The sequence below is a fragment of the Streptomyces sp. NPDC048516 genome (assembly GCF_043199875.1).
Lineage (GTDB): Bacteria > Actinomycetota > Actinomycetes > Streptomycetales > Streptomycetaceae > Streptomyces.
The window spans coordinates 57,672-144,900 of the sequence record NZ_JBICWS010000019.1 but is presented as its reverse complement, the minus strand read 5'-3'; the positions used below and the strand labels follow the sequence as shown (position 1 = coordinate 144,900).

Below are 87,229 nucleotides of genomic sequence, written 5' to 3'. Positions count from 1 at the left end.
GCCCGGTTACATTCCGAACCCGGAAGCTAAGCCTTTCAGCGCCGATGGTACTGCAGGGGGGACCCTGTGGGAGAGTAGGACGCCGCCGAACAATCTTTCAGCTCCGGTCCCTGAACCTTCGTGGTTCAGGGACCGGAGCTTTTTTGTTCTGATTTTCGGGTGGTGGGTGTAACTCGACGTTCATCTGACCTGAGCAGGATCCGTTTCATGCGGACAGTAGGAGCGCTCAAGTCGGCCGGTGTCAGTGCTGGTGATGAGGTCGTGGTGCCGGCGTATGGCAACGCCGAGGTGGCCCGGGCCGTGCTCGAGTTGGGCGCGGTGCCGGTGTTCGCCGATGTGGACGGGGACAGTTACTGCCTGGACCCGGCCGCGGTGTCGGACGTGGTGACCAGTCAGACGGCCGCGGTCGTGGCGATTCACCGGTTCGGCCGGCAGGCGGACACCGGATGGATCCGTGAAGTGGGCCAGCGGCGCGGGCTGTTGGTGCTGGTGGAGAACGAACCCGGAGCGGACCCGGAGGGCGCCGAGCTGCGGCGGGCGCACGCGTCGTACCTGGACGGCAGGCTCAGCGGGGTCCGGACGCCCACACCGGCGGTGGGGCACAGCTACGAGCAGTATGTGGTGCGGGTGCCCGGCAACGGGCGGCCGGACCGGGATGCGTTCGCGCGGGCGCTGCGCGCCAAGGGCGTGGCCTGCAAGGTGCCCGTGCTGGCTCCGGTGTACCGGATGCCGGGGCTGCGGCGGGATGTCTTTCTGCCGCAGACGGAGCGGGCGGTGGACGAGACCCTGGCGTTGCCCGTGCACGCGGGGATGTCGCGGCGGGAGCTTCACAAGATGGTCGGCGCGTGCAATGCGCTCGGTGGGCTCCTGCAGCCGGCCTTTTAGCCGAGTACCGGTGGACCAGGCGGTCGACGATTCGAACCTGCAGCGGAGTTGGGGTAATATCTATTCCGCTGCCGCGCCCCAATAGCTCAGTCGGCAGAGCGTCTCCATGGTAAGGAGAAGGTCTACGGTTCGATTCCGTATTGGGGCTCCAGAGGACAAAGGCCCCCGCCGAATGGCGGGGGCCTTTGTCGTATGCCGATCCGGTGCCCATGCGGTGCCGATCCGGTGATGTCGTATCAGTTCCGCGGAGGGGAGCCATGAGCCGTGTTCTGGGCGGCGGTTGGGGGCGGCTGTGGGAATGGCTCCCCGTAAGGGGAGGGCAAGGAGACAGTCGGCTGGTCAGCACATGAGGCGGGCAGGGGTGGCGGGGGAGCGGCCCGGGGCCGTGAGGGGTGGTCGTCGGCCGCTCCCGGGGGGTCAGTCCGCCGGGGCCTCGGGGATGCGCATGGCGAGGATGGCCATGTCGTCGGAGGCGGGTTCGGCGGCGAAGCGTTCCACGGCGCGCAGCACGCGGGCGGCGACGGCGCCGGCCGTCAGTCCCGTACAGGTGGTCAGGAGGTCGGTGAGGCCGTCGTCGCCGAGCATCCGGGTGCCCTCGCGGCGCTCGGTGACGCCGTCGGTGACACACAGCAGGACGTCGCCGGGGTCGAGGCTGACGGTCTGTTCGTAGAGTTCCAGATCGTCCATGACGCCGAGGAGCGGCTGGGGTTCGGCGGCCGGCTCGACGGTGCCGTCCTGGCGGAGACGGAGCGGCAGGGGGTGGCCGGCGCAGACGACCTTGAGGACGGCGCCGCCGTCGGCCTGGGGCCAGAGTTCGCCGTAAAGGAGCGTCAGGAAGCGGCTGCGGGCGCCCTCGTCGAGGATGGCGGCGTTGAGACGTTCCAGCACGGCGGGGCCGCCGAAGCCCTCGCGGGCGAGGAGGCGCAGCGCGTGCCGGGCCAGACCCGTGACGGCGGCCGCCTCCGGGCCCGTACCGCAGACGTCGCCGATGGCGAAGCCGTAGGCGCCGTCGTGGATCGGGAAGATGTCGTAGAAGTCGCCGCCGACCTCGTTGCCCTCGCCGGCCGCGCGGTAGATGACCTCGACTTCCACGCCGGGGATCGCGGGCTGCTCAGGGGGCAGCAGGCTGCGTTGCAGGGACTGGCTGATGGCCGTGCGCTCGGAGTAGAGGCGCGCGTTGTCCAGGGCGAGCGCGGCCCGGCGGGAGAGGTCTTCGGCGAGTTCGAGGATCTCCTGGCGGAAGTGCTCCTCGGTGGGCTTGCCCAGGGTCAGCATGCCGATGACGCGGTTGCGGGCGACGAGGGGAAGGACGACCGTCTCGCCGCCCACCGCGGAGGCGGTGGCGAGGGTGGCGCCGGGGCCGGTGGAGGGCCGGGCGGCGTTGCCCAGGCCCAGGCTGCGCATGGAGGTGCGCAGGGCGGCGTCGTGCGCGGCGTCGCCGGGGGCGGTCCAGATACGGGCACCGGGGGTGGGGACCGGCTCGGGCGGGTCGACCTTCATCAGCAGCGTCTTGAGGCCGTCGATCCGGTCCTCGTCCTCGTGCAGCACATAGGACAGCTCGGGCTCGGAGGTCTGGTCGGCGACGGTGTAGACGGCGCACCACGTGGCGAGGGTCGGGACCGTCATCTGGGCCATCAGGGCCAGGGTCTGGTCCCGGTCGAGGGTGCCGGCCAGCAGGTCGGAGGCCTCGACGAGGAAGGAGAGGGAGCCGCGGCGGAGTTTTTCCAGCTCGGTGAGGCGGGCGCGTTCGACGGCGAGGGCGATGCGGTCGGCGGCGAACTGGAGACGCAGCGCCTCCTCGTTCGTGTAGCGCCCTGCGCCCTCCGCAGCGACGCCGAGCGAGCCGGTCAGCCGGCCCTCGACCTTGAGAGGGACGGTGACGACCGAGCGCATGCCCGTGCCGCTGAGGAGGGGCACGGCGCCGGGGACCGCGGTGAGGTCTTCGTGGACGGCGGGCATCCGGGCGGAGCCGTAGCGCCCGGATCCGGCCTCGACGGGGACGCGGGCGAACCGCTGGCGGGCGGAGGGCAGGCCCGTGGAGGCGCGGACCTCCAGTTCGGTCTCGTCGTCGGTGGCCAGGAGGAGGTAGGCGGCGTCGCCGTCGAGCATGTCGCGGGCCCGTTCGACGGTGCGCTGGAGCAGGCCGTCGAGATCGTCGGGGGCCGGTGAGCCGATGAAGACCTCGAACGGGTCGGAGAGGCGTCCCTCCGACGGGCCGGCCTGGGACGCGGCGTCCGGGGCGGGGGTGCGCTGGGGGCTCTGCAGGATGGCGCGCTCGTGGTCGCGTACCAGGAGGCAGACCGTGGAGGCCTCGCCGTCGGCGTCGCGGACGCGCAGGTGGGAGGCGTAGACGGGGACGACCCGGCCGTCGGAGCCCCGGATGCCGTAGGAGCCCTCCCAGCGGGAGAGCTGCAGGGCCTCGACGATGCCCGTGCCGGTTCCCGGGGTGTGCGGCCAGGCGGCGAAGTCGGTGAGCGGTTTGCCGATGACCTGTTCGGGGTCGTAGGCGAAGAGGTCCTGGGCGTCCTCGTTCCAGAAGCTGATGCAGCCGCCGCGGTCGATCTGGATCACCGCGACGCGGACGCGGGTCTCGGCGACCGGGAGGGCGTCCACCGGCAGGGCGGGTCCGGCGGAGCGGGTGCCGGCCGGGCGCTCGGGGAGGTCGAGCTGGAACCATACGTGTTTTTGTGCGGCGGTGTACTCGACGCCCCAGCGGGTGGCGAGCGCGCCGCACAGCAGCAGGCCGCGGCCGCCCTCGCGGTCAGGGTGGACGACGACCTGGCCGGCGTTCTGGAGCGGGATCTCGCGTTCGGGGTAGCGGTCGGCGACGGAAATCCGGACGCCGTCCTCGTTGCGCAGACACAGCACATCGGCGGCGGTGCCGGCGTGCACCACGGCGTTGGTGACCAGCTCGCTGGTCAGCACCACGGCGTCGTCGACGATGTCGGCGCAGCCCCAGCCCTGGAGGGTGTCGCGGACGAAGGCACGGGCAGTGGCGACCGAGCGCCCGACCGGCTCGAATGTTGCGGCGGCCCGCGCGGTGGTCACTGGTCTCCTCAAGCGTGTGTCGGTGATCTGCTCCCCCATACTCGCGGCGCCCCTCCGAATAAACCTGTGGTGCCTCCACCACTGCCCGTGCTCGATGGCCGGGACGGTGGACAGCCGTATGCCAGGTTACTTACCTTCGCCGCACCCGAGGATGCCGGTCACGTGTGTTTCCGCCCCAATCGTGCCCTGGGACGGTGTGCGATGCTGCCGAACTGTTATGGCCTGGTTGGGCCATGGTGAAACACTGGGCACGTATCAAGAGAAAGCCCGGGTAGAACGGTCGACCCTTGCGGGAGGGACACGGTGGAGTCTGGCGCAGCGGCGCGGGGCGCAAGCACGCGCGCGAAAGGCGGACGATCCCGGAACAACGGGACGACCGAGGTGGATACGGCTGCGCTGAATCGGCTGTTGGTCGCTCTGGTCGCGATGCGGGACGGGAACTTCCGCAAGCGGCTCACGGTTTCCGGCGACGGCGTCATGTCGGAGATCGCGGCGGTCTTCAACGAGGTTGCGGATCGCAATCTGCATCTCACGGGCGAGCTGACGCGGGTGCGCCGGGTCGTCGGCCGTGAGGGAAAGCTCACGGAAAGGCTGGAGGTCGGCGCCGCCGAGGGCTCCTGGGCCGCGGCGATCGACGCCTCGAATGCCCTGGTCGACGACCTCGTACGGCCCGTCTCCGAGGTGGGACGGGTGCTGTCGGCGGTGTCCGAGGGCGACCTGGAACAGCGGATGGATCTGCGGTCGCGCAGTTCGGACAGTTCTTCGGAGCACCCTCTGCGGGGTGAATTCCTGAAGGTCGGCCGGACGGTCAACGGGCTGGTGGATCAGCTCTCCGCGTTCACCGACGAGGTCACCAGGGTGGCCAGTGAGGTCGGTACGGAGGGCAAGCTCGGCGGCCAGGCGCGGGTGCGCGGAATGTCGGGTTCGTGGAAGGACCTGACGGAATCCGTCAACACCATGGCGTCCCGGCTGACGGCGCAGGTGCGTGACATTGCTCTCGTCACCACGGCGGTGGCCAAGGGTGATCTGTCGCGCAAGGTGACCGTCCATGTCTCCGGCGAGATGCTGGAGCTGAAGAACACCGTCAACACGATGGTGGATCAGCTCTCCTCGTTCGCCTCCGAGGTGACGCGGGTCGCCCGCGAGGTCGGCACCGAGGGTGAGCTCGGTGGTCAGGCGCAGGTCCCCGGCGTCGCCGGGGTGTGGAAGGACCTGACGGATTCGGTCAATCTCATGGCCGGCAACCTCACCGCTCAGGTGCGCGGGATCGCCCAGGTCACCACTGCCGTCGCCAATGGCGATCTGTCGCAGAAGGTCACGGTCAGTGCACGCGGCGAAGTCGCGCAGCTGGCCGACACGATCAACACCATGACCGAGACGCTGCGGACCTTCGCGGACGAAGTGACGCGGGTGGCGAACGAGGTCGGCGCGGAGGGGCAGCTCGGCGGCCAGGCGCAGGTGCCGGGCGCGGCCGGGACGTGGAAGGACCTCACCGACTCGGTGAACACCGCCTTCCGCAACCTGACGGCGCAGGTGCGGGACATCGCGCAGGTGACGACGGCGGTCGCCAACGGTGATCTGTCGCAGACGGTCACCGTCGATGTCGCCGGTGAAATGCTGGAGTTGAAGAACACCGTCAACACGATGGTGGGTCAGCTGTCGTCGTTCGGTGCCGAAGTGACGCGCGTTGCGCGGGAGATCGGTGTCGAGGGCGAGCTGGGCGGCCAGGCCGCGGTGCCCGGGGCGGCCGGGACGTGGAAGGACCTCACGGACTCCGTGAACACCGCCTTCCGCAACCTGACCGGGCAGGTGCGCAACATCGCCCAGGTGACGACCGCGGTGGCCAACGGCGATCTGTCGCAGAAGGTCACCGTCGATGTCTCCGGCGAGATGCTGCAACTGAAGAACACCGTGAACACCATGGTGGATCAGCTCTCCTCGTTCGCCGACCAGGTCACCCGGATGGCCAGGGACGTGGGCACGGAGGGCCGGCTGGGCGGCCAGGCCCGGGTGGACGGCGTCAGCGGCACCTGGAAGGAACTGACCGACTCCGTCAACTTCATGGCGGGGAACCTGACTTCTCAGGTGCGGCAGATCGCGCAGGTGACGACGGCGGTCGCGCGTGGCGACCTGTCGCAGAAGATCGACGTGGACGCGCGCGGCGAGATCCTGGAGCTGAAGAACACCATCAACACGATGGTCGACCAGCTCTCCGCCTTCGCCGAGCAGGTCACCCGGGTCGCCCGGGAGGTCGGTACGGACGGCAGGCTGGGTGGTCAGGCGCAGGTTCCGGGCGTCGCGGGCGTCTGGCGGGATCTGACCGACTCGGTGAACGGCATGGCCGGCAACCTGACGGCCCAGGTCCGCAATATCGCGCAGGTCGCCACGGCGGTGGCGCGCGGTGACCTGTCGCAGAAGATCGACGTGGACGCCCGGGGCGAGATCCTGGAGCTGAAGAACACCCTGAACACGATGGTCGACCAGCTCTCCTCGTTCGCGGAGCAGGTCACCCGGGTCGCCCGCGAGGTGGGCACCGAGGGCATCCTGGGCGGCCAGGCCGAGGTGCAGGGCGTCAGCGGTACGTGGAAGGACCTCACCCAGTCCGTCAACTTCATGGCGAACAACCTGACCTCGCAGGTGCGCAACATCGCCGAGGTGACGACCGCGGTGGCCCGCGGTGATCTGTCCAAGAAGATCACCGTCGATGCCAAGGGCGAGATCCTGGAACTGGTCACGACCGTCAACACGATGGTCGACCAGCTGTCGTCCTTCGCGGAGCAGGTCACCAGAGTGGCCCGTGAGGTGGGTACCGAGGGTCAGTTGGGCGGTCAGGCGCGGGTGCCGGGAGCCACCGGTATCTGGCTGGACCTCAGCGACAACGTGAACCTGATGGCCAACAACCTGACCATCCAGGTGCGCAACATCTCCCAGGTCTCGGCGGCGGTCGCCAACGGAGACCTGACCAAGAAGGTCACGGTCGAGGCGCGCGGCGAGGTCGCGCAGCTCGCCGACACGGTCAACACGATGGTCACGACGCTGTCGTCGTTCGCCGACGAGGTCACCCGGGTGGCCCGTGAGGTGGGCACCGACGGCATCCTGGGCGGTCAGGCCCGCGTTCCCGGCGTCGCCGGTACGTGGAAGGACCTCACCGAGTCCGTGAACTCGATGGCCAACAACCTGACCGGTCAGGTCCGCAACATCGCCATGGTCACCACCGCCATCGCCAAGGGCGATCTGACCAAGAAGATCGACATCGATGCGCGGGGCGAGATCCTGGCGCTGAAGACCACCATCAACACCATGGTCGACCAGTTGTCGTCCTTCGCCGAGCAGGTCACCAGAGTGGCCCGTGAGGTGGGTACGGAAGGCCAGCTGGGCGGTCAGGCGCAGGTGCGCGGCGTGGCCGGCACCTGGCGGGACCTGACCGAGTCGGTGAACGAGATGGCCGGGAACCTGACCCGTCAGGTGCGGGCCATCGCCGCGGTCGCCGCGGCGGTCACCCTCGGCGATCACAACGTCCGGATCGACGTGGACGCGGCCGGCGAGATCCTGGAGCTCCAGGACAACGTCAACACGATGATCTCCACGCTCCGCGAGACCACCCTCGCCAACGAGGAACAGGACTGGCTCAAGGGCAACCTCGCCCGGATCTCCGGTCTGATGCAGGGCCGGCGCGACCTCAAGGACGTCGCCACCCTGATCATGAGCGAGCTGTCGCCCGCGGTCTCCGCCCAGCACGGCGCGTTCTTCCTCGCCGCACAGCCCGACAGCCAGGAGATCGGCGCGGACGGCGGCGAGGCGGGCGCGTACGAGCTGCGGCTGATGGGCTCGTACGGCTACGCCATGGGCGGGATGCCGACGACCTTCCGGCCGGGTGAGACGCTGATCGGCACGGCCGCGGAGGAGGGGCGCACCATCCTGGTGGAGAACGTCCCGTCCGGGTATCTCAAGATCGCCTCCGGGCTGGGCGAGGCGCCGCCGGCGAATGTGATCGTGCTGCCGGTGCTCTTCGAGGACAAGGTGCTCGGCGTGATCGAGCTGGCGTCCTTCCAGCCGTTCACCCAGATCCAGAAGGACTTCCTCAGCCAGATCGCCGAGATGATCGCGACCAGCGTCAATACCATCTCGGTCAACACCAAGACCGAGGTACTGCTCAAGCAGTCGCAGGAGCTGACCGAACAGCTCAAGGAGCGCTCGGGCGAGCTGGAGAGCCGGCAGAAGGCGCTGGAGCTGTCCAACTCCGAGCTGGAGGAGAAGGCCGAGCAGCTACGCGCGCAAAACCGCGACATCGAGGTGAAGAACACCGAGATCGAGGAGGCGCGGCAGGTCCTGGAGGAGCGCGCCGAGCAGCTTGCGGTCTCGATGCGCTACAAGTCGGAGTTCCTGGCGAACATGTCGCACGAGCTGCGGACGCCGCTGAACTCCCTGCTGATTCTGGCCAAGTTGCTGGCCGACAACGCCGAGGGGAATCTCTCCCCGAAGCAGGTCGAATTCGCCGAAACCATCCATGGCGCCGGCAGCGACCTGCTCCAGCTGATCAACGACATCCTGGACCTGTCCAAGGTCGAGGCCGGAAAGATGGACGTCAGCCCGACGCGGATCGCCCTGGTCCAGCTCGTCGACTACGTGGAGGCCACGTTCCGGCCGCTGACCGCGGAGAAGGGACTCGACTTCTCCGTACGGGTCTCCCCGGAACTCCCGGCGACGCTGCACACCGACGAGCAGCGGCTGCTGCAGGTGCTGCGCAATCTGCTCTCCAACGCGGTGAAGTTCACCGACAGCGGCGCCGTCGAGCTGGTGATCCGGCCGGCCGGGGCGGATGTCCCGGTGGCCATCCGCGAGCAGCTGCTGGAGCACGGTTCGCTGCGCGACCCGGATGCGGACATGATCGCGTTCTCGGTGACCGACACCGGTATCGGCATCGCGTCGAGCAAGATGCGGGTCATCTTCGAGGCGTTCAAGCAGGCGGACGGCACGACCAGCCGCAAGTACGGCGGCACGGGCCTGGGCCTGTCCATCAGCCGGGAGATCGCCCGGCTGCTGGGCGGCGAGATCCATGCCGCGAGCGAGCCCAACCGCGGCTCCACGTTTACGCTCTACCTCCCGCACAACCCGGGCGGCCTGCCGCCGCAGGGCTATCCGCAGCTGGTGGCCGGCGGGATCGCGATGGACGCGGAGGCGCGGGAGACGGAGGTCGGGCGCCAGGAGGCCGAAGAGCAGCAGAGCCGCGAGCTGGACTCCGGGGGCAGCCTCAACCGGCGCCGCCGCCGGGCGGTTTCGGGCTCTGCGCGCCGCTTCGAGCTTCCGGGGCGCCAGCAGCCGTCCGTGACGCCGTCCCGGGCCCCTCAGGCACCTCAGGCTCTCCAGGCGCCTGAGGCGCCGCCGCAGCCTGTCGAGCAGCAGCCCGTCGAGGAGCCCTGGATCGGCAACGGCCAGGATCTGGTGGATCCCGCTTTCGAGGGTGGATTCCACGGCGAGAAGGTGCTGATCGTCGATGACGACATCCGCAATGTCTTCGCGCTCACCAGCGTCCTGGAGCAGCACGGGCTTTCGGTGCTGTACGCGGAGAACGGGCGCGAGGGCATCGAGGTGCTGGAGCAGCACGACGACATCGTGCTGGTCCTGATGGACATCATGATGCCGGAGATGGACGGCTATGCGACCACGGCGGCGATCCGCCGGATGCCGCAGTTCGCCGGACTGCCCATCATCGCGCTGACCGCGAAGGCGATGAAGGGCGACCGGGAGAAGAGCATCGACTCCGGAGCCTCCGACTATGTGACCAAGCCGGTGGATACCGATCATCTGTTGTCGGTCATGGAGCAATGGATGCGCGCGGAGTGAGGGAGCGTCCAGTATGGAGGCGTAAGAGGATCATCGCGTGTTGACTCAGTGTCGTCGTGGACGTGTGGAAGCGCAGGATTCGGGGAACCTTCTGGTCTCTGTCTGCGTTTCTGCTACGTGCACAGTGACATCGCGGTGACAGGGTGTGGCGACAGGCGGGGTGCAGCTACCATGACCGGCACAAGGACGGGCGGCGTGACGGAGTCGTCCCCTGGGGCGGCGTCCGGTTCCATGCCGGGGCGAGGAGGACGGGCCATGGTGCAGAAGGCCAAGATCCTCCTGGTCGATGACCGGCCGGAGAATCTGCTGGCGCTGGAGGCGATCCTCTCTGCGCTCGATCAGACACTGGTGCGGGCATCGTCCGGGGAGGAAGCGCTCAAAGCACTGCTCACGGATGATTTCGCGGTGATTCTGCTCGATGTGCAGATGCCGGGGATGGACGGCTTCGAGACGGCCGCGCACATCAAGCGGCGGGAGCGGACCCGCGACATCCCGATCATCTTCCTCACGGCCATCAACCACGGCCCGCACCACACCTTCCGTGGCTATGCGGCCGGCGCGGTGGACTACATCTCCAAGCCGTTCGACCCCTGGGTGCTGCGCGCCAAGGTCTCGGTGTTCGTCGAGCTGTACATGAAGAACTGCCAACTGCGCGAGCAGGCCTCCTTGCTGAGGCTGCAGCTGGAGGGCGGGCGGCCGAGCGCCGACGAGGCGCGGGAGTCCGCGGGGCTGCTCGCCGAGCTCTCCGCGCGGCTGGCCGCGGTCGAGGAGCAGGCCGAGGCGCTGTCCAAACAGCTGGACGAGACGGCAGACGCGGCGGCGGTCGCCACGGCCGCGCATCTGGAACGCAAACTGACGGGTCTGCGCCGGGCTCTGGACGCTCTGGAGCCGGGGGCGGGCAGCGTCGCGGGGTGACTGACGCCCGTTCATGAGGCGGGCGCGCGACACGTTCGGGTGAAGCGCTGTGCGCTCGTGTGATGCCCGCGTTCGCCTGTAATCTCGTCGCCATGGCCTCACGTACGTCCGGCAAGGGAACCCAGAGCACGGCGGGACCCTCCAAGCAGCGCGCCGGACGGACCGCGGGCGCCGCCAAGAAGACCGCAGCGAAGAAGGCGCCCGCCAAGCCGCCGGTCAAGAAGACCGCGGCCGCGAAGAAGGCACCGGCCAAAAGGGCTCCGGCCAAGCGGGCTCCGGCCAAGAAGGCCGTCCCCAAGCCGGCGCCGTCACCCACCGGCGGCGTCTACCGCCTCGTCCGCGCCTGCTGGCTGGGGCTGGCGCACGCCATCGGGGCGGTGTTCCGCGGTATGGGCCGCGGCGCGAAGAACCTCGATCCGGCGCACCGCAAGGACGGGCTGGCACTGCTGCTGCTCGGCCTGGCGCTGGTCATCGCGGCCGGGACGTGGTCGAACCTCAGCGGCCCGGTCGGCGATCTCGTCGAGCTGCTGGTGACCGGGGCGTTCGGCCGGCTCGACCTGGTCGTGCCGATACTGCTCGGCGGCATTGCGATCCGTCTCATCCGGCACCCCGAGCGGCCGGAGGCCAACGGCCGGATCGTCATCGGGCTGTCCGCCCTGGTCGTCGGTGTCCTGGGACAGGTCGCCATGGCCTGTGGCTCGCCGGGCCGGGACGACGGTCTGGCCGCCATACAGGATGCCGGCGGCTATCTGGGGTGGACCGCGTCCAAGCCGCTGATCTTCACCGTCGGACAGACCCTGGCCGTGGCGCTGCTGGCGCTGCTGACCGTCTTCGGGCTGCTGGTGGTCACCGCGACGCCGGTGAACGCGATCCCGCAGCGACTGCGGGCGCTCGGCATCCGGCTGGGCGTGGTGCAACCGGACGAGCCCGAGGAGTACTTCGACGAGGCCGAGGACTACGCGGAGGAGTGGCGCGAGCAGCCCGCCCGCACGCCGCGCCGCGGCGCCGCCGCACCGGCCGCGAGCGACCCGGAAGCGATAGAGGAAGCGGCCCTGGCTCAGCGCCGCCGCCCGCGCCGGGCCTCCGTACAGCCCGCAGCGGACCGGCCGATGGACGCGGTGGATGTCGCCGCCGCGGCCGCCGCGGCGCTGGACGGCGCGGTGCTGCACGGTGTCCAGCCCTCCCCGCTCGTCGCCGGGCTCAGCAGCAGCATCTCCGGGGAGCGCCGGGGGCACGACGGCGAGGACTCCGCGGGGGAGAGCGGCACGGTGCCGCCGGCCCGCGGCGCGGAGCCGAAGCCGTCCGCGACCGAGGACACCCCGGCCGTACCGGACTTCACCAAGGCGCCGCCGGAACCGTCCGGCGAGCTGCCGGCGCGGGCCGAGCAGCTTCAGCTGTCGGGTGACATCACCTACTCGCTGCCCTCGCTGGACCTGCTCGCGCGCGGCGGCCCCGGCAAGACCCGCAGCGCCGCCAACGACGCCATAGTGACCGCACTGACCACGGTCTTCCAGGAGTTCAAGGTCGATGCGGCGGTCACCGGGTTCACCCGCGGCCCGACGGTCACCCGCTACGAGGTCGAGCTCGGCCCGGCCGTCAAGGTCGAGAAGATCACCGCGCTGGCCAAGAACATCGCCTACGCCGTGGCCAGCCCCGACGTCCGGATCATCAGCCCGATCCCCGGCAAGTCCGCGGTCGGCATCGAGATCCCCAATACCGACCGCGAGATGGTCAACCTCGGCGATGTGCTCCGGCTGGCCGATGCCGCGGGCGATGAGCATCCGATGCTGGTGGCGCTCGGCAAGGACGTCGAGGGCGGCTACGTCATGGCCAACATGACCAAGATGCCGCACGTCCTGGTGGCCGGTGCCACCGGCTCCGGCAAGTCCTCCTGCATCAATTGCCTGATCACCTCGGTCATGGTGCGGGCCACGCCGGAGGACGTCCGGATGGTGCTGGTCGACCCCAAGCGCGTCGAGCTGACCGCGTACGAAGGCATCCCGCACCTGATCACGCCGATCATCACCAACCCCAAGCGCGCCGCCGAGGCGCTGCAGTGGGTGGTGCGCGAGATGGACCTGCGCTACGACGATCTCGCGGCGTACGGCTTCCGGCACATCGACGACTTCAACGAGGCGGTGCGCAGCGGCAAGGTCAGCTCCCCCGAGGGCAGCGAGCGCGAGCTGGCGCCGTATCCGTATCTGCTGGTGATCGTCGACGAGCTGGCGGACCTGATGATGGTCGCGCCGCGCGATGTGGAGGACTCCATCGTCCGCATCACCCAGCTCGCCCGCGCGGCAGGCATCCATCTGGTGCTCGCCACCCAGCGCCCGTCCGTCGACGTGGTCACCGGCCTGATCAAGGCCAATGTGCCCTCCAGGCTCGCGTTCGCCACCTCCTCGCTCGCCGACAGCCGGGTCATCCTCGACCAGCCGGGCGCCGAGAAGCTGATCGGCAAGGGCGACGGGCTGTTCCTGCCGATGGGGGCCAACAAGCCGGTCCGTATGCAGGGCGCTTTCGTGACCGAGGCCGAGGTCGCGGCAGTGGTCCAGCACTGCAAGGATCAGATGGCGCCGGTCTTCCGCGACGACGTCACCGTCGGCACGGCCAAGAAGAAGGAGATCGACGAGGACATCGGCGATGATCTCGATCTGCTGTGCCAGGCCGCTGAGCTGGTGGTTTCCACGCAGTTCGGGTCGACCTCGATGCTTCAGCGCAAGCTGCGGGTGGGCTTTGCCAAGGCCGGCCGGCTGATGGACCTCATGGAGTCGCGCAATATCGTCGGGCCGAGCGAGGGATCCAAGGCCCGCGACGTTCTGGTGAAGCCCGATGAATTGGATGGAGTGCTGGCGGTGATCCGGGGGGAGGCTACCGAGTAGCACAGACATCCGGGTCTCGCATACGAGAGAAAAAGGCAACCGTTTCGCCTGCCGATACGTCAAGTTGAGGGAGACGAGGGAACGATGCTTCACCATCACGCCCCTGGGCACCGCCGACGGCGTTCCGATGGCGTACAAACTCCGCTCTCCCGCTTGCCCGACCCTTTCGCTCCACCCCTAGACTGAACTTCCAGCAGGTGGCTACACGCTCGAAAGGCGCCCCCGTGTCCATCGGCAACTCCCCCGAAGCAGACCGGCCTTCCGTCGGCGCTGCCCTCCAGAAGGCCCGTATCGGAGCGGGACTGACCGTCGAAGAGGTCAGTACGACGACACGGGTGCGCATCCCCCTCGTGCAGGCGATCGAGCAGGACGACTTCTCCCGCTGCGGCGGCGACGTCTATGCCCGGGGGCACATCCGGGCGCTCGCCCGCGCGGTCTCCCTTGATCCCCGACCGCTGATCGACCAGTTCGACGCCGAGCACGGCGGACGGCCCGCGCCGACCCCCGCCGCACCGCTCTACGAGGCCGAGCGGATCCGGTCCGAGCCGCGCCGCCCCAATTGGACCGCGGCGATGGTCGCGGCGATCGTCGCGGTGGTCGGATTCATGGGCTTCACGCTCTTCACGGGCAACGGCAAGAGCGACAGCGGCCCGATCGCGGGCGGCGACGCCAACGCCAAGCCGGCGCCGGCGCCCACCCGCCATCCGTCGACCATCAAGCCGCCCGTCAAGCCCGACCCCTCTGACAGCGCCGTCGCCGGACTGCCGAAGGACAAGGTCACGATCAAGGTGACCGCCCGTGACGGCCAGAGCTGGATCTCCGCCAAGGACGCCAACGGCAAGCTCCTGGAGGACGGCCTGCTCAAGAAGGGCGAGTCCAAGACCATCACCGACAAGGAGCGCATCGACCTGGTCCTCGGCAATGCCGGAGCCGTACAGCTGTACGTCAACGGCAAGGAGGTCAAGAAGGTCGGCGACAAGGGCACGGTGGAGCGGCTCAGCTATACGCCAGGGGACCCCCAGGCGGGCTGAGAGCCCTCCTCGGCGGGTGTCCGCCGCCCGCGCTCGGGCACCCGGAACGGGCGGTGGAGACCTGCGCGCCGAGGGGGCGGCCGGGACAAAGTAGGCTGAGGCCTATGCCCGAACGCCGTACCGTCGCCCTTGTCACTCTTGGCTGCGCCCGTAACGAGGTGGACTCGGAGGAGCTCGCAGGCCGCCTGGCAGCGGACGGCTGGGACCTCGTCGAGGAAGCCGCCGATGCCGATGTCGCCGTCGTCAACACCTGTGGTTTCGTCGAGGCCGCGAAGAAGGACTCCGTTGACGCCCTGCTGGAAGCCAACGATCTGAAGGATCATGGCAGAACCCAGGCCGTGGTGGCCGTCGGCTGCATGGCCGAGCGCTACGGCAAGGAGCTCGCCGAGGCGCTGCCCGAGGCCGACGGCGTGCTCGGCTTCGACGACTACAGCAGTATCTCCGACCGCCTGCAGACCATCCTGAACGGCGGCATCCACGCCGCACACACCCCGCGCGACCGCCGCAAGCTGCTGCCGATCAGCCCGGCCGAGCGCCAGGGCTCCGCCGGTGTCGCGCTGCCCGGCCACGCCCAGGCCGGTGCGGACGAGCCGGCGGCAGCCCCGCCCGAGGATCTGCCGGAGGGCATCGCGCCCGCCTCCGGGCCGCGTGCGCCGCTGCGGCGCCGGCTCGGCAGCAGCCCCGTGGCCTCGGTGAAGCTGGCCTCCGGCTGTGACCGGCGCTGCTCGTTCTGCGCCATCCCGTCCTTCCGCGGCTCCTTCATCTCGCGCCGGCCCTCCGATGTGCTCGGTGAGACGCGCTGGCTGGCCGGGGAGGGCGTCAAGGAGATCATGCTGGTCTCCGAGAACAACACCTCCTACGGCAAGGACCTCGGCGACATCCGGCTGCTGGAGACGCTGCTGCCGGAGCTGGCGGCGGTCCCCGGCATCGAGCGGATCCGGGTCAGCTATCTGCAGCCCGCCGAGATGCGGCCGGGGCTGATCGATGTGCTGACCGGTACCGACAAGGTGGCGCCGTACTTCGATCTGTCCTTCCAGCACTCGGCGCCCGGGGTGCTGCGCTCCATGCGGCGCTTCGGCGGCACCGACAGCTTCCTGGAGCTGCTGGAGACGATCCGTACGAAGGCGCCGCAGGCCGGTGCCCGCTCCAACTTCATCGTCGGCTTCCCCGGGGAGAGCGAGAGCGACCTCGCGGAGCTGGAGCGTTTCCTCACCGAGGCCCGGCTCGATGCCATCGGCGTCTTCGGCTACTCCGACGAGGACGGCACCGAGGCCGCCTCGTACGAGGACAAGGTCGATCCCGATGCGGTCGCCGAGCGGCTGGCGCGGGTCTCGCGGCTGGCCGAGGAGCTGACCGCGCAGCGCGCCGAGGAGCGGGTCGGCGAGACGGTGCGGGTGCTGGTCGACCGGACGGACGACGAGGACGGCATCGTCGGGCGGGCGGCGCACCAGGCGCCGGAGACCGACGGCGTCACCCTGCTGTCGACCGACCGGGAGCTGGCGCCCGGTCGTATGGTCGAAGCAAAGGTGGTGGCGAGCGAGGGCGTGGACCTCGTCGCGGAGGTGCTGTCGGTGGAGGGCCCGGAGTGTACCGAGGAGGCGGCCAGATGAGCGGAGTCCCGGCTTCCGCAGCTGGTGGCCCGCGCACGGCGCCGGCCGTCCGGCAGGCCGGGCTGTGGAACATCGCCAACCTTCTGACGATGCTGCGGCTGGTGCTGGTCCCGGCCTTCGTGCTGCTGCTGATGCACGACAACGGGACGGACCCCGTCTGGCGCGTCTTCGCCTGGGCCGCCTTCGCCGTCGCGATGATCACTGATGTCTTCGACGGACATCTGGCGCGCACGTACAACCTGGTCACCGACTTCGGCAAGATCGCGGACCCGATCGCGGACAAGGCGATCATGGGTGCGGCGCTGATCTGCCTGTCGGTGCTGGGCGATCTGTCGTGGTGGGTGACCGGCGTGATCCTCTTCCGGGAGCTCGGCATCACGCTGATGCGGTTCTGGGTGATCAAGCACGGAGTGATTCCGGCCAGTCGGGGCGGCAAAATCAAGACATTGGCGCAGGGCACCGCGGTGGGCATGTACGTCCTGGTGCTGACCGGCCCCCTGGCGACCTTCCGCTGGTGGGTGATGGCGGTGGCTGTCGCGCTGACCGTGGTCACCGGGTTCGACTACATCCGGCAGGCCGTGGTGCTGCGCAGGGCCGGACTGGTCCGGGAGCGGGCAGAGCGAGCCGAGAGGGACACCGCACGGTGAGCGGGCCGGGTTCTGTCGCGGCCGGGGCGCTGGAAGTGCTCGCCGGGCGTGGGCAGAGCCTGGCGGTGGCCGAATCACTGACCGGCGGGCTGGTGGCGGGCGCACTGACCGCCGTCCCCGGGGCCTCGCGGGTGGTCCGCGGTTCGGTCACGGCGTACGCCACCGACCTCAAGCGGGAGCTGCTGGGCGTGGACGCCGCTCTGCTGGCCTCGTGCGGCGCCGTGGACGGAGAGGTCGCGCGGCAGATGGCGCGCGGTGTGCGGCGGGTGCTGGGTGCCGACTGGGGCATCGCCACGACGGGGGTGGCCGGCCCCGATCCGCAGGACGGGTATCCGGTGGGCACCGTTTTCGTGGCGGTCCAGGGACCGGACGGCTCCGGGCAGGTACGGCGGCTGGCGCTGGAGGGCGATCGTGACCGGATCCGCCAGGACACCATTCATGCCGTGCTCGCAATGCTGTTGAGCGAACTGACAGAAAATACGCGGGCACAGGATACGGAACAACACGGGGGGAATGGATGTTTGCAGCCCTGAGTGAACACGTACTTGCACCCCGCACGCCTACAGCCCGAGGCGGTACGGTGGGGCGAGAAGGATCCGGATCCGAGGTCCGAGGAGGGAGCCAGCGATGATTCTGCTTCGTCGCCTGCTGGGTGACGTGCTGCGCCGACAGCGTCAGCGCCAGGGCCGAACCCTGCGCGAGGTCTCTTCCTCCGCCCGGGTATCGCTCGGCTATTTGTCCGAGGTGGAGAGGGGGCAGAAGGAGGCCTCCTCCGAACTGCTCTCATCGATCTGTGACGCGCTGGACGTGCGCATGTCCGAGCTCATGCGGGAGGTCAGCGATGAGCTGGCACTCGCCGAGCTGGCAGCGTCCGCGGCCGCGAGCGACCCGGTGCCCGCACCGGTGCGGCCGAAGCTCAATTCGGTGTCCGTCACGTCCCTGGCCGGTGTGCCGGAGGAGCGCGTGACCATCAAGTCCCCGGCCGACGTCGTGGATGTCGTCGCGGCCTGACACCCCTGTTCGTACGTACCGGAGCCCCGGTGGGCAGCAGCCCGCCGGGGCTCCGTGCTGCCCGGGCGCGGGCGGGTGTGCGGGGTGGAACGGCACCCCGGGGAGGGCCCCGTACGGGCCGTCCGGGCAGCTCGGAACGGGCGATTCATTTATACGATGGCCAAATCGGATATATCGCCTGAATTTGGAGCGTATGGATGTCTGTCGTCAAGAGCACGCTGTCCGATAAGGACCGCAAAGTGGTCGGGACCGCCCTGCAGGGAGCGCTCGTCGACCTGGTGGACCTGTCTCTCGTGGCGAAGCAGGTGCACTGGAACGTCGTCGGGCCCCGCTTCCGCTCCGTACACCTGCAGCTCGACGAGGTGGTCACCAGCGCACGGCAGCATGCCGACACGGTGGCCGAGCGGGCGTCCGCGATCGGGGTGTCCCCCGACGGGCGCGCCGTCACCGTCGCCAAGACCAGTGGCATCAGCGAGATCACGGATGGCTGGATCAAGGACGGTGATGTGGTGCGGGCGATGGTGAACGGGCTCGGTGCGGTCATCGGCCGGATGCGCGAGCGGATCGTCGCCACCGCGGACCCGGACCCGGTCAGCCAGGACATCCTGATCGGGCTGACCGCCGACCTGGAGAAGCACCACTGGATGTTCCAGGCCGAGGCCCACTGACGGGGCTCGGCGCGTCCGCCGGGGTGCCGCGGCGTCCGCCGTGGGGCTGTGGCGCCCGCTGCGGCCGGCCGGGGTGTGCCGTGGGGCTGTGGCGCCCGCTGCGGGGCGCGCGGCGTCGAGGTCCGTTGCGGGGCTTGTGGGGCGCGCTGCGCGCCGGAAATGCCCCGGTGCGCCCTCCCGCGGGGCTGCGGGACCCGTCTAGCGTCGGCCGGAGGAGGCAGCCATGGGGTGGCGTGAGGTCGCGGCCCGTGCGTCGGCCGGCCGGCGCCCGCGGGCCGTACCCGGACGCTGGATATCCGGGGCCGTCGTCGGGGCCTTGTGGTGGTGGGCAGCGGTCCGGCTGATGGTGTGGCCGCAGTCGGCGGGGGTGGTCGAGGGGGTCGTGGCGCTTGGCGGCTGGGGACTCAGTTTGCTGCCGGTGCATTGTGTTCCGCGGGCGGACCGGCCTGACGGCGGTCCGCGGCGCGCCCTGGTCCGGGTGGTCAGGGGGTTTCGCGGGGCCCGGGGGGTGTGGGGGGCGGCGGTCACCAAGGCATGGCGACGCCGCCGCTCGGGCGGAGGATCTGGCCGGTCATGAACGACGAGGTGTCCGACGCCAGGTGCAGCACGGTGTGGGCGATGCCCTCCGGCTCTCCCACGCTCCCCAGAGGCGACATCCGGATCATCGGCCCCGCCGCCTGCTGCTGAGCGCGGGCGGTGTGGTGCTCGGTCGTCGCCGTACGGATCCGGCCAGGGGCGACGGCAATGACGCGGATGCCGTGCGGTCCCACCTCCGTGGCCAGGGTCTTGGTGAGCTGGACGACGGCGGACTTGGCGGCGCCGTAGCGGAGCAGGCCGGGTGCGCCGGTGCCGATCGCGGTGCGGCCCGTGAGGTCGTACGCCGTGAAGGGCATGGGGTGAGGGCGAGGAGGGATTTGACGGGGCGTCAATTGGTTGGGTGTGAAGCGGTACGGCTCAGTTGGTGGGCCGGGCGTCCGGTCGGTCGGGCTGGCAGGCGGGGCACCAGTAGGTGACGCGCTCCTCGCCGGCGGGGTCCTGGTCGGCGGTGCGGATCCCGGTACCGCAGCGCAGGCAGGGGCGGCCGGCCCGGCCGTAGACCCACAGCCGGCGGTCGGGGCGGGCTCCCCCGCTGCCCTGGAGCGGGTGGGGGCGGTAGCCCCAGGGGGTGGTGGTGCGGTCGGGGCGGTGCTTGTTGACCTCCAGGAGCTTTCTGGCGAGGGCGGGCAGGCGCTCGGGCCGGGGCAGTTGGCCCACGGGGAGCCAGGGGGAGGCGCGCAGCAGAAAGCACAGCTCGGACTTGTAGACATTGCCGATACCGGCGAGATTGCGCTGGTCGAGCAGGGCCTCGCCGAGCGGGCGATCAGGGGCGGAGAGCAGCCGGCCGAGGGCTTGTTCCGGGTCCCAGTCGGGGCCGAGGAGATCGGGCCCCAGGTGGCCGACGACCCGGGACTCGTCGGCGGTGCGCAGCAGGTCGAGGACGGGGAGGCGGTAGCCGACGGCGGTGTGTTCCGCGGTGCCGAGGACCGCCCTGATCTGGTGGGCGGGGCCGCCGCGCCAGCGCTCGGCCGGGGCGTAGATCTTCCATGCGCCGTCCATCCGCAGGTGGGAGTGCAGGGTGAGGCCGCCCTCGAAGCGGGTGAGGAGGTGCTTGCCGCGGGAGCGCACCTCCAGCACCTCGCGGCCGGTCAGATCCACCGTCGCGAGCCGGGGGACCCGCAGGTCGCAGCGGGTCAGCGGGTGTCCGGCCAGCGCGTCGCCGAGCCGCTGGGCCAGGCGCCAGACGGTGTCGCCTTCGGGCATGTCACCATCATGCCGCGCGGGTGGGCTCGGGCGGGGATCCTGGCGCGGGGGTGAGGTTGCCGCTGCCCGTCACGCCCGCAGCCGCAGTCCCCTCGGGGTCGGGTGGAAGCCGGCGGACTCCAGGGCGGGGGCGTAGGGGGAGGTGAGCGCCGAGGTGCCGTTGATGCGTTCGGTGGTGAGGGTGCCCAGGGCGCCGGCGCGGGCGGCATCCGTGAGCGCCTCGACGGCGAGCCGCAGGCGGGGGTCCGTGGCGGCCGGGGCCGGGTCGTGGCCGAGCGGCCAGATGAGCAGGGTCTTGCCGCCGCGCTCCAGGTAGAGCGTCAGCTCGCCGTCGACGAGGACGACGAGGGAGCCCGCCTTGCGGCCGGGTTTGTGGGCCGAGCCCTCGGGCGGCTCGGGCCAGGACAGGGCGGCGCCGTAGGCATTCGCCGGATCGGCGGCGGCCAGCACGAGCGCGCGTGGCGGGCCGCCGCGCCGGGACTGCGCCGGGCCGCCGTCCGGCAGGGCGTCATCGGCGGTGCGCTCGCGCCGGGTGCTGACCGCGCGCAGCCGGTCCACCGCGCCGTCCATCGCGAACTGGGCGGCGCCCAGCCCCTCGACCACATAGCCGCGGCGGGCCTGGCCGGACTCCTCGAAGGCGGCCAGTACGCGGTACGCGGCGGAGAACCCGCCCTCGACCCCCTCGGCGGCGACCGCGCCGCGGGTGACGATGCCGTGCCGGTCCAGGAGGGTGCGGGCCAGGGCGTGAGCGCGGTGGGTGGGGTCCGGTTCGGGGGCGGGCAGCAGCGACCAGCGGCCGCCCACCGTCGGCGGGCCGGAGCGGGAGGCGGTGGGGCGTCCGCCGCGGCCCGCGGCCGCGGTCAGCGAGCCGTATCTGCCCCGGGGGACGGCCCGGCGGGCGCGGTGGGCGGTCGAGCCGGCCGTACGGCCCGAGCCCAGGAGGGCGCGCAGCGGGGCCAGGGTGTCATTGGTCAGCCGGCCCGACCAGGCCAGGTCCCACAGGGCGTCGGCCAGTTGGGAGTCGGTGGCCTCGGGGTGGGTGGTGGCGCGGACCTGGTCGGCGAGCTGGCGGAAGAACAGGCCGTATCCGGGGGCGAGGGCGGTCAGCAACGACTCGTGCAGCGCGGTCAGTTCCAGCGGGAGGGGCGGCGGGAGCAGGAGCGGGGCGGAGTCGGCGAGATGCAGACAGACCCAGCCGTCCTTGCCGGGGAGCGCTCCGGCGCCGGCCCACACCACCTCGCCGGTGGTGGTGAGTTCGTCCAGCAGGGCCGGGGTGTAACCGCCGACGCGGGAGGGCAGCACCAGCTTCTCCAGGGCGGAGGCGGGCACGGGGGCGCCCTGAAGCTGCTCGACGGCGCGCACCAGACCGTCGATACCGCGCAGGCCGTGCGACGAGCCGGTGAGCGGCGCCGGCACCCCGCTCACCGGCGCGGGCCGGGGCGCGCCGACGTGCTGCCACTGGGGGAGGAAGGCGGCGAGCGCGGCGGGCGGCACCGGCTCCAGCTCCTCGCGCAGCGCGGCGAGCGAACGGCGGCGCAGCCTGCGCAGCACCTGGGCGTCGCACCACTCCTGGCCGATGCCCGCGGGGTGGAACTCCCCCCGGACGACCCGGCCGGCCGCGGCGAGGAGATGCAGCGCGCCGTCGGTGACGGCAGTGCCGAGGCCGAAGCGGGCGGCGGCCTGCTCGGAGGTGAACGGGCCGTGGGTGCGGGCGTAGCGGGACAGCAGATCGCCCAGCGGGTCCTTGACCGGTTCCGTGAACGACTCGGGCACGCCGACCGGCAGTGCGGTGCCCAGGGCGTCGCGGAGCCGGCCGGCGTCCTCGACGGCGGCCCAGTGCTCGGTCCCGGCGATCCGCACCGCGATGGCCCGGCGGGCGGCGGCCAGCTCCCCGGTCCAGGCCGGATCGGCGCCGCGCTCGGCCAGCTCGGCGTCGGTCAGCGGCCCCAGCAGCCGCAGGACGTCGGCGACGCCCTCCACGTCCTTGACCCGCCGGTCGTCCGTGAGCCACTGCAGCTCGCGCTCCAGCCCGGCCAGCACCTCGGCGTCCAGCAGTTCGCGCAGCTCGGCCTGGCCCAGCAGCTCGGCCAGCAGCCGGGAGTCCAGGGAGAGGGCGGCGGCGCGGCGCTCGGCGAGCGGGGAGTCGCCCTCGTACAGGAACTGGGCGACATAGCCGAACAGCAGCGAGCGGGCGAACGGGGACGGCTCGGGAGTGGTGACCTCCACCAGCCGGACGCGGCGTGCCTCGATGTCCCCCATCAGCTCCGACAGGCCCGGTACGTCGAAGACGTCCTGCAGGCATTCGCGGACGGCCTCCAGCACGATCGGGAAGGACCCGAACTCGCTCGCCACCTGGAGGAGCTGCGCGGCGCGCTGACGCTGCTGCCACAGCGGGGTGCGCTTGCCGGGGCTGCGCCGCGGCAGCAGCAGCGCGCGGGCGGCGCACTCCCGGAACCGGGAGGCGAACAGCGCGGAGCCGCCCACCTGGTCGGTGACGATCTGGTCGACCTCGCCGTGCTCGAAGGCGACATCGGCCGCGCCCACGGGGGACTGCTCGGGGTCGTACTCCGTGCCGCGGGCGGCCAGGCCCGGACCGGCGGCCGGATCGAATGCGCCGTCGCCGTCCAGGAGGTCGAGGCCCAGCAGATCGGCGTCGGGCAGGCGCAGCACGATGCCGTCGTCGGCGTGCATCACCTGGGCGTCCATGCCGTAGCGCTCGGCGAGGCGGGCGCCGAGGGCCAGCGCCCACGGGGCGTGCACCTGGGCGCCGAAGGGGGAGTGGACGACCACCCGCCAGTCGCCGAGCTCGTCACGGAACCGCTCCACGACGATCGTGCGGTCGTCGGGGACATGGCCGCAGGCCTGCCGCTGCTCGGCGAGGTAGCTCAGCACATTGGACGCGGCCCAGTCGTCCAGCCCGGCGGCGGACAGCCGGGTCCGGGCGTCGTCCGGCCCGAGCGCACCGAGCTCCCGGAGGAAGGCGCCGAGCGCACGGCCCAGTTCGAGGGGGCGGCCCAGCTGGTCGCCCTTCCAGAAGGGGAGCCGTCCCGGTACGCCGGGGGCGGGGGTGACCAGTACCCGGTCGCGGGTGATGTCCTCGATGCGCCAGGACGTCGTGCCGAGCGTGAAGACATCGCCGACGCGGGACTCGTAGACCATCTCCTCGTCGAGCTCGCCCACCCGTCGCCCGCCACCGCCCCGAGAGGAGGCGCTTCGCGCCGCAGTGTCTGATGGTCGCCCGCCACCGCCCCGAGAGGAGGCGCTTCGCGCCGCAGTGTCTGATGGTCGCCCGCCACCGCCCTTGCCCGAATCGCCGCCCGCCAGGAACACTCCGAACAGGCCGCGGTCGGGGATCGTGCCGCCGGAGGTGACGGCCAGCCGCTGGGCACCGGGACGGCCCGTGACGGTCTGCGCCACGCGGTCCCACACCAGGCGCGGCCGCAGCTCGGCGAAGGCGTCGGAGGGGTAGCGGCCGGCGAGCATGTCCAGCACGGCCGTGAACGCCGACTCGGGAAGCCCGGCGAACGGGGCGGCCCGCCGGACGACGGCCAGCAGCTCCTCGACGTCCCAGGTGTCCATCGCGGCCATGGCGACGACCTGCTGGGCGAGGACGTCCAGGGGGTTGGCCGGCACCCGCAGCGCCTCGATGGCGCCCGAGCGCATCCGCTCGGTCACCACGGCGGCCTGCACCAGGTCGCCGCGGTACTTGGGGAAGACGACGCCCGTCGAGACCGCGCCGACCTGGTGCCCGGCCCGGCCGACCCGCTGCAGCCCGGAGGCCACCGACGGCGGCGACTCCACCTGGATGACCAGATCGACCGCGCCCATGTCGATACCCAGCTCCAGGCTGGAGGTGGCGACCACGGCCGGCAGCCGGCCGGCCTTCAAGTCCTCCTCCACCTGGGCGCGTTGCTCCTTGGACACCGAGCCGTGGTGGGCGCGGGCCAGCAGGGCCGGGGCGCCCTTGGCCGCCCCCGCCTCGGCCATCAGCTCCGCGGGGGAGTGGTGCTCGGGCAGCGTCTCACCGGTCTGCCGCTCGTAGGCGATCTCGTTGAGGCGGTTGCACAGCCGTTCCGCCAGCCTGCGGGAGTTGGCGAAGACGATCGTGGAGCGGTGGGCCTGGACAAGGTCGGCGATCTTCTCCTCGACCTGCGGCCAGATGGACGGCTTCTCGCCGGTCTCGCCCTCCTGGACCGGCGACCCGCCCAACTCGCCCATGTCCTCCACCGGGACGACCACCGACAGGTCGAAACGCTTCCCGGGCGGCGGCTGGACGATCTCCACCCGGCGCCGCGGCGACAGATAGCGCGCCACCTCCTCCACCGGCCGCACCGTCGCGGACAGCCCGATCCGGCGGGCCGGGCGGTCGTGACGGAGCCGCGCAGGGCCAGCACAGCGGAGCTCGTCCAGCCGCTCCAGGGAGAGCGCCAGATGCGCACCGCGCTTGGTGCCGGCCACGGCATGGACCTCGTCCACGATCACCGTCTCGACGCCCGCCAGCGCCTCCCGGGCCGAGGACGTCAGCATCAGGAACAGCGACTCGGGGGTGGTGATGAGGATGTCCGGCGGGCGGTTCGCGATCGAGCGGCGCTCGGCGGGCGGGGTGTCACCGGAACGGATGGCGACCCGGAGGTCGGGCTCCGGCAGCCCGAGACGGACCGACTCCTGCCGGATGCCCGTCAGCGGACTGCGCAGATTGCGTTCGATGTCGACGGCCAGCGCCTTCATCGGGGAGACGTACAGCACCCGGCAGCGCTTCTTCGGCTCGGCGGGCGGGGGAGTGCTGGCCAGCGCGTCCAGGGACGCGAGGAAGGCGGCGAGGGTCTTGCCGGAGCCCGTGGGCGCCACCACCAGGACGTCGGAGCCCGCACCGATCGCCCGCCAGGCCCCTTCCTGCGCGGCGGTGGGCGCGCTGAACGCCCCGGCGAACCAGCCGCGGGTCGCGGGGGAGAAGGAGTCGAGCGCTGCCTTGGCCATGTCCTCCATCGTGCACCGGACCACTGACAACGCGGTCGTCGCGCGCCGCGCCGCCCGCCGCGTACCGGGGTCTGCCGGGTCGTCCCGCGGTCGTCGCCGCGGCCGTCACCGCCGGCGAAGGGGCCCGGGCAGGGGGAGCGCTCAGATGAGGCGGCGCCCGTGGGCCCGTAGGGTCAGCAGCGCCTTGAGCGTCACCATCGGGCGGCTCTCCAGCGCAGTCCCGGGCGCCCACGCCCGCCAGTTGACCGGCCAGCCGCCGTCCTCCTGCTGGAGCGCGCTGAGGTGGTCCAGCGCCCGGTCCATCTCCTCGTCGGTGAACCAGTCGCGCGCCAGCGAGCCGGGCGTGGGCGCGAAGTCGTACGCCAGGTGATGCTCCCCGGGGGCGTACCCCTGCGCCACCGGGACGTCCGCGGCCCGCTCCGGCTCCAGCAGCACCAGCCGCTGTTCCCGTACGAGCCGGCCGAGGCGCTGCGCCGCCGCGGCGGCCCGCGGCCGGTCCGGGGCGCCGTCCAGGAAGGCCACCGCCGCCTCGACCTCGTACGGATGGGTCCGGGTCAGGGACTCCACGGTCGCCCAGCAGTAGTCCGTGGCGCGGAAGAGCCAGGCGTGCCAGACCTCGTTGCGGTGCAGCACCCCCACCACGGGGCCGGTGGCCAGCAGCGCGCTCGGCGGGTCGTCGACCACCGGGATCCAGGGCGCGGCCGGATATCCGCGCTGTGAGGGGTGCACCGCGGGCAGCGCGCCGTCCGGAGTGGAGATCTTCGTCAGATAGCGGCAGATGCGCTCCACCTGGCGGCCGTCACAGCGCCCGATCAGATCGAGGACGTGCAGGGCGTGGGCGGTGTGCAGCGGCTGGCTGACCGGGCCGCGGAGGTCGGGCTCCAGCGCGTGGCCGAAGCCGTCGTCGTCATTGCGGTACGCGGCGAGCGCGGTCTCGACCGGGTCGGCGCCGCCGCCGAGGAAGTGGTACGCGAAAAGCCGCTGCTCGAGCACCCGGGCGGTCAGCCAGACGAAGCGCTCGCCGCGCGTGAGAGGGGTCGAAGGAGGAAGTGCGTTGTCGGCCATGGCCTGACCGTAGGGCGGAAATCCCCCGGCGGCACCGGCTCGCGCACCGCTGCCCTCCCAGGCGGGATACTGAAGGCATGCGGTTGACGGATCTTGCGGCGGCGTCCGCCGGCCCCTGGCAGGCTGCGGGCCCCGGGAGGCACCGCGCTGCCGGTCCGCTGCGTGCAGGCCGTCTCCCGGCGGCGCGACGTCACGGGCGGAGCGGGGCCGGGGTGGCGCTAGGCGCTGTCGGCGACGTCGCCGCCTTGGTTGGCCGCGTCGTCCCGGTCCGCCGCGAGCCGGGCGGACGCCGCGTGGAAGGCCTCCAGGCCCGCCGCGAGGCGGGCGACATCGGCGGGTTCCATGCGGTCGAGGGTGGCCGTGACCTCCCGGCTGCGTGCCACGCGGTACTGCTCCAGCAGCACCCGGCCGCGCAGGCTCAGCCGCAGCTCGACCTCCCGCCGGCTGGTCGCGCTGGGCCCCCGCTCCGCGAGGCCCATGGCCTCCAGGCGGTCACAGAGCCTGCTGACCGCCGGCGGACGGGAGCCGAGTGCTTCGGCGAGGGTGCGCAGATTGGTTCCTTCGCGGCGCTCGATCACCAGCAGTGCGCGCAGCTGGGACAGCGAGACCTCGGCCGAGCGTGCCGCTTCCTGCCCGCGTCCCCACAGCACCTCGAGCAACTCGGCCGTGGCAAGCGCCGCCGCGCTTGCGCGCTCGTGGGAATGGGGCCGACCGGTGAAACGGGACACACGAACACTCTGTCACCCTGTGCGTGCCCTTGTCAGACCGACCCTGCCCTTGGACCTGGACGAAGGGTGTCCGCGAAACCATGACCCAACGCCTCGAAGTGGAGACGGCACTGCGTGCCGCGGCGCCGCATGCCCTGGTCGGCGCCCTGCGGGACGTCCTGTCCACCGCCTACCGGGCCACCGAGGTGCGGCTGCTGCTGACGGACTACGGCGGAACGGTGCTCAGCTCGTGCGACGGGCCGGGGCACGGTGCGGACTCGCTGTCCGTCTTCGGCAGCCCGGAGGGGCGGGCGCTGGGCAGCCAGGAGCCCCGGGAGCAGCAGGTGGCGCACGGGGACGCCGTCGATCACCATCTGCCGGTGACGGTGCGTGGCGACCGTATGGGCATCCTGACGGTGCGGCTCCCGGACGAGGCCTCCACGCCGGAGGCCGTCGACGAGCTCAGGTACGTGGCGGACCTGCTCGGGCGCGAGATCCTGGTCGCCGAGCGCGACACGGACGTCTACCAGCGGGCCCGCAGGGTCAGCCGCCTCACCCTGGCCGCGGAGATGCAGTGGCAGCTGCTGCCCGCCCGCGCGTACCGTGACGCGCGCTTCGCCCTCGGGGCCCAGCTGGAGCCCGCGTACGCCGTGCACGGTGACAACTTCGACTGGTCCGTGGACGCCGACGAGCTGACCTTCACCGTCACCAACGGGATGGGCGAGGGCATCGAGGCCTCGCTCCTCACCCACCTCGCGGTCAACGCCCTGCGCAATGCCCGCCGGGCCGGTATCAGCCTCGCGGACCAGGCGGCACTGGCCGATCAGGCCGTCCACGACCACTACCGGGGCGCGGCCCATGTGTCGACGCTGCTGCTGCGCGTCGAGCTCGCGACGGGGCGGGTGGAGGCCATCGACGCGGGTTCGCCTCAGATGTGGCGGATGCGGGGGAAGACGGTCGAGCGCATCGACCTCGATGCCCAGCTGCCCCTGGGCATGTTCGAGGAGTCCCACTACACCCCGCAGGAGTTCACCATCACCCCGGGAGACCGCCTGATCTTCGTCAGCGACGGGGTGTACGACACGCTTTCGCCACGGGGGGAGAGGTACGCCGAGCACGCGCTCTCGCGCGCCATTCACGCCACGAGTCTGCTGCCGGCCGCCATGGTGCCGCGTGAGGTCCTGCGCGATGTGGCCGGTTACCGTGAGGCGGAGTCCTTGGATGACGCCTTGGTGCTGTGTCTTGACTGGCTCGGCGACGGTCCCTGCTGAACGAAGATCATTGCTGTCCCCTGCGCGGGGGCGTGGCCGGCCGTGATGCACTCCGGTCACCGGAGTTGTGCCTGGACAGCAGGCCGCCGGCGCCCCGGGAGAGCCGACCGCAAGGATTCGGCTGCCCGGCCGCTCGCGGCCGCCGGTGGGTGAAGAGCGGGCCCGCGGGTTCCGGCCCTTGATCGTGCTCGCTAACATTTGCCGGGCGACAACTGTTAACGGTGTGCGGGCCGGCCCGCCGCAACCGCAGGGCGATCCGGCCCGAGGCAGCCACCCGGGCCGGCCGACCGAAAGGACGATGAGTTGGGATCCGCTGAGGTTGCCGCACGTGAGCGCGTCGTGAGCGTGCTGCGCGAAGAAGCCGATCAGATCTCGGACCGCTGGGTGCAGCTGCAGCTGGCGCAGCCGTCGCTGGACGGGGAGGTGAGTGACGCCGAACTGGGTGAGGAAGCCGATGCCCTGGTCAGCGCCCTGCTCTCCGGCCTGGACCGCGGTCTGCCGGTGGAACATGTGGTCACGTCCCACGAGGAGATCCATCAAGCCGTATCCGAGATCTCCCTGCGACGTGCCCGCCGGGGGGTCTCGCCCACCGCGACGTCGCTGGCCGTGATGTCGCTGAAGGAGGCCCTGCTGAAGGCCGTGCAGCGGCACACCCGGGACGGTGAGGACCTCTTCCACAGTGCGGTGCTGATCAACCGGCTCCTGGACAGCGCCGGGGCCCTCTCCTTCGAGATCTTCGTGGAGGGCCGGGAAGAGATCATCCGCCGGCAGAGCCAGCAGCTGCTGGAGGTGTCCACCCCGGTCGTCAGGCTGTGGCGACAGGTGCTGGCCGTCCCGCTGATCGGCACGCTCGACACCGCACGCACCCAGGTGGTGATGGAAAACGTGCTCCAGGCCATCCAGGAGCACGAGGCGCTGGTCGCCATCATCGACATCACCGGCGTACCCACCGTCGACACCGCCGTCGCCCAGCATCTGATGCACACGGTCAATGCGGTACGCCTCATGGGTGCGGACTGCATCATCAGCGGCATCCGGCCGCCGATCGCCCAGACCATCGCCCAGCTCGGCATCGACCTGTCGACGATCATGACCCGGGCCACCCTGGCCGACGCCCTGGGAGAGGCCGTGAAACTCACCGACGCCGTGCCGTCGCAGTCCGCTCCCCTGGCGCAGCGGTGATCGTCCCCGCCTCGGCCGGTGTGCCGATTCTGCGGCTGGGCGACGTCCTGGTCACCGGGCTCCTCAACGAGCTCGACGACAAGACCGCCGTGGCGTTCACCGAGGAGCTCACGGCACGCATCACGAGCGACCGGGCGCGCGGGGTGCTCATCGACATTTCCCGGCTGGAAATCGTCGATTCCTTCGTGGCCCGTACTTTGATGGAGCTGACCACCATGGCGCGGCTGCTGGGCGCCCGGGTGATCGTCGCCGGGATGCGGCCGCCGGTCGCCATCACCCTGGTCGAGCTGGGGCTGCAGCTGACCGGGGTGGAAACCGCACTCAACGCCGAGCACGGCATGGCCGCGCTGGGCTGGCATCAGAGCCTGCAGCCTTCCGAAGGGGTGCTGCGTGAGTTCGGCACGGAGTAGTGATCACGCGGTGGGCCTCGCCACGGCCGCTCGACATGTCCCCGACGCGGAGGGCAGCACATCGGTGCACCAGGTGCGGACCGAAGAAGACCTGCTGACCGTCCGCCACGCCGTACGGGCGGCCACCGTGCGGGCCGGTTTCAGCATCGTCGATCAGACGCGTGTGGTCACCGCGGCCAGTGAGCTGGCACGTAACGCCTACATTCACGGCGGAGGGGGCACCGTGACCATCGACTGCCTGACGTCGTCCGACACCGCGGGGCTCCGTCTGACGATCACCGACGACGGCCCCGGCATCCCGGACGTCGCCGCCGCGCTGACCGACGGCTTCACCACCGGTGCGGGGCTCGGCCACGGTCTGGGGGGCGCCCGACGGCTGATGAACGACTTCGAACTCCACTCGGCTCCGGGGCAGGGCACGACCGTGATCGTCACGCGATGGGCAAGTCGTTGACGTTCCCCTGCCCCCGGCCGACGGCACATGTCGCCGTGGACCACTACAGCGCCGTGCACCTGGCCGCCGAAACCGCCCGGGCGGTCGCCGGGCAGTGCGGGCTGCCGGGGGCGCTGCCCGACCGGGCCGCGGTCATCGCCTCGGAACTGGCCAGCAATCTGGCCAATCACGCGACCAACGGTGCGCTGTTCATCCAGGCCCTGCCCCTGGGCGGCGGCATGGAGATCGTCGCTGCGGACCACGGGCCCGGCATCGGCGAACTGCACCAGTGCCTCGCCGACGGCTACACCACCGGCACCACCCTCGGCGCCGGCCTGGGAGCCGTGAAACGGATAGCCACCGCCCTCACCATCCGCACGGCGCCGGGGGCCGGAACCCTCGTCAACGCCCGCCTCACCGCACCCGAAGGGACCGCGTCGGCCGACCAGGAAGCAGGTGCCATCTGCGTACCGGCAGACCGTGAGCTGACCAGCGGCGACGGGTGTGCCCTCGCCGATCACGGCGCCGCGCGCACCGCACTCGTCGTGGACGGCCTCGGCCACGGCCCGCACGCCGCCGAGGCCGCCCAAGTGGCGCTGCGGACCTTCCACCGCGGACCGGACGCGCCGCTGCCCGAGATCCTCACCGGCCTGCACCGGGCGCTGCGCCGCACCCGCGGGGCGGCCGTCGGCCTGCTGCGCCTGCACCCCGGACAGGCGGAGTACTGCGGGGTCGGCAACGTCCGGGTCGTGACGCTGACCTCGCTCGGCCCGGGCCACCGGCTCAGCGGCCAGCCGGGGATCGCCGGCCTGAACATGACGCCACCGCATGTGCGAGCCTTCCCCGTACCGCCCGGCGGTACGGTGCTGCTCCACTCCGACGGCGTCGACCACCGCTGGGCCCAGGCGCCCTCGGCCTTTGTGCGCCGCCTGCCCCCGTCCCTGCTCGCCGCGTCCCTCGTCCACAGCCACCGCCTCCCCCGCGACGATGCGACCGTGCTCGCCGCCCGTCCCCGCCAGAGACTTCCGTGACCCCCCATACCTTCCACGACCTGCCGGCCCTCCGCCGCGCCGTACGGCGGATCTGCGAAACGCACCGGCTTCCCTCCCGGACCGGAGGGCGTCTGGTGCTCTCCGTGGCCCAGGTGGCCGGCGCCGCCCTGCGCGCCGGCGGCCCCGTCCGCCTCGAAGCCGCCGAGCGGACCGCTCCGGGCGGCACCGCCCTGCTGGCCGTCACGCTGCACGCCGCACCGACGCCGGCCCCGCAGAGCTGGGCCCACCTGCCGCTGCCGGGGCAGGCCACGCCCGACGGCCAGGTCGCCTGGCACCTGCCCCTCGGCGAGGAGCAGCCCGAAACCGCTGCTCATGCCGCCGGGCACGGCGGAGTGCCCGGCCAGGTTGGGACGCGCGAAGCGGAGACCGCCGAGGCGTACGAGGCACGGATCGCGGCGCTCGAAAGCGACCTCACCGCGGCCCTTTCCCGGGCGGACACCCTCTCCACGGAGCTGCACCGCCTCAAGGACGAACTCGCCGAGACCAACAGCGGTGTGCTCGCCCTCTACGTCCAGCTGGAGGAGCGGGACGAACAGCTACGACGGGCCCACGGCCAGACCCTGCGGGAGCTGGAGGACGCGTTGCGTCCCTCACCCATCAGCGTGGAAGGCCTGGAGTTCGCCGTCCACTACGAGCCGGCCGGCACCGACGCGCCCACGGGGGGCGACTTCTACGACTGGCTCAGCCTCCCCGACGGCACCGTGCACATCACCGTCGTCGATGCGCTGGGACACGGTGTGCGCAGCACCCGCAGCGCGCTCAACGTCACCCATGCCGTGCGCACCCTGGCGCTCGAAGGCCACCCGCTCGAATCCATCGTCGCCCGTACCCACGACATCCTGGCCCCGTTCGACCCCGACATCATGGCGACGGTGCTGCTCGCCCGTATCCGCCCCGACACCGGTGAACTCCGCCTGGCCAACGGCAGTCATCCGCCGGCCCTGCTGCTGCGTGCCGACGGGACCTCCGACTATCTGGAGGTCCGCGGCCGGGGTATCGGGTTCCCGCTGCCGGGGAGCGAGTCCGTGCGGCAGGACACCCTGCACGAGGGCGACCTGCTGGTGCTCTACACCGACGGTCTGACCGAGAGCCGGCGCGACCCCATCGAAGGCGAGGCGCGACTGGTCAAGAGCGCCCGGTCCCATGCCTGCCGACCGGTGGACGAAATCCCCGGCGCCGTCGCGGAGGACATGCACACCGTCATCCTGCACTCCGACGACACCCTCGCCCTTGCCGTCCGCCGGGCCCGGCGGGACGCCTCGCGGCCGGGGGCACGGACGCGGGCGTGACCGGCCCGTGCCCCCGGATGTTTGCGCTTACCGCCAGGGGGACGGACGCGGCCGGCCACCCGCGTCCTCGGGCGCCCGAACGCACCGCCCACCGGCCCGCCAACTTCCCTGTTCCGCAAGGGTTCTGCTGGGTAGACGCCTCACGAACACCTGATGACGCTTGCACACCAGCCGAACGAGGCGTTCCACTGACCGGGGTGAAATCCTGTGCACCAACATCTTGCGACTGACGACCCCTCAACCCCGCCCGCCCAGGACCTGTGCGGTCCGGGAACGGCGGCGGATGCCCGCGACTTCGCCAGTCGCTTCGCCGACCTGCTCCATCCGCCGCCGGCTGCCCGGACCACCCAGAACCTGCTCCTGCTGGTGTCCGAACTCGTCACCAACGCGCTGCGCCACGCGGGTGCCGTCACGGCGCTGCGTCTGTCCGCGGATCACGACAGCATCCGGATAAGCGTCGAGGACGCCAGTCCCGCTCGGCCGACGGAGCGCAGCCCCGACCTGACCGGCCGCGACGGCGGCTTCGGCTGGCCCCTGGTGTGCGCTCTGGCCCGTGAGGTCACCATCAGCCCCCGCCCCGGCGGCGGCAAGATCGTGCAGGCCGCTCTCGCACGCTGAAGACGGCCCCGGCGCCGGGCCGTTGATGTGCCCGGGCCGGGTGATCCCGGGAGACGCGGGCAGGGCACCGGGACCGTGCGCCTGCGGATGCCCCTCGGGTGGTCCCCGAGCCGTGACCGCAGGGCGCACCGCATCTGTCGTCGGACCGTGGGAACGGGATGCGTCCATGCAACGCCACAGCGCCGAAGGGCCGGCAGCGACACTGCGCGAGGCCGCGGAACAACTGGCCGCCGCCGGCGAGGCGATCGCTGCCCTGATGCGGGACGCGGCCGCCCCGGTGGAACCGCGGCTCTCCCCGAGCGGCCTGAGAGTGCTCTCCGTCGTCTCGGCGCGCCCCGGGCGGAACCTGACCACGGTGGCCGCCGCCGTGGGTCTGGGCCTGCCGCGCGCCAGCCGGGTCTGTGCCGCACTGGAGTCCGCCGGTCTGCTGCTCCGCCGCCCGACGGCTGCCGACCGGCGCGAGATCGGGCTGCAGCTGAGCCCTGAGGGCGAGGCGTTTTTGGAGCGCTTCCGGGCGACCCGGGTGGACCGTATGGCGGCGGTGCTGCGCCGGATGCCGGCGGACGAACGGGGCGCCCTGGTCGCGGCGTTGGGCGAGCTGGCCGTCGCCGTCGCCGCCGTCGGTTCCGAACGGAGCTGACGTTCAGGCGTCGAGCGCCGCGCGGACGGACCCGTACAGCGGCAGCACCGTGTCGAGTCCGGTGAGCGTGAAGAGCCGTTCCAAAACGGCGGAGGGGGCCGCGAGGCGCAACGCGGGGCCCAGTGCGTCATGCGCCTGGAGCAGGGCGTTGACCGTCGTCGAATCCGCGAACGAGGCGTCCGACAGGTCGATGACGACCGGACCGGCGCCGTCCTGCGCCAGCCGCCGCAAGGTGGCGTCGAACGGCGCGATGGTGTCCAGGTCGAGCGGTCCGGCGACGGTGAGGATCACCGCCCCCTGCTCCTGCCGTGTGTCGATACGCAGGGGCCGGCCGCCATGGGGCTGGGACAGCACGATGAACCTCGCTGTAGGGCTGACGCTTCGTGAGTGGACAGGTCCTCGGGGTGCGGACCGCCAAGGATAGAAGTCATAGTTGCCGTTTGACAACATTCGCCATAAGGCAACAATCTGTTCCCGATACCTGGCAAGACGGCCGCGCCCGGCGCGGCTTGGGGACGAGAAGCGGCCTGAGACCCGCTACGTGCTGTCAGACACACGAGCGTGGCCGCCGACGACGAGTGGGCCGTCACCCTCATCTGCGAAGGGGGAGGAGGCCGCGCGTGGAACGCTCCGCGTCCCGCCGCACGGCGGACGACGGCCGCCGGTTCCCTGCGCCCGGGATCCGCGGCGGACACCCGTGTGCACGCTGCCGCACACCTCTGGACCAGGGCCTCGCTCCGCGGCGCCGCCGACGGCTCGGAGGCGGTGAGGGCGGTCGCGCCCGCGCGCTCGCGGGGAGGCGGCGAACCAGTGAAACGGGACGCCCGATCACTCTGTCATCCGGCACGGCCCCCAGCCGGCCCCTGCCTTTGCGTCGTCCGTGGACGAAGAATGCCTGAGAGACCGTGACTCAACGCTGTGATGTGGAACGAGCACTGCGGGCGTCGGCCCCGCACGCTCTGGTGGACACGCTTCGTGCGGTGCTCACCGAATCGTACGGAGCGCTCTGTGTGCAGTTGCTGCTCGCCGACTACGGGGCAACGGCACTCACCCCCTTCGATGCGCTGGGCACGCCCGGCGCATCGATCCCGGTGGCGAACAGCGTCGAGGGCAGGGTGTTCGGGAGCCAGGAGCCCCGCCGGCAGGTCCGGCAGGGCGACGTGGTCGAACACCACCTGCCGGTATCGGTCCGCGGGGAGCGCACCGGCATCCTCACCGTGCGGCTGCCCGTCGAGCGGTCCGTACCGCACACGGTCGACGACCTGGTGTACGCGGCGGAACTGCTCGGCCACGAACTCCTGGTGGCCGAGCGCGACACCGATGTCTACCAGCGGGCGCGGCGCATCAGCCGGCTCACGCTGGCCGCCGAGATGCAGTGGCAACTGCTGCCGGCCCGGGCCTGTTCCGCCGCCGAGTACGCCATCGGGGCCCAGTTGGAACCGGCCTATGACATCCACGGCGACAACTACGACTGGGCCTCGGACGCCCACGAGCTGACCCTCTCCGTCACCGACGGCATGGGGACGGGCGTCAACGCGTCGCTGCTCACCCACCTCGCCGTCAACGCGCTGCGCAACGCACGCCGGGCCGGCATCGGCATCGAGGACCAGGCGGCACTGGCCGATCAGGCCCTCTACGCCCGATACCGCGGCAGCGCGTACGTCTCCACCCTGCTGTTGCGGTTCGATCTCACGACCGGCCGGGTGCAGGCGGTGGACGCGGGCTCGCCGCAGCTGTGGCGGATGCGGGGGAAGACGGTCGAACTCATCGATCTCGATCCGCAGATGCCGCTGGGCATGTTCGAGGAGACCCAGTACGTGGCGAAGGAATTCGAGGTACTGCCCGGAGACCGGCTCCTCATCGTCAGCGACGGGGTGTACGCGGCGCTCTCGCCCCAGGGGGAGGGGTACGCCCAGCGCGCCCTGGCCCGGGCCCTGCACGCCAGCATGCTGCTGCCCGCCGCCACCGTGCCCCGCGCCGTGCTCCGTCACCTGGCCGAGTACCGCGCCGCGGAACCCCTGGACGACTCCTTGGTGTTGTGCGTCGACTGGTTCGGCAAGCCGTAGGCGGTGGGGGCGGCACACCGCGGGCGGTGTGGGGGAGGCGCCCCCGGTGTGTGCGCATGTCCGGCACGGCACGGTGGCCCGGGACCGGGCCCGGACCGCCGTGCCGTGGTGCCATGCCCTCGGACACCTCGGCGCCCGCCACGGTCAGCCGGGCCGGCCCCGCGCCCGCCGGACACCGCCACCGCAGCCGTCCTCGCCAGGGCCGCCCCGGATCATCCGGAACCGACCCGTTGGGATGCGGCCGGCCTGGGTACGCGGGTCAAAGCGGCACCGCAAAGGCGCAGTTGGAGCCCGCGAGGGCTCGCCGCTTCCCTGCTGTCCCACACATGGGAAAGGTGCATCATGCTCTTCCTGGTCGTAGCGCTGTTCCTCTTCGGTGTACTGATGGGGACCGCGGGGCACGTCCCCGTGCCCGTCACCGTCGTCGCCTCTCTCGTCATCGTGGCCTGGCTGGTGGTCTTCTTCACCAAGGAACGCCGCAAGGCGGCGAAGGGAGGCGGCCGATGACCTCCGCCCGGATCCCGGTCAGGACCGGACCGCATCCCCAGGCCGACCGGATGGCCATCGCCGCGTTCGTCTGCGGTCTGCTGGGCGCCCTGGCGTTCAACGTCGTGCTCGGCCCGTGCGCGCTGTTCTTCGGCGCCGCGGCCCTCTACCGGGGAACCGTCCGCCGCCTCCGCGCCTACCTGGGCCTGGCGTTCGGCGCCCTCGACCTCGTGTTGCTCGTGGTGCTCTCCTCCCGGAGCGGGACCCTCAGCTGGCACCTTTAGGCGTCGTTTCTTATGCCCGAGGTGGTGCCGCCGACGGAGGTGAATCGTCCGCAGGGCGGGGGCGGACGTCGGGCTGGTGAGCGTGAGGCCCTGACGGCGATCGTGTTCGTGGCCACCTCGGGCTGCCCTTGACGGCAGCTCCCGCCGGTGTTCGGACCGTGCCGGCAGACGGTCCACCGACGTTTCGCCCGGTGGAGCCGGCAGCGGGTCTGGGCCCGGCTTCACCGTGTCGTCCTCGATGAACTCGGTGTCTGCGGCGCACTGGACTGGTCGCGGTGCGCGATCGTCTCCGTCAGCGTCCGGGCGCCAGATGGGGGCCTTTGCCCGGACCGAATCAGGCCGATCGCGGCACGATCGGACCGAAGATCCAGCTGGTCACGGACCGGACCGGGCTGCCAGCGTCGCTGGGTGTCTCCGGAGCCAGCATGCGTCCTGGTGTGTCAGGCGATTCCGTACGCTCTGGCGAGTACGCCGACCGTGTCGGCCATGGCTTGGCGCAGTTCCGCCGGCGAGAGGACCTCGACATCGCCGCCGAGCCGCAGCAGCTCACCGCACGCGTGCTGGGTGCTCTCGGTCGGGATAACCGCCTCGGCCCATCCGTCGTCGCCCACAGAGGCGGTGGACTCGACTGCCCGCACCACCTCCGGGGGAAGGTTGTCCGGAAGGCGCCGGCGTCCTCGTGGGGAGAGGCGGACGGTGGCTGTGCCGGTGTAGCGGCGTGTCTGGAATTCGTCGAGGTAGGAGGTCCAGTACGCACCCAGGTCGAAGTCCCGCGGCCGGTCGAACCGCTCGTCGCTCGTCGCCGCGTCGAGGACTTGGGAGACCCGGTAGGTCCCGATCCGGCTCTCCGCGGCTGCCACGAGATACCAGGTACCGGACTTGAGTACCAGGCCGTAGGGGCGAAGGCGGCGATGTACCTCTTGCGGTGCGCGCCAACGGCGATAACGCACGTCCACCGCACGCCGTGTGAGTACCGAATCGACGAACAGGGTGAGATGCGGCGCTTGTTCGGGATCCCGGTACCAGGCGGGAGCATCCAGGTGGAACACCGCCGCGGTCCGCGTCGCCTCCTCGCGCAGATCCGCCGGCAACGCTGCGAGCAGCTTCAGCCGTGCGGCGGTCACCTCCGCAGCGAGCCCCAGGTCCGCGGCGGGGCCGGGCAGGCCGGCAAAGAACAGGGCCCGCGCCTCGCCCTGGCTCATCCCGGTCAGGCGGGTGCGATAGCCGTCGAGCAGCTGATAGCCGCCATTGCGTCCCGGCTCCGCATAGACCGGCACCCCCGCGGTCTGCAGACGCGCCAGATCACGGTATGCCGTCCGCACGGACACTCCCAGCTCGTCGGCGATGCCCCGCGCCGGCATACGGCCGCGTGATTGCAGCAGCAGCAACACCGAGAGCAACCGACCAGCAGACATGGGCAACATTCTCCCCGGAAACCCTGACAGCTCTTGTCACGCGGCCGCCCTACCGTCAGTACGCGTCCGGCTCCGAACGAGCCTGCGCACGATGAAGCGAACCGAACAGGAGCCTGCCGTGCCCCCTACCGACGCTGTCGGCCACCCCGCCGTGATCGAGCTGCGCCAGTACACGCTGCGTCCCGGCCGACGCGACGAACTCATTGAGCTGTTCGACGAGGAGTTCGTCGAAACCCAGGAAGAGGCCGGGATACGCGTGCTGGGCCAGTTCCGCGACCTCGACGACCCGGACCGCTTCGTCTGGCTGCGCGGCTTCCGGGACATGGCGGCACGCCACCGCGCACTGACGGCCTTCTATGACGGCCCCGTCTGGGCCGAGCACGGTCCCCAGGCCAACGCGACCATGATGGACTCCGACGACGTCCTCCTGCTGCGGCCCCTGTCGGACGAGACCGGCTTCAGCGACTCCCTGCCCGAGCGGCCCCGGATCGGTGCTCCTGCGCCGGAGCGGTTCGTGTGCGCCACTGTGTGGTCCTTCCCTCTCGGAGGGCACGACGGTATTGCGGTGATCCGGGACGGTCTCCTCCCTCTGCTCGGCACGACGGGCCCCGCACCACTCGCTGCACTCACCACCGAGACAGCGCCGAACACGTTCCCCAGGCTGCCCGTTCGCGCCGGGGAGTGCGTCGCAGTGGTCCTCACCTCGTACCCCGACGAGAACGCATACCGGCAACACCTCGCCGGTGTACAGGCCCATCCCCGCGCACGGGATGAGATCCTGCCGGCCATCGAGCGAGAACAGACAGCATCCCCCCGGACACTGCGGCTGGCGCCCACAGGCCGCTCGGTCATCTCCTGACCTGCTGACCGCGCGCGACGAGAGCTGCAGGGCACTCGATCTTGCCGCCGGGTCGAGGTGCACGGGGGGCGGCGAGGTGGTGCCTCCCCGGGAAGCGAACCATCGTTGGGTGTGCTGCGTGCCCAGCTACCTGCGTCGTCTGCGCATTGCCGCAGGGGACTCGCGCTCGCGTTGCCCGTACTCCACTGCGATCTCCCCATGCGGTCGTGCTGTCGCGGCTCCGGCGTCTGCGACCCCCACTCTTGTCCGCCGCCAGAGCAGGAACAACGCCCGATGAGTGATCGATCGATAAGCCAGGATTAAGCATGCGAATTGAACTTCAACTGGAGCAGGCCGAGTTCTTGCGCTATGGCTTCGAGATGAATTCGGCTGCGGGCTCACGGACCTACCGCCAGCCTCCAGACATCACCTGGCTTCCCGTGATGTCGTCCGTCCCACCCGCGTGAACTCCGCGGCGGCCACCCTCCTGAGCGCCGAGCTCATCCAGGACGGCGCGGTGAAGGCGGACCTCCGGGCCACCGGCCGTGGCTGTGCCCCATGGGACCGCGGCCGGTGGCGTACCGCGCGAACGGCCCGGCTCCTGCGTGCGCTCAGGTCACCCCAAAACCCTCATTCCCGTAGGGATTCCGGCCGGCAGATGCTGCGGAAGGAGCCCCGCCGAGCCTGTCGACGAAATGGATCTCCGCAGGTGAGCAATCCCTGATGCCCCGGGAACCGGCTAAGAAACACATAAGTTCGGGAGGTTGAGGGAAATGCCGCGGGGCACACGGTGTCTCGGAGGTTGATAACTATGGTTCCCCTGCTTCTCGTTCTTCTTCTCGCGCTTCTTCTCTTCGGTGCCGGTTTCGCATTGAAGGCCCTGTGGATCGTGGCGGTCATCGTGCTCGCCGTGTGGCTGCTGGGATTCGTCCTGCGTTCCGCGGGTGCCGGCGGTAAGCGTGGCCGGTGGTATCGCTGGTGAATTTATGGCACGAATCCTCGTCCCGCGGGTGGGGGCCGGACCTCGGTGTCCGGCCCCCACGCGTGTCCGAAAGCACCTCCTCCCGGAGGTGAAGAAGGATCCGAAAGCCCCGAAGACTCCGCCACATCATCAGGAGGCGCGAAAACAGCCCTCGGGATTCTCCGCTTGCCGGGGTTTGCCGGCCCGGGCCCGGTTGCCGGCCCCGGGCATGGCGCGCCGGGCCTTACTCTGCGTATGTCCCCCTGCGCCACGCCCGAAGGGGGCGCACGAGCGCCTGCCACCAGGGATGCTTGAGGCAACGGTGAGGCCGGCTTTCCCGGCGTCTCCCGCATCCCGCATCCCGCGTCCTGCCTCCCGCCTCCGTGGCGGTCGGGGGCGGGGCGAGCGGGGGTGTGCGGACAGGAACATGCGGACATACGGGTCAAAGCGGGTACGGAGCGGAACTCATGCGGTTGACGATCTTCTGGCAGCGGATGGCGGATCACTTCGGTGCGGCGTATGCCGACTCCTTCGCGCGCGATCATGTGATGGCGGACCTCGGCGGGCGGACCGTTCATGAAGCCCTGGACGCGGGGTGGAGTGCCAAAGAGGTGTGGCGGGTGGTCTGCGCGGTGATGGACGTGCCGCCCGAAAAGCGCTGAGAAGGCCGAGCGCGAGGCTCTGACCTGGGAATGAGCGAGCCCCGGCGGCCGGATGCCGCGGACGGAGCCACGGGCCAGGACCCGGGATGTCGCAGCCGTGCGCGACACTTGGCTCCGTGCCCGAGTCAGATGAGATCATCAGCAGCGACATCCCACGCCCCGAAGGCCGGTCCGAGGACCGGTCCGATGCACGGATGCCGCGCTGGCTGCCACGCGCCATGGTGCTGGCGCTCGCTCTGGTGGCCTGTTTCCAGCTCGCCACCTGGGGATTCCACCAACTGATCACCCTGCTGCTGAATGTGCTGATCGCGTTCTTCCTCGCGCTGGCCGTCGAACCGGCCGTCGACTGGATGGCGGCCCGGGGCATGCGGCGCGGGCTGGCCACGGGCCTGGTCTTCGTGAGCATCCTCGTCGCCGCGGCCGGGTTCTTCGCGCTCCTGGGCTCCATGCTGGCCGGGCAGATAGCCAACATGGTGGAGGAGTTCCCGCAGTATCTGGACTCCGTCATCAGCTGGATCAACAGCACCCTGCACACCCACCTCTCGCGGGTCGAGGTGCAGAACAACCTGCTGAAGTCCGACTGGCTGCAGAAGTATGTCCAGGACAGCGCCAACAACGTCCTGGCCGTCTCCGCGACGGTGCTGGGCAGCCTGTTCAACCTGCTGACGGTGGCCCTGTTCTCGTTCTACTTCGCCGCCGACGGCCCCCGGCTGCGGCGTGCCCTGTGCTCCGTGCTCCCGCCGCACCGCCAGACGGAGGTGCTGCGCGCCTGGGAGATCGCCGTGGCCAAGACCGGCGGTTACCTCTACTCCCGCGGCCTGATGGCGCTGATCTCCGGTGTCACGCACTATGTCCTGCTGCAGGTCCTGGAGGTGCCCTACGCCCCGGCACTGGCCATCTGGGTGGGGCTGGTCTCCCAGTTCATCCCGACCATAGGCACCTACCTCGCGGGCGCACTGCCCATCCTGATCGCGTTCACCGTCGACCCCTGGTACGCCCTGTGGGTCTTCGGTTTCGTCGTGACCTACCAGCAGTTCGAGAACTACCTCCTGCAGCCGCGGATCACCGCCAAGACCGTGGACATCCATCCCGCCGTCGCCTTCGGCTCGGTCGTCGCCGGCACGGCCCTGATGGGCGCGGTGGGCGCACTGATCGCGATCCCGGCCACGGCGACGCTGCAGGCGTTCCTCGGCGCGTACGTCAAGCGGTACGAGGTCACCGACGACCTGCGGGTCCACGGCAGGCGCCGGCGCGGTGCGGGCGTGCTGGCCCGCTTCCGGCGGACCTTGCACGACGAGCAGCCCTCGGCCCCGCTGGAGGACCGGAAGCCGGGCGGCGGCGTCCAGGAGGGCGGCGGGGGCGTTCGCTGACCCGGGCGGCGCCAGGCCCCGGGCCGCCGCACACGGCGGGGAGGCTGTGGAGGGCTGGACCGCTGCCCGCAGCCGGGAGTCTCACGGGCTGCTGCGCACGGCCGGGAGATCTCGGGGGCTGCGGCGGGCAGCCGGGAGTGGAGGGGCCGGCCGGTCCGGCAACCTGCCGACGACGCGCGCGGTACCGCTTGACACCAAAATCGAACATCCATTCTCATGGGAGATCCGGCCTGTGTCCTCGGGCTTTTCCGCGGAGTTATCCACAGGCCGGAGCCGGGTCCGGGCGCATTGTCAGTGGCAGGCGTTAGCGTCATGGACGTGAAGCGATCGACTCAAGCAAATCGGGTGGAACCCATGGCAGGCACCGACCGCGAGAAGGCGCTGGACGCCGCACTCGCACAGATTGAACGGCAATTCGGCAAGGGCGCCGTGATGCGCATGGGGGAGCGGCCGAACGAACCCATCGAGGTCATTCCCACCGGCTCCACCGCGCTTGACGTCGCGCTCGGCGTGGGCGGCATCCCCCGCGGCCGCGTCGTCGAGGTCTACGGCCCGGAGTCCTCCGGTAAGACGACCCTGACCCTGCACGCCGTCGCGAACGCCCAGAAGGCCGGCGGCTCCGTCGCGTTCATCGACGCCGAGCACGCCCTCGACCCCGAGTACGCCAAGAAGCTCGGCGTGGACACCGACTCCCTCATCCTGTCCCAGCCGGACAACGGTGAGCAGGCCCTGGAGATCACGGACATGCTGGTCCGCTCCGGCGCCCTCGACCTCATCGTGATCGACTCCGTCGCCGCCCTGGTGCCGCGGGCCGAGATCGAGGGCGAGATGGGCGACTCCCACGTCGGCCTCCAGGCCCGGCTGATGAGCCAGGCGCTGCGCAAGATCACCAGCGCGCTCAACCAGTCCAAGACCACCGCGATCTTCATCAACCAGCTCCGCGAGAAGATCGGCGTGATGTTCGGCTCGCCGGAGACCACCACCGGTGGCCGTGCACTGAAGTTCTACGCCTCGGTGCGCCTCGACATCCGCCGCATCGAAACCCTCAAGGACGGCACGGACGCGGTCGGCAACCGCACCCGCGTCAAGGTCGTCAAGAACAAGGTGTCCCCACCCTTCAAGCAGGCAGAGTTCGACATCCTCTACGGCCAGGGCATCAGCCGTGAGGGCGGCCTGATCGACATGGGTGTGGAGCACGGCTTCATCCGCAAGTCCGGTGCTTGGTACACCTACGAAGGCGACCAGCTCGGCCAGGGCAAGGAGAACGCCCGCAACTTCCTCAAGGACAACCCGGATCTCGCCAACGAGATCGAGAAGAAGATCAAGGAAAAGCTCGGCATCGGTGTGCAGCCGCAGGCCCCGGCCGCGGAGCCCGGCGCGGACGCCGCGGTGGCGGCGGGCGAACCGGCTGTCGCAGCTCCGGCACCGGCGGCCAAGGGCACCAAGGGTTCCAAGGCCGCCGCGGCCAAGAGCTAGCCCGCCATGCCGCGGCGAACGGAATGGCCGGGCAGCGAGGACGACACCAGCAGCGCTGCCGGCGACGCCGAGACCCGTCAGGGACGCAGAGGCCGTCATGGCCGGGAGAGCAGCGGTGGCCCCGACGCGTCGAGGGCCGGGTCGGGGCCACCGCGTACGCCCGAGGAGCAGGCACGGGCCATCTGCCTGCGCCTGCTCACCGGGAGCCCTCGCACGCGCAAGCAGCTCGGGGACGCCCTGCACCAACGGGGCATCCCCGAGGAGGCGGCGGAGGAAGTGCTCTCCCGCTTCGAGGACGTCGGACTGATCGATGACGCGGCCTTCGCCGACGCCTGGGTGGAGTCCCGCCATCACGGGCGCGGCCTGGCCCGCCGCGCCCTGGCCCGTGAACTGCGTACCAAGGGTGTGGACTCCGCCCTCATCGATGTGGCCGTCGGCCGCCTCGACTCCGAACAGGAGGAGGCCACCGCCCGCGAGCTGGTCGACCGCAAACTGCGCTCCACCCGAGGCCTGGACCGGGAAAAGCGCCTGCGCCGTCTGGCCGGAATGCTGGCCCGCAAGGGGTACCCGGAAGGCCTCGCCCTCCGGGTGGTCAGGCAGGCCCTGGAGGAGGAAGGCGAGGACCCGGCACTCCTGGAGGAGCACTATCTGCCGGACACCTGAGCACACCGAGGCCACGGGGTGGGGGAGGGAGGGGGGAGACGGCGAAGAAGCCGCCGCCGCCTCACCACCCCTCTCAGCCCCTCGTCTCCCCTGTCTCACCCCACCGGCAACCCGGCCCCCCGCCAAGCCTGGAATCCGCCCTCCAGGTCGGTTGCCCGGTGCAGACCCAACTCGCGCAGGGAGAGCGCCGCGAGGCTCGATGCATAGCCCTCGTTGCAGACGACCACGACCGGCAGGGCGTGGTGGGTCGCTTCCGGGGCGCGGTGCTCGCCCGTCGGGTCGAGCCGCCACTCCAGCTCGTTGCGCTCCACGATCAGCGCGCCGGGGATGATGCCGTCGCGCTCCCTCAGCTCCGCGTAACGGATGTCCACCAGCAGTCCGCCGGCCTCCTGGACGGCGGCGGCCTCCCGCGGACCCACCCGGTGCCCCAGCTCGCGCCGGGCACGGGCCAGCAGCTCGTCGACCGCGCTCATGTCCACTCCTCGGGCTGCTCGACCGCTTCGAGCCGCAGCACCGACCCGGTGCGGCTGTAGCGGCGCATCAGCGGCAGCGGCGGGTAGTAGGCGTGCACCGACACCGCATGGCTCCGTGGGGACAGGTTGAGCACCTGATGGACATGGTGCGGGCCGAACGCCCGGCCGCGGCCGTCGCTGAGCTTGCGCTCCCGGTCCACGCCGTCGGCGAGCTCCAGGGTCTTCCAGCCCTCGGTGGGGAGCTGGGCGGTGAGCGACTGTTCCGTCAGCTCGCCGGCTGCGGTCGCGAAGGCGCCGTGCGAGCCGCCGTGGTCGTGCCAGCCCGTTCCGGTGCCGGGCGGCCAGCCGATCAGCCAGGCCTCACTGCCGCCCGGCCCGTCCAGCCGGATCCAGGTACGGCCTTCGGGGTCGAGCGGGAGGGAAGCGATGAGCTCCGCGTTTGCGGCGGTGCGGTGGGCGAAGTCGAGAAGTTCACGGGCGCTGGGCCCACCGTCATGGCCGGTGGCACGCGGGCGCGCAGGGGTACGTACGTCGGGCACGGAAACCGTCCTGGGTGATCGCGAAGAGGCGCGGCTGCCGGAGGGGCAGGCGGCCGCGCGGGTTCAGGAGCTGCGGATCAACAGGACGGACGACACATGCAGCCCGCATAGCGGAGCAGGTCGAGATGGACCCTCCGCCAGAATCGCGAGCCGTGATCAGTCATCCTCGGAGTGAAGCATGGACGTTCGCACAGGGTCAACCGCCGAAGACCGGCCCTCCCACGCCTCACCCCCCTCAGCTCCGCCCTCCCAGGCTTCACCCTCACCCGCTCCACTCGCCCGGGATCCGCCCGCCCCGGATCCGCCCGCCCCGGATCCGCCCGCCCCGGGCTCACCGGCCCCGGCTCCCCGCTGCCCGGACCCGCCGTCCCGGGCGACCCCGAAGTCGCCGGTCCCCTCGGGCTGCCGGGCCCGGCCGGGCTCCGCCTCCTGCCCGTACGCCCTGCCCCGTACCGCGTCCGCACAGGCGGCCATCTCGGCCGGCCGGACCCCTGACAGCGCGGTGACCAGATGGCCGTCCGGCCGTACGAGCAGCACGGTGTGCGCGGCCGCACCCGGATAGGCCTCGGTGACCAGGATCTCCGCGTCCATCGGCAGGGCGCCGACCGCGTCGGCCAGCCGGGGCATCAGGCCCGCCGACTGCCAGTGCCGCCGGTCCCAGACACCGGTACCGGGTGCCACCAGCACCACCAGGAGGCCCTTCCCGAGCCGGTCGCGCAGCCGGACCACCGAGCCGTCGGACGCGGTCACCGGGACATCCGTGACGGCGGCGCCGGGGAGCGTCTCGACGACGGGGCCCCCGGTCACGGGCGGCGCGAGCGGGGTACGGGCGTACACCGGCGGCGCGCCCAGCGGGCCGCGGCTCAGGTGACCATCGGTGAGCAGGGTGCTGCGGCCGCGCACCGCGCCCGGGAGCACGGTCCGCCAGCGGGCCGAGCGGCCGTCGCGCAGCAGCGGCAGCGCCTGGTCCGCGGCGCGCAGCCGGGCCGCGACCGCGCCCCGGCGCTCGGCCTGGTAGCTGTCGAGCAGCACCTCACAGGCGCCGTGGTGCCAGGCCAGGCCCAGCTTCCAGGCAAGGTTCTCGGCGTCCCGCAGCCCCTCGTCCAGGCCCTGGGTACCGAGTGCGCCCAGCAGATGGGCGGCGTCCCCGGCGAGGAAGGCGCGGCCCTGGCGCCAGCGCCTGGCCAGCCGGTGGTGGACGGTGTGCACCCCGGTGTCGAGGAGTTCGTACGGCGGGACCAGCCGCCCGTGGCCGCGGCCCCGTGCGGGCGCCGCGCCGCCGTCCGCGCCGATTGCGCCGCCCGCGTCCGCCGGGGATTCGGTGGTCCAGCCGGCCAGCGAGTCGCGGATCCGGGCGACCAGGGCGTCCGGTGTGACCAGCTCGCGCCCCGGTGGCAGCAGCCAGTCCAGCCGCCAGATGCCGTCGGGCAGCGGGCGGGCGGACACCTCGCTGCCCGGTTGGCCGCCGTGCCGGGGCGGCGAGCGGTGCAGCAGCGCCTCGCCGGGCCACGGGAGCTCACAGCGCAGCGCGGCGACCGCATGCCGTTCCACTGCCGTACGGCCCGGGAAGCGGATGTCCAGCAGTTTGCGGACCGTCGAGCGGGGACCGTCGCAGCCGATGAGGTAACTCCCGCGCCACCACGTCCCGTTGGCGCCGCGAGTGTGGGCGCTGACACCCTGCTCGTCCTGTTCGAGGCCGGCGAGCCGGCTGCCGGTGACGATCTCGGCGAGCTTTTCGTGGGCGAGTGCGGCGCGCAGCGCGCGGGTGAGCGCATGCTGCGGCAGATGGACCGGGGACACGGCGGTGGCGGGGGCGGTGCCGTCCGGGGCCGGCGGGGCGAAGGCGATGCGTTCCAGCAGGCGCCGGCGGCGCATCGTGCGCCAGGCCGTCCAACGGGTGCCGGCGCTCTCCAGGGTGTCGGCACAGCCGAGCCGGCCGACGAAGGCGGCGGTGTCCTGGTGGAGCACGGCGGTGCGGGCGGGCCGGGTGTCCTCCTGGCCGGTGGTCTCGTCGAGGACGACGCTGGGCACGCCGAGGCGGGCGAGGGCGAGAGAGAGGGAGAGGCCGACCGGGCCGGCACCGACCACGATCACCGGGTCCACGGCGCAGCTCCCCGGGGCCGCTGGTGCGTACAAGACAGGCGGAAACTGGCAGTTGGAGCCCGGTGCGTGATCACACAGCGTATGCAACCCACTGCGGCCGCTCGCGTCAAGTGACGGAGGCGGTGGCAGCGGTGCCACCGCCTCCGGACGGTCTCATCTCAGCCGCGCCGCGGCTGCCGCGCCGTCAGGGCGGCGCGGGGGCGCAGGGGCCGCAGCTCAGTCCTGCGGGGCCGCCGGCTTCTCCGGTACCGCGTCGGCGACCTCCATCGCGTCCCCGGCCGCCACCGGCTCGCCGGCCGCGGCAACCTTGATGCCGGTCCTGGCCCGGCTGCCGCGCCGCTCGATCCAGTTGGCGAGGGAGGACAGCGCCAGGCACATCGCGACGTAGATGGCGCCGGTCACGATGATGAACGGCACATAGGTGTCGTTGCCGTTGACGAGGATGTTGGTGCTCATCTGGCGGGCGGTGAAGAGCAGTTCCTCGAAGGTGATGATGTAGCCCAGCGAGGTGTCCTTCAGGGTCACCACGAGCTGGCTGATGATCGTCGGAAGCATCGCGCGGACGGCCTGCGGGAGCAGCACCGTCGTCATGACCTGGGTCTTGGTCATACCGAGTGCGTAGGCGGCCTCACGCTGTCCCGCGGGGACGGAGTTGACGCCGGCCCGGAGCACTTCGGCCTGGACCGAACCGTTGTAGACCGTCAGCCCGATGACCAGTGCCCAGAACTGCGGCCCGTCGTCGCCGAGGCCGAGGCTCTCGCGGTTGGTCAGGAGCGCCACCCACAGCGCGTAGATCGTGATCAGCAGCGGGACGGCGCGGAAGAGCTCGATGAAGCCGGTCGCCAGCCAGCGGACCGGCTTGTGGTCCGACAGCCGCGCCACCGCGAGCAGCACGCCCAGGACCAGCGACAGCACCGCCGCGACCGCGAAGACCTGAAGTGTCGTCAGGACGCCGTCACGGATGTTGGTCCGCACTCCGGCGTTGTTGAAGATGTCCCACACCTCGGGTTCGAGCTGGCCCTTGGTGTTGAGCCGGACCACCGCGAACACGAGCAGTCCCAGCATCGCGAGCGCACCGCAGACGCCGTAGATGCGGTTGCGTGTCTTTGCCTTCGGCCCGGGTACGTCGTAGAGAACGCTGGCGCCGCTCATGCCCTTACCTCACTAGTTTCCGCCCCGCCTGCGCGCGGCACCCACGTCGTCCCGTTTGGCCTCCCGCGTCCGTTCACCGCACGACCCCCATCCGGCGCTCCAGCACCCGGAAGGCGCCGCTGATGGCGAAGGTGATGACGAGGTAGGCGAGCGCCGTCCACAGGAAGATCCAGGCGATCGGATACCCCTTGTCGTTGAGCAGCTTGGAGACGTTGAACAACTCGCCGTAGCCGAACGCTCCGGCGATGGCGGAGTTCTTCGTCAGCGCGATGAAGATGCTGCTGAGCGGTGCCAGTACGGTGCGCGTGGCCTGGGGGAGCACTATCTCGCGCAGCGTCTGGGAGAACGTCATGCCGATGCTGCGCGCCGCCTCGGCCTGGCCCAGCGGCACGGTGTTGATGCCGGAGCGCACCGCCTCGCAGACGAAGGAGGAGGTGTAGAAGCCGAGGGCCAGGGTGGCCAGGATGTACGGGCTGGCGCCGTGGAAGAGCACCTGCGGGACGACGAAGAACGCGACCAGGAAGAGCAGCGTCAGCGGGGTGTTGCGCAGCACCGTGACCCAGGCCGTGCCGAAGGCGCGCAGCGGCGGGACCGGAGACACCCGGCAGCCGGCTATGACAACGCCGAGGACCAGTGCGAGCAGCGCGCTGGACGCGGTGATCGCCAGGGTTCCGAGGAACCCGTCCCGGAACTCGGGCAGGTAATCGAGGAGTACGTTCATGGGGTCTCCGCGGTAGCGGTCGGGTCGACGGCGGGAAGAGGATCAAAGGGGGCGGCGCGGAAGACACCGCGCCCCGTACACCCGCCGCGGCGGGCGTACGGGGCGGCGCGGTCCGATGGGCGGGGCGCCTCAGTCGCGCGGAAGCGGGGTCTCCGGGGCCTTGAAGGGCGAACCCGACTTGCCGAGCGTGCCCTTGTACGCCTTCTCGTAGTCGCCGTTCTTGATGTGGTTCTCCAGCGCCGTGGTGATGGCGGTGCGCAGGGCCTTGTCGTCCTTGCGCATACCGACGCCGTAGGGCTCCTTGGTGAACGGCTTGCCGACGACCCGGAGCTGGCTGGGGCGCTGTGCGGCGTAGCCCTTGAGGATCGCGTCGTCGGTGGTGACCGCGTCCACCTGCCCGTCCACGAGGTTCTTGACGCAGTCCGAGTACTTCGACTGCTCGCTGGTGTTCGCGCCGTACTTCGGCTTCTTGATCTCCTGCAGCGGAGTCGAGCCGACGATCGAGCAGACCTTCTTGCCCTTGAGGGATTCCGGGCCGGTGATGGCCTTGTCGTCCCTGCGCACCAGGAGGTCCGCGCCGGCGGTGTAGTACGGGCCCGCGAAGCCGACCTGCTTCTTGCGCTCGTCGTTGATCGTGTAGGTGCCGACGTAGTAGTCGACCTGGCCGTGGGAGATGGTGGTCTCACGGACATTGGAGTCGATCGTCTTGTACTCGATCTGCTTCTCGGAGAAGCCCAGGTCGGCGGCGACCATCTTGGCGATCTCGATGTCGAAGCCGGAGTACTTGCCGGCGGTGTCCTTGAAGCCCAGGAACGGCTGGTCGGCCTTCACACCGATGACGATCTTCTTGGCCTTCTGGGCCTTCTTCAGCACCGGGGAATCGACCTTCGGTGCCGAGGCGACCTTGTAGGTGCCGCTGAAGACCTCGCCGCCGGCCGGCTTGTCGCCCGCCGTTCCCTTGTCCCCGCCGCACGCAGTCGCCGTGGCCGCCAGCGCGAGCACCACCGCACCGGCCGCAGCCGTTTTACGAATCCTCATGGTGAACATCCTTTGGTTCAGCAGGTGTTGGCAATGACACGGTGGCCCGACTGCGGCCTCAGTGATGGAGGATCTTCGACAGGAAGTCCTTGGCGCGGTCGCTGCGCGGGTTGTTGAAGAACTGGTTCGGCTCAGCCTCTTCGACGATGCGGCCGTCCGCCATGAAGACGACCCGGTTCGCCGCGGAGCGCGCGAACCCCATCTCATGGGTGACCACGATCATCGTCATGCCGTCCCGGGCGAGCTGCTGCATCACGTCCAGCACCTCGTTGATCATTTCCGGGTCGAGCGCGGACGTCGGCTCGTCGAACAGCATCACCTTCGGGTCCATCGCCAGCGCACGGGCGATCGCCACCCGCTGCTGCTGACCGCCGGAGAGCTGTGCGGGGTACTTGTCCGCCTGGGTGCCGACGCCGACCCGGTCGAGCAGGGTGCGGGCCTTCGCCATGGCTTCGGCCTTGTCCGTCTTGCGGACCTTGGTCTGCCCCAGCATCACGTTCTCGAGCACCGTCTTGTGCGCGAAGAGATTGAAGGACTGGAAGACCATGCCCACGTCGGCGCGCAGCCGGGCCAGCTCCCGTCCCTCCTGCGGCAACGGCTTGCCGTCGATCGTGATGCTGCCGCTGTCTATGGTCTCCAGGCGGTTGATCGTGCGGCAGAGCGTCGACTTGCCCGAGCCCGAAGGCCCGATCACGACGACGACCTCGCCGCGGTGGATCGTCAGGTCGATGTCCTGGAGCACGTGCAGCGCGCCGAAGTGCTTGTTCACGTTGTCCAGCACGACCAGCTGGTCCCCTGCCGGCGCGGGACCCTCGGCGTTCTTGGTCACCGATACTTCGCTCATCGGCGTGTAGCTCCGTCCTCCTCGGTTGGGAGGACCCTAATGACGCCCTGCGACCAGCGTCATTACTTCTGAGGGGAACTTGAGGATAACGATCCGGCCGCAAACGGACACTCTGCGTCAAGCGGGGGTGTGCGCAGGGCGACGCCGGCCCGGCCCCGCGGGCGTACCGGCTGGGTAACGGATGGCGGCCAGGAGGTGGCCTCCTCTTGACGCGCATGCCTCGTATCGCCGTAGATGCCCTGTGGCCCGTACACACGCACCCCGGGAGGAGGCCCGCATGAGACTGCTGCTCGTCGAGGACGACGATCATGTCGCCGCGGCCCTGTCCGCGGTGCTGGCCAAGCACGGCCTGTCCGTCGTCCACGCGCGCAACGGCGAGGAGGCGCTCAAGGCCCTGCTGCCCGACCGTGCGGAGCCGTTCGCGGTGGTGCTGCTCGATCTCGGGCTGCCCGACCAGGACGGCTTCGAGGTGTGCGGCCGGATCCGCAAGCTCTGCGCCACCCCCGTCATCATGGTCACCGCGCGCTCCGATGTGCGCTCCCGCATCCACGGCCTCAACCTCGGCGCCGACGACTATGTCGTCAAGCCGTACGACACCGGTGAGCTGCTGGCCCGTATCCATGCGGTGAGCCGGCGCAACGCGCCCGGTGGCGCCGAGCAGCCTGCCGACGAGGGCGTCCCCGGCGAGGCGCTGTACCTGGGCGCGGTCACCGTCGAACTCCCCACCCGCCAGGTGTCCGTGGACGGCGCCGCGGTCCCGCTCACCCGCAAGGAGTTCGACCTGCTGGCGCTGCTCGCCCAGCGGCCCGGTGTGGTCTTCCGCCGGGAACAGATCATCAGCGAGGTGTGGCGCACGAGCTGGGAGGGCACCGGCCGGACCCTGGAGGTCCATATCGCCTCACTCCGCGCCAAGCTGCGGATGCCCGCCCTGATCGAGACGGTGCGCGGCGTCGGCTACCGCCTGGTCGTCCCGGCCACCGGCGCGGGGCGGCGGCTGCCCGCCTCCCCGGCCTCCTGAAGGCCGCCGCTGCCAGGTGCGCACCCGACTCCTCCCGCTCCTCATCGTCCTCATGGCCGGTGTGCTGCTTGCGCTGGGCATCCCGCTGGGCGTCATCACGGCCGGGGTGGAGCAGCAGCGGGTGGTCGTCGACCGGATCGACGACGCCGCGCGCTTCGCCTCCCTCGCCCAGTTCGTCACCGCCCGCCCCGCCACGGACACCGACCACAAGACCTCCGAGGAGGACGAGCGGCTGGCCACCCTCCGTACCGAGCTCGCGCGCTACTACGGCCTCTACGGCATACGGGCCGGCGTCTTCTACCGCGATCACACCCCGATGGCCACCGCCCCGGCCGGTCTGCCGGTGCCCCGCGACGGTGAGGGCGCCCAGGCCTTCCGCGAGGCGCTGGCGGGCCGTCGCAGCCACGATCCGCACCAGATCTGGCCCTGGGACGACACCGGCCGTATCCCGGTCGCCTCACCGGTGATCCGCGACGGCGATGTGGTCGCCGTCGTGATGACCGACTCGCCCACCGGACACCTGCGCGCCGGCGTGCTGCGCAGCTGGCTGCTGATCGCGGCCGGGGAGTGCGCGGCCATGCTCGTCGCCGTTGCCGCGGCCTTCCGCCTCACCGGCTGGGTACTGCGGCCGGTGCGGGTCCTGGACACGGCCAGCCACGACATCGCCACCGGCCGGATGAACGCCCGCGTGGCCGCCACCGCAGGACCGCCCGAACTGCGCCGGCTGGCCCGCTCGTTCAACGAGATGGCCGACCACGTCGAGGACGTCCTGGAGCAGCAGCGCGCCTTCGTCGCCGACGCCTCCCACCAACTGCGCAACCCGCTGTCCGCGCTGCTGCTGCGCATCGAGCTGCTGGCCCTCGAACTCCCCGACGGCAACGCGGAGATCGCCTCGGTCCGCACCGAGGGCAAGCGGCTGGCCCGCGTCCTGGACGACCTGCTCGACCTCGCGCTGGCCGAACACACCGCCGCCGACCTCCAGCTCACCGATGTCGCGGCGCTGGCCGCCGAGCGCGTCGGCTCCTGGCGCCCGCTGGCCGACGACAAGGGCGTCCTCCTCACCTACGAAGGCCAGCGCGCCGTCACCGGCTGGGCCGACCCGATCGCGCTCTCCAGCGCACTGGACGCCGTCGTCGACAACGCCCTGAAGTTCACCCCGGAGGGCCGGCCGGTCACCGTCGGTGTCGCACCGGCGGGCGAGTGTGTCCATGTCACCGTGGCCGACCGCGGCCCCGGCCTGACCGAGGACGAGCTCGCCCGGATCGGCGACCGCTTCTGGCGCAGCGGGCACCACCAGAACGTCTCCGGCTCCGGGCTCGGTCTCTCGATCACCCGCGCCCTGCTCGCCGCGGGCGGCGCCACCATCGCCTACGCCCCGCACCCGCCGCACGGGCTGAAGGTCACGGTCACCGTGCCGCGCACCGGGCCGTGACGGGGCGCCGAGACCGGGTGGCTCGGCACGGGACGCGGGGGCGGCGGGCACGGTCTGCGGGGTTCTCCCCGGCACCTGTGCTACCGTGAACGGCGTTGCAGTTGTGGTACCCATGATGAACTTTGTGCGCGCCCGGAGGCTGGATGCCCCGGGCGTTCCTTGTTTGCCGGACCTGTTCCGGTGTGGGGCAATCATCTCGGCGACGAGGAGGCCGCGCAGTGTGGTCTCCGGCTTGCCCCATGAAGGAGAAAAACATGGCTTCCGGCACCGTCAAGTGGTTCAACTCGGAAAAGGGCTTCGGCTTCATCGAGCAGGACGGCGGCGGCCCCGACGTCTTCGCCCACTACTCGAACATCGCCGCCCAGGGCTTCCGTGAGCTCCTCGAGGGCCAGAAGGTCACCTTCGACGTGACCCAGGGCCCGAAGGGCCCGCAGGCGGAGAACATCGTCGCCGCCTGACGCTCTCGCGTCCCGTGATCGGGGCCCGCACCGGTCCGTCCGGTGCGGGCCCCGGTCCGTTCGCGGACGCGGTGGGCCCAGCGCTTCTTGTCCAGCGCTTCCCGCTCAGCGCCTCAGCGCCTCAGCGCCTCAGCGCCTCAGCGCCTCAGCGCCTCAGCGCCTCGGCGCTTCCGGCTCACGGCTCACGGCTTCTGGGACAGGTAATAGCGCCGGGCGCCCTCGTGGAGCTCCAGCGGATCGGTGAACACCGCCGTCCGCAGATCCACCTTCTGCGCGGCATGGACCTGGCGCCCGATCCAGTCGCGGCTGTCGATGACCGTACGGGTGATGCCCTGGGTCATCACCGGATCCTCCCGGTCCGTGGTGACCAGGAGATTTGCCACCGCGATCGTCTTCACCGCCTGCCCGTCCTGGGCCAGGGGATAGGCATCGGCGGGCAGCACCGCCGCCCGGTAGTAGCGGGTGCGCTCGCCCTGCCGGTGCAGCGCCGGGCTGAGATCACCGAGCTGGACCAGCCGCACCGGGAAGCGCTGTGCCAGGCGCTGCACGGCCGTCGTCGGCAGCCCTCCGGACCAGAAGAAGGCATCCAGTTTGTGCTGCTCCAGCAGCTTCGGCATCTGGTCGATGCCGACCCGCACCGGTTCGATGTCCTCGTGGAAGTCCAGCCCGGCCGCCTCCACCAGCCGCCGGGTGACCAGCTGGACCCCGGAATCGTCGGTCCCCACCCCCACCCGCAGCCCCCGCAGATCCTTCGTCGAGCGGACCGCGGACTTCTTCGGCACCACCAGCTGCATGTAGTCGTCGTAGAGCCGGGCGCAGGCCCGCAGCCGGTCCGCGCCCGGCTCGCCCCTGACCTGGTACGTGGCGACCGCGTCGGCCGTCGCGATGGCGAAGTCCGCGCGCCCGGAGACCAGTTGCCGCATATTGTCGATGGAGCCCTCGGTGCGGGCCAGCCGCAGATCGACGTCCGGCAGATCGTGGGCCAGATCCTGCTTCAGCAGCTCCCCGTAGCGTGCGTACACCCCGGTCGGCACGCCCGTTGCCAGCGTCAGCGATCCACGGGGCGTGGGCTCACCGCCCATCGCCAGCAGCCACCACAGCGCCAGTCCGAGGGCGACCAGTGCCGCGACCGCCGCCTGGAAGGCCCGGCGGCCGGTGCGGGAGAATGCTGTGACCATGGGCGGGATCCTGCCAGTACCGCGGCGGGAAAGGGAGGGGCAGGGCTTCCGGGCGGGAGGTGCGGGACCCGGACGGGGCGCCCCGGTGTGCGACCGCCCTTTGCAGACGGCGCTTCGCGTAGCACGATCGATGGTGGAGGTTTCAATCCTCCCGACCTCTCGACGTAGCGGGGACCTGGCAGGTCTCCCACCGCGCGCCGGCCGGCGCGCACCCCACTCGAATCCCCTCCACCACGAGCGCACCGGCGCCGGTGTCCGACACCGCGGCCATGACGCGCCGGTGCGGGAAGCGAGCCCCCATGAAACCGCTGAAACCGCACACCGAGCCGCGGACGGATGCCCATGCCCGGCCCGACACCCTCCGCTCACCCCCGCTCGCCCCCGGCCTCGGCCTGCTCCTGCTGCGCCTGACCGTGGGACTGATCCTCGCCGGGCACGGTGCCCAGAAGCTCTTCGGGATCTTCGGCGGCCACGGCCTCGCCGCCACCGGCAGGGGCTTCGCCGCCCTCGGCTACCGCCCCGGCGAGCTCTTCGCCTGCCTCGCCGGAGTCTCGGAATTCCTCGGCGGCCTCGGCCTCGCCCTGGGACTGCTCACGCCCCTCGCGGCCGCCGCTCTCATCGGCGTGATGATCAACGCCATGGCCATCTCGGCGCCCCAGGGGCTCTGGGCGATGACCGGCGGCATCGAATATCCCCTGACCATCGCCGTCGTCGCGCTGGCCGTCGCGGCCACAGGCCCCGGCCGCTTCGCGCTCGACCGCCCCTTCCGGTGGGGGCACGGCGGCCTGGGCAGCGCGACCTTCGCGCTGGTGGCGGGCGGTGTCGGCGCCGCCATCGTGCTGGCTTTGTGAGGCGGGCCGCCCGCGTCGCCGGACATCCGGGGCCGGATCCGGCCCGAGGACTCCGGGGCAGGAGGTACTTCCCGTACCGCCTACCCTTGTCGCATGACCAGCAGCGACCGGAGCCAGGCAGTGGGCGTGAACAAGAGTTACGAGATCCGCACCTACGGGTGCCAGATGAACGTCCACGACTCCGAACGGCTGTCGGGCCTGCTGGAAGAGGCCGGATACGTCCCCGCGCCCAAGGACGGCGAGGGCGCCGACGTGGTGGTCTTCAACACCTGCGCGGTGCGGGAGAACGCCGACAACCGGCTCTACGGCAACCTCGGCCAGCTCGCCCCGAAGAAGGCCGCACGCCCCGGTATGCAGATCGCCGTGGGCGGCTGCCTGGCCCAGAAGGACCGCGACACCATCGTCAAGAAGGCCCCCTGGGTCGATGTGGTCTTCGGGACGCACAACATCGGCAAGCTGCCGGTGCTGCTGGAGCGTGCCCGCATCCAGGAAGAGGCACAGGTCGAGATCGCCGAGTCGCTGGAGGCGTTCCCCTCGACCCTGCCCACCCGGCGCGAGAGCGCGTACGCGGCCTGGGTCTCGATCTCGGTGGGCTGCAACAACACCTGTACGTTCTGTATCGTCCCGGCGCTGCGCGGCAAGGAGAAGGACCGCAGGACCGGCGACATCCTCGCCGAGATCGAAGCGCTGGTCTCCGAGGGCGTCAGCGAGGTCACCCTGCTCGGCCAGAACGTCAACGCCTACGGCTCCGACATCGGCGACCGCGAGGCCTTCAGCAAGCTGCTGCGCGCCTGCGGGCGGATCGAGGGCCTGGAGCGGGTCCGCTTCACTTCCCCGCACCCCCGCGACTTCACCGACGACGTCATCGCCGCCATGGCCGAGACGCCCAATGTCATGCCCCAGCTCCACATGCCGCTGCAGTCCGGCTCGGACACCGTGCTCAAGGCGATGCGCCGCTCGTACCGCCAGGAGCGCTTCCTCGGCATCATCGAGAAGGTGCGCGCCGCGATGCCGGAGGCCGCCATTTCCACGGACATCATCGTCGGCTTCCCGGGCGAGACCGAGGAGGACTTCGAGCAGACCCTGCACACGGTCCGCGAGTCCCGTTTCGCGCAGGCCTTCACCTTCCAGTACTCCAAGCGGCCCGGCACCCCGGCGGCCGACATGGAAGGGCAGATCCCCAAGGCCGTGGTCCAGGAGCGCTACGAGCGCCTGGTCGCCCTCCAGGAGGAGATCTCCTGGGAGGAGAACAAGAAGCAGGTCGGCCGCACCCTGGAGGTCCTGGTCGCCGAGGGCGAGGGCCGCAAGGACGAGGCGACCCACCGCCTGTCCGGCCGGGCCCCCGACAACCGCCTGGTGCACTTCACCCGCCCCGACGAGCCGGTCCGCCCCGGCGACACGGTGACCGTCGAGATCACCTACGCCGCTCCGCACCACCTCCTGGCGGAGGGCCCGGCCAAGGCGGTCCGCCGTACCCGGGCCGGTGACGCCTGGGAGAAGCGCAACGCCGCCCCGGACAGCAAGCCCCAGGGCGTGCTGCTGGGTCTGCCCACCATCGGCGCCCCGGCACCGAGCCCGGCGCCCACCGCCGGCTGCGGCTGCGACTGACCGGCCGCGACCGCCGGTCCTGCGCCGGCCGCCTTGCACGGCGCCCCCGCAGGGCGCTCTGACCGGCCCCGTACCAGGGGCGTTACGCTGCGTGCCATGCTCGTAGCCGCCGCTGTCTGCCCCTGCCCGCCGCTCCTCGTCCCGGAGGTGGCCGCCGGGGCGGCGCCCGAACTCGACGCGCTGCGCGCCGCCTGCCTGGACGCGGTCGGCGTGCTCGCCGCGGCCCGCCCCGACCGGCTGGTCGTCCTCGGCCCGGCCGACGAGACCGGCCGCGGCCCGTATCCACAGGGCGCCCTCGGCTCGTTCCGCGGCTTCGGGGTGGATCTGGAGGTGCGGCTGGGCGCCGCGCCGACCGTGCCGGAGCGGGAACTCCCGCCGTCGTTGTCGGTCGGCGCCTGGCTGCTGTCGCCTGCGGCCCGGTCCGACGCCCCCGTGGAGGGGCTGGGGGTGGCCGGGTCGCTGCCCCGCGACCGTGCCCTGTCGGCGGGCCGGGAGATCGCGGCATCGGCGCCCCGGGTGGCACTGCTGGTGATGGGCGACGGCAGCGCCTGCCGGACGGTGAAGGCGCCCGGCTACTTCGACGAGCGGGCCGAGGCCTTCGACGCCGCCGCGGCCCGCGCCCTGGGCACCGCCGACACCGAGGCGCTGGCCGCCCTGGACGAGGAGCCGGCCGCGGCCCTCCAGGCGTCCGGACGGGCCTGCTGGCAGGTGCTGGCGGGCGCGGCCGAGGACGCGGGCCTGAGCGGGCGGCTGCTGCGCGAGGAGGCCCCGTACGGCGTGGGTTACTTCGTGGCGTCCTGGGTGTAGGGGCCCCGGCACGGCACCGGGGGCGGGTACGGCGACGGCCGCGAGGCACTTCGCCTCGCGGCCGTCGAGCTCCGTACGACGAGCACGGTGAGCACGGCGGACTACTGCCGTGCGCTCTCGCTGTCCGCGGCGGCCTCGGCCGACTGCTGCCGGGGGATCCCGGCGCTCTCACCGGCCTTCTCCGCCGGCGGCCCGTCGCCGGCTGCCGTCCCGGCCGCAGCCCCTCCGGACGTTTCCGGGGCCGCCGGCCCGGGGGCCCCGGCGTGGCCGGCGGCGCCCTCGTCCGCGCGGGAGTCTCCCGCGCGGGAGTCTGCGGCCTCTCCGGCGGCATCGGCAGCCTCCGCGGCCGCCGGAACGACCGGCGCCGCCGGCTTCTCCACGGGCTCCTCCACCTCCGCCGGCTGCTCCGCCCCGGCCGTCACCGCCGCGGCGGCAGGCTCCTCCGTCGACGCTTCGGACTTACGGCGGCGAAACCGCGAAAACACGCCCATGACTGCTCCTACGCTCTTCAGATGGCGGCATCCCGTGCCGCCGGGGAACGGTCCCTTGCGCCGCCCGCGGGCGCCGGTGAAGGCGCACCGGCTTCTCGGGACCTCGCAACAGGCAACGACCCCATCGGTTGCCCGTCACGTCGCTCGTTCGGGACGGGGGTGCGATGTTTGCGAGACTGACGGGGTGAACACCGTCGTTCCCGCTCCGCGGGTCATCGCCGTCGTCGGTCCCACCGCGGCCGGAAAGTCCGATCTGGGCGTCGCGCTCGCACAGCATGTGGGGGGCGAGGTCATCAATGCCGACTCCATGCAGCTCTACCGCGGCATGGACATCGGCACCGCCAAGCTCACGCCCGAGGAGCAGCAAGGCGTCCCGCACCGCCTCCTGGACATCTGGGACGTGACCTGCGCCGCCAGCGTCGCCGAGTACCAGCGGCTGGCCCGCGCCGAGATCGACCGGCTGCTCGCCGAGGGCCGCACCCCGGTCCTCGTCGGCGGCTCCGGCCTGTACGTGCGCGGCGCGATCGACGCCCTCGACTTCCCCGGCACCGACCCTCAGGTGCGCGCCCGCCTGGAGGCCGAACTGGCCGCACGGGGCAGCGGCCCCCTCCATGCCCGGCTGGCCGCCGCCGACCCCGATGCGGGCCGCGCGATCCTGGCGAGCAACGGCCGTCGCATCGTGCGCGCCCTGGAGGTCATCGAGATCACCGGCCGCCCCTTCACCGCCAACCTCCCCGGCCACGAAGCGGTCTACGACACCCTGCAGATCGGTGTCGATGTCGAGCGCCCCGAGCTCGACGAGCGGATCGCCCGCCGGGTCGACCGCATGTGGGAGGCGGGCCTGGTCGACGAGGTGCGCCGGCTGGAGGGCCAGGGGTTGCGTGAGGGCCGTACGGCCTCGCGGGCGCTCGGCTATCAGCAGGTGCTGGCCCAGCTCGCGGGGGAGTGCACCGAGCAGGAGGCGCGTGACGAGACGGTGCGCGCCACCAAGCGCTTCGCGCGCCGCCAGGACTCGTGGTTCCGCCGGGATCCGCGGGTCCACTGGCTCAGCGGCGCCGCCGAGCACCGGGCGGAACTTCCCGGGCAGGCGCTGGCGTTGCTCGAACGACCGGTCACAGCCTGATCACGTCATGGCATCGGGACGCTCCGGCCGTCATCCGGGCCCCTGAGGGCGTGTCATCATCGACCTTCGATCGAGGCGTGCAGTCTGCAGTGGGGAGGGCGCGTGGCAATGGAGGCCGGCCCTCGCAACCGAGCGCAGCAACCGGACGGCGGCACTGACCCGGCACCCCTGGCCGACGACGGTCCGGACGCCGAGGACGGCCTGTCCGGTGCCGCACCCGACCCGGACACCCTGGACGATTCCGACGCCCCGGACTCCGGCGCCGACGGCCCCGGCGAGGGCGGCGAGTCCTTCCGGGAGCTGCGCCCGCCACGCCGGCTGCGGCTGTGGCAGCTGGCGCCGATCGTCGCGCTGGCCGTCCTCGGCTCGCTGATGTTCGCCTTCCCCCTCGCCTTCGAGCTCGGGGGCGACGGCGGGGCGATGATCGCGATGCTCGGCCTTCTGCTGTGCTGCTGCGCGGCCGGCTGGGGCATGATGGCCGCCCGCCGCGTCGGCCACACCTGGCCCGGCCTCCCGGTACCCGGCTCCGGCCGCCGCGCCGACTGGCGCGTGGTACTGCTCTATGCCGTCGTGGTGGCGGTCCCGGCCTCGCTGGCCATCTGGCGCGTGGCCCGGCTGCGCTGAACCGGCGGGGTTCCCCTCCGCGGACGGCTCCTGGCTCCACGGACGGCTCCTGCGTGCCGTGAACGGGCGCGCGCCCGGCCCCGTGAGGCCGAACCCCCCGGTGGCCCCGTACGATGCAGGGGTGACCAGCACACAGCGCCTCGCCTACCTCAAGGGCCACGGTACCGAGAACGACTTTGTGATCGTCCCCGACCCGGACGGCCGCCTCGACCTGCCCGCGACCGCCGTCGCCAGGATCTGCGACCGACGGGCCGGACTCGGCGGCGACGGCGTGCTGCGCGTCGTCCGGTCCGCCGCGCACCCGGAGGCGCGGGACCAGGCCGGCGAGGCCGAATGGTTCATGGACTACCGCAACGGCGACGGCTCGATCGCCGAGATGTGCGGCAACGGCGTCCGCGTCTTCGCGCGCTATCTGCTGCACGCCGGCCTGGTCGAGGCCGGTGACCTCGCCATCGCCACCCGCGCCGGCGTGCGCCGCGTCCACGTCGCCAAGACCGGCGATGTCACGGTCTCGATGGGCCGCGCCGAGCTCTTCGAGGAGAGCGTCGTCGTCACCGTCGACGGCCGCAGCTGGCCGGCCCGGAACGTGAGCATGGGCAATCCGCACGCCGTCGTCTTCGTCGACGATCTGGCCCACGCCGGCGACCTGCTGGCCGTACCGCCGTTCAGCCCGGCGTCGGTTTATCCCGACGGCGTGAACATCGAGTTCGTCGCCGACCGCGGACCGCGCCATGTGGCGATGCGGGTCCACGAGCGCGGCTCGGGCGAGACCCGCTCCTGCGGCACCGGCGCCTGCGCGGTCGCCGTCGCCACCGCCCGCAGGGACGGTCCGGCCCCCGCGGAGACCGGCACGCCCGCCACCTACACCGTGGACGTGCTCGGCGGCAGCCTCTCCATCACCGAGCTGCCCGACGGCACGGTCGAGATGACCGGCCCGGCCGAGATCGTCGCCGAGGGCACCTTCGACCCCGCCTGGCTGGCCGCCGCGCTCGCCTGACGCACCTGCGACCTCCCGGGCCGCGGCCTTTCCCGAGGAACGGCTACGGCCGAAGGGTTCGCTCGAACGGGTGATCCGTATCACTCTGAGCGAGAGGCGGACAGCGCTGCGTGATGGGGTCGATAGCATCAAGCACCGGCCCGGGCGCCCGAACTGACGCGTTCCACCGCCGGTCGACGCTGCCGGAGGTGCCCATGAGCGCAGAGGCCACAAACCCTGGTAACCCTGGAGCAGCGGGCCGCAAGCGCGGACGCCGCCGGCTGGAGCTCAGAGGGCTGCGCCGGATCGGCCGGGCCGCGCTGCTGGGACCCGCCCCGCGCGACGGTCTCCCGCACGCCCTGGAGCACGTCGCCAAGGTGCACCGCGGACACCACCCGGACGCCGACCTGGACATCCTCACCCAGGCCTATCTGCTCGCCGAGTCCTCGCACCGCGGCCAACTGCGCAAGAGCGGCGAGCCGTACATCACCCATCCGCTCGCGGTGACCCTCATCCTCGCCGAACTGGGCGCGGAAACCACGACCTTGACCGCCTCCCTGCTCCACGACACCGTCGAGGACACGGAAGTGACGCTGGATCAGGTACGGGAGCGGTTCGGCGCCGAGGTCTGCTACCTGGTCGACGGCGTCACCAAGCTGGAGAAGGTCGACTACGGCGCGGCCGCCGAGCCGGAGACCTTCCGCAAGATGCTGGTGGCGACCGGCAACGACGTCCGGGTGATGTCCATCAAGCTCGCCGACCGGCTGCACAACATGCGCACCCTCGGGGTGATGCGCCCCGAGAAGCAGGCCCGGATCGCCAAGGTGACCCGCGATGTGCTGATCCCGCTCGCCGAACGCCTGGGCGTCCAGGCGCTCAAGGCCGAGCTGGAGGACCTTGTCTTCGCGATCCTGCACCCCGAGGAGTACGCCACCACGCGGGCGCTGGTCATGGAGTACGCCACCCGGGCCGACCCGCTCACCACGCTCGCCCAGCGGGTGCGTGCCGTCCTGGCCGAGGCCGGTATCGACGCCGAAGTCCTCGTCCGGCCCCGGCACTTCGTCTCGGTGCACCGCGTACGCCTCGCCCGCCGCGAGCTGACCGGCGCGGACCTCGGGCGGCTGCTGGTGCTGGTGGCGGAGGACGCCGACTGCTATGCCGTCCTCGGTGAGCTGCACACCTGCTTCACCCCGGTCGTCTCCGAGTTCAAGGATTTCATCGCGGCCCCCAAGTTCAACCTCTACCAGTCGCTGCACACGGCGGTCACCGGCCCGTCCGGGGAGATCGCCGAGACGCTGATCCGCACGCACCAGATGCACCGGGTCGCCGAGGCGGGGGTGATCGCGCTGGGCAACCCGTACGCCCCCACGGACGGCGCGGACGCCCCCGAGGGCGAGCGGGCCGACCCGACCCGCCCCGGATGGCTCTCCCGGCTGCTGGAGTGGCAGCGCACCACCCCCGACCCGGACACGTTCTGGACCTCGCTGCGCGACGACCTCGCCCAGGACCGGGAGATCACCGTCTTCTGCACCGACGCCCCCTCGGACGGCTCGCCGGCCGTCCCGGGCGGTGCCATCGGTCTGCCCGCCGGGGCGAGTTGCGTGGACGCCGCCTACGAACGGCACGGCGAGGTGGCGCACTGCTGTATCGGCGCCCGCGTCAACGGCCGGCTCGCCACCCTCTCCACCGTCCTGCGCGACGGCGACAGCCTGCAGCTGCTGATGGCCCCGGACTCCGCGGCCGGCCCCTCGCCCGAATGGCTCGACCACGCCCGTACGCCCGCCGCCCGGCTCGCCATCGCCCGCTGGCTGGCCGGGCCGCAGGAACCCGGCGCCCGCCCGGCCGGTGGCGGTGAGGGGCCCGTCCCGGCGCCCCCGGCCGACCGCCGGGCCGCGGACGACGACCGGCCCGGAGCGGACCCGGTCGCGGCCTCGGTCCTCGTGGTGGCGGATCTGCCGGGCGCCGCGGTCCGGCTGGCGGGCTGCTGCACCCCGGTGCCGCCGGACACCGTCACCGGATTCGCCGTACGGGGTGGCACGGTCACCGTCCACCGTGCCCTGTGCCCCGCCGTGGCACGGATGGCGGCCACCGGCCGGCAGCCGGTCGGAGTGCGCTGGCGCGGCGCCGGGCAAGGGGGCCACGGCTGCCGGGTCACCCTCCTGGCCGAGGCCTTCAGCCGGCCGCACCTCCTGGCCGACCTCACCGAAGCCATCGCCTCCCAGGGTGCCGCCGTGGTGTCCGCCGCCGTCGAACCCCCGCGCGAACAGCGGGTCCGCCACACCTACACCCTGCATCTGCCGAACGCCGCCGGGCTGCCGTCCCTGATGCGGGCCATGCGCCAAGTGCCGGGAGTCTTCGACGTGTTGCGGGCCGGGCGATCCCGCCCGGCGGCGCTGCGCCCCTGAACCGGGCCGATTGGCCTACAGGGTGACGGCCCGTCGGAAGCCGCTCCGTCCGGCGGCGTAAGACGGACGCACGATCCGCCGCCCGTTCGGGTGCCGTTTGCCCTGTCACCCACGGGGGAGGGGGCGGCGTTGGTAGCCGTAGTGCATGTCCCTTCCCCCGCGCCGCCCTTCACGCGACCCCGTTCGCCCCGTCCCCGCTCCCGCCCGTGCTCTGCCCCGCGACCCGAGCGGGCGGCTCCGTTGGACCGGCCGCCGGGCCGCCGCCCTCGGGCTGGCCGCGCTCGCCACCCTCGGCATGGCCGAACCGCCGTCCCTGGGGCCGCAAGGCCTCGGCGACCGGCTCTTCCCCCTGCTCGGCAACACCGGCTACGACGTCACCTCCTACGACATCACCCTGGACTACTCGGGCCACAACGGCCGGCCGCTGAACGCCACCACCGTGATCACCGCCCGTGCCACCGCCGAGCTCGACCACGTCAACCTCGACTTCGCCCGCGGCACCGTACGCTCCGTGAAGATCGGCGGCCTGCCCGCCGCGCACCAGCAGCACGGCGAGGACCTGGTGCTCACCCCGGCCTTCCACGTTTCCAGCGGCCAGGAGGTGAAGATCTCCATCGAGCACACCAGTGAACCCCGCGGCAAGGGCGACGGCGGCTGGCTCCGTACGTCCGACGGTCTGGCGATGGCCAACCAGGCGGACGCCGCGCACCGCGTCTTCCCCTGCAACGACCACCCCTCCGACAAGGCGCTCTTCACCTTCCACATCACCGCGCCGCAGGAGCTGACCGCCGTCGCCAACGGGCTGCCCCTGAGCCCCGGTGCCCGCGCGGGGCGCCGCACCTGGACCTATCGCACCACCCACCCCATGGCCACCGAACTGGCGCAGGTCTCCATCGGGAAGTCCAGCGTGGTGCTGCGGCACGGACCGCACGGCCTGCCCATCCGCGATGTGGTCCCGACCGCGGACCGCCGGGCCCTGGCGCCCTGGCTGGCGAAGACCCCGGCCCAGGTGGCCTGGATGGAGCGCAAGGTCGGCCCCTTCCCCTTCGAGGCGTACGGGGTGCTGATCGCCAGTGCCAGGACCGGCTTCGAGCTGGAGACCCAGACCCTCTCGCTCTTCGAGAAGGCGATGTTCACCAGCGACCGGCTGCCCGCCTGGTACGTGGAGTCGGTGATGCTGCACGAGCTGGCCCACCAGTGGTTCGGCAACAGCGTCAGCCCGCGCCGCTGGTCGGACGTCTGGCTCAATGAGGCCCATGCCACCTGGTACGAAGCCCTCTACGCCCAGGAGAGGAGCAACGGCCGGGCCTCTCTGGAGGCGCGTATGCGTCATGCGTACCAGGAGTCCGACGGCTGGCGCGCCGAGGGCGGGCCGCCCGCCGCGCCCAAGGCCCCGAAGCAGGGGCAGAAGATCGGCATCTTCCGCCCCATCGTCTACGACGGCAGCGCACTGGTCCTGTACGCCCTGCGGCAGAAGATCGGCACCGCCGCCTTCGACCGCCTGGAGCGCACCTGGGTCGAACGGCACCGCGACGGCGTGGCCGACACCGCCGACTTCGTACAGCTGTCCTCCCAGGTCGCCGGGCAGGACCTCACAGGCTTCTTCCAGGACTGGCTCTACGGCGACCGGACCCCGCCGATGCCGGGGCATCCGGAGTGGCTGCCGAAGGGGGCCGCGGCAAAGCCCGGGCACCCCAAGGGAGCGGGTACCGGCCCCGGGGCCAAGGGAGCCGCAATCAGTCCCGGACCCAAGGGTGCCGCCGCCGGGGCCGCCGCGCCCAGGGGAGCCGCCGCGAACCCCGGAAAACCCGTGTGACGGCCTTCCCGGGGCGTGGGACCATCGTCGGGACGGCACCGGCCGGCCCGGGAATCTCCGGGACCGCTCGGACGTTGTCACCAGCGACGGCAGCGGCAGCGCCGCGGCGGTCGCCGCACCACCGACAGTCCCGGCGGGAACACCAGGTCCCCGCGAGGGCTCACCGACGAAGCAAAGGATCAAATGACCTCCTCTTCTTCCCTTCCGCAGGACCGGCAGCGCCTCCCCGAGAGCCTTCGGGCCAACGCCCTGATGGAAGAGGACGTCGCCTGGAGCCACGAGATCGACGGGGAGCGTGACGGCGACCAGTACGACCGTTCGGCCCGTGCCGCGCTACGCCGTGTAGCGGGTCTTTCCACCGAGCTCGAGGACGTCACCGAGGTCGAGTACCGGCAGCTCCGCCTGGAGCGCGTGGTGCTCGTCGGCGTCTGGACCTCCGGCACGGTCCAGGAGGCCGAGAACTCCCTCGCCGAGCTCGCCGCGCTCGCCGAGACGGCGGGGGCCATGGTGCTCGACGGCGTCATCCAGCGCCGCGACAAGCCCGATCCCGCCACGTACATCGGCTCGGGCAAGGCGCTGGAGCTGCGCGACATCGTGCTGGAATCCGGGGCGGACACCGTGGTCTGTGACGGTGAACTCTCCCCGGGCCAGCTGATCCACCTCGAGGACGTCGTCAAGGTCAAGGTGGTCGACCGGACCGCCCTGATCCTCGACATCTTCGCCCAGCACGCCAAGTCCCGGGAGGGCAAGGCGCAGGTCTCGCTGGCGCAGATGCAGTACATGCTTCCCCGGCTCCGCGGCTGGGGCCAGTCGCTGTCCCGGCAGATGGGTGGCGGTGGCTCCGGCTCGGCGGGCGGCGGCATGGCCACCCGTGGTCCCGGTGAGACCAAGATCGAGACGGACCGGCGGCGGATCCGCGAGAAGATGGCGAAGATGCGCCGGGAGATCGCGGAGATGAAGACCGGCCGGGACATCAAGCGCCAGGAACGCCGACGCCACAAGGTCCCCTCGGTCGCCATCGCCGGCTACACCAACGCCGGCAAGTCCTCCCTGCTCAACCGCCTCACCGGCGCCGGTGTCCTGGTGGAGAACGCCCTGTTCGCCACCCTGGACCCCACCGTCCGGCGGGCCGAGACGCCCAGCGGGCGGCTCTACACCCTCGCCGACACCGTCGGCTTCGTCCGGCATCTGCCGCACCACCTCGTCGAGGCGTTCCGCTCCACGATGGAGGAGGTCGGCGAGTCCGATCTCATCCTGCACGTGGTCGACGGCTCGCATCCGGTGCCCGAGGAGCAGCTGGCCGCGGTGCGTGAGGTGATCCGCGAGGTCGGCGCGACGGACGTGCCCGAGATCGTGGTCGTCAACAAGGCCGACGCGGCCGATCCGCTGGTGCTGCAGCGTCTGCTGCGCCAGGAGAAGCACGCCCTCGCGGTCTCGGCCCGTACGGGTCAGGGCCTGGAGGAGCTGCTGACCCTGCTCGACGAGGAACTTCCCCGGCCGCGGGTCGAGATCGAGGTGCTGGTGCCCTACACCCACGGCGCCCTGGTCTCGCGGGCCCACGCCGAGGGCGAGGTCATCTCCGAGGAGCACACCGCGGACGGCACCGTCCTCAAGGCGCGGGTGCACGAAGAGCTGGCCGCCGAACTCCAGCGCTTCGTCCCCGCGGCGTAGCGGCCGGGCGGCACGGACAGCACAAGGCCCGCCCCCGGGAGACCGGGGGCGGGCCTGTGCGTGCTGCCCACTGGCGAGTCGCGGCGCGGGCGGCACCGTTCCCGGCGCCGCCCGCCTCATCCGCTTACTGCTTGGTGGCCCACTTCTTGCTCATGGCGTCGAAGATGCCCTTGGCCTCGGGCCCCAGGTGGGGACCGGCGGACCAGCGGGCCGGACGCGGCCCCATCGACATGTTGGAGATCAGCTCCGGCTTGCCGTCCTTGCCCTTGGCGAACCAGGGGCCGCCGGAGGAACCACCGGTCATGGTGCAGCCGATCCGGTACATGGTCGGCTTCTGGGCGTCCATCGACAGACGGGTCGGCTTGTCGGTGCACTGCTGCTGCGCCGCACCGTCGAACGGCGGCTCGGCGGGGTAGCCCTGCGCCGTCAGGCTCGGGATCTTGGCCATCGCGGGCGCGTTGAAGTCGACCGCGTACGCAGCGCCGGCCATCTCCTCCAGCGACTTGCCGCCCGTGCTCTCCTCGGGCTTCACATGCATCAGCGCGAAGTCGTACGGAGCCATCGGCACACCCGGAACGGCGCCGCCGGCCTTGATCCACTGCTGGGACGTCGCCATGTCGTCCGCCCACCACTTGCCCGACGGGACACGGTCCTCGTAGGGCTTGCCCTTCAACTGGCCGGCGCTGCCGCCCGTCCTGTTGAAGTTCGGCACGAACATCATGTTGCGGTACCAGCCGCCGTTCTTGCCGGCGTGCACACAGTGCGCCGCGGTCCACACCAGGTTGGACTTGCCGGGGTGTGCCGGGTCCTTGACGACGGTGGCCGAGCAACGCGAGCCGCCCTCGGGGGTGCTGAACACCAGCAGGCCCACACCGGGAGCGGTCGAGGTGTACGGGGTCTTGACGGCCTGGGCCGGGACGGCGGCGGGCTCAGGGTCGGTCTTGCCCTGGTCCTCCGAGATGTCCTCGGGCTTGGTGTGGTCCTGGGGCGGCTTGACCTTGTCGATCTTGTCCTTGTCCCAGAAGTCCTTGATGATCGGGTTGATGAACTCCCCGGCCTCCCGGAGCCACTTCTTCCGGTCCCAGTTCTCCCACTCGCCGTTCTTCCACTTGCTCAGGTCGACGCCGTGTTCCTTGAGCTTGTCCTGGATGTCCTGAGGAATCTTGAAGTCACCCCCGCCCGTGGAGTCCTGCGCCGCGGACTGGCTGGGCTTGGCGTCCGCGTTGTCGCTCTCGGGTCCGCAGCCGGTGGCGGTGAGTGCCACGACAGCGGTGAGGGCGGCGGCGGCCAGGACTGGCCGACGTATGGATCGCATGGGTGAGCTCCCCCTGGAGAATTCGGACCGAGCCGGTGTGGCTCGTTCGGTGGTGCACGGGTCGGGTCTTTGTCATGAACCTCAAGATCCCGGTGCAGCACCCCACTATGCCGGTGACGATGGGGACGGCGGTACCCGGGTCCCCGGTTCCACGCCACCAAGGATCTTGCTGACAACCGTGATCCCGGGTCGCCGTCGTCGTTGGTACGTACGGGGGACGTCCGGGCTGCCCCCAGCCCGCGCGGCATTCCGCAGCTCACCAGCAGGAGGACACAACTGCCGTGGTGTTGACCGAAACCGTGCCGGCGGCAGCGCCGCCGGCCCATGAGGGGATCCTGCGGCGGCAGTCCCTGCGCGAGTCCGCCGCCCGTACCTACGCGCGCTCGCTGCCCATCGTCCCGGTGCGCGCCCGCGGGCTGACCATCGAGGGCGCCGACGGCAGGCGCTATCTCGACTGCCTCTCCGGCGCCGGCACGCTGGCGCTCGGCCACAACCACCCGGTGGTGCTCGAAGCGATCCGGACGGTCCTCGACTCCGGCGCGCCGCTGCACGTCCTCGACCTGGCCACGCCCGTCAAGGACGCCTTCACCACCGAGCTCTTCGCCACCCTGCCCGGGGAGTTGGCCGAAAAGGGGCGCATCCAGTTCTGCGGCCCGGCCGGCACGGACGCCGTCGAGGCCGCCTTCAAACTCGTCCGCACCGCGACCGGCCGGGACGGCCTGATGGCGTTCTCCGGCGCCTACCACGGCATGACTTCGGAAGCGCTCGCCGCCTCCGGGGGAGCGCAGCACACCAGCGTGGTCCGGCTGCCCTATCCGTACGACTACCGGTGCCCCTTCCGGACCGGCGGCGAGCACGGCGCCGAGCTCGCCGCGCGCTGGACCGAGAGCCTGCTCGACGACCCCAAGAGCGGGGTGTCCCAGCCGGCCGGGATGATCCTGGAACCCGTCCAGGGCGAGGGCGGGGTGATCCCCGCGCCGGACGGCTGGCTGCGGCGGATGCGGGAGATCACCGCCGCCCGGCGGATCCCGCTGATCGTGGACGAGGTACAGACCGGCGTCGGCCGCACCGGCGCCTTCTGGGCGGTCGACCACAGCGGCATCGTGCCCGATGTGATCGTGCTGTCGAAGGCGATCGGCGGCAGCCTGCCGCTCGCCGTGATCGTCTACCGCGAGGAACTCGACGCCTGGCAGCCCGGCGCGCACGCCGGCACCTTCCGCGGTAACCAGCTCGCCATGGCCGCCGGCGCCGCCACCCTCGCCTACGTCCGCACGAACGGCCTCGACCGGCGCGCCGCGGAGCTCGGCGCCCGGATGCTCGACCGCCTCACCTCCCTCGCCGCCGCCCATGACTGCATCGGCGACGTCCGCGGCCGCGGACTGATGCTCGGCATCGAGTTCGTCGACCGCGCCGCCGACGCCGACGCCACGGGCGCCCGCCCCGCCGACCCGCAGCTCGCGGCGGCCGTCCAGCACGCCTGCCTGGAGCGCGGCCTGATCGTCGAACTGGGCGGCAGGCAGTCCGCCGTCGTCCGGCTGCTGCCACCCCTGACCATCACCGACGAACAGGCGGACGCCATCCTCGACCGCCTCGCCGACGCCGTCACGGCGGCGGTCCGCACCACCCCCGGGCCGACGGGCTCGTCCCCCACGACAATGCGAGGCACCACCCCATGAACGAACGACCCGGCCCCGACGGCGGCCAGCCCGCCGAGCGCGTCCCCGCCCACCAGGGCGCGGGCACGATCGAGTCGCTACCCCGCCAGCAACGGCGCGCCCCCGACGCCGCCTGCCACCAGCAGCCCCACGAGGCCCCGGACCAGGCCGCCGCCGGCTCCTACGACCGCGCCCGGGTGCCCGGTGACCACGACCCCCTCGACCACCCGGACCCGGCGGTCGCCGCCGACGCCGCGGGCATCGAGCACCTGCTGCGCTGCTGGCTTCGGGAGAGCGGCGCCCCGCACCCCGCCGAGGGCGAGGTGGTGATCCCCCTGCGTGCCGCCGCGGGCGCCCTGCGCGTCCCCGTCCGCTACTGGTCGCCCACGGGCTGGCACCGTCTCGGCGCCCCCACCCTCGAAGGCGCCCCGGCCGGTGCCGCCCCGCTGGACGCCGTCACCCTCGCCGCGCTGCTGCGCCGGGAGGCCGCACACGGCGACCGCCGGGCCTCCGACGGCGGCGAGCACCGGGTGGCGGACACCGACGAGCGGCCGGACCCGGACGGCATGCGCCGGCAGGCACCGGACGGCGGCGGCGCCGAACTCATCGGCCGGGTCGCCAACTCCGTACGCAATGTCGCCCTCTTCCTCACCGACCGGCGTGCCCGGCCCGCCGACGACCACGGCGCCCTCTTCCTCGAAGCCGAGCAGTCCCTTCTCCTCGGCCACCCGCTGCACCCCACACCCAAGAGCCGCGAAGGGCTCTCCGAGGCCGAGACCCGCGCCTATTCGCCCGAACTCCGCGGCGCCTTCCCGCTCCACTGGACGGCCGTGCACCGCTCCGTCCTGGCCGCCGACTCCGCCTGGACCGAACGCGGCAAGCCCGTACCGGCCGAGCAGCTTGCCAGGGACCTCGCCGGGGACGACCTTCGGATCCCCGAAGGCACCGTGCCCTTGCCGGTGCACCCCTGGCAGGCCAGGGAGCTCGCCGACCGCCCCGACATCGCCGCCCTCCGCGAGGCAGGCCTGCTGTACGACCTCGGGCCCCACGGCCCGCTCTGGCACCCCACCTCCTCCGTCCGCACGGTCTACCGCCCCGACGCGAACGCCATGCTGAAGCTCTCCCTCGGGCTGCGCATCACCAACTCCCGCCGGGAAAACCTCCGCAAGGAACTGGACCGCGGCGTCGAGGTGCACCGGCTGCTGCGCACCGGCCTCGCCGAGCAGTGGCAGACCGTCCACCCCGGCTTCGACATCGTCCGTGACCCGGCCTATCTCGCCGTCGACGGCTTCGACGGCGCACCCGTCCAGGGCCTCGACACCGTCATCCGCCACAACCCCTTCAGCACCACCGACGACGCCGTGTGCATCGCCGGCCTCACCTCCCCGCGGCCCTGGCCCGGCCGCTCGGGCGTGCGCTCCCGGCTCGAAGACCTCGTCGGCACCCTCGGCGCCCGCACCGGCCGCCCCCTGGCGGCGGTGGCCACCGAGTGGTTCCTGCGCTACCTGGAAGCAGTCGTACGGCCCGTGCTGTGGCTCGACGGCACGGCCGGCATCGTGCTCGAAGCCCACCAGCAGAACACCGTGGTGCTGCTGGATCCCGACGGCTGGCCGGTCGGCGGCCGCTACCGCGACAACCAGGGCTACTACTTCCGCACCTCCCGCCGCGCCGAGCTGGAGCGGCGGCTGCCCGGTATCGGCGTGGCCGGCGACAGCTTCGTCGCCGACGACGTCACCGACGAACGTTTCGCCTACTACCTCGGCATCAACAACGTCCTCGGACTCATCGGCGCCTTCGGCTCCCAGCGCCTGGTCCGCGAGGAGATCCTGCTCGCCGCCTTCCGGCGGTTCCTCGCCGATGCCGCCGCGGCCCCGCGGGCGCACCGCTCGCCACTCCCTGAGCAGCTGCTCGCCGCCCGCACGCTGCGCTGCAAGGCCAACCTGGCGACCCGCCTGCACGGCCTGGACGAACTCGTCGGCCCGGTCGAAACCCAGTCCGTCTACGTCACCCTGCCCAACCCCCTCGCCCCGTAGCCGCCCCCGGCCCCCTCCGACAGCAGCCTTCAGCCCCCGTCCCCGGCGCCCCGCGACCCACCAGTCCACGCGGCACGCGGCCACGAGAGGAGAGTCGCCGTGCCACCCACCGATTCCGGCCTCGGCTCCAGCTCCGATGACACCCTCGACCTGCAGCTCCCGCCCGATTTCGGAGTGCTGTTCGCCGAGGGGGACGGGCAGCAGGCGCCCCCGGACGTCCCGGCCGCCGGCCCGCTGCTCGACAACCTGGCGGGCTGGGGGGCGGCCGACACCCCCGCCGGGCCGTTCGAGCTCGTCCCCGTCCGGCCGGCCCGCGATCTCGACCGGATCGCCGGCTGGATGAACGATCCGGCGGTGGCGGCCTTCTGGGGACTGGCGGGCCCGCCGGAGACCACCGCGGCCCATCTGCGCGCCCAGCTCGACGGCGACGGCCGCAGCGTGCCCTGCCTCGGGGTGCTGGCCGGTGTCCCGATGAGCTACTGGGAGATCTACCGGGCCGACCTGGACCCCCTCGCCCGTTACTACCCGGCCCGGCCCCAGGACACCGGTGTCCACCTGCTCATCGGCGGCGCCGGCGACCGGGGACGCGGCCTCGGCGGCACGCTGCTGCGTGCCACCGCCGATCTCGTACTCGACCACCGGCCGCGGTGCGCACGGGTCCTCGCCGAGCCCGATCTGCGCAACACCGCCTCCGTCGCGGCCTTCCTGAGCGCGGGATTCCGCTACGGCGACGAGATCGAACTGCCCGGCAAGCGCGCGGCGTTGATGGTCCGCGACCGCGCCCACCGCCACCTGCTCTGACCCCGGCGCCGTCCGTCGTCGGTCCCGCCCCGGTCCGCCGTCCACCCCCGCTGCCCCGGTTGTCCCCCGTACGTGCCGGGGCGGTCCCGCTTCGAGGAGCCCGCCTTGTCGCCTGAGCCCCAGCCTTCGCACAGCGCCTGGCAGCACGCCGCGCGCCGACTGTTCGCCAAGACCCTGGCGGAGTTCGCGTACGAGGAAGTCCTCACCCCCGAGCCCGACGGCACCGCACCCGACGGCACCCCGCAATACCGCCTGCCGGTCGCCGACGGCCTGGTCTACCGCTTCCGCGCCCGCCGCGGCGCCTACGGCCACTGGCGCGTCGACCCCGATTCGATCACCCCCGACGCCGATCCCTTCCGCTTCCTCACCCACGCGCACGACACCGTGCTGGGCCTGTCCGGCGACACCACCGGCCATCTCATCCGCGAGCTGACCGCCACCCTCGCCGCCGACACCCGGCTCGACGCCACCGCCGTCAGCGCCGGCGACCTCGCCGATCTGGACTACGCCACCCTCGAAGGCCACCAGACCGGCCACCCCTGGCTCGTCGCGAACAAGGGCCGGCTCGGCTTCTCCGCCCACGACGCGGCGACCTGGGCCCCCGAGGCCCGCACCGCCCAGCGCCTGCCCTGGCTCGCCGCGCACCACAGCATCGCCCACTACCGCGGTATCCCCACCCTGGCCACCCCCGACCGCCTCTACGGCGAGGAGCTCGACCCCGCCACCCGTCACGCCTTCGCCCGCACCATCACCGACGAGGGCCACGACCCCGCCGACTACCTCTACCTCCCCGTCCATCCCTGGCAATGGGACGAGACCATCGCCCCGCTCTTCGCCCCGCAGCTCGCCGACAGATCCATCATCGCGCTGCCCACTGACAACGACCTCCGCCTGCCGCAGCAGTCGATCCGCACCTTCCTCAACCTCAGCCGCCCACGGGCCCGCACGGTCAAACTGCCGCTGTCCATCCTCAACACCCTGGTCTGGCGCGGACTGCCCACCGAGCGCACCCTCGCCGCGCCCGCCGTCACCCGCTGGGTGCACGGCCTGCGCGACGCCGACCCCTATCTGCGCGACGAGACCCGGGTGATCCTGCTCGGCGAGACCGCCTCGGTCACCGTCGAGCACCCCCTCTACGACCGGCTGCCCGGCGTCCCGTACCAGTTCAAGGAGCTGCTCGGCTGTATCTGGCGCGAGCCGGTCAGCGTCCATCTGGACCCCTGTGAACGCGCCCGCACCCTGGCCGCGCTGCTGCAGACCGATCCCCAGGGGCGCGCCCTGACCGCGGAGCTGGTGCGCCGCTCGGGTCTGGCCCCGCGCGACTGGCTGGCCCGGCTGTTCGCCGCCCTGCTGCCGCCCCTGCTGCACTTCCTCTACCAGTACGGCACGGTCTTCTCCCCGCACGGCGAGAACGCCATCGTCGTCTTCGACGAGCACGACGTCCCCACCCGCCTCGCGGTCAAGGACTTCGTCGACGACGTCAACACCAGCTCCCGGCCGCTCCCCGAACACGACTCCATGCCGGACGACGTACGGGCGGTGCTCCTGACCGAACCGCCCTCCTTCCTCACCCAGTTCATCCACTCCGGCCTGTTCGTCGGCGTCTTCCGCTACCTCGCACCGCTGTGCGCGGACCAACTGGACTTCCCCGAGGCCGCGTTCTGGTCACTCGTACGGGCAGAGATCGTGCGCCACCACGAGCGCTTCCCGGCCCTCAAGGAGCGGTACGAGACCTTCGACCTGCTCACCCCGCGGATCGAGCGGCTGTGCCTGAACCGCAACCGTCTGCATGTGGACGGCTACCGGGACCGCCGCGACCGCCCGCACGCCGCCGTGCACGGCACCGTCCCCAATCCGCTCCACCACCCGTGACCGGGCCGGCTGTCAGTGGTCCCGCGTAGGCTTGCCACGCTATGACGAAGCCCTCTCTCCCCGATCTGCTCCACGCCGCCGTCACCGCCGTCGGCGGCACCGAGCGCCCCGGCCAGGTGGCGATGGCCGAGGCCGTCGCCGAGGCCGTGGACGAACAGGCCCATCTGCTGGTGCAGGCCGGCACCGGCACCGGAAAGTCCCTCGGCTATCTGGTGCCGGCGCTCGCGCACGGCGAGAGGGTGGTGGTCGCCACGGCCACCCTGGCGCTGCAGCGCCAGCTCGTCGAGCGCGATCTGCCGCGCACGGTCGAGGCGCTGCATCCACTGCTGCGCCGCCGCCCCGAGTTCGCCATGCTCAAGGGCCGCTCCAATTACCTGTGCCTGCACCGCCTCCATGAGGGCGTCCCCCAGGAAGAGGAGGACGGGCTCTTCGACGTCTTCGAGCAGGCGACGCCGACCAGCAAGCTCGGCAAGGACCTGCTGCGGCTGCGCGACTGGGCGGACGAGACCGAGACCGGCGACCGTGACGCGCTGACCCCCGGCGTCTCCGACCGGGCCTGGGGCCAGGTCTCGGTCTCCTCCCGGGAGTGCCTGGGCGCCTCGAAGTGCGCCTACGGGGCGGAGTGCTTCGCCGAGGCCGCCCGGGAGCGCGCCAAGCTCGCCGATGTCGTCGTCACCAACCACGCGCTGCTCGCCATCGACGCGATCGAGGGCGCGCCGGTCCTCCCGCAGCACGAGGTCCTGATCATCGACGAGGCCCATGAGCTGGTCTCCCGGGTTACCGGCGTCGCCACCGGCGAGCTCACCCCCGGGCAGGTCAACCGCGCAGTCCGGCGGGCCGCCAAGCTCGTCAACGAAAAGGCGGCCGACCAGCTCCAGACCGCGTCGGAGACCTTCGAGCGGCTGATGGAGCTGGCCCTGCCCGGCCGCCTCGAAGAGATCCCCGAGGATCTCGGGTACTGCCTGATGGCACTGCGGGACGCGGCCCGTACGGTCATCTCGGCGCTCGGTTCGACCCGTGACAAGTCGGTCCAGGACGAGGACGCCGTCCGCAAGCAGGCCCTCGCCTCGCTGGAGAACGTCCACGCCGTCGCCGAGCGCATCGCGAACGGCTCGGAGTACGACGTGGTCTGGTACGAACGCCACGACCGCTTCGGCGCGTCCCTGAGGGTGGCCCCGCTGTCCGTCTCGGGCCTGCTGCGCGAGAAGCTCTTCGACGACCGCTCGGTGACCCTCACCTCCGCCACCCTCAAGCTGGGCGGCGACTTCAACGGGGTCGCGGCCTCCCTGGGCCTGGCTCCCGAGGGCACGGAAGGCGAGGACATCCCGCCCTGGAAGGGCCTGGACGTCGGCTCCCCCTTCGACTATTCGAAGCAGGGCATCCTCTACGTCGCCAAGCACCTCGCCCAGCCGGGCCGCGAGGGCAGCCGCACCGACATGCTCGATGAACTCACCGAGCTGATCGAGGCCGCCGGCGGCCGCACCCTCGGTCTCTTCTCCTCCATGCGCGCCGCCCAGGCCGCGGCCGAGGAGCTGCGCGGCCGGCTGGACGTGCCGATCCTGCTCCAGGGTGAGGAGACGCTGGGCGAGCTGATCCGGGCCTTCGCCTCCGATGCCCGTACGTGCCTGTTCGGCACGCTGTCCCTGTGGCAGGGCGTCGATGTTCCCGGTGCGAACTGCCAGCTGGTGGTGATGGACCGAGTGCCGTTCCCGCGCCCGGACGACCCGCTGATGAGTGCCCGGCAGAAGGCCGTGGAGGAGGCCGGCGGCAATGGCTTCATGGCGGTCGCCGCCACCCATGCCGCGCTGCTGATGGCCCAGGGCGCCGGCCGCCTGGTCCGCGCCACCGGCGACCGCGGCGTGGTTGCCGTCCTCGACCCCCGGGTGGAGCGGGCCCGGTACGGCTCCTTCCTCCGCAAGTCGATGCCCGACTTCTGGTACACCACCGACCGCAACCAGGTCCGCCGCTCCCTCGCCGCCATCGACGCAGCGGCAACGGCGGCGCCCTCACCCGAAGCGGCAGAGGCGGCGGCGGACGCTCCCTAGGGGCGGCCCGCGCGGGTGGCGGGCGAGGCCCGGTGGCAAAGGGGAACGGCAGAAGGGGCCGGTGGAAGCGGCTGCACACGGGGACGCCAAAACCAAGCCCCGGAACCGGCGCAGTGGTTCCGGGGCCCGGTCGCGAGAGGTGGGTCAGACGCGGCGAAGCACCGCCACCACCTTGCCGAGAATGGTCGCTTCGTCGCCGGGGATCGGCTGGTACGCGGAGTTGTGCGGCAGCAGCCACACATGGCCGTCCTCGCGCTTGAAGCGCTTGACGGTGGCTTCGCCGTCCAGCATGGCGGCCACGATGTCGCCGTTCTCGGCGACCGGCTGGCGGCGGACCGTGACCCAGTCGCCGTCGCAGATCGCGGCCTCGATCATGGAGTCGCCGACGACCTTCAGGACGAACAGTTCGCCGTCGCCGACGAGCTGGCGGGGGAGCGGGAAAACATCCTCGACCGACTCCTCGGCGAGGATCGGGCCGCCGGCGGCGATCCGGCCGACCAGCGGGACGTAGGAGGCGGCGGGCTTGCCGGCGGTCTCCGTCGCGGCAGCGGTGGTCTGGTCCGACCCGCGGACCTCGTACGCCCGGGGACGGTGCGGGTCACGCCGCAGGAAGCCCTTGCGCTCCAGAGCCATGAGCTGGTGGGCGACGGACGACGTGCTGGACAGTCCGACGGCCTGGCCGATCTCGCGCATGGACGGCGGGTAGCCGCGCCGCTGCACCGAATCCCGGATCACCTCGATCACCCTGCGCTGGCGGTCGGTGAGTCCGGAACTGTCGGCTCGGATCCCTGGGGGCCGGCCGGGCAGCGAACGGGCCGGCTTCTGCTCTTCGGAGTCCAACGTGGCGTCGTCCATCGGCGGCCGCTGTGCCTGTTGCGGATCGAACCGGCTCTGGGAGTGGCTTTGTGCGGTGATGGTCGCGCTGTCTGCGGTGGTGGTCACGTCGGCCCCTCTCGAAATGTTCTCCCTAGTTAGCCAACGGTAGTTGCTTTCGAAAGGTTGCGCCAAACACACGTTCGAGTGAAATATTCGGCGAATGGCTACCCGGATCGAGTGGCTGGGTGTATGGCCGAGCGGTGATCCCGGCCTGCCGGGTACTGCTGCCCGGCTGTTCCGGCCGTCCGGTGTGCCGGGCCGTCGGCGCGCGAAGGGGTCTCGAAGGGGTGCGCGAAGGGGTTCGGCGGCCGGTCCTCGCGACCTGGCCGATTCTGTCATCTCCGCCCCGCCGCGCCGCCGGCCGGGTGGCTTCCCGTACTCTCATGGGCGACCGCCCGGCCCGTCGCCGCCACGACACGCGGTAGGCAGATGTAAGCGCCCCGACACCACATCTAGTGGTTAGATGCGATCGGTTACCCAGAAGTTGTGGTGCCTGGTCCCTCCGGGGGTCCGGGATCGCCTATGCTGGAGGCTGCTCCGAAGGGCCCGTACGGACCGGTCGGAGGTCTGTTGCCGTACGCCGGGATTGTTGGCGTACGTACGTCCGTATATCGAGGGTGAGGAGGGTGGAGCCATGCACTGCCCCTTCTGCAGGCACCCGGACAGCCGGGTCGTCGACAGCCGCACCACCGATGACGGGACAGCGATCCGCCGGCGCCGCCAGTGCCCCGACTGCTCCCGCCGTTTCACGACCATCGAGACGGCGTCGCTGATGGTGATCAAGCGGAGCGGGGTCACCGAGCCCTTCAGCCGCAACAAGGTCATCGCGGGAGTGCGCAAGGCGTGCCAGGGCCGCCCGGTCACCGAGGACGCCCTCGCCAAGCTGGGCCAGCGGGTCGAGGAGGCGGTGCGCGCCACCGGTAGCGCCGAGCTCTCCACCCACGACGTCGGGCTCGCCATACTGGGCCCGCTGCAGGAACTCGACCTCGTCGCGTACCTGCGCTTCGCGTCCGTTTACCGGGCCTTCGATTCACTCGAGGACTTCGAGGCGGCCATCGCCGAGCTGCGTGAGCAGCGCGAGCAGGGGCCGCCCGGGCAGGAATGCGGGACCGACGGGGAGGCCGGCGGTCCGGCCGTTCCCGTGCCCGCCACCGCCGCCGACTGAGCTCGGCGCGCATCCAGAACCTCTACCGGGGCGAGAGCAGGGCGTCCCGGTACGGAAAGACATACACCGTGCCACGGAATGAGTGCGCACATATGGGCGTTTGCCCGTATACAGGGAGGCGGCATGACAGAGACGACGAGCGGCCCGGCACGAGGCTCCCGCGCCAAGGGCAGCAAGGCGAGCAAGGGTCTGCGCATCGAGCGCATTCACACCACACCCGGCGTGCATCCGTACGACGAGGTGGAGTGGACGTCTCGTGACGTCGTCATGACCAACTGGCGCGACGGCTCGGTCAACTTCGAGCAGCGTGGCGTCGAGTTCCCCGAATTCTGGTCGGTGAACGCGGTCAATATCGTCACGAGCAAGTACTTCCGTGGTGCGGTGGGCTCCCCGACGCGTGAGGCGAGCCTCAAGCAGCTCATCGACCGGGTGGTCAAGACGTACCGCAAGAGCGGCGAGGAGAACGGTTACTTCGCCTCGCCGGCGGACGCCGAGATCTTTGAGCACGAGCTGGCGTACGCCCTGCTCCACCAGGTCTTCAGCTTCAACTCGCCGGTGTGGTTCAACGTCGGCACCCAGCAGCCGCAGCAGGTCAGCGCCTGCTTCATCCTCTCCGTCGACGACTCCATGGAGTCGATCCTCGACTGGTACAAGGAAGAGGGGATGATCTTCAAGGGCGGCTCCGGCGCCGGCCTGAACCTCTCCCGCATCCGCTCCTCCAAGGAGCTGCTCTCCTCCGGCGGCAACGCCTCCGGCCCGGTCTCCTTCATGCGCGGCGCCGACGCGTCCGCCGGAACGATCAAGTCGGGCGGCGCCACCCGCCGCGCGGCCAAGATGGTCGTCCTGGACGTGGACCACCCGGACGTCGAGGCCTTCATCGAGACCAAGGTGAAGGAGGAGGAGAAGGTCCGCGCACTGCGCGACGCGGGCTTCGACATGGACCTGGGCGGCGACGACATCACGTCCGTCCAGTACCAGAACGCCAACAACTCGGTCCGTGTGAACGACGAGTTCATGAAGGCCGTCGAGACCGGCTCGAAGTTCGGGCTGCGCGGCCGGATGACCGGTGAGGTCATCGAGGAGGTCGACGCCAAGGGGCTCTTCCGCAAGATGGCGGACGCCGCATGGGCCTGCGCCGACCCCGGCATCCAGTACGACGACACCATCAACCACTGGCACACCTCGCCGGAGTCGGGCCGGATCACCGCGTCCAACCCCTGCAGCGAGTACATGCACCTGGACAACTCCTCGTGCAACCTCGCCTCGCTCAACCTGCTGAAGTTCCTGCGCGACGACGACCTGGGCAACCAGTCCTTCGACGCCGAGCGCTTCGCCAAGGTCGTCGAGCTGGTCATCACCGCGATGGACATCTCCATCTGCTTCGCCGACTTCCCCACCCAGAAGATCGGCGAGACCACCCGCGCCTACCGCCAGCTGGGCATCGGCTACGCCAACCTCGGCGCCCTGCTGATGGCCACCGGCCACGCCTACGACTCCGACGGCGGCCGCGCGCTGGCCGGTGCCATCACCTCTCTGATGACGGGCACCTCCTACAAGCGCTCCGCCGAGCTGGCCGCGGTCGTCGGCCCGTACGACGGCTACGCCCGTAACGCGGACGCCCACAAGCGCGTCATGAAGCAGCACTCCGACGCCAACGGCACCGCGGTGCGGATGGACGACCTGGACACCCCGGTGTGGGCGGCGGCCACCGAGGCCTGGCAGGACGTGCTGCGCCTCGGCGAGAAGAACGGCTTCCGCAACGCGCAGGCCTCCGTGCTGGCCCCGACCGGCACCATCGGCCTGATGATGGACTGCGACACCACGGGCGTCGAGCCGGACCTGGCCCTGGTCAAGTTCAAGAAGCTGGTCGGCGGCGGCTCCATGCAGATCGTGAACAACACGGTCCCCAAGGCGCTCAAGCGGCTCGGCTACCAGCCCGAGCAGGTCGAGGCGATCGTCGCCCACATCGCCGACCACGGCAATGTCGTCGACGCCCCGGCCCTGAAGACCGAGCACTACGAGGTCTTCGACTGCGCCATGGGCGTGCGCTCGATCTCCGCCATGGGCCACGTGCGCATGATGGCCGCCGCGCAGCCCTTCCTCTCCGGCGCGATCTCCAAGACGGTCAACGTCCCGGAGACGGCCACCGTCGAGGAGATCGAGGAGGTCTACTTCCAGGGCTGGAAGCTCGGCCTGAAGGCGCTCGCGATCTACCGCGACAACTGCAAGGTCGGCCAGCCGCTCTCCGCCAAGAAGAAGGAGGAGGAGAAGAAGGCCGAGCCGGTCGCCGAGAAGAAGGTCGTCGAGTACCGCCCGGTGCGCAGGCGCCTCCCCAAGGGCCGTCCCGGCATCACCACCTCCTTCACGGTCGGCGGCGCCGAGGGCTACATGACCGCCAACTCCTACCCGGACGACGGTCTCGGTGAGGTCTTCCTGAAGATGTCCAAGCAGGGCTCGACCCTCGCGGGCATGATGGACGCCTTCTCCATCGCGGTGTCCGTCGGCCTCCAGTACGGCGTGCCGCTGGAGACCTACGTCTCGAAGTTCACCAACATGCGCTTCGAGCCGGCCGGCATGACGGACGACCCGGACGTGCGGATGGCGCAGTCGATCGTCGATTACATCTTCCGCCGCCTGGCGCTGGACTTCCTGCCCTTCGAGACCCGTTCGGCGCTCGGCATCCACTCCGTCGAGGAGCGCCAGCGCCACCTGGAGACCGGCTCGTACGAGCCCTCCGAGGACGAGGTGGACGTCGAGGGTCTGGCCCAGTCCGCGCCCCTGCGGACGGAGCCGGCAACCGAGTCCACCCCGGCGGTGAAGGTCGTCGAGGACGCCGCCGTTCCTGCGCCCAAGCAGGCGCACACCAACGCCGAACTCGTCGAGATGCAGCTGGGCATCAATGCCGACGCGCCGCTGTGCTTCTCCTGCGGGACGAAGATGCAGCGGGCCGGCAGCTGCTACCTGTGCGAGGGCTGCGGGTCGACCAGCGGCTGCAGCTGAGCGTGAGCGGGCCCGCGTGGGGGGTTTCCCCTTCCGCGCGAGCCCGCGCCTCGGGCTGAGCGGTCCGAGGCAGCATCCGGGCTGAGCGGTCCGAGGCAGAAGGGGAGGGGACCGGCTCCGGCCGGTCCCCTCCCCTTCGTGCTGCGGTTCGTGCTCCCGCTCGTGCCGAGGTTCCTGCGCGGGTTCTCGCTCCGGTTCCGGTGCCGCTCCCCGTTAGCGGCCCATCAGTGAGGCAAACCCGTCCGGGTCGGTGTCGAATCCCCGGAGCGCCGCGCGAAGGCGCCACTGCCCCGTCTCGTCCCGGGTGAATTCGGCCACCGTCGCCGCGGTGGCACCCGCGACCTCGGTGAAGTCGTTCTCGGCCAGATCGGTGTAGCCCTCGCGGATCCGTACGACCGTGTTCTGTATGTCGCCGAAGACCTTGCGGCCCTCGCCCTGCTGGATGGCCACCCCCACGATCACCCGGGTGTAGGTGTCGGACAGCCGGTCCAGCTCCAGGGTCATGATCTCGTCGGAGCCGAAGCCCTGGCCGGTCCTGCTGTCCCGGTTGAGGGTGATGGTCCCGTCGGGCGACCGGCTGTCGAAGTGCACCAGATAGGCCGGGTCGCCGTGCGGTGCGTCAGCCGTATAGGTCGCCGCGACGATGTCGAGGTCATTGTCCGGCGTTCCGAGGGGGCTGGGATCCCACTGGAGCGTTACCTCGACCTTCTCGATCCCTTTGTTGAACGTGTTCACCGGACTTCCTCCCGTCATCTCCCGGGGACGCGGCGCAGGCCCGCGCGGGCCTGCGGCCCCCTTCCCGGGATTTCCCGTTGACTGACCATCGTGCCACGCCGGGAGGCACCCGCGCGGAGTGAACTGGCCCTGGTCACCTGTGCTTTGCCTCGGTTTCGGGTGGCTGGAAAACGCCCTGTGAGCTAGGGCGGCGCGCTGTGGGAGAGGGAAGCGCGCTGTGGGAGAGGGAGAGCACAGGGCGGTTCGGTGCGCCCGCCCGTTCGGAGGCGTCCGGAGGCAGCCCCGGGGACGGACGAGGCGGTGGAGCTTCGGCGGTGCGGCACTGACGGCGATCGACCCGTGACCGTAAGGAAGTTCGGGCCGGTCGGAATGTGACGCGCAGTGATCCCGCCCCGCTCCTGGGCCGTACGATGGCGCGGTGCTGGTCAAGTGGATTCGCCTCACCGTTGTGGACCGTCGAGGGTTCGAACGGGGGCAGCGGAAATGGGCGGGGCTGCTGGGTGAGCCGGGATTTCGAGGGCAGGGCGGTGGATGGAGCCGGGGGCGGCCGGGCGTCGCGCATCTGGTGGCCTTCTGGGAGAGCCGGGCCTTTTACGACTCCTTCATGGCGCGCTCGCACGACCGGCTGGCGGCCGCCCAGGTCGGCACCTACAAGGACGCCCAAGTGCGGCTGTTCGAGCACGAGTTTGATGTGAAGGTGGGATTCCGCCCGTCGTTCGGCGATGTGGATGTGCTGAGGCTGGCGCACTGCCAGGTGCACCAGGACCGGGTCGAGCACTTCATGCTGATGCAGGAGAAGGTCTGGAACCCCGCGATGGCGGGTTCGCCGGGAATGCTGCGGGGGATGCTGGGGCGGGCTCCGGGGGAGGAGTTCTTGGTGCTGTCGCTGTGGCAGTCGGCGGCCGAGCGGGGGAAGTACCGGCCTGAACGGGTGGAGCGGCTGGCGCTGCGGGCCCAGATAGCCGCGGATGTCCGGGCGATCGCGGGCGATGTGGTGCAGCTCGAACCGTCGTGGACGGTGTGAGGGACGGCGCGGTCAGGGGGCCCCGCCGGGTGATGCGCCGAGGGATGTGCCGAGGGATGTGCCGATCGTGGTGCCGGTGGTGAACGCCCCGGCGCGGGCGGCGGCCAGGGTGGCGGCCACGGCCTGGTCGGCGACGGAGTCGTCCACCGGCTCCCGGGTGATGAACAGGCGGAAGAAGAGCGGAGCGGAGACGGAACGGACGAGTGCGCCGGCGTCGATGGCGCTGTCCGGAGCGGTGGGGGAGGCGGGGCCGGGCGGGGCCGTGTCCGACTGCGCGGTGTCCGGGGTGGCCGGCACGGTGCGCGGGGCCGCCGGCAATTCGCCGCGTCGGACGGCGCGTTCGACAAGGACCTCGCAGCGCGCGAATCGCTCGGCGTAGTAGTCACGCAGCGCCACGGCCGCCCGCTCCGACTGGAAGGCGGCGGCGATCATCGCGGAGCCCGATGCGGCCACCGCCGGGTCGGTGAAGGAAGCGACGACCTCGCGCGCCAGAGCGTGCAGATCGCCCGCCAGGGATCCGGTGTCGGGCGGGACCCAGCTGTCCTCGCCGGCAAGGTCGAGGGCGTCCGCCACCAGCCCCTCGACGTCCTTCCATCGCCGGTAGAGCGTCGTTTTGTGTACGCCGGAGTGTTCCGCGACGTATTCGACGGTGAGGCCCGGATAGCCGTGCTCGGTGAGTCCGGCCAGCACGGCGTCGCGGACGGCGGCGCGGGTGCGGGCCGTGCGGCCGCCGGGGCGTCGGGTGCCAGGGGTGGGCGGGGGATCGTCGGTCTCGCGCCGGTTCTCGGGCACCGTCTCGTCAGACAATTGCAACTCCTCTTGCGTTAGCTGGATCAGTGTGCCACCCTCATCGTAATGCGACGAAGGTTGCGTTTGTGTGGGGGAGGGAGAATGTCCGCTCGGATCTCCGTACGCGACACCGCCCGGTCCTGTGGGCGGCTCCTGCTCGCTGCGTGCAGCGGCGGTCTTGCCGGGGTGGTGGTGGAGCTGACCGCCCTGCTGTTGCCGTTCGGTCGTGTGCGGCAGGCGCAAAGCGGGAGATTTAGGCTGGCGGCATGGCTCGGCCCCGGCGCATCGTCCTCATCCGCCACGGAGAGTCGGCGGGAAATGTCGACGACACCGTGTACGAGCGGGAGCCAGATCATGCGCTCGCCCTCACCGAGACCGGGCTGGGGCAGGCGAAGGAGGCCGGTGGTCCGCTGCGCGAGATGTTCGGTGAGGAACGGATCTCCGGCTATGTCTCGCCCTACCGCCGCACCCACCAGACCTTCCGCGCGCTCGGCCTCGACCCGGCCAGGGTCCGGGTGCGCGAGGAGCCCCGGCTGCGCGAGCAGGACTGGGGGAACTGGCAGGACCGCGACGACGTACGACGGCAGAAGGCCTACCGCGACGCCTACGGCCACTTCTTCTACCGCTTCGCCCAAGGCGAGTCCGGTGCGGATGTCTACGACCGGGTCGGGGCGTTCCTGGAGAGCCTGTGGCGCAGTTTCGAGGACCCGGATCACCCGCCGAACGTCCTCATCGTCACGCACGGTCTCACCATGCGGCTGTTCTGTATGCGCTGGTTCCACTGGACGGTGGCCGACTTCGAGTCGCTGTCCAATCCGGGCAACGCGGAGTGGCGCACCTTGTTGCTCGGCCCGGACGGTCGCTACACCCTTGACCGGCCGTTCGCGCGCTGGTGTGTACCCGAGCCTTATGGCGTCACCGGTTAGAGTGCACAGCGATGAACCCCGACCACCGTGACGCAGACCGCTGTGCGCGAGCTCTGGCGAGCTTGCGCGGCCTTTCCGTGGGTGATGCGCTCGGATCCCAGTTCTTCGTGCCCGCCCATTACCCCTCGCTCAAGCGCCGCACACTGCCTCCTTCTCCCTGGCAGTGGACCGACGACACCGAGATGGCCTGTTCCGTCCTGGCCGTGCTCACTGCCCATGGCCGGGTCGACCAGGACGCACTCGCGCGCTCCTTCGCCGACCACCATGACTTCGACCGTGGCTACGGTCCGGCAGTCAACCGCATGCTGCGGCTGATTCGCGAGGGCGGCGACTGGCGCGAGCTGGCGTCGGGGCTCTTCAACGGCCAGGGTTCGTGGGGCAACGGAGCGGCCATGCGCATCGCTCCCCTCGGTGCCTGGTACGCCGACGACCCCGAGCAGGCCACCCACCAGGCGGAGATCTCCGCCTACACCACCCACCAGCACCGTGAGGCCGTCGTCGGCGCCATGGCCGTCGCTGCCGCTGCCGCCCTGGCGGCCGACCCGAGCCGTGACACCGGTCCCGAACAGCTGCTGGACGGCGTGCTGGAGCTGATCCCGCGCAGCGCCGTACAAGCCGGACTGCGCCGGGCCAGGGACATGCTCGACTACGCCGACTCCGGCACCGTCGCCGCCGTTCTGGGCTGCGGGCGGCGCACCAGTGCCCACGACACCGTGCCGTTCACCCTCTGGGCCGCGGCCCGGCATCTGGGCAACTATGAGCGGGCGTTTTGGACCACCGCTCAGGCGGGCGGCGATGTGGACACCACCTGCGCCATCGTCGGCGGCATCGTCGCGGCCGGCCGCGACGGCAACCCGCCCGAGGCGTGGCTGGACGGCACCGAACCGCTCCCGTCCTGGACGCCCGTCCTCGCCGACTGATCACTTCGCTCCGTCTCACGGCCGGCCTCCCCGCCTCGCTGCGACTCGTCCGCGTCCGTGCGCCGCCCGCTTACCGACGTCCTCCAAACGGCGTTTCCGGGCGGCGACTTCACCCCGCACGGTCCCGCTCGGGCAGCGGGGGCGGTGGCGTCCCGTGGCGGCCGCGCCTGGCCTCGGCCTGCTTGCATATACCCCTCGGTAGCGGAACCGAGGGGTCCTGTTCACCAGCCGCTCCCTCCATCGCCCACACCGATTGCCACCAGGTGGGGATCCGGTGCGGACGGCTGAGCCGAATAGGCGTAACCTTGCTGGCGCCATGCCGTACGAGCCCCCCACCCATTCCGTCGAGCGATCGTTGCGCGCCACGACGGGCGCCAAGATCGTTGCAGGTATCGACGAGGTCGGGCGCGGAGCGTGGGCCGGTCCGGTCAGCGTCTGCGCAGCCATCACCGGCCTGCGCCGGCCACCCGACGGACTCACCGATTCCAAGCTTCTGACCCCCAAGCGCCGCACCGAACTGTGTGATGTGCTCGGCACGTGGG

72 protein-coding genes, 1 tRNA gene, 1 rRNA gene and 2 pseudogenes (1 of these 76 running past the window's edge) are annotated in these 87,229 nt (G+C 71.4%); 54 read left to right on the top strand and 22 right to left on the bottom strand.

What is annotated here, in order from left to right; genetic code table 11:
• The 3 genes from rrf to ACGFR7_RS30500 form a co-directional block, all read left to right on the top strand.
• Positions 1-91, top strand: a 5S ribosomal RNA gene (rrf, locus tag ACGFR7_RS30510); the annotation flags it as partial.
• 116 nt (positions 92-207) lie between these two features.
• Positions 208-885, top strand: a complete 678-nt coding sequence (locus ACGFR7_RS30505; RefSeq protein WP_393325420.1) for a DegT/DnrJ/EryC1/StrS family aminotransferase — start codon at positions 208-210, stop codon at positions 883-885.
• A gap of 75 nt (positions 886-960) precedes the next feature.
• A tRNA-Thr gene (locus ACGFR7_RS30500) sits at positions 961-1,036 on the top strand.
• Between the two features lie 266 nt (positions 1,037-1,302).
• On the opposite strand, the gene ACGFR7_RS30495 is transcribed toward ACGFR7_RS30500, so the two are convergent.
• Positions 1,303-3,972: a SpoIIE family protein phosphatase gene (locus ACGFR7_RS30495; RefSeq protein WP_393325418.1), complete on the bottom strand. Its 2,670-nt coding sequence runs from the start codon at positions 3,970-3,972 to the stop codon at positions 1,303-1,305.
• Positions 3,973-4,236: 264 nt separating this feature from the next.
• Here ACGFR7_RS30495 and ACGFR7_RS30490 point away from each other — a divergent pair, with 264 nt between their 5' ends.
• From ACGFR7_RS30490 to ACGFR7_RS30450, 9 genes are all read left to right on the top strand, one after another.
• Positions 4,237-9,777: a HAMP domain-containing protein gene (locus ACGFR7_RS30490; RefSeq protein ID WP_393325416.1), complete on the top strand. Its 5,541-nt coding sequence runs from the start codon at positions 4,237-4,239 to the stop codon at positions 9,775-9,777.
• Between the two features lie 255 nt (positions 9,778-10,032).
• The gene (locus tag ACGFR7_RS30485) at positions 10,033-10,692 is read left to right on the top strand and encodes a two-component system response regulator (protein WP_129293893.1); all 660 of its coding nucleotides are present in this window, start codon (positions 10,033-10,035) and stop codon (positions 10,690-10,692) included.
• 92 nt (positions 10,693-10,784) lie between these two features.
• Entirely contained in the window at positions 10,785-13,571 is a 2,787-nt protein-coding gene (locus ACGFR7_RS30480) for a DNA translocase FtsK (RefSeq protein ID WP_393325414.1), read from the top strand.
• 224 nt (positions 13,572-13,795) lie between these two features.
• Positions 13,796-14,602, top strand: coding sequence for a helix-turn-helix domain-containing protein (locus ACGFR7_RS30475; protein WP_393325412.1), 807 nt, complete (start codon positions 13,796-13,798; stop codon positions 14,600-14,602).
• 104 nt (positions 14,603-14,706) lie between these two features.
• Positions 14,707-16,212, top strand: coding sequence for a 30S ribosomal protein S12 methylthiotransferase RimO (rimO, locus tag ACGFR7_RS30470; protein WP_393325410.1), 1,506 nt, complete (start codon positions 14,707-14,709; stop codon positions 16,210-16,212).
• The gene (pgsA, locus tag ACGFR7_RS30465) at positions 16,209-16,859 is read left to right on the top strand and encodes a CDP-diacylglycerol--glycerol-3-phosphate 3-phosphatidyltransferase (protein ID WP_393325409.1); all 651 of its coding nucleotides are present in this window, start codon (positions 16,209-16,211) and stop codon (positions 16,857-16,859) included. The genes rimO and pgsA overlap by 4 nt, the downstream gene beginning before the upstream one ends.
• On the top strand, positions 16,856-17,392 hold the full coding sequence (locus ACGFR7_RS30460) for a CinA family protein (protein WP_393325407.1): 537 nt from the start codon (positions 16,856-16,858) through the stop codon (positions 17,390-17,392). Before pgsA ends, ACGFR7_RS30460 begins: the two co-directional genes overlap by 4 nt.
• Before the next feature lie 94 nt (positions 17,393-17,486).
• Positions 17,487-17,870, top strand: a complete 384-nt coding sequence (locus tag ACGFR7_RS30455) for a helix-turn-helix domain-containing protein (RefSeq protein ID WP_086720541.1) — start codon at positions 17,487-17,489, stop codon at positions 17,868-17,870.
• Positions 17,871-18,067: 197 nt separating this feature from the next.
• On the top strand, positions 18,068-18,538 hold the full coding sequence (locus ACGFR7_RS30450; protein ID WP_393325406.1) for a Dps family protein: 471 nt from the start codon (positions 18,068-18,070) through the stop codon (positions 18,536-18,538).
• Positions 18,539-19,062: 524 nt separating this feature from the next.
• Here ACGFR7_RS30450 and ACGFR7_RS30445 read toward each other — a convergent pair.
• From ACGFR7_RS30445 to ACGFR7_RS30425, 5 genes and pseudogenes are all read right to left on the bottom strand, one after another.
• Positions 19,063-19,395: pseudogene (locus ACGFR7_RS30445) on the bottom strand (SDR family NAD(P)-dependent oxidoreductase); the annotation flags it as partial.
• Between the two features lie 97 nt (positions 19,396-19,492).
• Entirely contained in the window at positions 19,493-20,338 is an 846-nt protein-coding gene (locus ACGFR7_RS30440) for an Fpg/Nei family DNA glycosylase (RefSeq protein ID WP_393325404.1), read from the bottom strand.
• Positions 20,339-20,407: 69 nt separating this feature from the next.
• Positions 20,408-25,315, bottom strand: a complete 4,908-nt coding sequence (locus tag ACGFR7_RS30435) for a DEAD/DEAH box helicase (RefSeq protein ID WP_393325402.1) — start codon at positions 25,313-25,315, stop codon at positions 20,408-20,410.
• 141 nt (positions 25,316-25,456) lie between these two features.
• Positions 25,457-26,380 carry a hypothetical protein gene (locus tag ACGFR7_RS30430; protein ID WP_393325400.1) on the bottom strand — a complete coding sequence of 308 codons (924 nt, stop codon included), beginning with the start codon at positions 26,378-26,380 and terminating at the stop codon, positions 25,457-25,459.
• Between the two features lie 218 nt (positions 26,381-26,598).
• On the bottom strand, positions 26,599-27,108 hold the full coding sequence (locus ACGFR7_RS30425; protein ID WP_393325398.1) for a MarR family winged helix-turn-helix transcriptional regulator: 510 nt from the start codon (positions 27,106-27,108) through the stop codon (positions 26,599-26,601).
• 80 nt (positions 27,109-27,188) lie between these two features.
• Here ACGFR7_RS30425 and ACGFR7_RS30420 point away from each other — a divergent pair, with 80 nt between their 5' ends.
• From ACGFR7_RS30420 to ACGFR7_RS30385, 8 genes are all read left to right on the top strand, one after another.
• A complete protein-coding gene (locus tag ACGFR7_RS30420) occupies positions 27,189-28,358 on the top strand; it encodes a PP2C family protein-serine/threonine phosphatase (RefSeq protein ID WP_393325396.1) in 1,170 nt (389 codons plus the stop codon).
• 303 nt (positions 28,359-28,661) lie between these two features.
• The gene (locus ACGFR7_RS30415; RefSeq protein WP_393325394.1) at positions 28,662-29,540 is read left to right on the top strand and encodes an STAS domain-containing protein; all 879 of its coding nucleotides are present in this window, start codon (positions 28,662-28,664) and stop codon (positions 29,538-29,540) included.
• Positions 29,537-29,950, top strand: coding sequence for an STAS domain-containing protein (locus ACGFR7_RS30410; RefSeq protein ID WP_393325393.1), 414 nt, complete (start codon positions 29,537-29,539; stop codon positions 29,948-29,950). The genes ACGFR7_RS30415 and ACGFR7_RS30410 overlap by 4 nt, the downstream gene beginning before the upstream one ends.
• Positions 29,931-30,404, top strand: a complete 474-nt coding sequence (locus tag ACGFR7_RS30405; protein WP_393325391.1) for an anti-sigma regulatory factor — start codon at positions 29,931-29,933, stop codon at positions 30,402-30,404. The genes ACGFR7_RS30410 and ACGFR7_RS30405 overlap by 20 nt, the downstream gene beginning before the upstream one ends.
• Complete coding sequence (locus tag ACGFR7_RS30400; RefSeq protein WP_393325390.1) at positions 30,389-31,414, top strand: SpoIIE family protein phosphatase; 1,026 nt, start codon at positions 30,389-30,391, stop codon at positions 31,412-31,414. The genes ACGFR7_RS30405 and ACGFR7_RS30400 overlap by 16 nt, the downstream gene beginning before the upstream one ends.
• Positions 31,411-32,724: a PP2C family protein-serine/threonine phosphatase gene (locus tag ACGFR7_RS30395; protein WP_393325388.1), complete on the top strand. Its 1,314-nt coding sequence runs from the start codon at positions 31,411-31,413 to the stop codon at positions 32,722-32,724. The genes ACGFR7_RS30400 and ACGFR7_RS30395 overlap by 4 nt, the downstream gene beginning before the upstream one ends.
• Before the next feature lie 207 nt (positions 32,725-32,931).
• Positions 32,932-33,342 carry an ATP-binding protein gene (locus ACGFR7_RS30390; RefSeq protein ID WP_393325386.1) on the top strand — a complete coding sequence of 137 codons (411 nt, stop codon included), beginning with the start codon at positions 32,932-32,934 and terminating at the stop codon, positions 33,340-33,342.
• 166 nt (positions 33,343-33,508) lie between these two features.
• Entirely contained in the window at positions 33,509-33,982 is a 474-nt protein-coding gene (locus ACGFR7_RS30385) for a MarR family winged helix-turn-helix transcriptional regulator (RefSeq protein ID WP_393325384.1), read from the top strand.
• Between the two features lie 3 nt (positions 33,983-33,985).
• Here the strand turns inward: ACGFR7_RS30385 and ACGFR7_RS30380 are convergent, their stop codons facing one another.
• Complete coding sequence (locus ACGFR7_RS30380) at positions 33,986-34,336, bottom strand: STAS domain-containing protein (protein WP_393325382.1); 351 nt, start codon at positions 34,334-34,336, stop codon at positions 33,986-33,988.
• A gap of 551 nt (positions 34,337-34,887) precedes the next feature.
• On the opposite strand from ACGFR7_RS30380, the gene ACGFR7_RS30375 reads away from it, so the two are divergent.
• The 4 genes and pseudogenes from ACGFR7_RS30375 to ACGFR7_RS30360 form a co-directional block, all read left to right on the top strand.
• A complete protein-coding gene (locus ACGFR7_RS30375) occupies positions 34,888-36,048 on the top strand; it encodes a PP2C family protein-serine/threonine phosphatase (RefSeq protein WP_393325380.1) in 1,161 nt (386 codons plus the stop codon).
• 342 nt (positions 36,049-36,390) lie between these two features.
• Positions 36,391-36,555, top strand: coding sequence for a hypothetical protein (locus tag ACGFR7_RS30370; protein ID WP_393325378.1), 165 nt, complete (start codon positions 36,391-36,393; stop codon positions 36,553-36,555).
• Positions 36,552-36,818 carry a DUF4190 domain-containing protein gene (locus ACGFR7_RS30365; protein WP_393325377.1) on the top strand — a complete coding sequence of 89 codons (267 nt, stop codon included), beginning with the start codon at positions 36,552-36,554 and terminating at the stop codon, positions 36,816-36,818. The genes ACGFR7_RS30370 and ACGFR7_RS30365 overlap by 4 nt, the downstream gene beginning before the upstream one ends.
• Positions 36,819-36,830: 12 nt before the next feature.
• Positions 36,831-37,246, top strand: a pseudogene (locus ACGFR7_RS30360) (transposase); the annotation flags it as partial.
• Between the two features lie 12 nt (positions 37,247-37,258).
• Here ACGFR7_RS30360 and ACGFR7_RS30355 read toward each other — a convergent pair.
• Positions 37,259-38,233: a helix-turn-helix transcriptional regulator gene (locus tag ACGFR7_RS30355; RefSeq protein WP_393325375.1), complete on the bottom strand. Its 975-nt coding sequence runs from the start codon at positions 38,231-38,233 to the stop codon at positions 37,259-37,261.
• A gap of 118 nt (positions 38,234-38,351) precedes the next feature.
• On the opposite strand from ACGFR7_RS30355, the gene ACGFR7_RS30350 reads away from it, so the two are divergent.
• The 7 genes from ACGFR7_RS30350 (at position 38,352) to recX (ending at position 44,203) form a co-directional block, all read left to right on the top strand.
• Positions 38,352-39,092, top strand: coding sequence for an NIPSNAP family protein (locus ACGFR7_RS30350; protein ID WP_393325373.1), 741 nt, complete (start codon positions 38,352-38,354; stop codon positions 39,090-39,092).
• A 305-nt stretch (positions 39,093-39,397) separates the two neighbouring features.
• Entirely contained in the window at positions 39,398-39,538 is a 141-nt protein-coding gene (locus ACGFR7_RS30345) for a hypothetical protein (RefSeq protein ID WP_393325371.1), read from the top strand.
• Between the two features lie 344 nt (positions 39,539-39,882).
• Positions 39,883-40,053 carry a hydrophobic protein gene (locus ACGFR7_RS30340; protein WP_086716166.1) on the top strand — a complete coding sequence of 57 codons (171 nt, stop codon included), beginning with the start codon at positions 39,883-39,885 and terminating at the stop codon, positions 40,051-40,053.
• A 446-nt stretch (positions 40,054-40,499) separates the two neighbouring features.
• Complete coding sequence (locus ACGFR7_RS30335) at positions 40,500-40,694, top strand: DUF3046 domain-containing protein (RefSeq protein ID WP_393325369.1); 195 nt, start codon at positions 40,500-40,502, stop codon at positions 40,692-40,694.
• 134 nt (positions 40,695-40,828) lie between these two features.
• Positions 40,829-42,064: an AI-2E family transporter gene (locus ACGFR7_RS30330; protein WP_393325427.1), complete on the top strand. Its 1,236-nt coding sequence runs from the start codon at positions 40,829-40,831 to the stop codon at positions 42,062-42,064.
• Between the two features lie 354 nt (positions 42,065-42,418).
• Positions 42,419-43,540 (top strand): recombinase RecA, encoded by a 1,122-nt coding sequence (gene recA, locus ACGFR7_RS30325; RefSeq protein ID WP_393325367.1) that lies wholly within the window; start codon positions 42,419-42,421, stop codon positions 43,538-43,540.
• 6 nt (positions 43,541-43,546) lie between these two features.
• The gene (recX, locus tag ACGFR7_RS30320; RefSeq protein ID WP_393325365.1) at positions 43,547-44,203 is read left to right on the top strand and encodes a recombination regulator RecX; all 657 of its coding nucleotides are present in this window, start codon (positions 43,547-43,549) and stop codon (positions 44,201-44,203) included.
• 95 nt (positions 44,204-44,298) lie between these two features.
• Here the strand turns inward: recX and ACGFR7_RS30315 are convergent, their stop codons facing one another.
• From ACGFR7_RS30315 to ACGFR7_RS30280, 8 genes are all read right to left on the bottom strand, one after another.
• On the bottom strand, positions 44,299-44,676 hold the full coding sequence (locus ACGFR7_RS30315) for a rhodanese-like domain-containing protein (RefSeq protein ID WP_392379367.1): 378 nt from the start codon (positions 44,674-44,676) through the stop codon (positions 44,299-44,301).
• Positions 44,673-45,215, bottom strand: coding sequence for a cysteine dioxygenase (locus ACGFR7_RS30310; RefSeq protein ID WP_393325363.1), 543 nt, complete (start codon positions 45,213-45,215; stop codon positions 44,673-44,675). Before ACGFR7_RS30310 ends, ACGFR7_RS30315 begins: the two co-directional genes overlap by 4 nt.
• A gap of 77 nt (positions 45,216-45,292) precedes the next feature.
• Positions 45,293-45,379, bottom strand: coding sequence for a putative leader peptide (locus ACGFR7_RS30305; protein WP_359012108.1), 87 nt, complete (start codon positions 45,377-45,379; stop codon positions 45,293-45,295).
• Positions 45,372-47,318: an FAD-dependent monooxygenase gene (locus tag ACGFR7_RS30300; RefSeq protein ID WP_393325362.1), complete on the bottom strand. Its 1,947-nt coding sequence runs from the start codon at positions 47,316-47,318 to the stop codon at positions 45,372-45,374. Before ACGFR7_RS30300 ends, ACGFR7_RS30305 begins: the two co-directional genes overlap by 8 nt.
• Before the next feature lie 216 nt (positions 47,319-47,534).
• Positions 47,535-48,470, bottom strand: coding sequence for an amino acid ABC transporter permease (locus ACGFR7_RS30295; protein WP_393325360.1), 936 nt, complete (start codon positions 48,468-48,470; stop codon positions 47,535-47,537).
• A 73-nt stretch (positions 48,471-48,543) separates the two neighbouring features.
• Positions 48,544-49,191, bottom strand: a complete 648-nt coding sequence (locus ACGFR7_RS30290) for an amino acid ABC transporter permease (protein WP_393325358.1) — start codon at positions 49,189-49,191, stop codon at positions 48,544-48,546.
• 129 nt (positions 49,192-49,320) lie between these two features.
• Positions 49,321-50,229 (bottom strand): glutamate ABC transporter substrate-binding protein, encoded by a 909-nt coding sequence (locus ACGFR7_RS30285; RefSeq protein ID WP_393325356.1) that lies wholly within the window; start codon positions 50,227-50,229, stop codon positions 49,321-49,323.
• A 58-nt stretch (positions 50,230-50,287) separates the two neighbouring features.
• Positions 50,288-51,073: an amino acid ABC transporter ATP-binding protein gene (locus ACGFR7_RS30280; RefSeq protein ID WP_393325354.1), complete on the bottom strand. Its 786-nt coding sequence runs from the start codon at positions 51,071-51,073 to the stop codon at positions 50,288-50,290.
• Positions 51,074-51,350: 277 nt separating this feature from the next.
• Between ACGFR7_RS30280 and ACGFR7_RS30275 the strand changes: the two genes are divergently transcribed.
• The 3 genes from ACGFR7_RS30275 to ACGFR7_RS30265 all read left to right on the top strand — a co-directional run bounded on the left by ACGFR7_RS30275 (position 51,351) and on the right by ACGFR7_RS30265 (position 53,981).
• Entirely contained in the window at positions 51,351-52,091 is a 741-nt protein-coding gene (locus tag ACGFR7_RS30275; RefSeq protein ID WP_393325352.1) for a response regulator transcription factor, read from the top strand.
• 16 nt (positions 52,092-52,107) lie between these two features.
• On the top strand, positions 52,108-53,523 hold the full coding sequence (locus tag ACGFR7_RS30270; protein ID WP_393325350.1) for a sensor histidine kinase: 1,416 nt from the start codon (positions 52,108-52,110) through the stop codon (positions 53,521-53,523).
• A gap of 254 nt (positions 53,524-53,777) precedes the next feature.
• A complete protein-coding gene (locus ACGFR7_RS30265; RefSeq protein ID WP_006602702.1) occupies positions 53,778-53,981 on the top strand; it encodes a cold-shock protein in 204 nt (67 codons plus the stop codon).
• Between the two features lie 182 nt (positions 53,982-54,163).
• Here ACGFR7_RS30265 and ACGFR7_RS30260 read toward each other — a convergent pair whose 3' ends face one another.
• Positions 54,164-55,159, bottom strand: coding sequence for a TAXI family TRAP transporter solute-binding subunit (locus ACGFR7_RS30260; protein ID WP_393325348.1), 996 nt, complete (start codon positions 55,157-55,159; stop codon positions 54,164-54,166).
• A gap of 299 nt (positions 55,160-55,458) precedes the next feature.
• On the opposite strand from ACGFR7_RS30260, the gene ACGFR7_RS30255 reads away from it, so the two are divergent.
• The 3 genes from ACGFR7_RS30255 to ACGFR7_RS30245 all read left to right on the top strand — a co-directional run bounded on the left by ACGFR7_RS30255 (position 55,459) and on the right by ACGFR7_RS30245 (position 58,425).
• Positions 55,459-56,010, top strand: coding sequence for a DoxX family protein (locus ACGFR7_RS30255; RefSeq protein ID WP_393325346.1), 552 nt, complete (start codon positions 55,459-55,461; stop codon positions 56,008-56,010).
• A 93-nt stretch (positions 56,011-56,103) separates the two neighbouring features.
• Positions 56,104-57,618 carry a tRNA (N6-isopentenyl adenosine(37)-C2)-methylthiotransferase MiaB gene (gene miaB / locus ACGFR7_RS30250; RefSeq protein WP_393325344.1) on the top strand — a complete coding sequence of 505 codons (1,515 nt, stop codon included), beginning with the start codon at positions 56,104-56,106 and terminating at the stop codon, positions 57,616-57,618.
• Between the two features lie 96 nt (positions 57,619-57,714).
• Positions 57,715-58,425: a class III extradiol dioxygenase subunit B-like domain-containing protein gene (locus ACGFR7_RS30245; protein ID WP_393325343.1), complete on the top strand. Its 711-nt coding sequence runs from the start codon at positions 57,715-57,717 to the stop codon at positions 58,423-58,425.
• 101 nt (positions 58,426-58,526) lie between these two features.
• Here the strand turns inward: ACGFR7_RS30245 and ACGFR7_RS30240 are convergent, their stop codons facing one another.
• On the bottom strand, positions 58,527-58,916 hold the full coding sequence (locus ACGFR7_RS30240; protein WP_393325342.1) for a hypothetical protein: 390 nt from the start codon (positions 58,914-58,916) through the stop codon (positions 58,527-58,529).
• A 184-nt stretch (positions 58,917-59,100) separates the two neighbouring features.
• Here ACGFR7_RS30240 and miaA point away from each other — a divergent pair, with 184 nt between their 5' ends.
• The 6 genes from miaA (at position 59,101) to hflX (ending at position 67,531) form a co-directional block, all read left to right on the top strand.
• Complete coding sequence (miaA, locus tag ACGFR7_RS30235; protein ID WP_393325340.1) at positions 59,101-60,039, top strand: tRNA (adenosine(37)-N6)-dimethylallyltransferase MiaA; 939 nt, start codon at positions 59,101-59,103, stop codon at positions 60,037-60,039.
• A gap of 108 nt (positions 60,040-60,147) precedes the next feature.
• On the top strand, positions 60,148-60,663 hold the full coding sequence (locus tag ACGFR7_RS30230) for a hypothetical protein (RefSeq protein ID WP_393325425.1): 516 nt from the start codon (positions 60,148-60,150) through the stop codon (positions 60,661-60,663).
• A 121-nt stretch (positions 60,664-60,784) separates the two neighbouring features.
• Positions 60,785-61,660 carry a diaminopimelate epimerase gene (gene dapF, locus ACGFR7_RS30225; RefSeq protein WP_393325339.1) on the top strand — a complete coding sequence of 292 codons (876 nt, stop codon included), beginning with the start codon at positions 60,785-60,787 and terminating at the stop codon, positions 61,658-61,660.
• 194 nt (positions 61,661-61,854) lie between these two features.
• A complete protein-coding gene (locus tag ACGFR7_RS30220) occupies positions 61,855-64,044 on the top strand; it encodes a RelA/SpoT family protein (RefSeq protein WP_393325337.1) in 2,190 nt (729 codons plus the stop codon).
• 145 nt (positions 64,045-64,189) lie between these two features.
• Positions 64,190-65,860, top strand: a complete 1,671-nt coding sequence (locus ACGFR7_RS30215) for a M1 family metallopeptidase (RefSeq protein WP_393325335.1) — start codon at positions 64,190-64,192, stop codon at positions 65,858-65,860.
• Positions 65,861-66,043: 183 nt separating this feature from the next.
• Entirely contained in the window at positions 66,044-67,531 is a 1,488-nt protein-coding gene (hflX, locus tag ACGFR7_RS30210) for a GTPase HflX (protein ID WP_393325333.1), read from the top strand.
• A gap of 124 nt (positions 67,532-67,655) precedes the next feature.
• Here hflX and ACGFR7_RS30205 read toward each other — a convergent pair whose 3' ends face one another.
• Positions 67,656-68,846 (bottom strand): trypsin-like serine peptidase, encoded by a 1,191-nt coding sequence (locus ACGFR7_RS30205; RefSeq protein ID WP_393325331.1) that lies wholly within the window; start codon positions 68,844-68,846, stop codon positions 67,656-67,658.
• Positions 68,847-69,127: 281 nt separating this feature from the next.
• Between ACGFR7_RS30205 and ACGFR7_RS30200 the strand changes: the two genes are divergently transcribed.
• From ACGFR7_RS30200 to ACGFR7_RS30180, 5 genes are all read left to right on the top strand, one after another.
• The gene (locus ACGFR7_RS30200; protein ID WP_393325329.1) at positions 69,128-70,522 is read left to right on the top strand and encodes a diaminobutyrate--2-oxoglutarate transaminase family protein; all 1,395 of its coding nucleotides are present in this window, start codon (positions 69,128-69,130) and stop codon (positions 70,520-70,522) included.
• A complete protein-coding gene (locus tag ACGFR7_RS30195) occupies positions 70,519-72,534 on the top strand; it encodes an IucA/IucC family protein (RefSeq protein WP_393325327.1) in 2,016 nt (671 codons plus the stop codon). Before ACGFR7_RS30200 ends, ACGFR7_RS30195 begins: the two co-directional genes overlap by 4 nt.
• 99 nt (positions 72,535-72,633) lie before the next feature.
• Entirely contained in the window at positions 72,634-73,335 is a 702-nt protein-coding gene (locus tag ACGFR7_RS30190) for a GNAT family N-acetyltransferase (RefSeq protein ID WP_393325325.1), read from the top strand.
• Between the two features lie 105 nt (positions 73,336-73,440).
• A complete protein-coding gene (locus ACGFR7_RS30185; protein WP_393325323.1) occupies positions 73,441-75,207 on the top strand; it encodes an IucA/IucC family protein in 1,767 nt (588 codons plus the stop codon).
• A gap of 41 nt (positions 75,208-75,248) precedes the next feature.
• On the top strand, positions 75,249-77,252 hold the full coding sequence (locus tag ACGFR7_RS30180) for an ATP-dependent DNA helicase (RefSeq protein WP_393325322.1): 2,004 nt from the start codon (positions 75,249-75,251) through the stop codon (positions 77,250-77,252).
• A gap of 144 nt (positions 77,253-77,396) precedes the next feature.
• On the opposite strand, the gene lexA is transcribed toward ACGFR7_RS30180, so the two are convergent.
• On the bottom strand, positions 77,397-78,194 hold the full coding sequence (lexA, locus tag ACGFR7_RS30175) for a transcriptional repressor LexA (RefSeq protein ID WP_328384037.1): 798 nt from the start codon (positions 78,192-78,194) through the stop codon (positions 77,397-77,399).
• Between the two features lie 568 nt (positions 78,195-78,762).
• On the opposite strand from lexA, the gene nrdR reads away from it, so the two are divergent.
• Both nrdR and ACGFR7_RS30165 read left to right on the top strand, forming a co-directional pair.
• Positions 78,763-79,293, top strand: coding sequence for a transcriptional regulator NrdR (gene nrdR / locus ACGFR7_RS30170; RefSeq protein WP_018092899.1), 531 nt, complete (start codon positions 78,763-78,765; stop codon positions 79,291-79,293).
• Positions 79,294-79,416: 123 nt separating this feature from the next.
• On the top strand, positions 79,417-82,293 hold the full coding sequence (locus ACGFR7_RS30165; RefSeq protein ID WP_393325319.1) for a vitamin B12-dependent ribonucleotide reductase: 2,877 nt from the start codon (positions 79,417-79,419) through the stop codon (positions 82,291-82,293).
• A 213-nt stretch (positions 82,294-82,506) separates the two neighbouring features.
• Here the strand turns inward: ACGFR7_RS30165 and ACGFR7_RS30160 are convergent, their stop codons facing one another.
• Positions 82,507-83,028: a TerD family protein gene (locus tag ACGFR7_RS30160; protein ID WP_393325318.1), complete on the bottom strand. Its 522-nt coding sequence runs from the start codon at positions 83,026-83,028 to the stop codon at positions 82,507-82,509.
• Positions 83,029-83,446: 418 nt separating this feature from the next.
• Here ACGFR7_RS30160 and ACGFR7_RS30155 point away from each other — a divergent pair, with 418 nt between their 5' ends.
• On the top strand, positions 83,447-84,052 hold the full coding sequence (locus ACGFR7_RS30155) for a YdbC family protein (RefSeq protein WP_393325316.1): 606 nt from the start codon (positions 83,447-83,449) through the stop codon (positions 84,050-84,052).
• 12 nt (positions 84,053-84,064) lie between these two features.
• On the opposite strand, the gene ACGFR7_RS30150 is transcribed toward ACGFR7_RS30155, so the two are convergent.
• The gene (locus ACGFR7_RS30150) at positions 84,065-84,859 is read right to left on the bottom strand and encodes a TetR/AcrR family transcriptional regulator C-terminal ligand-binding domain-containing protein (RefSeq protein ID WP_393325314.1); all 795 of its coding nucleotides are present in this window, start codon (positions 84,857-84,859) and stop codon (positions 84,065-84,067) included.
• A gap of 248 nt (positions 84,860-85,107) precedes the next feature.
• Here ACGFR7_RS30150 and ACGFR7_RS30145 point away from each other — a divergent pair, with 248 nt between their 5' ends.
• The 3 genes from ACGFR7_RS30145 to ACGFR7_RS30135 form a co-directional block, all read left to right on the top strand.
• Entirely contained in the window at positions 85,108-85,767 is a 660-nt protein-coding gene (locus ACGFR7_RS30145; RefSeq protein WP_393325312.1) for a histidine phosphatase family protein, read from the top strand.
• Between the two features lie 11 nt (positions 85,768-85,778).
• A complete protein-coding gene (locus ACGFR7_RS30140; RefSeq protein WP_393325311.1) occupies positions 85,779-86,687 on the top strand; it encodes an ADP-ribosylglycohydrolase family protein in 909 nt (302 codons plus the stop codon).
• A 316-nt stretch (positions 86,688-87,003) separates the two neighbouring features.
• Positions 87,004-87,229, top strand: the beginning of a protein-coding gene (locus tag ACGFR7_RS30135) for a ribonuclease HII (RefSeq protein WP_393325310.1). It continues 476 nt past the right edge of the window; the window shows 226 of its 702 coding nt (coding positions 1-226); it begins with the start codon at positions 87,004-87,006; the stop codon falls past the right edge of the window.

Excerpts from the sequence above, each read along its gene's own strand:
- ACGFR7_RS30505 (WP_393325420.1), top strand. The coding sequence starts at position 208 with ATGCGGACAGTAGGAGCGCTCAAGTCGGCCGGTGTCAGTGCTGGTGAT.
- ACGFR7_RS30495 (WP_393325418.1), bottom strand. The coding sequence starts at position 3,972 with ATGGGGGAGCAGATCACCGACACACGCTTGAGGAGACCAGTGACCACC.
- ACGFR7_RS30485 (WP_129293893.1), top strand. The coding sequence starts at position 10,033 with ATGGTGCAGAAGGCCAAGATCCTCCTGGTCGATGACCGGCCGGAGAAT.
- ACGFR7_RS30480 (WP_393325414.1), top strand. The coding sequence starts at position 10,785 with ATGGCCTCACGTACGTCCGGCAAGGGAACCCAGAGCACGGCGGGACCC.
- rimO (WP_393325410.1), top strand. The coding sequence starts at position 14,707 with ATGCCCGAACGCCGTACCGTCGCCCTTGTCACTCTTGGCTGCGCCCGT.
- pgsA (WP_393325409.1), top strand. The coding sequence starts at position 16,209 with ATGAGCGGAGTCCCGGCTTCCGCAGCTGGTGGCCCGCGCACGGCGCCG.
- ACGFR7_RS30455 (WP_086720541.1), top strand. The coding sequence starts at position 17,487 with ATGATTCTGCTTCGTCGCCTGCTGGGTGACGTGCTGCGCCGACAGCGT.
- ACGFR7_RS30450 (WP_393325406.1), top strand. The coding sequence starts at position 18,068 with ATGTCTGTCGTCAAGAGCACGCTGTCCGATAAGGACCGCAAAGTGGTC.
- ACGFR7_RS30440 (WP_393325404.1), bottom strand. The coding sequence starts at position 20,338 with ATGCCCGAAGGCGACACCGTCTGGCGCCTGGCCCAGCGGCTCGGCGAC.
- ACGFR7_RS30435 (WP_393325402.1), bottom strand. The coding sequence starts at position 25,315 with ATGGCCAAGGCAGCGCTCGACTCCTTCTCCCCCGCGACCCGCGGCTGG.
- ACGFR7_RS30430 (WP_393325400.1), bottom strand. The coding sequence starts at position 26,380 with ATGGCCGACAACGCACTTCCTCCTTCGACCCCTCTCACGCGCGGCGAG.
- ACGFR7_RS30420 (WP_393325396.1), top strand. The coding sequence starts at position 27,189 with ATGACCCAACGCCTCGAAGTGGAGACGGCACTGCGTGCCGCGGCGCCG.
- ACGFR7_RS30400 (WP_393325390.1), top strand. The coding sequence starts at position 30,389 with ATGGGCAAGTCGTTGACGTTCCCCTGCCCCCGGCCGACGGCACATGTC.
- ACGFR7_RS30385 (WP_393325384.1), top strand. The coding sequence starts at position 33,509 with ATGCAACGCCACAGCGCCGAAGGGCCGGCAGCGACACTGCGCGAGGCC.
- ACGFR7_RS30370 (WP_393325378.1), top strand. The coding sequence starts at position 36,391 with ATGCTCTTCCTGGTCGTAGCGCTGTTCCTCTTCGGTGTACTGATGGGG.
- ACGFR7_RS30365 (WP_393325377.1), top strand. The coding sequence starts at position 36,552 with ATGACCTCCGCCCGGATCCCGGTCAGGACCGGACCGCATCCCCAGGCC.
- ACGFR7_RS30355 (WP_393325375.1), bottom strand. The coding sequence starts at position 38,233 with ATGTCTGCTGGTCGGTTGCTCTCGGTGTTGCTGCTGCTGCAATCACGC.
- ACGFR7_RS30345 (WP_393325371.1), top strand. The coding sequence starts at position 39,398 with ATGCGAATTGAACTTCAACTGGAGCAGGCCGAGTTCTTGCGCTATGGC.
- ACGFR7_RS30340 (WP_086716166.1), top strand. The coding sequence starts at position 39,883 with ATGGTTCCCCTGCTTCTCGTTCTTCTTCTCGCGCTTCTTCTCTTCGGT.
- ACGFR7_RS30335 (WP_393325369.1), top strand. The coding sequence starts at position 40,500 with ATGCGGTTGACGATCTTCTGGCAGCGGATGGCGGATCACTTCGGTGCG.
- recA (WP_393325367.1), top strand. The coding sequence starts at position 42,419 with ATGGCAGGCACCGACCGCGAGAAGGCGCTGGACGCCGCACTCGCACAG.
- recX (WP_393325365.1), top strand. The coding sequence starts at position 43,547 with ATGCCGCGGCGAACGGAATGGCCGGGCAGCGAGGACGACACCAGCAGC.
- ACGFR7_RS30315 (WP_392379367.1), bottom strand. The coding sequence starts at position 44,676 with ATGAGCGCGGTCGACGAGCTGCTGGCCCGTGCCCGGCGCGAGCTGGGG.
- ACGFR7_RS30305 (WP_359012108.1), bottom strand. The coding sequence starts at position 45,379 with ATGACTGATCACGGCTCGCGATTCTGGCGGAGGGTCCATCTCGACCTG.
- ACGFR7_RS30295 (WP_393325360.1), bottom strand. The coding sequence starts at position 48,470 with ATGAGCGGCGCCAGCGTTCTCTACGACGTACCCGGGCCGAAGGCAAAG.
- ACGFR7_RS30290 (WP_393325358.1), bottom strand. The coding sequence starts at position 49,191 with ATGAACGTACTCCTCGATTACCTGCCCGAGTTCCGGGACGGGTTCCTC.
- ACGFR7_RS30285 (WP_393325356.1), bottom strand. The coding sequence starts at position 50,229 with ATGAGGATTCGTAAAACGGCTGCGGCCGGTGCGGTGGTGCTCGCGCTG.
- ACGFR7_RS30280 (WP_393325354.1), bottom strand. The coding sequence starts at position 51,073 with ATGAGCGAAGTATCGGTGACCAAGAACGCCGAGGGTCCCGCGCCGGCA.
- ACGFR7_RS30275 (WP_393325352.1), top strand. The coding sequence starts at position 51,351 with ATGAGACTGCTGCTCGTCGAGGACGACGATCATGTCGCCGCGGCCCTG.
- ACGFR7_RS30265 (WP_006602702.1), top strand. The coding sequence starts at position 53,778 with ATGGCTTCCGGCACCGTCAAGTGGTTCAACTCGGAAAAGGGCTTCGGC.
- ACGFR7_RS30260 (WP_393325348.1), bottom strand. The coding sequence starts at position 55,159 with ATGGTCACAGCATTCTCCCGCACCGGCCGCCGGGCCTTCCAGGCGGCG.
- ACGFR7_RS30255 (WP_393325346.1), top strand. The coding sequence starts at position 55,459 with ATGAAACCGCTGAAACCGCACACCGAGCCGCGGACGGATGCCCATGCC.
- miaB (WP_393325344.1), top strand. The coding sequence starts at position 56,104 with ATGACCAGCAGCGACCGGAGCCAGGCAGTGGGCGTGAACAAGAGTTAC.
- ACGFR7_RS30245 (WP_393325343.1), top strand. The coding sequence starts at position 57,715 with ATGCTCGTAGCCGCCGCTGTCTGCCCCTGCCCGCCGCTCCTCGTCCCG.
- ACGFR7_RS30240 (WP_393325342.1), bottom strand. The coding sequence starts at position 58,916 with ATGGGCGTGTTTTCGCGGTTTCGCCGCCGTAAGTCCGAAGCGTCGACG.
- ACGFR7_RS30230 (WP_393325425.1), top strand. The coding sequence starts at position 60,148 with ATGGAGGCCGGCCCTCGCAACCGAGCGCAGCAACCGGACGGCGGCACT.
- ACGFR7_RS30220 (WP_393325337.1), top strand. The coding sequence starts at position 61,855 with ATGAGCGCAGAGGCCACAAACCCTGGTAACCCTGGAGCAGCGGGCCGC.
- ACGFR7_RS30215 (WP_393325335.1), top strand. The coding sequence starts at position 64,190 with ATGTCCCTTCCCCCGCGCCGCCCTTCACGCGACCCCGTTCGCCCCGTC.
- hflX (WP_393325333.1), top strand. The coding sequence starts at position 66,044 with ATGACCTCCTCTTCTTCCCTTCCGCAGGACCGGCAGCGCCTCCCCGAG.
- ACGFR7_RS30205 (WP_393325331.1), bottom strand. The coding sequence starts at position 68,846 with ATGCGATCCATACGTCGGCCAGTCCTGGCCGCCGCCGCCCTCACCGCT.
- ACGFR7_RS30195 (WP_393325327.1), top strand. The coding sequence starts at position 70,519 with ATGAACGAACGACCCGGCCCCGACGGCGGCCAGCCCGCCGAGCGCGTC.
- ACGFR7_RS30180 (WP_393325322.1), top strand. The coding sequence starts at position 75,249 with ATGACGAAGCCCTCTCTCCCCGATCTGCTCCACGCCGCCGTCACCGCC.
- nrdR (WP_018092899.1), top strand. The coding sequence starts at position 78,763 with ATGCACTGCCCCTTCTGCAGGCACCCGGACAGCCGGGTCGTCGACAGC.
- ACGFR7_RS30165 (WP_393325319.1), top strand. The coding sequence starts at position 79,417 with ATGACAGAGACGACGAGCGGCCCGGCACGAGGCTCCCGCGCCAAGGGC.
- ACGFR7_RS30145 (WP_393325312.1), top strand. The coding sequence starts at position 85,108 with ATGGCTCGGCCCCGGCGCATCGTCCTCATCCGCCACGGAGAGTCGGCG.
- ACGFR7_RS30140 (WP_393325311.1), top strand. The coding sequence starts at position 85,779 with ATGAACCCCGACCACCGTGACGCAGACCGCTGTGCGCGAGCTCTGGCG.